This is a genomic window from Trichocoleus sp. FACHB-262, from assembly GCF_014696035.1.
Lineage (GTDB): Bacteria > Cyanobacteriota > Cyanobacteriia > FACHB-46 > FACHB-46 > Trichocoleus.
Genome location: NZ_JACJPK010000034.1, coordinates 115344 through 230686 on the forward strand (window position 1 = coordinate 115344; position 115343 = coordinate 230686).

Annotated in this window: 101 protein-coding genes and 1 tRNA gene; 37 read left to right on the forward strand and 65 right to left on the reverse strand. The window is 48.9% G+C overall.

Annotation, left to right across the window (positions count from 1 at the left end; genetic code table 11):
* Window positions 1-115 precede the first annotated feature (115 nt).
* Both H6F68_RS06940 and H6F68_RS06945 read right to left on the reverse strand, forming a co-directional pair.
* A complete protein-coding gene (locus H6F68_RS06940) occupies window positions 116-1480 on the reverse strand; it encodes a proton extrusion protein PcxA (RefSeq protein WP_190557614.1) in 1365 nt (454 codons plus the stop codon).
* Window positions 1481-1881: 401 nt separating this feature from the next.
* Window positions 1882-3384 carry a serine/threonine-protein kinase gene (locus H6F68_RS06945; RefSeq protein WP_199299952.1) on the reverse strand — a complete coding sequence of 501 codons (1503 nt, stop codon included), beginning with the start codon at window positions 3382-3384 and terminating at the stop codon, window positions 1882-1884.
* A gap of 354 nt (window positions 3385-3738) precedes the next feature.
* On the opposite strand from H6F68_RS06945, the gene H6F68_RS06950 reads away from it, so the two are divergent.
* Both H6F68_RS06950 and H6F68_RS06955 read left to right on the forward strand, forming a co-directional pair.
* On the forward strand, window positions 3739-4350 hold the full coding sequence (locus H6F68_RS06950; RefSeq protein WP_190557616.1) for a hypothetical protein: 612 nt from the start codon (window positions 3739-3741) through the stop codon (window positions 4348-4350).
* Between the two features lie 134 nt (window positions 4351-4484).
* On the forward strand, window positions 4485-5711 hold the full coding sequence (locus H6F68_RS06955) for an HhoA/HhoB/HtrA family serine endopeptidase (RefSeq protein WP_190557617.1): 1227 nt from the start codon (window positions 4485-4487) through the stop codon (window positions 5709-5711).
* Window positions 5712-5849: 138 nt separating this feature from the next.
* Here H6F68_RS06955 and H6F68_RS06960 read toward each other — a convergent pair whose 3' ends face one another.
* The 3 genes from H6F68_RS06960 to H6F68_RS06970 all read right to left on the reverse strand — a co-directional run bounded on the left by H6F68_RS06960 (window position 5850) and on the right by H6F68_RS06970 (window position 10480).
* Window positions 5850-5993 (reverse strand): hypothetical protein, encoded by a 144-nt coding sequence (locus H6F68_RS06960; protein ID WP_190437752.1) that lies wholly within the window; start codon window positions 5991-5993, stop codon window positions 5850-5852.
* A 148-nt stretch (window positions 5994-6141) separates the two neighbouring features.
* A complete protein-coding gene (locus H6F68_RS06965) occupies window positions 6142-7371 on the reverse strand; it encodes a hypothetical protein (RefSeq protein ID WP_190557619.1) in 1230 nt (409 codons plus the stop codon).
* Window positions 7372-7777: 406 nt separating this feature from the next.
* Entirely contained in the window at window positions 7778-10480 is a 2703-nt protein-coding gene (locus H6F68_RS06970) for an EAL domain-containing protein (RefSeq protein ID WP_190557621.1), read from the reverse strand.
* Between the two features lie 612 nt (window positions 10481-11092).
* On the opposite strand from H6F68_RS06970, the gene H6F68_RS06975 reads away from it, so the two are divergent.
* The gene (locus tag H6F68_RS06975; RefSeq protein ID WP_190557623.1) at window positions 11093-15199 is read left to right on the forward strand and encodes a CHAT domain-containing protein; all 4107 of its coding nucleotides are present in this window, start codon (window positions 11093-11095) and stop codon (window positions 15197-15199) included.
* Window positions 15200-15419: 220 nt separating this feature from the next.
* On the opposite strand, the gene H6F68_RS06980 is transcribed toward H6F68_RS06975, so the two are convergent.
* Complete coding sequence (locus tag H6F68_RS06980; RefSeq protein ID WP_190557625.1) at window positions 15420-15794, reverse strand: BON domain-containing protein; 375 nt, start codon at window positions 15792-15794, stop codon at window positions 15420-15422.
* Between the two features lie 97 nt (window positions 15795-15891).
* Window positions 15892-16902: a hypothetical protein gene (locus H6F68_RS06985; protein WP_190557627.1), complete on the reverse strand. Its 1011-nt coding sequence runs from the start codon at window positions 16900-16902 to the stop codon at window positions 15892-15894.
* A gap of 75 nt (window positions 16903-16977) precedes the next feature.
* Between H6F68_RS06985 and H6F68_RS06990 the strand changes: the two genes are divergently transcribed.
* On the forward strand, window positions 16978-17646 hold the full coding sequence (locus H6F68_RS06990; protein ID WP_190557629.1) for a methyltransferase: 669 nt from the start codon (window positions 16978-16980) through the stop codon (window positions 17644-17646).
* A 197-nt stretch (window positions 17647-17843) separates the two neighbouring features.
* Entirely contained in the window at window positions 17844-18464 is a 621-nt protein-coding gene (locus tag H6F68_RS06995; RefSeq protein WP_190557631.1) for an SH3 domain-containing protein, read from the forward strand.
* An 87-nt stretch (window positions 18465-18551) separates the two neighbouring features.
* On the opposite strand, the gene H6F68_RS07000 is transcribed toward H6F68_RS06995, so the two are convergent.
* The 3 genes from H6F68_RS07000 to H6F68_RS07010 all read right to left on the reverse strand — a co-directional run bounded on the left by H6F68_RS07000 (window position 18552) and on the right by H6F68_RS07010 (window position 21081).
* Complete coding sequence (locus H6F68_RS07000) at window positions 18552-19907, reverse strand: serine hydrolase (RefSeq protein WP_190557633.1); 1356 nt, start codon at window positions 19905-19907, stop codon at window positions 18552-18554.
* Between the two features lie 105 nt (window positions 19908-20012).
* Window positions 20013-20519, reverse strand: coding sequence for a hypothetical protein (locus H6F68_RS07005; protein WP_190557635.1), 507 nt, complete (start codon window positions 20517-20519; stop codon window positions 20013-20015).
* 193 nt (window positions 20520-20712) lie between these two features.
* Complete coding sequence (locus H6F68_RS07010; protein ID WP_190557637.1) at window positions 20713-21081, reverse strand: hypothetical protein; 369 nt, start codon at window positions 21079-21081, stop codon at window positions 20713-20715.
* 101 nt (window positions 21082-21182) lie between these two features.
* Here H6F68_RS07010 and trpD point away from each other — a divergent pair, with 101 nt between their 5' ends.
* From trpD to H6F68_RS07030, 4 genes are all read left to right on the forward strand, one after another.
* Window positions 21183-22385, forward strand: coding sequence for an anthranilate phosphoribosyltransferase (gene trpD, locus H6F68_RS07015; RefSeq protein ID WP_399313133.1), 1203 nt, complete (start codon window positions 21183-21185; stop codon window positions 22383-22385).
* A gap of 114 nt (window positions 22386-22499) precedes the next feature.
* Window positions 22500-23018 (forward strand): pentapeptide repeat-containing protein, encoded by a 519-nt coding sequence (locus H6F68_RS07020; protein ID WP_190557639.1) that lies wholly within the window; start codon window positions 22500-22502, stop codon window positions 23016-23018.
* Between the two features lie 130 nt (window positions 23019-23148).
* Complete coding sequence (locus H6F68_RS07025) at window positions 23149-23505, forward strand: antibiotic biosynthesis monooxygenase (protein ID WP_190557641.1); 357 nt, start codon at window positions 23149-23151, stop codon at window positions 23503-23505.
* Window positions 23502-24287, forward strand: coding sequence for a class I SAM-dependent methyltransferase (locus H6F68_RS07030; RefSeq protein WP_190557643.1), 786 nt, complete (start codon window positions 23502-23504; stop codon window positions 24285-24287). Before H6F68_RS07025 ends, H6F68_RS07030 begins: the two co-directional genes overlap by 4 nt.
* A 28-nt stretch (window positions 24288-24315) precedes the next feature.
* Here the strand turns inward: H6F68_RS07030 and H6F68_RS07035 are convergent, their stop codons facing one another.
* Window positions 24316-24597, reverse strand: a complete 282-nt coding sequence (locus tag H6F68_RS07035) for a hypothetical protein (protein ID WP_190549224.1) — start codon at window positions 24595-24597, stop codon at window positions 24316-24318.
* A gap of 176 nt (window positions 24598-24773) precedes the next feature.
* On the opposite strand from H6F68_RS07035, the gene H6F68_RS29595 reads away from it, so the two are divergent.
* From H6F68_RS29595 to H6F68_RS07050, 3 genes are all read left to right on the forward strand, one after another.
* On the forward strand, window positions 24774-26099 hold the full coding sequence (locus H6F68_RS29595) for an adenylate/guanylate cyclase domain-containing protein (protein WP_190557644.1): 1326 nt from the start codon (window positions 24774-24776) through the stop codon (window positions 26097-26099).
* A gap of 185 nt (window positions 26100-26284) precedes the next feature.
* Window positions 26285-27793, forward strand: a complete 1509-nt coding sequence (locus H6F68_RS07045; RefSeq protein ID WP_190557646.1) for a heme peroxidase family protein — start codon at window positions 26285-26287, stop codon at window positions 27791-27793.
* A 167-nt stretch (window positions 27794-27960) separates the two neighbouring features.
* A complete protein-coding gene (locus tag H6F68_RS07050) occupies window positions 27961-30570 on the forward strand; it encodes a U32 family peptidase (RefSeq protein WP_190557649.1) in 2610 nt (869 codons plus the stop codon).
* A gap of 5 nt (window positions 30571-30575) precedes the next feature.
* Here the strand turns inward: H6F68_RS07050 and H6F68_RS07055 are convergent, their stop codons facing one another.
* From H6F68_RS07055 to H6F68_RS07065, 3 genes are all read right to left on the reverse strand, one after another.
* Window positions 30576-31286: a transaldolase family protein gene (locus tag H6F68_RS07055; protein WP_190557651.1), complete on the reverse strand. Its 711-nt coding sequence runs from the start codon at window positions 31284-31286 to the stop codon at window positions 30576-30578.
* A gap of 347 nt (window positions 31287-31633) precedes the next feature.
* Window positions 31634-32701 carry a glutathione S-transferase family protein gene (locus H6F68_RS07060; RefSeq protein ID WP_190557652.1) on the reverse strand — a complete coding sequence of 356 codons (1068 nt, stop codon included), beginning with the start codon at window positions 32699-32701 and terminating at the stop codon, window positions 31634-31636.
* 124 nt (window positions 32702-32825) lie between these two features.
* Window positions 32826-33821: a glycosyltransferase gene (locus H6F68_RS07065; RefSeq protein WP_190557654.1), complete on the reverse strand. Its 996-nt coding sequence runs from the start codon at window positions 33819-33821 to the stop codon at window positions 32826-32828.
* Between the two features lie 149 nt (window positions 33822-33970).
* Here H6F68_RS07065 and H6F68_RS07070 point away from each other — a divergent pair, with 149 nt between their 5' ends.
* Both H6F68_RS07070 and H6F68_RS07075 read left to right on the forward strand, forming a co-directional pair.
* Window positions 33971-34141: a hypothetical protein gene (locus H6F68_RS07070; protein WP_190557960.1), complete on the forward strand. Its 171-nt coding sequence runs from the start codon at window positions 33971-33973 to the stop codon at window positions 34139-34141.
* 115 nt (window positions 34142-34256) lie between these two features.
* Window positions 34257-34682: a hypothetical protein gene (locus H6F68_RS07075; RefSeq protein WP_190437695.1), complete on the forward strand. Its 426-nt coding sequence runs from the start codon at window positions 34257-34259 to the stop codon at window positions 34680-34682.
* 121 nt (window positions 34683-34803) lie between these two features.
* Here H6F68_RS07075 and H6F68_RS07080 read toward each other — a convergent pair whose 3' ends face one another.
* The 5 genes from H6F68_RS07080 to H6F68_RS07100 all read right to left on the reverse strand — a co-directional run bounded on the left by H6F68_RS07080 (window position 34804) and on the right by H6F68_RS07100 (window position 39499).
* Complete coding sequence (locus H6F68_RS07080) at window positions 34804-35544, reverse strand: carbonic anhydrase (protein ID WP_242016973.1); 741 nt, start codon at window positions 35542-35544, stop codon at window positions 34804-34806.
* Between the two features lie 79 nt (window positions 35545-35623).
* Window positions 35624-35938 carry a P-II family nitrogen regulator gene (locus H6F68_RS07085; protein ID WP_190437693.1) on the reverse strand — a complete coding sequence of 105 codons (315 nt, stop codon included), beginning with the start codon at window positions 35936-35938 and terminating at the stop codon, window positions 35624-35626.
* Window positions 35939-35942: 4 nt separating this feature from the next.
* Window positions 35943-36914, reverse strand: a complete 972-nt coding sequence (locus H6F68_RS07090; protein WP_190437690.1) for a sodium-dependent bicarbonate transport family permease — start codon at window positions 36912-36914, stop codon at window positions 35943-35945.
* A gap of 404 nt (window positions 36915-37318) precedes the next feature.
* On the reverse strand, window positions 37319-38554 hold the full coding sequence (locus H6F68_RS07095; protein ID WP_190557656.1) for an LL-diaminopimelate aminotransferase: 1236 nt from the start codon (window positions 38552-38554) through the stop codon (window positions 37319-37321).
* Between the two features lie 123 nt (window positions 38555-38677).
* Window positions 38678-39499, reverse strand: coding sequence for a hypothetical protein (locus H6F68_RS07100; protein ID WP_190557658.1), 822 nt, complete (start codon window positions 39497-39499; stop codon window positions 38678-38680).
* Window positions 39500-39975: 476 nt separating this feature from the next.
* On the opposite strand from H6F68_RS07100, the gene H6F68_RS07105 reads away from it, so the two are divergent.
* Window positions 39976-42366: a PhoX family phosphatase gene (locus H6F68_RS07105; protein WP_190557660.1), complete on the forward strand. Its 2391-nt coding sequence runs from the start codon at window positions 39976-39978 to the stop codon at window positions 42364-42366.
* 150 nt (window positions 42367-42516) lie between these two features.
* On the opposite strand, the gene H6F68_RS07110 is transcribed toward H6F68_RS07105, so the two are convergent.
* From H6F68_RS07110 to H6F68_RS07140, 7 genes are all read right to left on the reverse strand, one after another.
* On the reverse strand, window positions 42517-43848 hold the full coding sequence (locus H6F68_RS07110; RefSeq protein WP_190557662.1) for a glycosyltransferase: 1332 nt from the start codon (window positions 43846-43848) through the stop codon (window positions 42517-42519).
* A 72-nt stretch (window positions 43849-43920) separates the two neighbouring features.
* Entirely contained in the window at window positions 43921-44661 is a 741-nt protein-coding gene (locus tag H6F68_RS07115) for a DUF2993 domain-containing protein (RefSeq protein ID WP_190557664.1), read from the reverse strand.
* Window positions 44662-44710: 49 nt separating this feature from the next.
* Window positions 44711-45265 carry a general stress protein gene (locus H6F68_RS07120; RefSeq protein ID WP_190557666.1) on the reverse strand — a complete coding sequence of 185 codons (555 nt, stop codon included), beginning with the start codon at window positions 45263-45265 and terminating at the stop codon, window positions 44711-44713.
* Between the two features lie 369 nt (window positions 45266-45634).
* Complete coding sequence (locus H6F68_RS07125) at window positions 45635-46129, reverse strand: DUF4383 domain-containing protein (RefSeq protein ID WP_190557668.1); 495 nt, start codon at window positions 46127-46129, stop codon at window positions 45635-45637.
* A 157-nt stretch (window positions 46130-46286) separates the two neighbouring features.
* Entirely contained in the window at window positions 46287-47057 is a 771-nt protein-coding gene (locus H6F68_RS07130) for an SDR family NAD(P)-dependent oxidoreductase (protein ID WP_190557670.1), read from the reverse strand.
* A gap of 103 nt (window positions 47058-47160) precedes the next feature.
* Window positions 47161-47721 (reverse strand): hypothetical protein, encoded by a 561-nt coding sequence (locus tag H6F68_RS07135; protein WP_190557672.1) that lies wholly within the window; start codon window positions 47719-47721, stop codon window positions 47161-47163.
* A 9-nt stretch (window positions 47722-47730) separates the two neighbouring features.
* Entirely contained in the window at window positions 47731-48300 is a 570-nt protein-coding gene (locus H6F68_RS07140; protein ID WP_190557674.1) for a hypothetical protein, read from the reverse strand.
* 115 nt (window positions 48301-48415) lie between these two features.
* On the opposite strand from H6F68_RS07140, the gene H6F68_RS07145 reads away from it, so the two are divergent.
* A complete protein-coding gene (locus H6F68_RS07145; RefSeq protein ID WP_190557676.1) occupies window positions 48416-49735 on the forward strand; it encodes an NAD(P)/FAD-dependent oxidoreductase in 1320 nt (439 codons plus the stop codon).
* A 112-nt stretch (window positions 49736-49847) separates the two neighbouring features.
* On the opposite strand, the gene H6F68_RS07150 is transcribed toward H6F68_RS07145, so the two are convergent.
* Complete coding sequence (locus tag H6F68_RS07150) at window positions 49848-50222, reverse strand: hypothetical protein (protein WP_190557678.1); 375 nt, start codon at window positions 50220-50222, stop codon at window positions 49848-49850.
* Window positions 50223-50431: 209 nt separating this feature from the next.
* Between H6F68_RS07150 and H6F68_RS07155 the strand changes: the two genes are divergently transcribed.
* Complete coding sequence (locus H6F68_RS07155) at window positions 50432-51658, forward strand: alpha/beta hydrolase (protein WP_190557680.1); 1227 nt, start codon at window positions 50432-50434, stop codon at window positions 51656-51658.
* A 15-nt stretch (window positions 51659-51673) separates the two neighbouring features.
* On the opposite strand, the gene H6F68_RS07160 is transcribed toward H6F68_RS07155, so the two are convergent.
* The 4 genes from H6F68_RS07160 to H6F68_RS07175 all read right to left on the reverse strand — a co-directional run bounded on the left by H6F68_RS07160 (window position 51674) and on the right by H6F68_RS07175 (window position 55600).
* Entirely contained in the window at window positions 51674-52654 is a 981-nt protein-coding gene (locus tag H6F68_RS07160) for an aldo/keto reductase (protein ID WP_190557682.1), read from the reverse strand.
* A 241-nt stretch (window positions 52655-52895) separates the two neighbouring features.
* The gene (gene mtnA, locus H6F68_RS07165; protein WP_190557684.1) at window positions 52896-53960 is read right to left on the reverse strand and encodes an S-methyl-5-thioribose-1-phosphate isomerase; all 1065 of its coding nucleotides are present in this window, start codon (window positions 53958-53960) and stop codon (window positions 52896-52898) included.
* 161 nt (window positions 53961-54121) lie between these two features.
* On the reverse strand, window positions 54122-54928 hold the full coding sequence (locus tag H6F68_RS07170; protein ID WP_190557686.1) for an ADYC domain-containing protein: 807 nt from the start codon (window positions 54926-54928) through the stop codon (window positions 54122-54124).
* Window positions 54929-55033: 105 nt separating this feature from the next.
* Window positions 55034-55600, reverse strand: coding sequence for a pentapeptide repeat-containing protein (locus H6F68_RS07175; RefSeq protein ID WP_199299953.1), 567 nt, complete (start codon window positions 55598-55600; stop codon window positions 55034-55036).
* A gap of 335 nt (window positions 55601-55935) precedes the next feature.
* Here H6F68_RS07175 and H6F68_RS07180 point away from each other — a divergent pair, with 335 nt between their 5' ends.
* The gene (locus H6F68_RS07180) at window positions 55936-56058 is read left to right on the forward strand and encodes a hypothetical protein (RefSeq protein WP_277876026.1); all 123 of its coding nucleotides are present in this window, start codon (window positions 55936-55938) and stop codon (window positions 56056-56058) included.
* Here the strand turns inward: H6F68_RS07180 and H6F68_RS07185 are convergent.
* From H6F68_RS07185 to H6F68_RS07195, 3 genes are all read right to left on the reverse strand, one after another.
* Entirely contained in the window at window positions 56055-56294 is a 240-nt protein-coding gene (locus tag H6F68_RS07185; protein WP_190557688.1) for a Calvin cycle protein CP12, read from the reverse strand. The genes H6F68_RS07180 and H6F68_RS07185 overlap by 4 nt on opposite strands.
* Before the next feature lie 182 nt (window positions 56295-56476).
* Window positions 56477-56698: a DUF4327 family protein gene (locus H6F68_RS07190; RefSeq protein ID WP_190554018.1), complete on the reverse strand. Its 222-nt coding sequence runs from the start codon at window positions 56696-56698 to the stop codon at window positions 56477-56479.
* A 100-nt stretch (window positions 56699-56798) separates the two neighbouring features.
* Complete coding sequence (locus H6F68_RS07195; RefSeq protein WP_190437644.1) at window positions 56799-57662, reverse strand: cyanophycinase; 864 nt, start codon at window positions 57660-57662, stop codon at window positions 56799-56801.
* Between the two features lie 371 nt (window positions 57663-58033).
* Between H6F68_RS07195 and H6F68_RS07200 the strand changes: the two genes are divergently transcribed.
* The 6 genes from H6F68_RS07200 (at window position 58034) to H6F68_RS07225 (ending at window position 63643) form a co-directional block, all read left to right on the forward strand.
* Window positions 58034-58186: a hypothetical protein gene (locus H6F68_RS07200; protein ID WP_190557691.1), complete on the forward strand. Its 153-nt coding sequence runs from the start codon at window positions 58034-58036 to the stop codon at window positions 58184-58186.
* 532 nt (window positions 58187-58718) lie between these two features.
* Window positions 58719-59393, forward strand: a complete 675-nt coding sequence (locus H6F68_RS07205) for a 2OG-Fe dioxygenase family protein (protein ID WP_190557693.1) — start codon at window positions 58719-58721, stop codon at window positions 59391-59393.
* Window positions 59350-60723 (forward strand): cysteine desulfurase-like protein, encoded by a 1374-nt coding sequence (locus H6F68_RS07210; RefSeq protein WP_242065391.1) that lies wholly within the window; start codon window positions 59350-59352, stop codon window positions 60721-60723. The genes H6F68_RS07205 and H6F68_RS07210 overlap by 44 nt, the downstream gene beginning before the upstream one ends.
* A gap of 51 nt (window positions 60724-60774) precedes the next feature.
* Window positions 60775-61746, forward strand: a complete 972-nt coding sequence (locus H6F68_RS07215) for an NAD-dependent epimerase/dehydratase family protein (RefSeq protein WP_190557697.1) — start codon at window positions 60775-60777, stop codon at window positions 61744-61746.
* A 44-nt stretch (window positions 61747-61790) separates the two neighbouring features.
* Window positions 61791-62975, forward strand: a complete 1185-nt coding sequence (gene kbl, locus H6F68_RS07220) for a glycine C-acetyltransferase (RefSeq protein WP_190557699.1) — start codon at window positions 61791-61793, stop codon at window positions 62973-62975.
* A gap of 11 nt (window positions 62976-62986) precedes the next feature.
* Window positions 62987-63643: a hypothetical protein gene (locus H6F68_RS07225; RefSeq protein WP_190557701.1), complete on the forward strand. Its 657-nt coding sequence runs from the start codon at window positions 62987-62989 to the stop codon at window positions 63641-63643.
* Window positions 63644-63665: 22 nt separating this feature from the next.
* Here the strand turns inward: H6F68_RS07225 and H6F68_RS07230 are convergent, their stop codons facing one another.
* Entirely contained in the window at window positions 63666-64835 is a 1170-nt protein-coding gene (locus tag H6F68_RS07230) for a pyridoxal phosphate-dependent aminotransferase (protein WP_190557703.1), read from the reverse strand.
* 45 nt (window positions 64836-64880) lie between these two features.
* The gene (locus H6F68_RS07235; protein WP_242065392.1) at window positions 64881-66959 is read right to left on the reverse strand and encodes an AMP-binding protein; all 2079 of its coding nucleotides are present in this window, start codon (window positions 66957-66959) and stop codon (window positions 64881-64883) included.
* Window positions 66960-67199: 240 nt separating this feature from the next.
* Here H6F68_RS07235 and H6F68_RS07240 point away from each other — a divergent pair, with 240 nt between their 5' ends.
* Entirely contained in the window at window positions 67200-69257 is a 2058-nt protein-coding gene (locus H6F68_RS07240) for a cupin-like domain-containing protein (RefSeq protein ID WP_190557705.1), read from the forward strand.
* Window positions 69258-69265: 8 nt separating this feature from the next.
* Here the strand turns inward: H6F68_RS07240 and H6F68_RS07245 are convergent, their stop codons facing one another.
* Genes H6F68_RS07245 through hppD form a run of 3 tightly spaced genes read right to left on the reverse strand, consistent with a single transcriptional unit; the run spans window position 69266 to window position 72471 of the window.
* Entirely contained in the window at window positions 69266-70177 is a 912-nt protein-coding gene (locus H6F68_RS07245; RefSeq protein ID WP_190557707.1) for a hypothetical protein, read from the reverse strand.
* A gap of 41 nt (window positions 70178-70218) precedes the next feature.
* Entirely contained in the window at window positions 70219-71376 is a 1158-nt protein-coding gene (locus H6F68_RS07250; protein ID WP_190557709.1) for a homogentisate 1,2-dioxygenase, read from the reverse strand.
* Between the two features lie 6 nt (window positions 71377-71382).
* A complete protein-coding gene (gene hppD, locus H6F68_RS07255; protein ID WP_190557712.1) occupies window positions 71383-72471 on the reverse strand; it encodes a 4-hydroxyphenylpyruvate dioxygenase in 1089 nt (362 codons plus the stop codon).
* Window positions 72472-72819: 348 nt separating this feature from the next.
* Here hppD and H6F68_RS07260 point away from each other — a divergent pair, with 348 nt between their 5' ends.
* Window positions 72820-73764: a hypothetical protein gene (locus tag H6F68_RS07260; RefSeq protein ID WP_199299954.1), complete on the forward strand. Its 945-nt coding sequence runs from the start codon at window positions 72820-72822 to the stop codon at window positions 73762-73764.
* Window positions 73765-73776: 12 nt separating this feature from the next.
* Here H6F68_RS07260 and H6F68_RS07265 read toward each other — a convergent pair whose 3' ends face one another.
* The 6 genes from H6F68_RS07265 to H6F68_RS07290 form a co-directional block, all read right to left on the reverse strand.
* Complete coding sequence (locus H6F68_RS07265; RefSeq protein WP_190557714.1) at window positions 73777-75345, reverse strand: response regulator; 1569 nt, start codon at window positions 75343-75345, stop codon at window positions 73777-73779.
* Window positions 75346-75507: 162 nt separating this feature from the next.
* The gene (locus H6F68_RS07270; protein ID WP_190557716.1) at window positions 75508-75738 is read right to left on the reverse strand and encodes an ATP-binding protein; all 231 of its coding nucleotides are present in this window, start codon (window positions 75736-75738) and stop codon (window positions 75508-75510) included.
* 192 nt (window positions 75739-75930) lie between these two features.
* Window positions 75931-78705 carry a PAS domain S-box protein gene (locus H6F68_RS07275; RefSeq protein ID WP_190557718.1) on the reverse strand — a complete coding sequence of 925 codons (2775 nt, stop codon included), beginning with the start codon at window positions 78703-78705 and terminating at the stop codon, window positions 75931-75933.
* A 158-nt stretch (window positions 78706-78863) separates the two neighbouring features.
* Entirely contained in the window at window positions 78864-79349 is a 486-nt protein-coding gene (locus H6F68_RS07280) for a response regulator (RefSeq protein ID WP_190557720.1), read from the reverse strand.
* A 139-nt stretch (window positions 79350-79488) separates the two neighbouring features.
* On the reverse strand, window positions 79489-80235 hold the full coding sequence (locus tag H6F68_RS07285) for a tryptophan-rich sensory protein (RefSeq protein ID WP_242065393.1): 747 nt from the start codon (window positions 80233-80235) through the stop codon (window positions 79489-79491).
* A gap of 47 nt (window positions 80236-80282) precedes the next feature.
* Window positions 80283-80555: a hypothetical protein gene (locus H6F68_RS07290; RefSeq protein ID WP_206755506.1), complete on the reverse strand. Its 273-nt coding sequence runs from the start codon at window positions 80553-80555 to the stop codon at window positions 80283-80285.
* 235 nt (window positions 80556-80790) lie between these two features.
* Between H6F68_RS07290 and H6F68_RS07295 the strand changes: the two genes are divergently transcribed.
* The gene (locus H6F68_RS07295; protein WP_190557726.1) at window positions 80791-81624 is read left to right on the forward strand and encodes an aldo/keto reductase; all 834 of its coding nucleotides are present in this window, start codon (window positions 80791-80793) and stop codon (window positions 81622-81624) included.
* 160 nt (window positions 81625-81784) lie between these two features.
* On the opposite strand, the gene H6F68_RS07300 is transcribed toward H6F68_RS07295, so the two are convergent.
* The 3 genes from H6F68_RS07300 to H6F68_RS07310 form a co-directional block, all read right to left on the reverse strand.
* Window positions 81785-82099: an RNA-binding protein gene (locus H6F68_RS07300; protein ID WP_190554036.1), complete on the reverse strand. Its 315-nt coding sequence runs from the start codon at window positions 82097-82099 to the stop codon at window positions 81785-81787.
* A gap of 430 nt (window positions 82100-82529) precedes the next feature.
* A complete protein-coding gene (locus tag H6F68_RS07305; RefSeq protein WP_190557728.1) occupies window positions 82530-82781 on the reverse strand; it encodes a hypothetical protein in 252 nt (83 codons plus the stop codon).
* A 558-nt stretch (window positions 82782-83339) separates the two neighbouring features.
* Complete coding sequence (locus H6F68_RS07310) at window positions 83340-84965, reverse strand: bifunctional diguanylate cyclase/phosphodiesterase (protein ID WP_199299955.1); 1626 nt, start codon at window positions 84963-84965, stop codon at window positions 83340-83342.
* 335 nt (window positions 84966-85300) lie between these two features.
* Here H6F68_RS07310 and H6F68_RS07315 point away from each other — a divergent pair, with 335 nt between their 5' ends.
* Window positions 85301-85546, forward strand: coding sequence for a hypothetical protein (locus H6F68_RS07315; RefSeq protein ID WP_190437585.1), 246 nt, complete (start codon window positions 85301-85303; stop codon window positions 85544-85546).
* Window positions 85547-85608: 62 nt separating this feature from the next.
* Here the strand turns inward: H6F68_RS07315 and H6F68_RS07320 are convergent.
* Together H6F68_RS07320 and H6F68_RS07325 are read right to left on the reverse strand one after the other, a co-directional pair.
* Window positions 85609-85682: transfer RNA gene (locus tag H6F68_RS07320), tRNA-Arg, on the reverse strand.
* A gap of 58 nt (window positions 85683-85740) precedes the next feature.
* Window positions 85741-86901: a tocopherol cyclase family protein gene (locus tag H6F68_RS07325; protein ID WP_199299956.1), complete on the reverse strand. Its 1161-nt coding sequence runs from the start codon at window positions 86899-86901 to the stop codon at window positions 85741-85743.
* Between the two features lie 418 nt (window positions 86902-87319).
* Between H6F68_RS07325 and H6F68_RS07330 the strand changes: the two genes are divergently transcribed.
* Together H6F68_RS07330 and H6F68_RS07335 are read left to right on the forward strand one after the other, a co-directional pair.
* A complete protein-coding gene (locus H6F68_RS07330) occupies window positions 87320-88804 on the forward strand; it encodes an efflux RND transporter periplasmic adaptor subunit (RefSeq protein ID WP_190557732.1) in 1485 nt (494 codons plus the stop codon).
* A gap of 127 nt (window positions 88805-88931) precedes the next feature.
* Complete coding sequence (locus H6F68_RS07335) at window positions 88932-92258, forward strand: efflux RND transporter permease subunit (protein WP_190554040.1); 3327 nt, start codon at window positions 88932-88934, stop codon at window positions 92256-92258.
* A gap of 61 nt (window positions 92259-92319) precedes the next feature.
* On the opposite strand, the gene H6F68_RS07340 is transcribed toward H6F68_RS07335, so the two are convergent.
* The gene (locus tag H6F68_RS07340) at window positions 92320-93018 is read right to left on the reverse strand and encodes a hypothetical protein (RefSeq protein WP_190557735.1); all 699 of its coding nucleotides are present in this window, start codon (window positions 93016-93018) and stop codon (window positions 92320-92322) included.
* 150 nt (window positions 93019-93168) lie between these two features.
* Between H6F68_RS07340 and H6F68_RS07345 the strand changes: the two genes are divergently transcribed.
* Together H6F68_RS07345 and H6F68_RS07350 are read left to right on the forward strand one after the other, a co-directional pair.
* Window positions 93169-93576, forward strand: coding sequence for a hypothetical protein (locus H6F68_RS07345; RefSeq protein WP_190437573.1), 408 nt, complete (start codon window positions 93169-93171; stop codon window positions 93574-93576).
* Window positions 93577-93650: 74 nt separating this feature from the next.
* The gene (locus H6F68_RS07350; protein WP_190557737.1) at window positions 93651-94991 is read left to right on the forward strand and encodes a cytochrome P450; all 1341 of its coding nucleotides are present in this window, start codon (window positions 93651-93653) and stop codon (window positions 94989-94991) included.
* A 13-nt stretch (window positions 94992-95004) separates the two neighbouring features.
* Here the strand turns inward: H6F68_RS07350 and ilvA are convergent, their stop codons facing one another.
* Complete coding sequence (ilvA, locus tag H6F68_RS07355) at window positions 95005-96516, reverse strand: threonine ammonia-lyase, biosynthetic (protein WP_190557739.1); 1512 nt, start codon at window positions 96514-96516, stop codon at window positions 95005-95007.
* Window positions 96517-96778: 262 nt separating this feature from the next.
* Here ilvA and H6F68_RS07360 point away from each other — a divergent pair, with 262 nt between their 5' ends.
* From H6F68_RS07360 to H6F68_RS07370, 3 genes are all read left to right on the forward strand, one after another.
* Window positions 96779-97708 carry an exopolyphosphatase gene (locus H6F68_RS07360; RefSeq protein ID WP_190557741.1) on the forward strand — a complete coding sequence of 310 codons (930 nt, stop codon included), beginning with the start codon at window positions 96779-96781 and terminating at the stop codon, window positions 97706-97708.
* 821 nt (window positions 97709-98529) lie between these two features.
* Window positions 98530-99600 (forward strand): 3-deoxy-7-phosphoheptulonate synthase, encoded by a 1071-nt coding sequence (locus tag H6F68_RS07365; RefSeq protein ID WP_190437565.1) that lies wholly within the window; start codon window positions 98530-98532, stop codon window positions 99598-99600.
* A 76-nt stretch (window positions 99601-99676) separates the two neighbouring features.
* The gene (locus tag H6F68_RS07370) at window positions 99677-100822 is read left to right on the forward strand and encodes a hypothetical protein (RefSeq protein WP_190557743.1); all 1146 of its coding nucleotides are present in this window, start codon (window positions 99677-99679) and stop codon (window positions 100820-100822) included.
* 3 nt (window positions 100823-100825) lie between these two features.
* On the opposite strand, the gene H6F68_RS07375 is transcribed toward H6F68_RS07370, so the two are convergent.
* From H6F68_RS07375 to H6F68_RS29295, 6 genes are all read right to left on the reverse strand, one after another.
* On the reverse strand, window positions 100826-101563 hold the full coding sequence (locus H6F68_RS07375; RefSeq protein WP_190557745.1) for a DUF554 domain-containing protein: 738 nt from the start codon (window positions 101561-101563) through the stop codon (window positions 100826-100828).
* 63 nt (window positions 101564-101626) lie between these two features.
* Window positions 101627-102607, reverse strand: a complete 981-nt coding sequence (locus H6F68_RS07380) for an ROK family protein (protein WP_190557747.1) — start codon at window positions 102605-102607, stop codon at window positions 101627-101629.
* A 189-nt stretch (window positions 102608-102796) separates the two neighbouring features.
* Window positions 102797-103024 carry a hypothetical protein gene (locus H6F68_RS07385; protein ID WP_190557749.1) on the reverse strand — a complete coding sequence of 76 codons (228 nt, stop codon included), beginning with the start codon at window positions 103022-103024 and terminating at the stop codon, window positions 102797-102799.
* A gap of 182 nt (window positions 103025-103206) precedes the next feature.
* Window positions 103207-104187, reverse strand: coding sequence for an aldo/keto reductase (locus tag H6F68_RS07390; protein ID WP_190557751.1), 981 nt, complete (start codon window positions 104185-104187; stop codon window positions 103207-103209).
* Between the two features lie 117 nt (window positions 104188-104304).
* Window positions 104305-106710: a tetratricopeptide repeat protein gene (locus tag H6F68_RS07395; RefSeq protein ID WP_190557753.1), complete on the reverse strand. Its 2406-nt coding sequence runs from the start codon at window positions 106708-106710 to the stop codon at window positions 104305-104307.
* A 73-nt stretch (window positions 106711-106783) separates the two neighbouring features.
* A complete protein-coding gene (locus H6F68_RS29295) occupies window positions 106784-106912 on the reverse strand; it encodes a hypothetical protein (RefSeq protein WP_255527346.1) in 129 nt (42 codons plus the stop codon).
* Between H6F68_RS29295 and H6F68_RS07400 the strand changes: the two genes are divergently transcribed.
* Window positions 106911-107912 (forward strand): ferritin-like domain-containing protein, encoded by a 1002-nt coding sequence (locus H6F68_RS07400; RefSeq protein ID WP_199299957.1) that lies wholly within the window; start codon window positions 106911-106913, stop codon window positions 107910-107912. The genes H6F68_RS29295 and H6F68_RS07400 overlap by 2 nt on opposite strands.
* A gap of 53 nt (window positions 107913-107965) precedes the next feature.
* Window positions 107966-108748 carry an isoprenyl transferase gene (locus H6F68_RS07405; protein WP_190557755.1) on the forward strand — a complete coding sequence of 261 codons (783 nt, stop codon included), beginning with the start codon at window positions 107966-107968 and terminating at the stop codon, window positions 108746-108748.
* A 7-nt stretch (window positions 108749-108755) separates the two neighbouring features.
* On the opposite strand, the gene H6F68_RS07410 is transcribed toward H6F68_RS07405, so the two are convergent.
* From H6F68_RS07410 to H6F68_RS07440, 7 genes are read right to left on the reverse strand one after another with little or no spacing between them, the layout of a single operon-like run.
* Window positions 108756-109361 carry a cysteine hydrolase family protein gene (locus H6F68_RS07410; RefSeq protein ID WP_190557757.1) on the reverse strand — a complete coding sequence of 202 codons (606 nt, stop codon included), beginning with the start codon at window positions 109359-109361 and terminating at the stop codon, window positions 108756-108758.
* Window positions 109362-109408: 47 nt separating this feature from the next.
* A complete protein-coding gene (locus H6F68_RS07415; RefSeq protein WP_190557759.1) occupies window positions 109409-110260 on the reverse strand; it encodes an ABC transporter permease subunit in 852 nt (283 codons plus the stop codon).
* Window positions 110261-110320: 60 nt separating this feature from the next.
* The gene (gene glnT, locus H6F68_RS07420; protein ID WP_190557761.1) at window positions 110321-111682 is read right to left on the reverse strand and encodes a type III glutamate--ammonia ligase; all 1362 of its coding nucleotides are present in this window, start codon (window positions 111680-111682) and stop codon (window positions 110321-110323) included.
* A 24-nt stretch (window positions 111683-111706) separates the two neighbouring features.
* Window positions 111707-112492 (reverse strand): creatininase family protein, encoded by a 786-nt coding sequence (locus H6F68_RS07425; RefSeq protein WP_190557763.1) that lies wholly within the window; start codon window positions 112490-112492, stop codon window positions 111707-111709.
* On the reverse strand, window positions 112489-113271 hold the full coding sequence (locus H6F68_RS07430; protein WP_190557765.1) for an MBL fold metallo-hydrolase: 783 nt from the start codon (window positions 113269-113271) through the stop codon (window positions 112489-112491). The genes H6F68_RS07425 and H6F68_RS07430 overlap by 4 nt, the downstream gene beginning before the upstream one ends.
* 30 nt (window positions 113272-113301) lie before the next feature.
* Entirely contained in the window at window positions 113302-114297 is a 996-nt protein-coding gene (locus tag H6F68_RS07435; RefSeq protein ID WP_190557767.1) for an ABC transporter substrate-binding protein, read from the reverse strand.
* 23 nt (window positions 114298-114320) lie between these two features.
* A complete protein-coding gene (locus tag H6F68_RS07440) occupies window positions 114321-115181 on the reverse strand; it encodes an ABC transporter ATP-binding protein (protein WP_190557769.1) in 861 nt (286 codons plus the stop codon).
* Between the last annotated feature and the right edge of the window lie 162 nt (window positions 115182-115343).

Genomic DNA, 115343 nt, shown 5'->3' on the forward strand with positions numbered 1-115343 from the left:
GCCTTGTCCCACTTTCACATCACCCCGTAAGACCATAGCCATCCCAAATGGGTTGTGAGGGGCGTGCCCCTCACAACCCGCTAATCTCACACATAATTTAGAACAGCTATAGAAACTATTCATTCATATTGCGGTAAGTCGCAACTGCCGAGGGAGAAATTCGGTTGAGGTAACGGAAGATCCAGTACTTAAATACCGTATCCAAAATTACTGGAAAAGTGGCAATAAATAGGAAGATAAAATCGTGGTTTTCTGGTAATCCTAAATGCCTGGAAACCCCCCCTAAAATTACCTCCCAACCGTGGGGAGAGTGAAACCCGACGAAGATATCTGTAAACAAGATAATGATAAAAGCTTTAGCGCTGTCACTCAGCCCATAAACGACTTCATCCATAAAGGCTTTGACGACTGCAATTTCTCGCTTACTGGCGGTGATCACACAAGCGAAAGCAATCAAGGATAAAAGATCAGCAAAGACATTCTTAATCGCATTGGCACTGCGATCGCTATATTCTCTTGCCAGTTCTACCGCTCTCTCTCTGACTTGGGTTTCAATGTCTTCTCCAGTCAGTCTTGGAGCAGTACCAATTAAACTCTTGAATTTCAGCCTTTCCTCAAATTTTTGCAGATCAATAAAGGCCTCTTCCTCCATATCTGGATTCAAGAAGATCTCGGCAGATTTATGATCTCTAAAGCGATCGACGACTGGCCCAATGAAGAAGTTTTTAGTAACCTGCTGGGTGAGTAGAGGAATCAGAATAACTAATAAAATAAACCGAATCGAGATAATAGTTCGCGCTTTAGTATTGCGAAAATTCTCTACTACTTCTGCTTCTGATTTAGGGTCTAAATCTCGCCTCAAGCGGATAAAAGTTCTCAGAATCGATCGAGGAACAATATTCGGTCCTTCTGAGGCTTTATCAACTTTAGTAGCGGGCGCAGGTACCGTAGATGAACGGACCCACTCATTTGTATTATTTGGGTTCTCCACTCTTGTTGGCAGAGTTGGCGCTACAGGCACCAAGGAAGTAGTAGGTGGAGCCTGAGGGATCGGAGCAGGACGTTGTGGGCTGTAGCGAGCTAAAACTTCATCAATAAACCTTAGCTTTTCGAGGATAATAGCTGCCTTATCTCTCGCTTCATACGCTAACTGTTCAGGAGAGTTATTAGTAGATTTAAAACCGTTGGTCGTTTGATTAGAGAGATCAACGAATAGGCGACTTGCTTTAAATTCGGTCAGCCTAAATCTAGCAATATTGAGGTATTTTCTCAGCTCGGCTTGAAAGTAGGAGGAAACATTACTGCTAAAACCATCTGAGCGGACAGAGATTCTGTTTCCCTGAAAGTGCTCATCTTCAATGGCTTTGATCATGAGAGCAGCATCGTAGGCTTGATCTAGGGATCTTTCAGGTGTATTGAACAGCCAACTGCTGGCAGTAAGTACATAGTTTCTCAGTTTTGCCAACGTAGACGTTTTCATAGTGAAAAGTTTTTCACAATCTCCTATGCTTTTGAATCATTCAATGCAGTTTTTTGGCAAAAACTTATTCCTAAATTCATGTCAAGTCGCTGCAATCAATCAAGCCAGTAATATGGACAATGAAGCGGTATATAGATTCGCTATTCTAACTCTATAGGCTGTAAGAATCTACACTGATCTACTGACACTTTAAAGTGGCGATCGTCACTTTTTAAGCTGATATAGCAGTCCTAAATAATTTATCAGGTCGGTAGGATGCACCTTTCACAACCCCTTGGGATTGCTCTAGTCTTGAGCTTAGCGTTTAACTTAGCATTCGTAGCATCTTCACGAGTCTATGTCTATTCCCGAGACCTAACTACTTCAGCTTCATGCCCCAGCCTGACAAAAAAGTTATAAGCCTACAGCTCATTTGACTCAGTTACTTGACTAGGTACCGAAACGTAAGTTTGAAGCCAGGCTTGCATTTCCTGAACTAGCCACTCTTGTTCTGCGGCTGCTAAGCCGAGGCCAAAGAGATGGGTTTTACCGAGTGCTTGCAAAGCAATCCTACCTAGAGCCGCTTTTCTGACCTGCTGAATATTTCGCGTGGGTTCATGCTGCCAGCGATAGCTCATCCCCCACAAACGAGACTCAATCGCCAAACAATGCTGAGTTAAAGATAGCGACTGCTGACCTTGGATGAGTTGCCCTAGCTGCATCGCCTCCTGCCCTAAGGAAGTAAAGATACCCAACCCAGCTAGGAAAAATGCGTGTAAGAACAGAAGAAATGGCGTGCTAACGACCAACGGCAGCATCGTTTCTGGAAAGACAGCCAGAGGAGCTAGGGGCACAACAGCCAGCACCGCCAGCCAGAGCGGTAAAGACAGCATCCCCATCGTTAGTAATAGCCTGCCACTGAATCGCGCTGAGGCAGACCAATCTGCTGTAGGAGCGATTTCAACTTGAAAGGTGGTAGAAGACTGATGGATGCGAATTTGACTGGTAGCGGGTGGGGCTACGATCGCCCTCTGATCTGTAACAGTAGGAGCTACCAAGCCTACCGGATCAGCGATCGCCTCTACACGGGGTTGAGCCGCTAGAGCTTGTTGAGCCGTTAAAAAGCGTTGTTCTACGGCAGGGGCGATTAGGGTATCAATCCACTGAGTCCAGGCAGGACTGAGATCGCTAGGAGCCTGAGCCTGCCATTGCAGCCGCAAATTTTGCTGAGGTAAATCAGCCGGGTCAACGCCTGTGAGCAAATGCACTAAAGTTGCACCCAATGCGTACAAATCGGAAGCAGGGACAGCGCGACCCCCAAACTGCTCCATCGGGGTGTAGCCGTAGGTGCCTACGACTGTGAAGCTACTACCTGGGGCGATCGCTTGGTTTTGTCCAGAACCAAAGTCCACCAGATAAATTTGCTGTTCTGGCGTCAGGATCAGATTGCTGGGCTTGAGATCCCGGTGTAATAAAGGTGGGCACTGACTGTGCAAATCTGCCAAGATTTCGAGAACTTGGCTAGCAAATCGGTGGACTTCAGTTGCCGTAAAGCGATACCCCTGATCTAGCAACTGTTGCAAAGAAGTGCCAGGGATATAGTCTTGGACAAAACCAAACCAAGCCACACCTGCTACTGGTTCCAGCGAAAACTGCATATGGCAGCGAGGCACTCGTGGATGGTCAAGTTGTTGCAAAATCTGGGCTTCGCGCTCAAATAGCTTCCAGTTGTCCCATTGCAGTTGCGGGTTGAAGCCTAGGAGCTTGATTACTACTGGTTTTGGGGTTTCTGTGGCTTGGTTAGATGCCAAATCGATCGCTAGCCACGTTTGGCGGGCGGCATTTTGCTGGCTGGTCTGCCCTGATGGTTGCCCCAGCGGTTGTTGGAGTTGATAGCGCCCCTGGAGAATTTGTCCAGCCTGCATGATTGCGTCGTGCCTGTATAAAGCCACTAATTTGCTTTTGCCAGTGCCGCTGATATTAGTGCATGGCAGCTTTATTCTAGACGTTGCGCCCTTACAGGGGGGGCTAATCGCTGGAATCGTGCCTTGATGAGCTGGTTAAAGTTTGGCTTACCCAAAAAAGCTAGAACAAAACTCAGTCCTGGCCCCGACGCTTGGTGTCCATTGAGATCCCCAAGAAATTTTGCGATCATTGGATCAGGCTATGTGATGGAGCAAATGCTGTACAACAGCTTGTAGCTCGCACTAATGTAGTGCTGTAGGGCTTGTGACTGCTTCCAATTCAACGATTTGCTTTTTAGAAGACAAATTAGGTTGATGTCAACGGTTTATACCACAGAAGATTTGCTCAGGATTTTGGCAGAGGAGTACCGCGCTTGTCTCAATGGTCAGCGGCTCAACTTGGCTGCCACTGGTGCGGAAGCGAATCCAGTTGTAGCTCCATTCCTCAATACAGAAGCGATTCAAAAATTTAGTGCCTACCGAGACTTCCGGGCTGCGGTGCATCGCTACCAAATTGAGCATCAAGTCTCTGGAATTGTCTGGCGACAATTAAGCGTGCAAGACCAAACCTTGGAGTTTCCGGAAGTGGCAGAGCAGCTTGTCGCGCTCCCTAGTGATGTGGCAGTACTCAAGCAAGCCAAGCCCAAAATTTTAGATTTTTGGTCTCAAGTCACAGTTGGGATGGATTTTTATTTAGTGACTAATCACGGCAAAGAGAGCGATCGCATTACTGCTAGCGAGGTTCTGCCGATTGCCCAGCGAGCCGATTGGGTGGGCCTCAGCAAACACGAGCGCGTAGACTTCCTGCAAGTCATTTTGCAGCTCGGAGCCAATCAACAGCCAGCAACTTCTTATCCGCAAGGCTGGCTAGAGCTAGGAAGTGACTTTATCTGCGCCGTCAATCCAGGTCAAAATCCAATTTTTTGAACCGGGCCATTTTTTGAGCTAGGAGGGTAGCACTTCCCTTTCAGGCAAGAAGTTTAGTCACGACTGCTACAAAAAGGCTAAGTTTTAGTTGATGCTCACAAAGCATCATTGTCGCGATCGCCAGCCAAATTTTGATGAAGATGAAACCTGCGCTGCTGAAAGTTTTGCTCAACTCCAACCCAGTCTCTAAAAGTACGCTTTCCCGTTTCCTACCGCTGGTAGGGATGAGCATGCTACTACTGGGCAGTTGCACACCAGCAAGTAGGCTTTTACCCTCGCAGCCGCGCACAGAGCAAGGAGTAGGCAACGTCAAGAATGAAACTCCTGACCGTCCGCTGACTCCCACTGCTGAAGACACCAACTTTGTTGTAGAAGTTGTGGAGCGGGTAGAACCTGCGGTCGTGCAGATCGACACAGCGCAAAGGGTAAGAAACCGAGCCCCAAGTGGCTTGAATGACCCTTTTCTGCGAGAGTTTTTTGGTGGGCGACCAGAAGCACCGAGAGAACGAGTGATTCGCGGGTCAGGTTCTGGTTTTGTCATGAGTGCTGACGGCCAAATTTTGACCAATGCTCATGTGGTTAACCAAGCGGATGTCGTGACAGTCTCCTTCCCAGGCGGGCAGAGCTATGAGGGCAAGGTGTTAGGAGCGGACCCAGTGACAGACATTGCTGTCGTCAAGATTCCGGCCACCAATCTGCCCACGGTAGAAATGGGGAGTTCTAAAAATGTCCGGCCAGGGCAGTGGGCGATCGCGATCGGCAACCCCTTAGGCTTGCAGGAAACCGTAACCTTAGGAGTCGTCAGCGCCACCGATCGCTCTGGCAGTGATATTGGAGTCTCAGACAAACGCATTGGCTTTATCCAAACCGATGCGGCAATTAATCCAGGCAATTCCGGCGGGCCATTGCTGAATGCTCGCGGTCAAGTGATTGGTATCAACACGGCCATCATTGGCGGCGCTCAAGGCATTGGCTTTGCCATTCCGATTGATACAGCGCAACAGATCGCCCAAACCCTGATCACTCAAGGAAAAGTTCTACATCCTTACCTGGGTGTACAACTGGTAGCCCTGACCCCGGAAGTGCGAGAAAAACTAGAGAGCCGCAACATTCAGATTCCAGCTGAGGAAGGGATTCTAATTCTGCAAGTAGGACCCAATTCGCCCGCCGATAAAGTGGGGATTCAGCCAGGAGACGTGCTCCAGCAAATTAACAACCAGCCTGTCAGCTCACCTGATGAAGTCCAGCGCTTAGTCGAGCAGAGTGGCGTGGGGCGTCCATTACCGATTCAACTTCAACGAGGCGATCGCTCCTTACAAGTCTCCGTCGTGCCCGAACCTTTACCTGCCCCCACCGAGTAAGTGCTGCGCCCAGTTGCTACAACGCGATCTCTACTTAAAACTTTGCGATCGCTCCTTCCTGGCTCTGCACCAAGAAACAGCGATCGCAAACATAAATGACAGTCAACAACTAGTAAATGACTCGGTTAAATCTAGAAATTAGCCCTTGGTTCTGCGAACGTGGTCGAGAATTTGTTGCTTGCGTTGGTCCGAGTTTTGCGAACTAGGCTGGGTAAATTTTCCAGTACTGCGAGCTAGATGCTCCATAATCCGTTTCTTGCGATCGTTTGAACTAGTAGCCATAACAATGGGTGAACGCTGCGGTTTCCAGAAGGTTTGCTTCTCCATTGTTAAGGATTTTTAATGATTCGTGTCAGCAGTTGAAGCTTTTCCAAGGTTTAAAGGAGCCAAACAGTCTGAGCTATTCTGGTTCCTGGCCTCTGGCTCTGAATTAATAGCTCAAGTTAGCGCCATTAAAGTGAGTGCTAAAAGCTACATTCAAATTCTCCAAAGCCTTGACCAGCCACTCAACTCCATCCGTGGTGTGTCTCTGGTAATGCTGGAACAAGATAGCGAACAGTTTTTCTAGATAAGACTTAGCGCCACCACAGAACAAGACAATCTTCAGCAACAGCCCAATCGTGGAGGTCACTCCCATGTTACTCATGAGATCGACTAAAACAAAATGCTGAACTTGGTCAGAGTTATTCACCACCAAGAAGTTAAGGAGTTTACGGCAAGTGCTAACAATCAGTGAATGATTGAGCGCCTCAGTATGGTGGTCTGGCAAGATGTTTTGCAACTGGGCATACAACTGGTCGTTAAAGTAGCGCTTGCCATAGCGAGGATCGATCGCGGCAGTTAGATACTCATAAAAGTCATCTTTGAATTCGTGATAAGAATGCGCGGTACGGCTGTAAGTCGTAAACTGCTGAGCCGCATTTCGATAAGTGCCACCCGCAAACTGCTTTAAGGCCACATCCAGCTCTACATCACTTAGTAAAGTTGGGTTTTTGGCTGGTACTACAATCAGGCGATCGCCCAGGCCATCTCCGACGCGGTTTAGTTTCCCCATGCCTTGAGACTGACGAATTTGACCAATGATGTACTTGGACAAATCTAAGTCAAACTGGCGCTGCCGCTGGGTTCTCAGTTGCCGAATCACTTGCTGTTGCTCTCCCCCACTTCCGGTTGTCAGCAAGCAGTGATCATATAAATAGGGATAACGGTGAATCAGGTCTTTCAGCGGTTGGTTGCCTACAGAAGTACAAGGCTCTGGCGGTCTCTGCATTACCTGTGACAGAAGCTGTAAGGCCGCATAGAGATCGGTTTGCACAAAGCGCTGGGCTAACTCTTGCAGTCGCTTCGCAATCCGACAGTAGACTTGCTTGGGCGCAATATCAAAAAGAGCGACTAGCTCTGGAATCGCGGCCTGAGTCCGGGGTTGCCACTGCCAACGGTTAATGCAGATATAGCAACAGCGATTTAGAATAAACGGAAAACTGTGCTCGGCTAGGTCGGAAGCTGCTAGCTGCTCCACCAACTTTTGCATATCTGCATCTGGATAGCCCCTGCCATGAATGAATAAGCAACGAAACCGCTCGATCAATTGGCGAGGCGTTTCTGCTTCAGCACATTCCAGCAAGTGATTGTAGAGCTTTTGCTCCTGTGGGCTAATCATGTGGTTCACTTTGGCTAGCACCTCCAAGTCCAGATAGAGGATAGAAAAGACTGGGCCGAAACATGCTTCCTGAAGTAGCTCAGCCAAGCTAACGAGATGAGGCAGATCTTAAAATAATTGTTAAAAGAAACTGTCTTATACAGGACAGTTTCTCAATCGTCTACGGCAGGAGGAAGTAATTACCAGCTTAAACATAGAATTTCTTCCTCAAAACCCCCCGGAGATAGGCCCCGTTTTGCTATCGCTCAGAGCCAGTATTGAGCGCATTTAGGCACTCTCCCCTAGACGCATCTGATCAACGGATAGTTTCATCCTCCTTAGCACTAGCGAGCATCGTGGCCGCTGGATGAAACGCAAAGGAAGGCAGGCGATCGCACTGTTGACTAGAATTCCTCCAGTAAGGCAGCTAGTTAGTGAGATAACGAGTGCCCCAAGGTTGAAACTGGGCGGCTAAGAGGGCGGTAGCTCCTTCAGGATCTAGGGGTTTGGAGAACAAATAGCCCTGACCATACTCGCAGTTCAAGGCTTGCAGCTTAGTCCGCTGAGCAGCGGTTTCCACACCTTCGGCAATCACATCCATCCCCAAGGTATGCCCCAGCATGGTAATAGTTTGAACAATGGTGGCATCTTCGCTGGTATCGCTCATCCGACTCACAAAAGAGCGGTCTACTTTGAGCGTGTCCACGGGGAATCGGTGCAAATAGCTGAGTGAAGAATAGCCCGTACCAAAATCGTCAATGCTTAGGCGTAGATTCAACGACCTGAGTTGCAGCAGTAGCCCAATCGTTGATTCCACATCCTTCATGGCTACTGTTTCAGTAATCTCCAGCTTGACGCTGTGCCCATCCAAGCCATTCGTATGCAAGATTTTTTCAATCCGAGCCGCTAAATCAGGTTGAGCAAACTGGCACCCAGAGAGATTAATGCTGATCATCAAGGGAGGATCGCTGGGAAATTGATCTTGCCAGTGACGTAACTGTTGGCAGGCTTCTTGCAAAATCCACTGTCCTAAGGCCACAATTAACCCGGTTTCTTCGGCAACGGGAATGAACGCGGCTGGAAACACCAACCCTTCCTGAGGATGTCGCCACCGAACCAGCGCTTCAAACCCAACAATTCTGCCTGTTGCGAGCGATACGATCGGTTGATAGTGCAACTGAAATTCTTGCCGCTCCAGACCACGACGCAGATCTGCTTCTAGCTGAAACCGTTGCACCACTTGTAGGTGCATCCCACTGGCAAACACTTCGTAGCCGCCTTTATCGGAAGTTTTGGCTCGGTAGAGAGCAGTGTGAGCATCCCGTAGCAAGTCCTCTGATTGATAGTTGTATTCCGCTTCGCTCAAGGCAATCCCAATGCTGACGCTGGTGAAGACGGGCTGACCGTTCAATCGGAAAGGAGGTATCATCACCTGCTGAATCTGCTCAGCGATCGCGGTCGCTTCATGCACATCTCGCAGAGATCTGAGCAAGATGGCAAACTCATCTCCGCCTACGCGGGCCAATAGATCGTGCGATCGCAGGCAAGTTCGCACTCGTTGAGTCGCATTCACCAGTAAGCGATCGCCCATCTGGTGTCCCATAGTGTCGTTCACCACCTTGAAGCGATCCAAATCTAAAAACAGAACCGCTAAGCAGGCTTCTGCTGGGGTAGACCCAAGTTCAGAGTTGGCTTGACTGCGTTGCAAATCTCGCTGCAACTGTTTGAGAAACAGTGTGCGGTTGGGCAACCCTGTGAGGGTATCGTGTCGGCTGGCGTAGAGCGCCCGATAAGTCACGATCGCGCCTCCAGTCATGACTAAAGCCAAGGCAGGTGGCACAAAAGGCACCCAACCGACTTGCGCCACAATGAAACAGCAAACGCCAAAACCGCTGCCAATGGCGATCGCACTCGCCAACCCCAAAGCTAACGGGTGCCGCAAACGCCACGCTAAAAGCCCTCCTGTCAGCGCCCAACCCCAAATCCACAGAGCCTCCCCCCATTGAGGCCAAAACCAAAACAGTGAGCGATCGCCATTGGCAGCATCGAGAATTTGGCTGACGGCTTGCGCGTGAACCATCACCCCTGGCATCTGCCGCTGTTCACTCGCCACTTTGCTATAAGGGGTATAAATCAAATCTTTGACGCTGTTAGCAGTCGTCCCGATCAAAACAATTTTGTTTTTGACCCAACTGGGATCTAGCTGCTGCTGCAACACTTGTTGTAAAGTGACTTGCCGAGCGGGTTGGCTAGCCGAACGATAACGCAGCAAGAATTGGTAGCCACGGGCATCAATCGTTTGGTAGCCACCTGAATCTGCTTGCAACTTGGGAAAAATCGCTTTACCTAGCTGATATTCTTCTGTCTTGGTCAATTGTTCGAGTGGGTTAGAGCAAGGGCTGGGAGCTGACGCCACAGATTGTTGTTGGCTGTTCTGGCTGTTCTGGCTGCTTTGGCTCGTTGCAGTTTGAGGTGGAGCACAACTGCGCTTGAGATAATCGACAGCGAGTTGGAGCGAGAATGAGGTGAAACTAGTCTCGCTGTCATCTGCAGTAAACATCAAGCTCCGGCGCACCACTCCATCTGGATCGGTCAGGAGATCGTTAAAACCAATGCGCTCTTCTGGAACTTGAGGCGGCGCTGATACTCGCTCGCTTTTGTTGTTCCCCAGGTAGGTAATGGCAAACACATTAGATTGTTGCAACTGCTTTGCCAAAGCCTGCTGCCCCGGAGCCGTAGAGATATCGCGAAAAATGTCTAACCCGATGGTGCTGGGCTGGTGTTGCTGGAGGTTGGCTAATGCCTGCGCTATTACCTGATCGGGAAGTGGCCACTTACGGCGATCGCTAATATCTGCTTCGGTAATCGCAACGATCAACAAACGGGGATCAACGCCACGATCTGGTTGCAGCCGAATCATTTGATCAAACGTTACGAGTTCCAGGGATTGCAACCAACCCAATTGCTTGATACCCCATAGCCCTCCAGTCACTAGCAAGCTAGCGATCGCGATCGTGGGCAGTCCGGGAACAAACTGCGATCGCGCCCTCGCACTGGCTTGGTTCGCCTGTTGCCACCATCGTGGTTGCCACCAGTGACTAATCACCCTTTGCTTAAAAGCTTTCCACATAGCACAGGTCTTCAAGCGAATTAAGGAACTGATTTCAATTAAGGCTGAATCGGTGCTAAGCCAAGGACTAAAGCTATTTGTGTGTTTTGCTCACAACCTGCTCGAATCTAACTCAACCGACACAGCTAGGCTATGCGTGATCTCGACAGTTTCGCGGAAATGGGATGCAGCGATGGTTCTGCTCCGTTGGTAATTCCGGTTGGTAATCAGGTCTGGGTAGGCAATTAGGATATTGTCAGCACTTAGACTCAACGCTCTCTGAGGTCAATCCTGCAAGTGCAGACTGTAGGAGACGGTAACTTATTATTTCTGAGCCAAACGCGGCATTCAGGAAGTTCTATCGCAAGGAAAAAATCAATTACAGTGCCACGGTGAAATAACAAGTATTTGTACTTTAGACGGCCTAACCTAGCGAAAACCGATTGAAATCTCCAGTCTTTTAACTTTAACCACCTCTAAACTAAGAATGCTGTAATTCTCTACACTCCACGAACCATTCAGTCCTGATGGAGTAGGTTGATTCCGTATCTATATCCAGATCTAATAACCAGATCTAGTAAACTGAATCCCGACCGAAAAACGGTTCTGGCGTGTCCTAGACACTGGAGAAGTATGTTCTACCCAATTCTGCCGCCCGAACTACCTCTGGCCGCTGCTGCCACTGCTGCCCAAAGCGCCCCAACTGCAAAAGCGATCGCGCTCAGTTCGCCAACGCTGCCCCAAAGTACAGCGATCGTTCCGCCTGCTAGGGCTCTGGCTGGCCCCAGTGCTCCTGAAACCTTTGGGCCTGAAACAATCACTAGCAGCAATACCCTGACTAGCCCTGAGGAGACTCAACTTCTAGCGCAGGCCATTGTTCCGGCGGGAGATGGGGTAGGAACTGTCGTCACACCGAGCGGCGATCGCTACGACATTACTGGAGGACAGCGTTCTGGCGACGGCAGCAATCTCTTTCAGAGTTTTAGTCAGTTTGGGTTAAGCCCAAGCCAAATTGCCAATTTTCTCGCAACTCCTGACATTCAGAATATTCTGGCGCGCGTGGTGGGAGGTGAAGCTTCTTGGATTCAAGGCTTAATTCAGGTCAGTGGCAGCAATGCCAATTTGTATCTGATCAATCCTGCTGGCATCATTTTTGGTTCCAACGCCAGTCTTAACTTGCCTGCTGCTTTTACGGCGACCACCGCAAATGCTGTGGGTTTTGGCGACCAATGGTTCAACGCGGCGGGCAGCAACAACTATGCAACTTTAGATGGCAACCCCACCAGCTTGGCCTTTACGATGTCGCAACCAGGGGCGATCGCGAATAGTGGCAATTTAACGGTCGGTTCAGGTCAGCCGCTCAGCTTGATCGGGGGCACCGTGGTTAACACCGGAAACCTGACAGCGCCAGCGGGTGAAATTACCGTCGCGGCTGTCCCAGGTCAGCGTTTGGTGCAACTAAGTCAATCTGGAAGTCTACTGAGCTTGCAAGTTCAGCCTCCGGCTAGCGCCAACTCAACCGCTTGGACATTCCCGATTCCGACGTTGCCAGAACTACTCACAGGCGGCGACGGCAGCAATGCTACCCAGATCGGTGTAAATGCCAATGGTCAAGTTAGGCTCAGCGGTTCTGGCGTTGGGCTGGATGTGGCTCCGGGAACTGCATTGGTCGCAGGGAAACTGGATACGGCTGGGGCGGTAGGCGGCACAGTGAGAGTGTTAGGCGATCGCGTCGGTGTAATTGGCGCAACCCTAGAAGCATCGGGCACGACAAAAGGCGGCAATATCCTGGTAGGTGGCAACTACCAAGGCAAAGGCCCCCTGCCCAATGCTGCTCGCACTGACATCAGCTCTGGCACGGTTTTGAATGCCAACGCTAACCAAAACGGAGACGGCGGCCAAGTTGTAGTTTGGGCAGATGGCACGACCGGATTCTCTGGCAAAATTAATGCGCGGGGTGCAGGTACGGGTCAGGGCGGATCGGCAGAGGTTTCGGGTAAGCAAACTCTGCTGTTTCGTGGGGAAGCAGACCTCAGTGCCCCTCAGGGCCAGACAGGCACCCTGCTGCTCGACCCTATCAACATTACAGTCGTGGCGGGGGCAGGTGGCCCAGATGATGCTCAACTAGCCGATGGGCAAATATTGGCAGGAGATGGCGGTGCCGCTCTTTTCACCATTTCCGAGGCAGCATTGGAAAGCTTGGCAGGTAATACCAATGTGGTTTTGCAGGCGACCAATAATATTTTGATCAACCCGCTCTCTGATACAAATCTCAGCTTTGCGATCGGTGTGGGTGCCATTACTTTCACTGCTGATGTCGATGGCGTGGGAGGAGGTTCCTTCTCCATGCCAGCTAACAACACGATTCGGACGGGTGGGCGATCGCTGACCATTTCTGGAACTGATCTCAACCTGGGTAATATTGACACCAGCAGCACCACCACGGGGGGAGCAGTTCAGTTATCCGCAACCAACACCCTCAGCGTGGGGGCAATCAATACCTCTGCTAGTGGTTTAACGACACCGACTGGGGGACCAGTTAACCTGAGTGCCATTAGTGATATTCGCTTCGATACCATCGACAGCCGCGGCATCAACCTGGGGCTGGGCGGAGGAGCCGGGGGAGATGTCGCGATCGCCACGACGAGGGGGACAGTGAGCGGGTTGGTGGCACTACCGAATGGAGCCACAATCGATGCCACTGGCTCGGCTGACAATGGTGGGGTAGCGATTCAAACGGCGGGCGGTGCCGCTAATCTTCCGTTCACTGTCAATGCCGGAACTCCACTCAATGGTCTTTTAGGAACGGTCAATGCGGGGACTGCTCCTTTAACGACAGGAAGTTTTCCAATTTTAGCGACGGGTGGTTTAGCCAGTGGTACACCCAATGGCATCAGCATCACTTCGGTGAATACGCCCCCCGCTCTGGGATCTACCCCCACTCTGCCGAACACCGCGTTTGAAACGCCGATCACTTTCACCTACGCCGACTTAGCTCCTACCTTGGCTGATGTTGACTTAGACAATATGGCGCTGGTGATTAACTCCGTTCCGGCTGGAACCTTGACCGTGAATGGAGTGCCTGTCATACCTGGGACAACCGCGCTGGCTCCCGGTGATGCGTTGGTTTATACCCCTGCTCCGGGGGCCACAGGGCCAGCCACCGCCTTTACCCTCGCGGCAAGTGATGCTGTGTCGCTATCAACTCCTACAGCGATCGCTATCAACATTGGCAGTCCACCGCCACCACCAGAGCCGCCACCAGAGCCACCGGTGTCACCGCTACCACCAGTGCCACCACTGGTACCAGAACCGCCCGTGCTAGAGCCGCCGGTGTCACCACTACCACCGCCCGTGCCAGAGCCGCCAGTATCACCGCCACCACCTACTTCCCGCTCAGAGCTAGCGGCCCCTCTAGAAGGTCCACCCCGACGCTTGTCTTTGGAGTTAGCCAGTTTACCTTGCAACTCGTTGGATTTGGACATTTACGCTTTGGAGGAGCGGCTGAGCCAGGAATTTGAGACTTATCTCAGCAAACCTAGGCGCGGCCCCAACAACAATTTGACTGATATTTGCGAGCACCTGGATTTGGTTGAGCGAGCCACCGGAGTGAAACCCGCAATCTTGTATGCCACGTTCGTGCCAGCGGCTCTGCTACCAGGTCAAGCCTTAGCGGCTAACCCTAGTCAGCCTCAACCGCGCGACGACGATCAACTGGAACTGATTCTGATTACGGCCAAGGGCAACCCAATCCGCCAGCGCATTCCGGGGGCATCACGAGCGAAAGTGTTACAGATGGCGCAGCAGTTTCGCGACGACCTGACGGACCCTGCTAACCGCGATACGACAAATTATTTGCCAGCGGCAAAACAGCTTTATCAATGGCTTGTGGCCCCTCTGGAGGCCGAGTTGAAAGCCAGAAAAGTGGAAAATATTGCCTTCATTATGGATGAGGGGCTGCGATCGCTGCCAATTGCGGCGTTGCATAGTGGGCAGCAGTTCTTGGTGGAGCAATATAGCTTGGGCATTATGCCGAGCTTGAGCTTGACTGAAACACTTTACCAAGGTTTGAAGCAGTCGGAAGTGCTAGCGATGGGAGCTTCTGAGTTTCAGGACCAAAAACCGTTGCCTGCGGTGCCTGTGGAGTTGTCAGCGATTCAAGCGGGCTGGGCGGGACAATCGTTCTTGAATGAAGCGTTTACGCTGAGAAATTTGGAGGCACAGCGGCAAAAACAACCGTTTGAAATTATCCACTTGGCGACTCATGCGGAGTTTCAGCCAGGTAGCCCTAGCAACTCTTATATTCAGCTTTGGGATCGGAAACTAAGTCTGACTGATTTACCTGAGTTGGGTTGGAATGATCCGCCTGTGCAGTTGTTGGTGCTGAGTTCTTGTCGGACGGCATTGGGCGATCGCCAAGCAGAGTTAGGGTTTGCGGGGGTAGCGTACCAAGCGGGGGTGAAGTCGGTGCTGGCGAGTTTATGGGCGGTGGATGATGAGGGGACGCTGGCCCTGATGACGGAGTTTTATCAAAAACTCAAGACTGCACCGATCAAGACGGAGGCGTTACGCCAAGCTCAGTTGGCGATGATTCGCGGTCAGGTTCGAGTAGACCGAGGTAAGTTGGAAAGTGCTAGTGAGAGTGTGACGCTGCCGCCGGAGTTAGCGGAGTTGGGCACGAAGGATCTCTCTAATCCTTACTATTGGTCGGCTTTTACGATGATTGGGAGTCCTTGGTAAGTGCCTACTATGTTCGTGTTGGACGGGTAAAGCCTGTTCAACACAACCCCATCTATCTACAGTTGTGTCCCTTGACGAAAGTCAAATGCTTGGGGGCGCTTGCCCCCAAACCCCCGCTGAGGGACGGTTGCGTCCCCCAGACCCCCTCCAAACGAGTTTTGTTGTGGGTGTTTCGATGTTTATTCGTTAGACATGTTTGTTAGTCGCGAACTATCTTTTTTTAGTCGCCGATGGTGACTTGGCTGGTGTCTACGTCTGTGGCTCCGTTGATGGTACGGGCGATCGCGACCATTGTTTGCAGTTCTTGCTCGTTGGGGGCTGTACCTTTGAGGACGATGGTGCTGCCTGTTTGAGCGACCCAGAGGGTTTCGATGTCGCCAACGTTGGGGTCGCGATCGAAGGCTTGAGCGACTCGCTTGGCTAAGCCGCTTTGGTCATATTCGCCGTTCAATCCAATTCGTTCGGGCGGAATGGTTTCTGGGACAGGAGCGGCAGTCTGTGTAGGTGCTGAGGTAGGAGCGGATGGAGTTGCTGCGGGTGCTGCGGGTGCGGCAGCGGCTTTGTCTTGGCCAAAGATGCGATCTAACCAACCCATTTTTATTTCCTCAAAATAAACCAAGTGACTCTACAGGAGTTTGAGGAGAAAATCAGGCAAATCAGGGCAAATTAGCGATCGCCTTACCACCAATACTCTAGTTGCCGTCGCTGATGCCCCATTCAAATCTCATGGCTTCAATTGCTTGGATCAAGTTTGAGATTTTAACTGGATTACCTGCTGGGACTAACTGCGGCATGATTTCAACTGCTTTAGTAAAGTCTTCTGTACCGCTGGCATTAGCGGTGTGAAAAACCAAGCGATCGATTTGGGCTAGCCGAGCGGCTAACGTCTGTAGCAAGGCCATGAGGATGCGATTACCACCATAGACTCCACAACCCCAGAATCCGGTGTGGATTACTACTTCACGGGCGGGATCTACATTAAGCTGCGATTCCACGTGGGCGGCGGTAAATCCTGTAAAGGCTGTGCTGAGGATGTATTCAATCTCTTTGAGTTTGTATGTGCCATAGCCGCCCGCAGGTGCTTCCATTGCCAGAATATTGGTGATGGTGGGTGGATTCAGCACTTGGGTTGCTTGTTCAATGGCTGCTGCACTCGCTAAAGCAAAGTTGTTGCCATAAAGACCGTAGGGACGATCGCGCTCAGGGTTAGGATTAGTGGCGATCGCGCAACGTCGCTCAACTCCCATGATCAGGGCTGGTGTGGGTTCGCCATTCTCGACAGCGAGGGGTTTTATGTCAGAGGCTAGCAAGGCTTCTCGTAGTGAACCTAAGGCTGGATGTTCGGACACTTGCATCTCATCTTGAGCAAACAAAGGCCCGTCATAGGCACAAAACAAGTCGTAATGGGCAAAGTTGAGGTACCATTCCACCGCAGAATTGCTAGACGGTAACGGCTCATAACTAAAGTAGTCTGGCCTTGGTTCATAGACCGTTTGAGATTGGGCGGGGTCTAATGTCTCAGGCCAGCTAATCTTGCGCCAGCGAGAAAAGACAATTTGACCCTGATGCACGGTCCCCGTCGGACAGGCTATTTCGTAGACAAGCTGTTTGTTGGGGTCGTAAAAACGAGGTGGAAATGCGGTGACGAGTGTTTGTGCATCGAAGATGCGGCGAGTGATTAGATTGTCGGCAGCTTGTACCATAACTAGAGGCTCAGAATCAAAATGCTTTGCAGGCTAGCTTAACCGCTCTGCTCCCTGTTGCAGTCACATTTAGTTATGAATCAAGCACTTCAGAAACAGCTAGCAAGTGAGTACCAATTAGCTGAAACCACCTATGCGATCGCTGGCAAACAGTTGATCATCTTTAATGTCGCCAACAACTACGAACTTCTAGACAAAATTGACCCCGACGACTTCCAGAAAGACGAGCGGATGCCGTACTGGGCCGAAATCTGGCCTGCTTCGATCGCCTTGGCTGAATTTGTCCTGACTCACCCTCAGTTTCAGCAAGCTTGTTGCTTGGAGTTAGGGTCTGGTGTAGGGGTGGTGAGTGTGGCAGGCGCGATCGCTGGAGCCCAGATGCTCACCACAGACTACTTTACCGAAGCGTTAGACTTTGCCCAACTCAACGCCTCCGCCAATCAAGTCGCGATCGCTACCCAATGGCTCGACTGGCGAGACATCACCCTAACCCAACAGTTCGACTACATCTTGGCGGCTGATGTGCTTTATGAGGAGCGGAATCATGCGCCCATTTTGCAGGCGATCGCTCAACTGCTAACTCCCAGCGGCACTGCCTATATCAGCGACCCCCAACGCCCGATTGCCAAGAAGTTTCTTGAGCTGGCAGCCGAGCATAATTTCCAGTTGCAAACCATCACCAACCCAGTCGCTTGGCGGGAGCTAACGTTGTCAGTAGATATTCATGCTCTGTCGCAGATTTAGTTTCCCTGGCTTCCTCTTCCTACCTGCATCCTGCGTATCCCTGTAGCAGGCTATTTTGAGGTTTATGGCACGATTGGCCTGAATGTACAGCAGCTAGATTTAGTGACAATATCTTAAATTAAGAACCCCAGCCATTCCCGAAAAAGAACTGTACGTTGCTGATTCCATAGGTGGAATACAGTTCAAACGGATAAGTTATGAAATTGAGATCGATTTCATCAATGGCGGGTGGTCTGGTGTTGTCCCTGTGTTTGGCTTTACCAGCATTGGCACAAATAGAAATGGGGACACTGCGAGGCAACCCAGGAAGCCAAATCAACGTGCGATCGCAACCCTCTACTAGTGCACCTGCCCCTAGTTATGGCATACCAGGCGATCGCGTCCAAATTCTGAGATCAGCTCGTGGTACAGATGGTTACGCTTGGCACTATGTAGAGTTTTCCAAATCCAAAGTTAGAGGATGGGTGCGGAATGACTTGCTGATGCTCGACAGGGGCAACGGCAATCCTGTCCAGCGAGTCTCTTTTGCGCCAGGAACTTCTGCTGCCACTGTTAACGGCAGTGTTCGAGGATATGAAACGCGAGACTATCTCTTGAATGCGCGAGCAGGCCAGCGGATGACTGTTGATCTACGCAGCAATAGCACCTATATGCAGATTGCTGTGCTCAGCCCCCAAGGAGAAACCCTATATGTGGGGACGAACTGGACAGGGAACGTACCCAGCAATGGAGATTACTTGGTACGTGTGGGGTTGGTGCGGGCAGAGGCAAGGCGCGACGGTGCAGGCGGCTTTCAAGTAAGCATCGGTATTCGATAAAGATCTGTGGCTTTGGTTGCTAATCTTCGTGTTAGCCGTTGAGCCTTGACTCCTAGACGATCTAAAGTTTGGAGAATAACAGCCTTATTAAGGCATTCTAGGCGCTGGCAAATCTTGACCAGATTGATGCAAAGTTATCTTCTGAGCTTGACCTTGCTCATCTACCTCAAAAGTCAACTGAGCATCCACAATCCTTAAGAAAAAGTGCGTTGGAGAAGTGGGGTAAATTTTGAGTTTTCCCTGGCCAGTAAGCTGAACAAGAAGTTGGTTTGATTCTGCCGTAATCGCCAAAATCTTTTCTGGGGCTAACTGATATTCGCCCACATAACCTGCATAAATCGCCGGATCGATCGCCACTTCTTGATATACCTTAGGCAACTTATAAGGCTCTCCGAATGCGATCGCTGCTAAACCAGCACCAATCTCCGCCACTGCCGCATTACTCACGTTGGACAGCACAATCACCGTTACTTGGTCATCGGGATACCGGGAAATAATCGTGCAGAATCCATCAATGCTACCGCCATGAGTGATATGTTTACGGCCCAATTGCTCAGCCACAATCCAGCCGTATCCGTAATAAACCTTCTCCCCTGCCTCACTCACTGGCACTGTTGGGGCAAACATCTGAGCTTTGGCCCGATCGCTCAACACGGCTTCTGTATCCAATGCTTGGTCCCACTTATAGAGATCTTCCACCGTTGAATACAGTCCCCCCGCCCCGGTTGGCACTGACATATCAATAAACTCAGCATTACCGTACCCTGTATCTGTCAAGTCATAACCAGAGGCGCGATGCGGCAATATATCCCAATCAGTGTCATACCCTGAACTCGTCATTCCCAAAGGTTTAAAAAGGTGCGATCGCACATACTCTGCATAGGGCTGCTCAGAAACCGTTTCTAAAATGTGGGTCAACAAGGTGTACCCAGAGTTGCTGTAACGATGTTGATCTCCAGGTTCAAACTCCAGCGGTTTGTCCTTGAACCAAGCCACTACCTCTGCCACAGACATAGACAGACGTTTTCGGGTTGCATAGTCTGGAAAGGCAGTGTAGTTAGGGATACTAGCCGTGTGATTCAGCAATTGATGAATGGTAATGCGATCGCCGTTCGGATAGTCAGGAAGATAAGAGGCGATCGCTGCTTGCACATCCAGCAAACCCTGTTCTTGTAATTGCAGGATTGCGGCAGCGGTAAACTGCTTTGTAAGCGAGGCTAAGCGAAACTTGGTATGGGTTGTGTTGGGCACGCTATGTTCCAAGTTAGCCATCCCATATCCCTGGCTAAACAGGACCTCTCCTCTTTGTCCTACCAACACCGCCCCCATAAATCGCTCGGTGGCAAAATGAGTGTCTAAGTAGGTCGCGATCGCCGACTGCGAGGCGCTTATATCTGTTTGCCTCGTATCTTGCCCCGTATCTTGGCCTAGATGAGGTGCCATGTCTCCCTCTCGCGAGATCTAGCAGCAGTTCATTCCAGCGTAACAACTCACTCGCTAGGATTTCAAATTACAAACTGCAAATTGTTGCTAGCCCTATCTTCAAGTTCAATCATCTCGAAAGCCAGGGGTATCTTCCAATCGGCTTCTGGCGGTTTGGGAGACGAAGCTAGCCGTTGCGGTGGCAGGTTGAGTAGTTTGCGGCTCTAAGAAGCCTAGGAGCGTAATGGAAGGACGGCTGAAATATTTGGTCCAGGGTTGCAATCTTGGCTGTTGCTGCCAACTCACACGCGAGACGTTGGTCAAGAGGAGCGGCACTTCCTGACCATTGCGCTCCCCTAGCACACTCACGGCAACGGCTGTCGTCTCAGGGTTGTTGGCAAAAGTTTGCTCAATTGTGTTTCGAGCCAACGATTCCGCCTGCTGCATCAAATCATCAAAGCTTTGGTTGCCGACGGTGTTGAGCGTAAAACTGAGTTGTTGGGTTTCCGCTAAAGTTGCAGGAGCGATCGCGCTAAAACTGCCTAAGAGGCAGCAAAAGCCTAAGGCGAGATGCTGCAAGCCAGCTATAGCTCGACAGCGACGAGAATTTGTTTGGGGCTGCAATCGTTTCATTCATCTCCAGGGAGGAAGTTGATTGCTGATCAATCACAACCAACTTCATCACTCACTTCTGCAAAGGTCGGTGTAGCACAGAGGCCTTAATCAGATTAGCAACTGGAGATTAATGAGCCCGTAAGGCTGGGTTAACACGACGTAAATAGATGCACCTGAGCCAACAAAAGCCACCTAGCAGCCGTCATTGGGATTAGCGAACGTAGACCACTCGTGAATCTAAGCCTCGCGATCGCAGGAACCAAGACAAACTTTCTGCCCCAGCCCGAGTCGGAAAAGAACCCGCATGAACATAAGGGCCTAGTTTAGAGCGAGTGATGAAAGCATCAGGAACACATTGCCGCACTGCATCCAAGGTGGCTCGGCTTTGCGAAGGAATTGCGACCACATAGGAATAGCCACTCCGTTGCCCAAGCACGATCACATCGCCTTGCTGAGTGGTATTAAAGCCAGTCACGATGGGTTGACAGGGCAGGTAGGAAATAGGCTGGGCTTGTGCCCCAGAGAGGAGGAAGTTCCAAGTGATCCAACTGCCAACACTTAGGGCCAAAAATCGATTCATCACGCACTCACGCGACTGGGGCTAATTACTCTGAAGTTATCATCCTGTCTGAGTTTTAGAACTAAACTTTTGCCCAAACTTTAGTAACAGCAAGTAAAGAATTGATTAACCGAATTTTTGTCACCCGCGATCGCTCAGAGCTACCCTCGCAACCTGCCCCAGCAGCTTGTACTATACGTAAGGAACTCATCGCCCTAATTGTCTCTCCTATGTCTGTCACCTCGGCTGCTGACTCTAGCTTGTTAACCGCTGACTCGCCATTGTGGCCTCAATTGCTCCAACAACTGCTAGACCGTCAATCTCTAGCAACAGAGGAGGCTGCAACGCTGATGCGTGGCTGGCTGAGCGAGACAATTCCACCCGTGTTGTCGGGCGCAATTTTGGCGGCAATTCAGGCCAAAGGAGTTTCTGCAACTGAGTTGGCAGGAATGGCCCAGGTATTGCAGTCCCAGTCTGCGGCGAGTGGCATGACTTTGCCAAAATTTCCAACGCCCCTGATCGATACCTGCGGTACCGGGGGAGATGGCGCTTCAACGTTCAATATCTCTACAGCAGTGGCATTTGTGGCGGCAGCGGCTGGGGTGTCTGTTGCCAAGCATGGCAATCGTTCTGCCTCTAGCAAAGTAGGGTCGGCAGATGTCTTGGAAGCCTTAGGCGTCAATCTCGCTGCTAGTCCAGAACAGGTGCAAGCGGCTCTACAAAACGTGGGCATTACCTTCTTGTTTGCCGTGGGTTGGCACCCAGCCCTGAAGGGAGTGGCTCCCCTGCGTAGAACCCTAAAAGTTCGCACAATTTTTAACTTGTTGGGGCCTTTAGTCAACCCGCTTAGACCCACCGGACAAGTCATTGGCGTGTGCGATCCTCATCTGGTGGATGCGATCGCTGATGCTTTGAATCAACTCGGTATCCAGCGAGCGACCGTGCTGCATGGGCGGGAAAGACTCGATGAAGCGGGTTTAGCAGATGTGACAGATTTGGCGGTGTTGGCTAACCAAACGGTGCAACGAGTAACGCTAAACCCTCAAGATTTAGGGTTGGAGTTTGCGCCTACCAGTGCATTGCAAGGCGGGGACTTAGCCGAAAACGCTGCGATTCTCAAAGCCGTACTGCAAGGAAAGGGCACGACTGCTCAACGGGACGCGGTAGCTCTGAATGCGGCCTTGGCTTTGCAAGTGGGCGAGCAACTGCCTGAAACGGCTGATCCACTGGAAGCTTATGCCAAAGGAGTCGCGATCGCTAAAGAAATTCTGCAAAGTGGAGCCGCTTGGTCCAAATTGGAGCAGTTAGTAGAGTTTTTGCAATAATCGTCTTTACCCAGTGAACTTCGCAGTACGCTAGAAATCAACAGCTAATGCTGGAAGGTCGTAGTGGATTGCCACTACAAAAGCGAGATCTTTAACTGGGTGAAAGCGATCGCTATGAATACTGAAGAACTGAAGCAGCGCTATCAATCTGGGGAACGCAATTTTAGCCAAACTTACTTAAATCAAACCAACCTGCAACGGCTGAAATTAGGGGCAGTAGACCTCAGCCGCGCCAGTTTGGTTAAGAGCAACTTGCAGAAAGTGAACCTGGAAGATGCCAACCTTGATGGTGTCAACCTGTATCGAGCTAATTTAAGCAAGTCTCGGTTGCAGCGGGTCAACCTCAACAAGGCAATTTTGGGAGAGGCCAATCTGAGCGAAGCCAATCTCCACCGAGCTAGTTTAATTCAAGCGGATCTTTGTGCCGCTAACCTGAGTAAAGCGGTGCTAAATCACGCTCAACTCAGCGGCGCGGACCTAAGAAAAGCCAATTTGAGTCACGCTCGTTTATCTTGGGCCAACCTACGCAAGGTAAATTTGCACCAAGCTCAGCTAGAGGGAGCAGACTTGAGTGACGCTAAATTCTGTAACACCATCATGCCAGATGGCAGTCTCAGGAATGATGATTGCTAGTATTACACCACATTAGACTGGTGGGGTTGCGCTGAGCCAGAAGACTGAGCCAGAGGGTTGAGCTAGAAGGCTTGGCCAGCTATTCTTACCCTGTCCAAATCTAAATTTTGATTTCACTGCGAAAGTTACCATGACAGATTTCAACGACTGTTTAAACCATCGCATCGCCCAAGTTGCGATTGGCGAGTTCCATGCGGGCACCTTTGCCGAAGCGAAACGCCTCTATGACGAAGCAGTTTCAACCTACGGGGAAGGGTTTAAAGAAGCTTATTTACTCCAAGAACAAGGCACTGACAAAGGCATTTCGGTGATTCTTTGGGATAGCGAAGACAGTATGAAAGCCAACGTAAACGATGCTTATAAATCGATCCTGAAAAAACTGCTGCCCCTATTCGTCAGCCCGCCGAGTCTGAGAACCTATGAGGTAGTCAGTGAGGTACGGGCTTCTGAGGCTGAAGAATCCCAGGCTGAAGCATCCAAAGTATGAGTGTGAGTGGCGTTAGCGATCGCCCTCTGCTATCAAAAGCTCTTGTTAAACGGGCGATCGCGTGTCTGGTCATCATCGGCTTGGGGTTATGGCTCACCATTGTCAGTCCCCTGCCTGCTGCCGCTAGTGTAGATGTTGCCAGTGTTTACCAGCAGCGCGATCGCCACCGTTCTGACGGCATCGGCAAAATCTACATGGGCCGAGAGATTGCTCAGGTGATGGGCCACCAGGGAGCCGCTTGGCTAGAGCGTTCGAGTCGCAGTTGGGAAGAGCAACCGCAACGAGTTGTAGAAGCGCTGGATCTCCAACCGTCGGATGTAGTGGCAGATATTGGAGCGGGCACTGGCTACTTTAGTTTTCGGCTCAGTCCGTTGGTGCCAACCGGGAAAGTTTTGGCGGTCGATGTACAGCCAGAGATGATTGACATCCTCAACTTTCTTAAGCAGGAAAACCAAGCAACCAACGTTGAACCTGTTCTGGGCACGGTGCAAGATCCGCATCTTCCTCCTGCTAGCGTAGATCTGGCGTTAATGGTGGATGCTTATCACGAATTTGAGTATCCCCAAGAAATGATGACGGCGCTGGTGCGATCGCTCAAACCCGGAGGTAGGGTGGTACTCGTAGAATACCGAGGTGAAAATCCTCTGATTGCGATCAAAGCGCTCCACAAAATGACTCAGCGGCAGGTCAAAAAAGAGATGCAGGCGGTAGGTTTAGTTTGGCAAGAAACCAAGAGCTTACTACCGCAACAACATCTAATGATTTTTCGTAAGCTTGCTTAGTGCGCGATCGCCCCACTCTAAACCCTGCTTAAGCTAAGGCAGGAGGAATTACCGTTGCCTGGCTAGTAGAGCTGTTCCACACAATCCAACCACAAGTACCCTCAGCTTCGGGTTCGCTCTGGCTGACCTTAAAGTAGAGCTTGTCCCCGGTGCGAGGTTCGATCGCAAAGTCAGCATTTTGAGCATACACCACCTTAAAACCTCGATCTCTGAGGCAATAAGTCGCCCAAGCCTTTAGAGAGTGTTTGGCTGGCTCAAAGGGAATGGGAGGATTGTGAAAGACAGTCTCAATCGCAGCGATCAATGACACAGGACTCGATCCTTTAGAAAACGGCTAGATACTTGCTTGGTTCAGCCAGTTTGTACTAGTTACTTCTTTAGTATCTCCGAGGATGGCTCCGGAAATGAATCTATAAGGTTTTGAGTTGGGAATACTGCCAGTATTTAGGGTGGTAGCGGACCCATCCAATTGGAGAGCCAAAGAGTGTGAAGAAGCCCGTGGGAAAATTCATTCACCAGTTCAGGCAATGGTTACCCACCCTACTGGAAGCTCCTAGCGAGGTGGAGTTTAATAACTACTGGGCGTGGCGACGGCGCTTTCTGTACAAGCGTTTAAGTTTAGGTTTGGGATTGGGGCTACTCTACTTTTCAGGGTTGACAGGGCTGTACCTAATCCAGATGATGTTGGGCGATCGCTCCTTGAATGCGGTTGTATTCAAGAATTTATTGACAGCGTTGAGTATGGCGAGCTGGCTGGTCTGGCTGCAATTGCCTGTCGGAAAGCGCCAGCAAGCGATCGCCTTTCTGGGACTCTCCTGGTCCATAACCATGCTCACCAATGTCCCTTCGGCGCTCGATCCGGTGCTCATTCCGGATCTCAAGGGTTGGACAATTACCTTCTTTGCTCAAGCCACAATTATTCCGTTTCGCTGGCGGCTCCATCTCCTTTCACAACTGGGAGCCTATGCCTTCTTCTTTTCGACCAGTTGGCTTGTGAGCCAGCAGTTTTTGCCTGCCAGCATCTCAGCCACAGGTTTTCTGTTCGACATGGGATGGATTTGTCTCATGTCAACTTTGGTGGTGTATCTCTACGAGCGCCTATCTAAAGCTGAGTTCCAAACTCGGTACAGGCTCAGACAAGAACAGCAGCGATCGGAACAGTTACTCCTCAACATCCTCCCTCCCTCCATTGCCGAGCGCTTGCTCAAACAACAACAAACGATCGCTGATAGTTTCGCGGAGGTGACGGTGCTATTTGCGGATATTGTCGGCTTTACTCAACTCTCAACCCAAATGTCACCGTCTGAGGTGGTCAACCTACTCAACCAAGTCTTCTCCCGCTTTGATGAGTTAGCCGAATATCATGGGCTGGAAAAGATTAAAACCATTGGCGATTCTTACATGGTGGTGGCTGGGCTACCCCAACACCGCATCGATCATGCCTCCGCGATCGCCCAGATGGCCTTGGCAATGCACCAAGCGCTGAAGCAGCTCAACACTCAGACAGGCCATACGCTGGAGATTCGCACTGGCATTCATACCGGGCCCGTAGTGGCAGGAATTATCGGCCTGAAAAAATTTGCCTATGATCTCTGGGGAGATACCGTCAACACCGCTAGCCGCATGGAATCCCAAGGCTTACCAGGAGAGATTCAGGTCAGCGAGACTACCTATGAGTGCTTGAAACAGCAGTATGTTTTTGAGGAGCGGGGCAGTATCGCCATTAAGGGAAAAGGAGAGATGAACACCTATCTGCTGAGAGGAAAATGTGCGCCTGAAGCGATCGCCGTTGAGCAGACAAATTTAATATAACTTTGCGGCTGGCGAGTGACTGGTCCAGGGACTTTGCGTAGCTTTAAAAACTGTGCAGACTTGTCATGATTTTGTTTTTCCTGGGTCCAAATAGTTAGATTCGATACACTTTTCGCTGATTCGGGTGAGGGCAACCCACCATCAGCAAATTTTGAATAGAGATCTAAATATTAGGAGAATAAATTATGACTCGTCATGGACAAATGCCTCTCGGTGGTGAGAATCCTCCTCGCTCCACTTACTACGACCAAGGCAAGTTCGGACGGCTTTTTCCTTCACTTCCCCCTTTTGCAATGGATAGCCCCCAGCTCCGAGAAGCGCTGAAGGACATTGGCAAGAAGGGTGGCATTATGGACCCCAAAGACGACCTAGACGATCCAGTCGGTCTCATCACTAACCCAGCGAAGAACGTAGAGAATCCTAATAATCCTAATTTGACGGCTGGAATCACGTTTTTGGGTCAGTTCCTCGATCATGATATGACCTTTGATACAACTTCCAGTCTGGAGCGGCAACAAGACCCGGAATCGATCGCGAACTTTCGGGCACCCTTCCTAGAACTCGATAATCTATACGGTTCTGGACCGAATGCTTCGCCCCACCTGTACGACCAATCCAGCAACGGTGGGGGTATCAAGTTCTTAGTGGAACCGATTCCTGGCTCCGATGCGATCGCTCGTGACGGCAAGCTAAAATTCGATTTGCCACGAAATAGCCAGAATACTGCCTTGATTGGCGATCCTCGCAACGATGAAAACCTGATTGTCTCGCAACTCCACCTAGCCTTTCTCAAGTTTCATAATGCAGTGGTGGATCATGTGAAAGCAAAAACGGGTTGGACAAACCCAATGGAGGTATTTGCCGAAGCCCAGCGCTTGGTGCGGTGGCATTACCAGTGGATTATTATCCATGAGTTTCTCCCTGCCACAGTCGGCCACAAGATAGTGGAGAAGGTACTGGATAAAGGACGGAAATTCTACGATTGGCGCAATTTACCATTTATCCCGGTTGAGTTTTCTGTCGCAGCTTATCGGTTTGGACATTCTCAAGTGCGCCCTAGCTACCGTGCTAACTTTGGCCCCAAGCCAGACGATAGCGGCCAGTTTATCGCTTTAATCTTCGACGATGGCCGTCAGGGTTCACCCAGTTCAGATGCTTCCGACCCCAATGACTTACGGGGTGGCAAACGCGCGGCTCGTCGATTTATCGACTGGCAAACCTTCTTTGACTTTGGGGATAAGCGAGTTCGCCCCAACAAAAAAATTGATACTCAGCTTTCTTCGGTGCTCTTTGACCTGCCCGGAATTCCGGGTGCAGAGCCGCAATCATTGGCCCAGCGCAACTTGCTACGGCAACTTACCTTCAGTATGCCGTCAGGACAGCGGGTAGCCAAGGCCATGAAAGAAGATATCCTCTCCCCAGGAGATTTAGATGACCTCAAACCCTATCAATTGGAGACTCGGACTCCTTTGTGGTTCTACATTTTGCGGGAAGCGGATGTGCTTGGTGATGATGGTAAGCGCTTGGGGCCAGTAGGGGGTCGCATTGTGGCTGAGGTGTTTATTGGTCTGCTAGAAGGAGATCGGCATTCCTACGTGCGACAAGACCCGGCATGGCAGCCAACTTTGGGCAATGGTGGCAAGTTCACAATGGTTGATTTGCTAAAATTTGCAGGCGTGGTCACCAACCTGTAGTTCCACCATGCAATCAGGGTGCAGCTTGACCAAACTAGTCAGAGGGCGATCGCGCAATCTCAAATCAACAATCCTCAGCGATCGCCCCTGACTCAAAACTAACAACGATATGATGGCTAAAGACTCCCTCGCGGTTGGCGATCGCCATCTGATTCGTGCCAGTTCCCATGAATATTGCTCACCCAGCCCCTGACTCCAGCTTATCTACCTTTCATCGTCCCGAACTGCTGGCTCCGGCGGGAAATTGGGACTGTGCCAAAGCTGCTGTAGAGAATGGAGCTGATGCGATTTACTTTGGCTTAGATCGCTTCAACGCCCGCATGCGAGCGCAAAACTTTACCGAAGCTGACTTGCCAAAGCTGATGGAGTTTCTGCACCGACGCGGCGTGAAAGGGTACGTCACGCTCAACACCCTGATCTTTCCCAACGAACTCACCGAAGCTGAGCAATATCTCCGCACGATCATTGCCGCTGGAGTAGATGCAGCGATCGTGCAAGATGTGGGGATCTGTCGCCTGATTCGACATCTCTCCCCCGATTTCCCCATTCACGCCTCCACTCAAATGACCGTCACCAGCGCCGCAGGAGTGGAATTCGCCAAAGATCTCGGCTGCCATTTGGTGGTGTTGGCGCGGGAATGCTCTCTGAAAGAAATCAACAAAATTCAAGCCCAGATTGCTGAGCAAGAAGTGGCGTTGCCGCTGGAAGTGTTTGTGCATGGGGCACTCTGTGTGGCTTATTCAGGTCAGTGCTTAACTAGTGAGTCATTGGGCGGGCGATCGGCCAACCGAGGTGAGTGCGCTCAAGCTTGCCGCATGACCTACGAGCTGATTGCCGATGGGCAAACGGTAGATTTGGGCGATCGCAAATACTTACTCAGCCCTCAAGACTTGGCAGGGTTGGATGTGTTGCCAGAACTTGTAAAAACGGGAGTTACTAGCCTAAAAATTGAAGGTCGCTTGAAAGCGCCGGAGTATGTGGCGAATGTCACCCGCGTCTACCGTGAAGCTCTCGATCGCGTCATGGCTGGTCTGGGAGAACCTAACCCCCTAGCCCCCTTCCCCCGCAGGGAAGGGGGAAGTAGAGAGCCTCGGCAGACTGAGCGGCAAGTTGAACAGGGAGATCAAGACCATTACAACTTAGAGATGGCTTTCTCTCGGGGGCTTTCGACGGGCTGGTTTCGAGGCATTGATAATCAAGAACTCGTGCATGCTCGCTTTGGCAAGAAGCGGGGAGTGTATTTGGGCGAAATCACTCGTATCCGTCAAGACCAGATTACGGTGCGGCTGGAAGCTCCGGTGAAACCTGGAGATGGCATTGTGTTTGACAGTGGTCATCCCGAAGCCAAGGAAGAAGGGGGGCGGATCTATACTGTTGATTTGCGCGGACCAGAAGCTACATTAACCTTCGGTCGCGAGGCTCTGAACCTCCGCCGTATTCACGTGGGCGATCGCGTTTGGAAAACCAATGACCCCGAACTTGATCGAGAGATCCGCCAAACTTATTCCGGCGAGCATCCCCAATTTCAGCGGCCCATTCAGCTGGAGGTTCATGGTGAAGTGGGGCAACCCCTAGTTGCGATCGCTCGTGACGGATTAGGGCATGTGGTTCAGGTCGAGTCAACCATGTCACTGGTAGAAGCGCACAACAAACCCCTGACCATAGAGCGCTTGCAAGAACAATTAGGGCGACTGGGCAACACTCCCTTCGAGTTAGGGACACTAACTAACCACATAACTGGAAATGTCATGTTGCCCGTGAGCGAATTGAATCGACTACGGCGGGAGATGGTCGTTCAATTAGAGGAACTGAGAGCGCAACCCAAACGTTGGCAATTGCGATCGCCCGCTTCTTGGCAAGAGCTATTATCTCAACCTCTCTCTACGCTCAAAGCTCAGGCTAATTCACAGGTGCAAACACCCGAACTTGTGGTTCTAGTCCGAAACCTGAAACAGTTACAAGCAGCTTTAGCAGCAGGAATTCAAACTCTTTACTGCGAATTTGAAGATCCAAGAGCTTACCGAGACGCAGTTCAAATGGTGCGGAAGAAGAATGAAAAAGCTTTTTCATCTCTTCCCTCTATCTATGTCGCCCCGCCGCGCATTACCAAAGCTGGGGAGAACTGGATTCTGCAACAGGTGAAAGCTTGCGATGCGGATGGCTATCTGGTGCGAAATTATGACCAGTTGCAATTTTTTGGAGGCGATCGCTGTATTGGTGACTTCTCTCTCAACGTTGCCAATCCCTTGACCGCAGGTTATTTCAAGCAGCGCTATGGGTTGGAGCGTCTCACGGCTTCTTATGATTTGAACATGGCTCAGTTGGAAGCGCTGTTGACTAGCTGCCCTGCTGATTGGTTTGAAGTGACTGTGCATCAACATATGCCGATGTTCCACATGGAGCATTGTGTGTTCTGCGCGTTTCTCTCTGAGGGCACGGACTATACCAACTGTGGCCGACCTTGTGAGGAACATGAAGTAACACTACGCGATCGCGTTGGCGCAGAACATATCTTGCAAGCCGATGCGGGCTGTCGTAACACTGTGTTCAATGGCACAGCCCAAACTGGAGCCGAATATGTGCAACATCTCCTGAAGCTAGGAGTGCGGCACTTCCGAATTGAGTTTGTCAACGAAGCGCCAGAGCAGGTCGCACAAACCATTCAGCGCTATCAACAACTGCTGCAAGGAGAGATCACGGGTGCCCAACTTTGGCGAGAATTACGGCTCCAAAATCAGCTAGGAGTAACGCGAGGACCATTGGAAACGCGATCGTAATCCGGCTAGTTGGCTCCCATACGTAATGCTGCTTGCTGGAAATCTGTGGCGGCTTGCTCAGTAGCAGCAACTTCAAAAAAGGCAGCGGCGATCGCGGGAGAGAAGGTGAACGTATCTAACCCGTGAGTGGCAAGAAAGGTGATGTCGTCTACACTGCGGATGCTGGCAACTAGGAGACGAGTGGCACTGTTAACCCCAGCGAGCGATCGCTGCATTGCCACTAAATCTTCTCGTCCATTACGACCTAAATCGTTGATCCGACCCAAATAAGGAGCCGCATAGACACCTCTTAGCGCCGCAGCAATCAGAACTTGGTGGACCGCATAAACAGCAGTCAAAGTGATGGGAATGCCTGCTGCTATTAACTGCGCTGCCGCTGTCGCTCCAACTTGGGTAATCGGAACCTTCACCACGACTCGCTGATCAATTGCTGCCAAGCGCTGACCTGTACTCACCAATGCCTCTACAGTATTGCCCCATGTCTGCAATTGAATTTCTTGGGCTCCTAGGGCGAAAGCTTGCTCAGCTAACAGTTTTAATTGTTCTACTGTGCAAGGCACTTGCGATCGCTCTAGCAACAGCGGATTGGTAGTGATGCCATAAAACAAACCTGTGGGCAACCAAATCTGCCACTGCTTTAAATCAGCAGTATCGAGACACAAACGGATCTGGGGAGGAGTGGAATTGGCTGGGATAGGGCGATCGCGATCTATCATGCGGTTTCAAAAATCAGGATTGTATCATTTCATCCCATTGGTAGAGCAGCACCCGCGCTATACTGCCCGAAAAATCACCCTTGAGTGTACTGCGAGAGCAGGGGAATACTTGTCATCTTGAAGGAAGTTACTTTTAGATAAATTTTTTACCACTTATCTCTCTCACTTTAGGCGCTAACTTGCTAGGAAATGCGATGGAACTGTCCTTAGGGCTGCTAAAGTCACTGTTAGTTGTATTGGATTTTGTAGACTTCTTACTTGCGCCATCTGGACTCATCATTCTACTTAGTTTAGGTACCTATTATTGGCTACTCCAAGTATTAGGACTTGGTCTTTAAGTGAAAGGTTTACTTGGAGAAGCGATCGCGGCCATGCGGCTCCCGGAGATTGGTAATATCAGGCCCCAGAGGAATGATGCCACCAGGGTTGAGTGGAAACAAATTGCCGTAGTAGTCCTGCTTTACAGCCTCTAAATTGCAGGTATCTGCTACACCTGGAAGTTGGTAAAGGTCGCGCAAATAAGGCCCTAAATTTTTATAGTCTTGAATTCGGCGCCGATTACATTTAAATAGCCCGTAATACACCACATCAAAGCGGAATAAGGTAGTGAACAAACGCACGTCTGCCAAAGTTACGCGATCGCCACAGAGATAACGGCTCGTTTCTAAAGCCGCATCAATCTCATCTAAAGCTCCGAACAACTCCTCACAAGCTTCTTGATACGCAGCCTGGGTTTGGGCAAAACCGCAACGATACACGCCATTGTTCACAGCGTCATAGGTTTTCTCATTCCAAGCATCAATCTTTTTCTGGAGATCTGAGGGATAGAGATCCAAAGCTGGTTGTTGAGCGAACTGATTCAACTCCGAGTTCAACATCACGATGATCTCGGCACTTTCGTTATTCACAATAGTGTTGGTTTCCGTATCCCAAAGCACCGGAACCGTACAGCGTCCGCTATAACCTAGTTGCGCGAGTTCGTACAGATCTACCAAGCTGCGGCATCCTGATTCTGGCTGGTTGAGTACCCAACCTCCCTCTGTGGGAGAAGGAGAGACAACGGTGATCGCGATCGCATCTTCGAGTTGCTTGAGGGCTCGTACCACGAGAGTCCGGTGCGCCCAAGGGCACCCTAGCCCTACATAGAGTTTGTAGCGTCCAGTTGCAGGTTGGTAAGGATTGTCTACCGCTGTACTAATAAAGTTGCGGAATTGGCTGCTAGGCCGCACATAGGCTCCCGATTGATTCCGAGGAGCCAGTTGGGACATCATCAGGTGCCACATGGTACTCCAGGTAAACTTACCAAACTGAATGATCAGTTTAGGTGGGAGAGCTCTGCGCTTTTTTTTTGCCGTCCCAACAGATGCAGGCTTGACTTCGCTGGATGCGGTTGGGGTAGGAGTGGGTTGGGACATAGCACCAAAGATGGAAAGATTGAGTTGAGCAGGGCTGGCAATATCTCTAACTTAACGCGAAGGATTTGCACACGAAGGATTAGGACTGAGGCGACTGCAACCATCCACATCAGTTTGCTGACGACTACCGAAAATATTTCTGTTTTAGCTTGTTCCAAATGCGTTGTAGTTGCAGTGTTTTAACTCGCGTTTTAGTCAAGCTAGGAATATTGGAGGAGTGATTTTGCTTGTGATCAAAAAACTCATTAACTTCTTGCAAAATTACTGTTAGACGCTGAATAATATTCGCAGTACGATACTCAGAGAAAAACTGCTCTGACAAATTAATTGGTGTTGCTATCTTAACCAATTCAAGAATGCGTTGCACGTCGTACTCTAAGGAGTAGCCAGCAATTTTATGACAATTAAATCCAGGATCTAAGTAATCGGATAAGCCACCGTTGACGCTGGAGAAAACTTGACAGCCACAGGCCATTGCTTCCATTGGTTGCAAGCCGAATCCTTCGCTTACCCCTTGCTGCGCCCAATATTCTGCGGAGTCATAGAGATAGACTTTGGCACGGTTAAACAGTTTGTCTAGATCTGCGACGTAGGAATCAACCACACAAACATGACACTGTTGTTGCAAGGCCGGAATGAGTTCTTGTAGCAGATATTCTGAAGATTTTCGCACCTGAACCAACACATCAATATTGCGTTCGAGATTGAGATTTTGAAACTGATCAGAAATCTGGTTGGGTAGGTAATAAATTAACGAGTTCGGCGATCGCTGGCCCCAATAACCCATCGTATTACGACTCACGGTAATGATCGGAATCCCCGGCGGCAGGTTAAACGGATAACCAGAGCTGTGAGCATGATAAATCACATGATAGGGTTTGAGCCTGGTAGCCAATTTCCCGACATCAAAGCCCCAACTAATGACAAAAATAATGTTTTCTAAGTTCTTCTGCTGTAGCACATCGTCTAAAAACAGCGTGGTGTTTTCCCGCTGCCGATACGTGACGACTTCAGCAGAGCAAATTTGTTGAGCGAGATTGAGAGTCTTTAATTCTGCCCACAGCCCACCACAGGCAAATTTGCCGCCTGTCCCCGGAACTAAGAAGTAAAGCTTCCTCATCACCTCAACCCTCCTCTGCGCATTAGCGTGGGCTAGCTGCCGCACAATCGCCACAAAATCGCCCGTAGATTAGCCTACCTGATTTGCGGTTAAGCAAGTTGAGCAATCGCCTGAGGTCACTCGATTCTTTTCAACCTAACGGCGCTGAATTGGCCAGCCCGAATCAGGTAGGCTGTGACAATATGGCGATCGCGAAGGAAAGCAACAAAATGCCAAATCCTGAGAAAAATATCATCAAGCTCGAACCTGGAACTCTGTTGCTGATCGTATCTGCCCTGATTCTCTTACCCTTGCTGTTCGTGGGTTTTCTCTCACAATAACCTTTCAACCAGCGTTGATTCAGGCAAGTTTAGGTAGTAGGACTGTAGGGAAAACCTCCCTCTAGGCCCGTCGGAATGTGCCAAGATCAAAGCAGTGTTTATCGAGCCACTACCAATGTCTGTGTACAATTTACCCCTAGAAAACAGCATTGAAAGATTGCGGGAAGTTCGTGCTGCTCTACTACGCTTACACAAAGCTCTACTAGAGTTTGAACGGGTTAATTATGAGCAGTTCTTTGGCCGCATTCAGTCCAAGGGTGAGTACTTTCAGCTGGTTGTAAATCACGACTGGTTTAGCTGGCTCCGTCCCATTTCTCAATTTATTGTTCAGATTGATGAAGCCCTCAGTGCGAAGGAGCCAATTACAGTCGGTGCCGCTAATGAGCTGCTTAGTCAAGCTCGCCAAATGCTGCGACCTGCTCAGGATGGGAGGACCACGTTAGAAAAGCGGTACTATCGCGCTATCCAACAGGAGCCAGAGATTGCTTTGCTGCACGCAGACGTATCCCAACTGCTCGCAAGTGCATCTCGGCCCCAGTAGCGTTTTGAGCTTGCTAGCCTTCCAGTTCTGACAAATTTACCTCTACAGAAGAGCGTAGGCGATCCACCTCTAACTCAAAGGGCGATCGCCTACGCTGAACAATGAAATCTGTTGAGAAATCTTAGGTAACGAGAGTCACGGCTCCTGTATCTAGGTCGTATCGTCCCCCCACAATCTTTAGCTTGCGCTCTAACTCTAGCTGGGCTAACACACTAGAATTTTGCTTTAGCTGCTCAACTTGATACTGCACATTTGCAGTCACCGCTTGATCAATTTGCTGATTGACATCAGCCGATTTAGTTTTAATGCTGGCCAGCGCGGGCTTAATGGCTTTGACAAACGTACTGACGTGGCCCGGAAGCGCCCCTCCTTGAATTGCCGCTGTCACAGCACCGCAGCGTTCGTGCCCAACTACCATAATCAAGCGAGTTCCTAAGAGAGCCGCCGCATACTCTAGGCTGCCCAAGACCTCCGGGGTCACGACATTGCCAGCGACACGCACATCAAACAAATCACCGATACCTTGGTCAAAAATAATTTCTCCAGGTACCCGTGAGTCAGCACAAGTCAGTAAAGTGGCAAAGGGGTGCTGTACCGTTGCCACTGCCTGTAAATCTCTCGCTGCTTGGTGCGGGTACTGCCGTTTTTGCTGCATAAACCGCTGATTGCCATCCAGCAATCTTTGTAATGCCGCCTCTGAACTCACTGCCTCAGAATTTTCAGTCTCAGCGGTGGACTGATCGGCATAGGCAGGCTCAGCATATCTCAAGCTAGTAGCTGTCGCAGCGACCAAGCCAACTCCACCGACTCCAAATAGCTTTAATAGCTCTCGGCGACTCGTCCGTTGACTCATTTGTTTCATCGCGTCTCTCACCTTTCTTCACGAATGACTGATTCTTTTTAGCAATCAACTAGTAGGCGATCGCCCTGTTATTGCCCTGTTATAGAGAAGACACACACTTCATAGTGCGGATCTCCATCACATCGGAAATAAAGCAAGATCCCCCAAACTTATTCAGAATAGGTCGCACAATTTCCACAACAGATTTAAGGATGTCAGGCGAGCAAAAGGCAATGACATAAGCGTTGTCTAACATCGTCACGGCAGAGTCATCAAATACGCCGCCACGCACTCCCTTGCCTGCCACATTACGAATCACGGTGTAACTAGAAACCCCACCTCGTTCCAAGGCGCTGATGATTTTGCCTAACTCTACGGAGTCTGAAAAAATTTCAATTTTTTTTACCACATGCATGATCTTATCTCCATAGCAAATCGATCCCGTACAAATACAAAGGAATGCCGAAAATGATGTTAAAGGGGAATGTCACAGCTAAAGCCGTAGAGATATATAGACTCGGATTAGCTTCTGGAACCGTTAACCTCATGGCGGCTGGCACAGCGATATAAGAGGCACTAGCGCACAACACAGAAAATAGGAGGGCATTTCCTGGAGGCATCCCAATCAGCTTGGCAATCAGCAGCCCAATTCCAGCATTAAGTATTGGGATCAGTATGGCAAATGAGATCAGAAATGGACCAGTTTTCTCTAAATCTTTAATTCTTTTGGCGGCGACTAAACCCATATCTAGCAAGAAGAAGGTCAGGACGCCATAAAACATATCCTGTGTAAAGGGAGATAAGACTTTCCAGCCATGCTCCCCCGTCAAAAAGCCAATAATCAGGCTACCAACTAGCAAGAAAACTGAACCATTCAGAAATGCTTCTCGCAAAACTTCAGGCCAAGAAAAATCCCGCTCTGTCTGATCCTGAGTAAAGAGATTGACCAAGATCAATCCCACAATGATCGCTGGAGACTCCATCAGAGCCAGGGCAGCCACCATGTAGCCATCAAAGTCAATACTTAGTTGTTGTAGGAATGAGCTAGCGGTAATAAAGGTGACGGCACTAATCGAGCCGTAAGTTGCCGCGATCGCGGCAGCATTATAAGCGTCAAGCTTAATCTTCAGAATAAAGAACGTGTAGATCGGGACTAAGCACGCCATCACAATTGCTACCAGCATCGTCAGGAACACCTCCTGATTCAGGCCGCTTTTAGCAAGTTCTACCCCTCCCTTAAAGCCGATTGCAAACAGCAAGTACAGTGAAAACAGTTTGGGGATCGGTGGCGGAATCTCCAAGTCTGACTTCACAAAAACCGCTGTCATTCCCAAGAAGAAAAACAGCACTGGTGGATTCAAGATGTTAGACATAATCAGGCTTACGTCCATATCCACCCCTCCACATTGCTTAAACAGCAATCTAATACAGCTTGCTTCATGCTAGGTCGTGAAATATTCAGTACTCAGTCATCATAGTCTTGTAGAAATACTGGATGGCAAGGCAGAAAAGTTACATTTCTATGTAATTTACTGTCATTTCTGCATGTACTTCTGGATGAAACCTTGAAACTTGCTAGCCAAAGGTTTAAGCCTGTCTACGGTTTTTTCTCTTATCCTTACAACCTGTTCTTATAACCTATTGCGGATTGCTATATCTGGCTGAGTTGCGAGAACTATAAGGTGGGCTAAATAATGCCCACCTCAGTTTTTAGACTGCATGTGCCAAGTTTAATCTAGGCATCTCGCGTTAATGTATGTACGCGATCGCCTTACCTATATCTTGGCTGGATTGATTATGCCTTGAACTTCTCGGTAATGCGCTTCATAGCTTCTTCTACGTTTTCACGGCTGTTAAAGGCGGAAATGCGGAAGTAGCCCTCACCCGCAGCTCCAAAGCCCGAACCAGGAGTGCCGACGACATTGCAGGTCTGTAGCAATTTATCAAAGAAGTCCCAGCTAGAGAGATTGTTGGGCGTCTGCACCCAGACATAAGGTGCGTTCACACCACCGTATACCGCTAATCCTGCGGCAGTGAGTTGCTCGCGAACGATTTTGGCGTTTTCTAAGTAGAAGCTCACGAGCGCTTTAGTTTGCGCTTGGCCTGCTTCTGAGTAAACCGCTTCAGCCCCTCGCTGCACAATGTAGGATACACCATTAAACTTAGTGGATTGGCGGCGGTTCCACAGCTTCCACAGTTCTACATCCGAGCCATCGGCGGCTTTAGCCTTGAGGTTTTTGGGCACCACAGTCAAGGCACAACGAGTTCCGGTAAAGCCAGCATTCTTCGAGAAGGAGCGGAATTCGATCGCGCAATCCTTGGCTCCAGGGATCTCGTAGATGGAGTGAGGAATGGTTGGATCGGTGATAAAGGCTTCGTAAGCAGCATCAAAGAAGATGATCGAGCCGTGGGCTTTGGCGTAGTCTACCCAAGCTTGGAGGTGTTCTCTGCTAGCGGTTGCGCCTGTGGGGTTGTTGGGGAAGCACAGGTAAATTAAGTCTACCTTCTGAGTAGGAATCTCCGCGGTGAAGTTATTCTCTGCGGTGACAGGGAGGTACACCAAGCCCTCAAACTCACCTCTGTCATTGGCTGCGCCCGTGTGGCCTGCCATGACATTGGTATCGACATAAACCGGATAGACTGGATCCGTTACCGCAATCGTGTTGTTGTCGCCAAAAATATCTAGGATGTTACCTGTGTCGCACTTCGAGCCATCCGAGATAAAAATTTCATCGGCGCTGATGTCACAACCGCGAGCTTGGAAGTCGAACTGAGCAATTTTCTCCCGCAACCAAGCGTAGCCTTGCTCTGGACCGTAGCCTCGGAACGAACCGCGATCGCCCATGTCTTCCACCGCTTGAATCATCGCGGCGCGACAAGCTTCAGGTAAGGGTTCGGTGACATCCCCAATTCCCAGTCGAATAATTTTTGCTGCTGGGTTGGCCTCAGCAAAGGCATTGACTCGGCGAGCGATCTCAGGGAACAGGTATCCTGCTTTGAGCTTGAGGTAGTTATCGTTAATCGTTGCCATGATGGATTGATACAAGTGCCGTAAACCAGCTTACTGCCAACTGTTGCGTTAGGAGCTGTTGTCGTCCGTTCTCAGCTCCTAACGCCTGCGGCAATCGATCAGGTACCAGATCAATCTTGGACTCTAGCTGTTCTTCCAACGACGCTTCATGATGGATAGGCTACCTAAAGCACCTAAGGCCACTAAACCTACGGCTGGGCTTGTTTCAGGTACATCTACCTGGTCCACAAGTAACCCAGAAACGAAGTCGCCATCTCCCACATCAACGACTCCAATTCCGAGGGTATAAGTGTCTGATTGGTCAAAGGTGTAGGAGAACTCCTGAAAGCCAGTTTCCCCAAAGAACAAGCTATGGTCAGCAAATTGAAAAGAGCTATTCAGGGTATCGGCTAAGGGGAGCAACACAGTATTTAAGTCAGATCGGCGCTGTAGAGATACGAAGGCAAAATCATTGAAATCTTCAAAAGAGCTGTTATCAACTGCCTGAGTAAACTCCTCAGTCAGGAAATTCCAGGCAAAGGTGAGCGATTGGCCTGCGTTAGCCTTAAAAGTTTGCTTAATTGCTGAGCCTTCAATAATTTCTCCGGTTGCCAGACTAGACAAAGTATTGTCGGACAAAAAAGATGAGGGTAAATTCAAAAACTCTTCTAAGTTTTCAAAGCCTGTGACAAAAGATGCGATCGCGGCATCACCCCCGATAATCTCGTTTCCTTGGGTATCAAAACCAAGTAACTCTTGATAAGCAGTAGACAAGAAAGCTTGAGATTTCCCTTCTACCGGACCACTGCCAAATTGCTCCGTCTCAATCGTTGTTTCACCAATGGTTTCCCAACCCTTAAAACCCTCTTCAAAACTACCGTTAACCACATCTGCTTTCCCGGCTGTAGGAAAAGCCAGGCTGGTTAGAAGAACGAGCGCCGTAAAACCGAAAGTATTTTTGATCATGGGTTTTTGAATAAAATGATGCCAGCAATTTTACTTACCTCTCCTCAATAAAGGATGAATGGGTTAAAAGCTGATTAATCTTGAATTAATGCCAAGTCAAGTTTTGCCTTTATTATCAAACACCACACTTTTGGAATAGTTACAGCAAAAGTTAGTCTATCTAAAGAAATGGATATGGGTTCTTGCCGGAAGTGTATGCTGAAGGGCGATCGCATATTAAGAAGTTATTAATAGAAATTCAAGTCCTCATTAACCCGAAGATTAACTGACCTTAATTTCTTCAAGATATGGTTTTTGAGGGGCAAATAAATGTATCAATTACAAGCACCCAATTCGTAAAAAATACGGATTGAGTTAATCAATGAGGGCCAGTCAATAAACCACTCAACCTTGGTTTTTGTCTGTTACAGCTCAGCTTGGATGCGAAGAATGCTTTGAGCCCAAAAGTTCCTAGTGATCCTTAAAGAGAGAGTTTCATGTCCAAGTTCACCCGCAGACAACTGCTAATTTTCTTCGGGAGCAGTGCTGGTGCTGCCGTGCTGGCTCCTACCCTCGGCAATAAACTATTTGGCACTGACACTAGTGCTGCTGAAGCAGCTCAACCTCTGAAACTAACCCCGCTACGCTTACCGCATCCTTTGCCTATCTACCAAGAGCAGCCCAGCTACCTACCGACAGGAATCAATCAAGGTCAGGTTTTAAATCCAACGACTGACACCAGGCTTACTAGCTACACCGTGTTAGACGATGTGGTAGTGCCGCCAGAGTATGAGCGCTACATCATTGTGAGTTGGGGCGATCGCGTCTTCCCCAATCCAGAAGACTATTTTGGCTACAACAACGACTACACCGCCTTCATCCCTACCAACCGAAGTTTGAGTGATGGCTATCTCTGGGTTAACCACGAGTATATTTCCTTCCCCTTCTCTGGGTTGGCTCCAGAAGCCCCCACAGATGTTCAGGGAACGCCTAGCTCTTATCCGTTAGTTGTGGGCCAAGATTTGCCTAACACCAAAAACCTGCAACTATTCGGTGAGTTTCTGTATAACATCGGCGGCTCTGTGGTCCGGATTTCTCGTCAAAGCCGTAGCGATCGCTTTAGTGTCGTCAAAGGAGATGCCAACAACCGCCGCCTGCATGGTTTGTCTGGGTTAGGAATCAACAGCCAGCGATCGGACGCATACAAAGGGATCACAGCCTGGGGCACTCAGAGCTACCAGCAAGGCGATCAGAACTACCTACTCGGTACGGGACCTGCTGCCACTCAGGTCTTCAACCTCAGTACAGATGGGTTAGGAACTAAGATTATTGGTACAGGCTTCAACTGCTCCGGTGGCACTACACCTTGGGGCACGGTGCTTTCGGCTGAGGAAAACTTCCAAGGAGCGGCAGCTTTCTTTGTCGGGGTCACAGAAGCGGTACAACCCAATGGTACTCAAGCCAGCTACACTCCAGGCACCACGGGCGAGGCCTTTGGCTTAGTGGGTGAGAAATATGGCTGGATGGTAGAAGTAGATCCAGCAAATCCTGATTTCCGTCCCCGCAAGCACACGGCGCTGGGTCGCTTCCGCCACGAAAACATTGCGATGCGAGTGGAAGCGGGCAAGCAATTAGTGGGTTACATGGGCGACGATCGCCGAGGTGGACATACTTATAAGTTTGTCAGCAGTGGCCGAGTCACATCTCCTAACGACAAAAATAACAGTCGCCTGTTTGAAGATGGCATTTTGTATGTGGCCCGCTACAACGCGAATGGCACTGGAGAATGGATTCCGCTGCTGCTGAATGCCCCAACCAACCCCATTTCTCCCACTGTGCTCGCCTCGGTTGAGATTGCGGCTTTGGGCACTGCTACCAGAAATGGTCGTTTACCGCTGCCTAAGCGCGTTGGTATTGCAGGCCAAACCAGCAGTGGAGGTTCGCTCAACATTGAAACAACCAATGAAGCGACATTCTTGCCTGACTACCGGAACAAGAAGTTATCAGACTTCTACACCAGTCAAGGAGCGGTTTTGGTGGATGCCTTCTTAGCCGCCAACTTGATCGGAGCGACTCCCACAGCCCGCCCCGAAGACATCGAAGTTCACCCCCGCACCAAAGAAGTCTTCATCGCTTATACCGACGGGGCTCCAGGTGGGGATGGCTATCCGGATTCCCGTATCTTTGTCGTCTCCAAATACAGCCCTGACGTTAGAGACGACCAACCTTCCGGCGAACTGTTCAAGATTATAGAGAATAGCGCTGATGGTACGGGCACCTCTTTCCGCTGGGAGCGCTTAGCCAAGGGAGGGGAAGCAGGCACCGAGAACGGCGATGGCTTTGCCAATGTGGATAACCTGGCCTTTGACAGTCAAGGAAATGTCTGGGGTGTCACCGACATGTCTACAGCCGCTCACAATGGTTTTGATGTAGGGGCAGCCGCGAATCCACTTCTGATTGAGCATAGCGTGGTGGGGGCAACCGCACCGAGCCAAACCGACTCCAACAAAAATGTCCAGACTTCTAATTTGATTGGTGTGTTTGGCAACAACTGGCTCTTCTTCATCCCCATGAGCGGCCCAGATGCTGGAACAGTGGTGCCCTTCGCCTACGGTCCTTTCCGCTGTGAAATGACAGGACCAACTTTTGTGGGAGATACCTTAATTCTTTCGGTACAGCATCCCGGTGAAGATTGTCCGTTCAGCCCTCAAGTACCTCTGAGCCGGGATATTGAGATGCTGAATTTGGATGGTACTCTGTTCACTCAACGGCGATCGCTGTTGCGGGGTAGCAACTGGCCCAGCAATATCCAGGGAAATCCCGAAGGCCCACCCAAGCCCGCAGTGATCGGCATCAGACGGAAGCAGTCAAATGGCCGCTTTGTTTAAACAACATCATGGCTAGTCTCTGTTTTCTGTGTTTTCTGTAGAGTACCAAGAAACCTTGAAGCTGTAGGTAGAATGCTGGCAAGCGATTGAACGTTTACCAGCATTTTCTTTTAGACTCCTCCAGAAACCTCTATCCATAACCACAGCAATCTACTTTTCTGACAACGTTGCTTGGGCGCTGGGTAGAACATTCACAGGTACACGAGATGCCACTTCAGATAAATCTCGCACCTGAGACTTCACAGCGTGCTCGATAATCTCAACCGCTCTGTGCACGCCTCCTGAGTCACGGATAGACTGTTGAACTCTAGCAGCATTCTGGGCATAGGACTCTTTGGTGAGAACCCGTTGGATGGCTTTTCTTAGACGTTTTACCCTCAAACGCTTCAACGGCAATACTTCTCCAACTCCTGTTTCGCGGATTCTCGCTCCTGTTCCGGGTTGCTCGAAAGTGATGGGAATCGCCACTAAAGGCACACCATGAGTGAGAGAATCAAGAACTGTGTTCAAACCACCATGAGTAATCGTTAAGCTAGCTCTGGCTAACACTTCCACCTGTGGCACATATTCCATCGCCAAAGGAGAACCAGGGAAACTCTGGATATCTGCTGCGCTGATGCCGCCGCCATGGGCAATTAAGAGTTGCACATCTAAGTCTTCGCAAGCCGCCGCGATCGCCCGAAACAGGGCAGCTTTAGTGTTCTGAATGCTTCCTAATGAGGCATAAATTAGTGGCTGTCCCGTCAACTGCTCAAACGGAAAATCAACGCCACAGGGAGACGGATTGCGAAAAGGGCCAGTGTAGTGGAAGTCTATGGGTAAATTGGGGCAAGGAAAATCAAAGGCCGCAGGCTGTTGGCTAACATGAGCCACGCGAGTTGAGGTGGAATATAAGCCCTGATAAGGTGGCAAATTCCACTGCTGTCGGTAGTGGTTGATGGTATCGAGAATTGGTTGGCAGTTGCGGTCTAGCATATAGTAGGCGACCTGATTACGGAGCTTTGCCCACAAAGCTTTTCGGTAGCGCCAAGGTGTAAAAAAAGGAGGTACATCTGCTCGTCGATGAATTGCTTGACCACAGGAAACAGTCACAAAGGGAAGATGCAAGCCTTCTGCTACTGTTTCTCCGGCTGGCTCTAACTGGTCAATTAGTAAAGCCTCAATACCTAATTCAGCGATCGCCCCTGGCGCATCTCGACAAATAATCTCCGTCACCTGTTGGCAAAAATCCACAGAGTAGTTAAGCGCCTCCATTTCACTCAACTGACCCAACTGCTGAAACGTTTTGGCTAACGATCCAGGTTGATAAGTAGATTCTCCAAGCGGATAAAACTCTAGCCCTTCGGAGCGAACTTTGAGAGCAACATCCGGGATTTGCAGCAATGTCACTCGATGCCCCCGGCTTTGTAGCTCTCGACCTAGGGCTGCTTGGGGATTCAGGTGCCCCGGATAGGGCGGGCAAATAATACCAAAGTGAGTCATAGCAGGGATGCAGGCGGATTAGAAGGAGGTTACAAGATAAAGCTTTAATCTAGGGATAGATGGAGGCAGATCTTATGCAGACTGAAATTGATTGATGGAAGCGATCGCTTCCCAGCTTAACTTGCCAGTGACCACCTCCAGTTGCTGAATTTGCACAGACATACCTTGATGCTTAAACTCAGGCAAACTGAGGAGGTCACTAATTTGAGCCACTAAAGCCGTCGTGAGTTCAGCCAAAGAGCCTGGATGATCCACAGGTGAGAGATTTTGCAGCACAATCCCTTGCCCATCGTTGCCAATCTCGGGTGTCGCTGTAAAAGACATAGACGGCAGTGATGGATCTGGTGTATTCAAGCCCACGTTAAAGGCTAGATGGCCATCACTCAGCAAATAACATTTCACTTGCTGAATTGAGTGATCTCCCGCCTGAGTTTTAGTCAGCTGGGGCAGCGATGGTAACTTCTTTCGCACCGAGGCAGAATTCAGAGCTTGGGTGAGACTAGCTTCGTTAACGACTACGCGAATCGTGCCATCAGCCGGATGCATCAGCTTAATTTTGCCGAACATTGCACTGAAAGGCTTAACTGCTACTCGATTGATCTGGAGGTAAAATTCCTCCAGACGTAAGCTAGACTGCATCAATAAACCCTGGATCTTAATGGCGATCGAATCAACTTGCCCTTGAGCCAGTTTGCTCACATCTGTTTTGATCTGGACATCCACTTCTTCGGCATCCTTAATCATGCTAGCGATCGCCATAGTCGCCATCTTATTGAGGGTTTGTTCGCCAAACTTAGCTGAATCTGATGTCACGATTACTGAGCCTCGTGTGCGATTAGCTTAGGAACACCCAAAGCATAACTCAAGCATTTGCTGCTGCGTAGATGCCCCAATCTTGAATACTCTTCTGACTTAGAACATCTGCTGCCTGCTGAATCTCGGCATCACTCCCTTCGATTAGCACCACATAATCACCTCGCAACAAGCGATCGCTGTAGATCTCAGCTTGCTCTTTAGCAATTCCTGACGCAGCCATCGCTTGCACGACGCTATTTGCTGAAGCGGCATTAATCCCAGCACCTGCGACGCTAGCCACTAGAGAAGCCGCTAAGGTACCTGCAGCCAATACAGCACCGACTCCAGGTATGCTGAGGCTGGTCAGACCCAATAACACTGTAGCGGCAGCACCCCCATAGGCCAAGTTAGAAGCAGTGGCGTTTCCCGCTCCGACTTCTTGATCGCCAACCTGACTTTGCATATGAGCGCCACTCACGTCTTGGCTTTCGTCTGCGTTCTTAGCAATCACAGACACTTGATTCATCGGAAAACCAGTAGCTTGCAACTCATGGAGCGCAGTTTCGACCGCTGAACGAGTAGAAAAAGCTCCTAGGGCACGTTTTTGTTGATTATCAGTCATACTTTCTTCCATCACTTTCTTTATCTGCAAAGTTGGCTACAGCGCAACGCTTGCAGAATTGTTAATAGCCCCTACATTGTTATGATTCCGCTGAGGCAACTCATCAATCCAGAGATGTAGCCTACGCTGCAAAGACAAATTTTCCAGAGAATTTATTGCCTCAAATCGTCCTAATTCCTTCTTTCGATGAAGCATAGAAAATCTCTCCCACAAACTTATTGTCGGGGGAGAGCGGAAGGAGAGAAAAGTTAAAAAGAAGAGTTGATTAAGTCAACTGAAATAAAATCAAAAGCTTTATGCTGAAAACTCTACAAGATAGCGATCGCACCTATTATCTATCTCGTATTTATTTCACGCTTATCCCAATACCTATGCTTTAGGTGCAGAAGTGATCTGCTCTTGAACTTTGAGGGGCTTAATGAAACCAAAATAAGCAGCGGCCAATCCAGTCAGGGCATTGAACCAAACGTTGTTACCAAAGATAGGCATGAGGCCAAAAGTGGTATTAGTCGCTGGCAGTAAGCCCATGATGGCAATCAGGATATAAGCGATCGCAAACCCTTGGTTAAACACCAATGATCCAGAGAAACTGGTGGCAGCAGCTAAACCTAAAACACCGACCGCAATATGAACCGCGTTATGCAAGAAGTTAGTAGGAAACAGACCGAAGACGTTGCCATACCCATCTGGGAAAGACAAGTCGGGAACATAGAGCGGTGCATCTCCCGCCACCGCAGGCATAGCAATCAAGCCAGGGATAAATCCAGCAATGCCAACGGCTAAAAAGACTACACCAAGAATCATGGCAAAAAGTCGTTCGGCACCGTCAAGGCGCTGAAGCAAGTTAGAGGCGTTCGTTTGCATAGTGAAACCTTTGTTAGCAGCTACTGCTATGCAGCGTACTGGCGATCGCTAGCCCTAACTTCCACTACAGGCAGAGACAAGATTCTATCTGGAGAATTGTTCACTCGTAAAACCTGGTTGTAATGCTGAATACGCCAAGCCTGGTTTTACCAAGCTTTTACCAAGGCAAGCGGCTACCATCCCAGGAGAAAAACTCGCCGCTGTCTTTAGGCTCTAGATTTTCAATCACAGCCAACAACTGAGCAACAGTTCGCTCTGCTGAAAACAGTTTTTCGGGCGACACATTCCGCTGAAATGGTTTGGAAAGACGAGTATCAGTGGTGCCAGGATGTAGCGTTACTACAATCGTGTTGGGGCTTTTGCGCTTATATTCGATCGCGACAGTCCGCATCAACATATTCAACGCCGCTTTAGAAGCCCGATAGCCATACCAGCCGCCCAACTGGTTATCCCCAATGCTGCCAATTTTGGCGGAGATCGTGGCAAAGACATTTCTCTCGCTATGAGCGAACAAAGGCGATAGATGCTTAGCCAGGAGCACCGCTCCAATACTATTGACCTGGAAGTAGCGCATTAAATGATCGGGATTAATTTGGCGCAAGCTCTTTTCTGGCTGCAAATCTCCCTCATGCAAAATGCCAACACAGTTGATCACCAAATGTAGTTTGTCTACTTGGCCTCTAATGCGATCGCTGCATTCGGCAATTTGAACTTCATCTGTAATGTCTAGCGGGAGACAAACTAACCGCTCAGGCTGCTCGCGTTCTAGCGCCAATAGTTCACTTGCAGATTCGGGTTGACGACAAGTGGCATAGATTTTGGTAACGCGATCGTCCTGCAACAACTTCTGCACAAACCCTAAACCAATGCCTCCATTTGCACCCACAATCAAGGCGTTGGCATTTTGTATCTCAGCAAAAACAGACATAAGACCAGCAACTCAACCGTTAGCAGCCTACCATTAGCAGAGCGATCGCCACACCACTTGTTCATACTCAATCTGGAGGATAAATCTTAGTAGTTTTCACCTGTTAAGGTTTAACAAACTGCTTAACTGTGGCTGTTAGTTTTTTCAATTGGACAACCGTTTCATCAAGCCTTGTTTCTAAAACAGCAATCTCTCGCCTTTGCAGAGATACAACTTCTTCTAGCTGAGCAACCCGCTGTTCTAGGAGCTTATCTCTATTGTCTACACCCTTGTTGAAGGCTGCTACAACATGCTGCCAACCACGCTGTTTGACTGAAATCCCACGAACGTCTTTAAGATGTTTATTTGCTGCTTGATAACTGCCGAAGTGAGATTTAAGTAATTCTATTGTCCAGTGAGTTGAATTTTCGAGTTGATGTGCATCTAGGGGAGTAAAAGTGGATGGCAAAGCCTGTTGAGGTTCTGATAATACTTGGTTTGTCTGTACACTAGTTGTCTCTAATTCCGCTTTAGCATAAGCGTAACCAGTCCGAAGTCCTGCTTCCGCCACAGTCAAGGTATTGTCTGCTAATTCTTGACCTAGCTCTTGCATTTTATGAATGCCACGCTTGATCTCACTCAGTTGCTTAGTCGTGGCCTTAAGGGAATTCGTTAATTTACCCATTTTGGATTTCTAATCCTCCCTTAATGCACGATTAATATTAGCAGGCGTTTCTTTGGTCCAATCTTCCATAGGTTCTGGACTTGCCTTTTTAACCGTTAAAGTTTTGATATCCGTATTGAGAAGTCGTTGGGCCGCAGTTAGCAAGCGATTCAAGCGTTGCCAAAAGGAAAAAACTCCATTATCTTCTTTTACTTCTTCATATATGGATTCAAAGTCTTCTAGTAATTTAGTCGTTGCGCTCATTTGTAGCGTGAGATCATCGACTTGTTCAGTTAGCTCATCACCCCAGCTTTCTAGTTGCTTACGAACATCCAAGCTATGAGTTAAAGCTTGCTGAAGTTGTTGTTTTTCCTTCTGAACTTTTTCTAAAGTAACACTCAGTTGTTTGAGTGATTGGTTGATTGTTGTAAGGCTATTTTTTGCCTCGGTTTGACGGCGTACTAGCTGCCCCCGGCTTGCAACTAAACTTTTATAAGAGTTGCGGATGTCTTGGTAGGCTGTTTCTATCTGTTCACGGTTAAGTTGAGCTGTATGAAGCGGAAACTCACTAACACTTCTGTACTCCTTGTAATTTGCCATTTTTTCCCTAAGCTCACGCGACCTCAGCTCTAAGGTGGCACATTGCTATAAGCTCCGCAACCGGGTGGTCTTCGTACAATCTAAACAAATAAATTGATAGGACTGAGATAAATAAATGATAAAGAAGGTTGTAATTGTTGGAGCTGGGCCGAGCGGGATTCTGTTGGCTCATTATCTGTTGCGACGGCAGGAAGCTTATCAGATTGAAATTTACGATCGCCGTCCTGACCCCCGCAGCGTCTCCTTTGAAAAAGCTCGCACCTACCCCCTGACCCTCAATGCCAGAGGCCTCCATGCTTTAAGGCAGGTTCCAGGGTTGGAAGATAGCGTCAAAGCTCAAGGGACCGCAATTTGGGGAACAGTGGTGCATGGTAGAAAAGGGAAAATGCGAACGTTATCTCGCCAGAAGCCACTCTTTGCCCTCGATCGCACCCAATTAGTCATCACTTTATTAGAAAAGCTCACCGAAACAGACCAGAGCGATCGCCTCACTCTCCACTTCAACTGTAAATGTATTGCCGCAGATTTTGAGCGGCAGAGCATTACCTTTGAAAGCATTACTGAAAACAGCGTGGCAGAGGAGTTGAGGGCTGATTATGACCTACTGATTGGGGCTGATGGAGCGCACTCTGTAATCAGAAATCACTTTTTGCCCACAGAGGAATTTACGCTTGAGGCCCAGTATGTGCCTACCGACTACAAAACTCTTTTTTCATTACGACGAAATGAGCCAGCAGGACTAGATCTCAAACCAGAACATATCCATAGTTGGCGATTGGAGGATGGCACCACAGTTCTAGCGGTTCCTACCAGTGAGGCGATCGCCAGTGGCGTCATTACTTTTTCTCGCAACAACAATTCGTTTGTGAAGCTGAACACTACTACTCAAGTTTTAGAGTTTTTCCATCAGAATTTCCCTGATTTAAGCCCACTCATTACTGATGCCGAAGCGGAAGCATTGCTCAATCGTCCTGTTTCCCAAGTGCTCACCATCCGTTGCAGTCATTATCACTATGGCAACAGCGTGTTACTGATTGGCGATGCCGCTCACGCCGTTTCCCCCTCCTTGGGTCAGGGAGGCAATGCTGCTTTCGAGGATGTAGAAGTATTGGATCGTCTATTAGATGAATATTCTGACGACTTAAACTTAGTGTTACCAGAGTTTAGTACGCGACGCCAACCCGATGCTCATGCTTTGGTAGAACTGTCTGATAGTCCATTTCCGCTATCTAAATCCTTATTTCTGGAACTCATAGTGAGACAGAAATTGGGCAAGGTGCTGCATCAACTATCGCCGCAGCATTTTCCAGCTTCCCTGTTTGAGCTGTTGTCTGACACTACGGTTCCCTATGCGGAGATCTTGTCGTCCTACCGTCGCTGGATAGCTAAAGTGAAACGATCCAATCAGAAGTTTTTAGCGCAGCAAAGTCAATAGATTTCTGATGCTGAAAACAACTAGAAGAAGCGATCGCACGATCTCTATCAATCAGGCGATCGCTTGTAGCTTCAGCAAAAAACACTGCTAGGAAGAATAGGAAAAATTGCAACTACTGCTCCGTCAACTGATACTGCACCTTAAACCGTTGCTCACGATCGCTACCAACGTCATCCAAGAACATCGTTGAGTTTTTTTCTGAGGGACGCGATCGCTCTACAATCACCACTGTTCGATCTTGCACTTTGAAACCTGGCGCAGAGGGACGTACAGAATTGGAATTGCCACGCAACTCCAGATTCACTTGAGACTTAGGCGCTTTAAAGTCATTTAGGCTGCGAGTTTGTACGCCTTGAAGAGATTGACTGGACAATGTCACACTACCGGGCAGTACCGCTGGTGAGTTAGCGGTTTGAGCCTGACCTGCAACCGCCCCAACCAGCACTCCAAGCCCTGCGCCAAAAAAAGCAAGCATGGTAGAACGCATGTAGTTTCCCTCAAGATTTAGTGTTTAAGTAGTGTTTAAGTATTGTTATCAGTCATATGGTTTTTACGTACTTTCCTTATAAACGAAAGCGAATTCATTGCAACCTATTCCTCTAGATAGAGGTTGGCGTGAAATAGAGAAAGTTTTAAGCAAAGTCGAAATATTCTGCCCTAAGTATGATGAGCCCCTGACAAAACAGGTAATTTTGGATGCCGTCCGTTTTACGAACTTTTTACGCTTGTTTGGCCTTATTCCTCAGTAGCGTCACCTTGTTTCTGAGCGCTTGGATTGTCGTACCTGCGCCAACCCTAGCTCTGCTACCTTTAGGAGTAGCGACGCCAGAGCTGAGCCCTTGGTTGATCGGGTTTAATGCGATCGCTTGCCTGCTGGCATCTCTAGGGATGCGCCGGAGTTGGCTCCAACGCTTAGCTGTGTTGCTGGGCTTGATGGGGTTGGGGCTGAGTATGCTACCCCTATTGCAGCTACCCCTTGCATCGCAACGGAACAATGATGAGCTGCAAGTAAATTTTGGGGCGAGCTATGAGCAGGTGAGCCAGCAATTAGATCAACAGGCCGCCCAAAGTACCAAGGAAGATCTAGAGAGACCGCGATCGCAACCTTTTGTTTTGCAGCAGGTTTTTACTGGAATTCCAGCTAGTCCGGTGCGCTATGCCCCCAACATCCCTTTCGCCAAACCGGACGGCGTACAGCTCAGCATGGATGTTTACCGACCGCCCCAGGTAGGTCGCTATCCAGCCTTAGTGGTAATTTACGGTGGGGCTTGGCGAGGAGGAAGCCCATTAGCAAATGCTGTTTTCAGCCGTTACATGGCTGCCAGAGGTTACACCGTATTCGCGATCGACTACCGCCATGCACCTCAGCATCAGTTCCCAGCGCAACTAGAGGATGTCCGCACCGCTTTAGCTTTTGTGCGCGAACATGCCACTGAATATGAAGCAGATGGTGATCGCATAGCCTTGCTGGGTCGCTCTGCGGGTGGGCACTTGGCGATGCTAGCAGCCTATCAACCCGACGCTCTGCCGATTCGAGCGGTGGTCAGCTACTACGGCCCTTTCAACTTGACGGCAGGTTACACCGATCCGCCTGAACCTGACCCGATCGATGTCCGGGCAGTTTTAAGAGCTTTCTTGGGCGGCACCCCAACTGAGAAACCAGCCCTGTATCGACAGGCTTCCCCCGCAACTTATGTCACTCGACCTTTGCCTCCCACATTACTCGTCCATGGTCGGCGCGATCATCTGGTGGAAGTCAAATTTGCCCAGCGCATGTATCAACGATTGCGGTCTGTAGGGAGCCCCGTTGCCCTGCTAGAGCTTCCTTGGGCCGAGCACAGCTTTGATGAAGTCTTTCAAGGGCTGGGGAGCCAGGTAACTCTCTATTATGTCGAGCGGTTTTTGGCTTGGGCCTTGCGCTAGCTTCAGCGATTCGAGCTAGCGATTGACTGTACTCATATCCGGATAGCGATCGCCCACTGCGAATCCTTTTGGGGCCACCTCATCAATCCGGGCCAACTCCTCTGGTGTTAACGTGACATCTACCGCAGCCACATTTTCCTCCAAATACTGCCGCCGCTTGGTTCCAGGGATCGGCACAATATCCTGACCTTGAGCCAGTAACCAAGCCAAAGCCAACTGACAGGGAGTTACTTGTTTCTCCGCCGCAATCTGCTGCACTCGCTCCACCAGTTGCAGGTTTTTATTAAAGTTTTCTCCTTGGAGGCGGGGCGAATACCGTCGATAGTCATCTGGGGCTAAGTCATCTAGACTCTTGATCTGTCCTGACAGAAAGCCGCGACCGAGCGGGCTGTAGGCCACAAAACCAATTCCTAACTCTCGCACTGTTGGTAGAATCTCGTCTTCTGGGTCACGGCTCCAGAGCGAATACTCCGTCTGCAAAGCACTGATGGGATGCACCGCTTGCGCCCGCCGAATTGTGACAGGAGCCGCCTCTGACATGCCTAAATAGCGCACCTTTCCCTGCTGCACCAACTCCGCCATCGCCCCAATCGTTTCTTCAATGGGCACAGTCGGGTCTACCCGATGCTGGTAGTAGAGATCGATATAATCAACGCCGAGCCTTTGCAGAGAGGCATCACAACACTGCCGCACATACTCTGGCTTGCCATTCACACCGAGAAATTTTCCATCCTGACTGCGTTCATTACCAAACTTGGTTGCCAAAATTACCTGATCTCGATGGTCCGCGATCGCTCGTCCCACCAACTCCTCGTTGGTAAACGGCCCGTACATATCCGCTGTATCTAAAAACGTCACCCCCAATTCCAAAGCCCGGTGAATCGTCGCGATCGACTCTGCCTCATCCCCCGCGCCATAGAACTCAGACATGCCCATACAGCCCAAGCCGATCGCAGAAACCGTCAAACCTTGACTACCCAGTTGTCGAGTTTGCATTCGTGATCTCCCATATCAACAACTGCCAACCATTGCAACACCTGAGCAGAGAACAGCACCCTTCTTTAGACTGAAATGTTCTAAATTTCTCAAAATCACCCCTCCCAAACCCTCCCCGATGCGGAAAGGGCTTTAAAGACGGTGGCTAAAGGCAAACTTTTGGAGGGGATCTGGGGGACGCAACCGTCCCTCAACGGGGGTTTGGGGGCGAGTGCCCCCAAGGGCTTGGTTCCTCAAGTAGTTAAACTGCTTGTTTCTCGTGCAACTGAGGCTTCAACTCACTCGGAGCAAACGCCCCAAACTCAGTCACGATCGCCGTAATCAACTCCGCAGGTGTCACATCAAATGCGGGATTGTAGAACTCCACACCTGGCGAACAAATGCGAGTGTCACCCACCTGATAAATCTCTACCGGATCGCGTTCCTCAATAGGAATCCCACTACCATCCGATAAAGAAAAATCAATGGTGGACAGGGGAGCAGCTACAAAGAACGGAATATTGTGGGCTTTCGCTGCGATCGCCACACTATAAGTCCCAATCTTATTTGCCGCATCTCCATTGGCTGCAATGCGATCGGCCCCAACTACAACGGCGTGAATGAGACCCTGCTTCATGCAGTGCGCCGCCATCCCATCCGAAATCAGCGTCACCGGAATGCCCTCTTGCACACATTCCCAAGCGGTTAGCTTGGCACCTTGCAACCGAGGCCGAGTTTCATCCGCGTAGACTCGCTCTAGTCGTCCATCTCGCCAAGCCGAGCGCACTACACCCAACGCGGTGCCATATCCTGCCGTTGCCAAAGCCCCCGCATTGCAGTGGGTCAAAATCCGCAGCTTTTCTGGGCTGGTGGGTAGTGCCTTTACTCCATGATCGCCGATCGCCTGACAGGTTTGGATATCATCTGCATTGATTTGCTTCGCTGTTTCTAGCAGCGTTTCCTTCAAATATTCCACAGGCCCAATCGTCTGCCGTGCTGTCTTCAGCATCCGCGCGATCGCCCAGAACAAGTTCACCGCAGTCGGGCGAGTTTCTCGCAACTCCTGAGCCACTGTTTCTAGTTGAGCCAAAAATTGATCGCGATCGCTCGTCTGAATCGCTCGTGCCCCCAAGTACACACCGTAGGCCGCTGCCACCCCGATCGCCGGAGCCCCCCGCACAATCATGGTCTTAATCGCCCGAGCCATGTCTTCATAGCGGCTAATTTCCACAACGATATATTCGTTGGGCAAACGGGTTTGGTCAATTAGCAAGACTCGGTCTTCTTGCCAAACAACGGGATATACCTGAGCAACGGTAGACAACATAAATATTTCAGCAGATTAAAAAACGTCAACAATGCGATCGCGCCACTATAAAACGTTACCAGACTCTCCTTTGTCAGCAACATATTTGATATTAGTCTTCTCAAAATAAACTAAGGCATCCACAAAAGGTGCCCCTACAAATCAATGCTTACAATCGCTATTTATAATCGCTGAGATTTTTGTATTGCTGAGTCGTTGAATAACAGAGCATCAGGAAAGTGGCGTTGGGCCCGTTCTGCTGAGGTGCAGCGATTGCCTCTTGTCGCCAATCGGGTAGGGCAAACTCGCTTCACATAAGCTAGCGCCTCTGGCCACCTGACTTGGTTGATACAGTGTGCCCCATTCACCCCCCAAGCTGCTTCAAACCGCATCTCTGGCATTACATCTGGTTTTTGGATGCCTAGGCGATCGTAGAGATTGATTGGAGTGCCGTCTTTGGTATGGGCCACACCATCCCCACAATAATCCGCTCGCACCATCCGCACACAAGCAGAATGATAATCTCGTAGCGATCGCCCTTTAACGTTTTGCCAAGGCTTGTAGCCGAATCGCATGCACTTGGCTAAAGCTCCATTGGTACAGCTAAATGTCACTAATTTCTTATTGGGGCGATAGTTGCCTCGGCTATCCCAAGAACCCTGCAATACCACTGCTTTAGCCACTCCTTTTGCATCTGGTTCACAGAGGTTCTGCCAGTTCCGCTGATTATCCTGATAAAAAACAGTGTAGAGATATGTTTTTTTCTCTAGATCAAGTGGATCAACTTCACTATTTCGCACTTGAAACTTCTGTTGACGACCTTGATCATCAAACCCTACAATTTCAGTAGTTTGAAGCTCTATTTTGGTCAAAGGCACCTTATCTTTTTCACTAGGATGAAAGGTAGGTCTCGCGATCGCAATGCTGCTCCAAGCAAACAAAAACACCAAACCCAGCAACAGCGATCGCAACATTGGCCGAATACGCATGCAGTACCTTCTTCTCAAGCAATCCTAACAATCTCACTTCTTCACCGAGATGGAACCGTGAAACATTGTTCCATCTCGATTAGGTGATTTAGATAGCAACCTTGTTTACTTAACGCCTACCAAACGGCCCTCTTCAACTTGAATCTCCGTGAACTCAGGACTCGACAAGACCATGCCTGTTTCTGGAGAGGCCGCCACTGCTGCGTTCTGATTTTCTTCACCATTCACGTTACGCCCATTCAAGTTGGCACCATTCAGGTTGCTGCCATTCAAGTTGCTACCGTTCAGATTACTCCCATTGAGATTACTACCATTTACTGATGTCCCATTCATTCTCACTCCATTAACGCTAATCCCATTGAGCGTTACTCCATTCAGGTTGCTGCCATTTAACTGAGTTCCGTTAAAAGCAAGGCCATTCACGGCAAGACCAGCATTTGCATTTGAGGAGAAGGCTGTAACACTCAGAGCAGTAAGCGCGACAATAAACAGGAAGCGTGAATTCACCGTTAATAACCTCTTGATGATGTAGCAAAGATGCCTACAAAAGGAAAAACCCAAATTCCAGTCAAAAAATGATGACATTTGCAATTTTTCAAGAATCAGCTCAACGCTCCATCCTTCAAGGTATTTGTTATTGACCTCTACCTTACAACCGCCCAAATGCCACAATTTATCTACTCAAAAGCACAAGGGAATATGTTTTAGAGCCTATGTTTTCCGGATGAGAGTACCAGTGGCAGTCCCACCCTTATGGGGGAAGGAGATCGGGCGATCGCTTGGATAAGATAAACACAAATAAAGCGATATCCCAAAGCGCATTAAACTTTATAGCAAACTGCCTCCCAGCCTTTATTATGGGAGGCTTATAATTTTTAAACCCTAGTAAAATTCAGAGTTAAATCTTAGAAATATGGTTCAAAGTAGCTGTGTGACTTAAGGCATGCGCTTTGGTACTAGCTGATGAGTCAACTGAGGCATTAGACCATCAAACCTCAGAAGAAGTAATGACCTTGCCCACAAAGCTCAATGAGCAAGGCATCACGATTGTTATTGTCACTCACGAACCGGATGTGGCTGCCCAAACCCGTCGCATCATCCAGGTTAGATATGGTTTAGCGGTAGATTAAATGTCATAGATCCGACACTCAGCCGCATCTGGGTTCTGGTCACAGTAGACTTCTAAAGAAGTTTTGCTGGATTTCACTTGACGGTGAGCACGCTCAGCTTGAAGTTCTTCCACAATGTCCCAAGCAACTGCACAATTGACGGAAGTATTACCAGTTGACTCGCAAGCAGTCCGGGCTTGAGCGATCGCGTCTTGAATGGCTTGCTCTAGAGAAGAGACTTCTAATGTATTAATCATGGTCAACGACAGCCCTTCAAGAGCCCTTGTGTAGAGTGAGTAGGTAGTTGCGAAGCGTTATGACTGCAACTAACTCTTTTACTCTAGACATCCACAATTAGATCGGCAGGTGAAAAAACCGTAATTCCTGTAGGGATGTTTTCCCCCTGCTTAGGAACTAAGCAAAAGTTATAAGCAAATACTTAATCATTACTCCATTGAGCATGACCAATCAAATCACCTACTGGGTCTCGCAGAAGAAAGTCATTGGCTTCTAGCTCCTGCTCAACTTCTACCCATTCTCGAACTGGAAAATAACGAAACAAGACATAAATAGGTTGATGACGGCTAATCACTCTTCGCTCGACTAAGCAGCGAGCTTCATCTTGAATGACTTCAATAGAGGCGTGAATGGAGCGATTCATCGTAGCCTTATAAAAACCAGCAATTGATATTTTTGGATGTTTTTTAGGGCAGAACCGCACTCAGCCTGCCCCTTAGATTTAGTGAAGTACAGCTAACGATTTACGCCGCTTTGGGAGAATTTGTTTCGACGAGGGGCGATCGCGATTTTATGTCAAAGCTATATCCATCCGGGAGGATATGCAGCTTTACACCACAAAGCGCTAGACCCTCATCTTTAAGCAGATTATGTAAGTTCGAGTACACCATGTCTTGTAAATCGACAATAGTAACAGCGCCCGCACCAATCACTGAGAGTTGCCCCCCACTAACGATGATTGCGGTATTCTCATCAATTCCAATACCTAACAGGTGGGGTTGCTCAGCCACGGCTGACAGCAAGCGTCCAAGGCGGCCTCGCTGGGCAAAATGTTGGTCGATTACAGCCTCTGGCATAAAACTGAGGCCATCATCTGTTTCTACAATCTCAATTCGGGGGTGAGTTTCAGCTTCTCCTTCTACAATCATGGCGTCAGACATCATGCTTGCCCCTGCACTGGTGCCCCCAAGAATCAACCCTTGAGCGTAGCGTTGATGTAGCAACCGATCTAGTTTTGTGCCCTTGATATATTTAGTGATCCGATCCTGTTGCCCGCCCGTAAAAAAGACTCCAGTGGCTTCGCGAATTGCAGCCAAGGCTTCAGGAGCTTCAGCCTCCTCGCGGCTGTCTGTATCTACTACACGAACCTGTTCAACACCTAGACGCTCAAATACTTGAATGTAGTTGTCTCCGACTTCTTTGGGTAATTCTGTTGCAACGGTCATTACAACAATCTTGGCTTGACGGCTGCCAGCGCGGCGAACAAATTCGCGCAGAATACTGCAATCTCCCTGCTTATCCTCAGCTCCCCCGATAATTACAAGTTGTCCTTGTTTAACAGCTTGAGCATGAGTTCCCATCTGTACTTGATTGATGTCAATGACCATTTGAGTTAATTCCGTCTAATACTAAAGATTGAATTGAATGAGGTCTACGGCTGGTAAAACTCAGTTGCAAGAGAATATCAATAGTTCCCCCGCCTGTTTTTGCCGTTTAGAACAAAGACAGATCGAAGAGAGACATTGTTGATTGATATGACAGTGACGAAGGCTAAAGCACGATCATTAGGTTTTGTCAGCCCACCTGAATAAAAACTTGGCAATCTTTGCCTAGCTTCTAAGGCTGTAATAAGTAGAGTACAGACTAACTAACAGGCTCACGTCTGCCCTATGTCATGATTTCAAATTAAACTGATCTGTATTAGGGTATACAGAAAAATGCTGATCAACCATTCTCTATCTTTCTAGAGAATAGGTCGGTGTCTACTGTGTTTGCTAAGGTGGCGCTACTGTCTATAAAAGCCAGTTATCCAGCTCAACAAGTAGGTTTAGTGCAGAAGATAGGGTTATTGCACTTGATAGCTAAGCGATCGCCAAAATTGATGATCTACGCGATCGCTTGCCAAGAATAATTCTTAACTGAAGTTCTTACCTCAGGCAGAGGTTGATTAGAGAAGAAGTCTCGGAGCTGCTTAGAATAGAAACATTTGATTATGAACTTTGATTAAATAAAACTAGGTTGCTAAAAATAGGTAGAGCCAAGAAGTTATGAAGATTGAGTAAAAAACCATCTAAGTAGGGCTAGGGATCGACAACATTCAAAAAGTATTACTACAATGAAATCAGCATCCATTCAATATGAGGCGTTATTCTTAAGAATTGGAAAAAGCTTTACTGATAGCTTTTCTAAGTCTAGAGCGCATCACTCAACCAAGTCTTAGTCAAGCTATTTGAGAGGGGCTAAGCTTAGCAAACTTACCTGACGCTACAGCGCAAAAATATCCAACCTCTGGCCTCTCTTTTTGCTCCCTACTCTCTCTTTGATTCCCAGCAAATTGTAGGACTCAACACCACATTACTCATATTTTTAGTGACCCCTGTGGCTTGATTCAAGCTAGCAGAACTGGACGCTGCCGAAAAATTTAAGCGAGGAAGTTAAGTGACATGCTGAACTTATCCAAGCCGAAGGAGTTTGATTGCCTAGCCAGCTACATTCTAGAAATGGTGACAGCTGTAAAGGTAGACCAACTCAAGCCCTTCTTTGACACCCTGCCCCCCGATCCTTATTTAACGGGCAACTACCGCTTTAGGCGTCTCTCTCATTTTCAAATTGAAGGCGATCGCTTGGTTAAATTACCCCATCGACGTTTATTCCAATCGAAAGCTTACAATCCCTTATTGGGTGATGTAGCGAGAGAATATGCCGAGCTGGATGATGCATTAATTGAGCTGGAAGACTTTCAAAAAATCATCTGGGAATTTTTCCAGTTTTGCCAACTTTGCACTCCCCACAAAGAAGTTGCGGTCCACCAAATTAGAACCACAGCCACCTCTCAACAGGTGGGGAATCCGGCTCCAGAAGGAATTCACCGGGATGGGGTTGATTTAGTGGGTATCTTTTCTGTCAATCGCATGCAAATTGAGGGGGGTGAAACACATCTCTACAAAGATAAGCAGGGCAGTCCAGCTTTTACTAAAGTGCTCAATCCAGGCGAGCTTCTAGTATTTAGAGATGATCAATATTTTCATTTCACTTCCTCTGTAAGCGCGATCGCCCCTGAAGATGGGGAGAGAGATGTCTTTGTCTTCACTTGCCCTGGACTCTTTCCACCAGAATAAACCTTCCACCCAAATCAACATTAATGGGGAGACGTTTATGATTGCCCTTGACCTCAACTGGATTCGCTCCCAGTTTCCAGCCTTGACGCAAGAAATCAACGGTCAACCTGCTATCTTTTGCGATGGTCCCGGTGGCACTCAAGTCCCAAAGGCAGTGGTGGATGCCATGAGTGACTACTTGCTCACCTCCAACGCCAATGCTCATGGTGCTTTTGCTACGAGCCAGCGGACAGATGCGCTGATTGCCGCCGCTCGTGATGCTGTTGCTGACTTTCTCAACTGTGGCAGTGATGAAGTTGTGTTCGGTGCCAACATGACCACTCTCACCTACACCATCAGTCGCGCCATTGGTCGGGCCCTGCAACCCGGAGATGAAATCATTGTCACCGCCCTCGACCACTACGCCAATGTCTGTTCCTGGCAGGCTCTAGCGGAGCGGGGAATTGTGGTTCGAACGGTGGATATTCATCCTGAAGATTGCACTCTGAATTGGGAGGAACTGACGCGATCGCTAAATGAGCGCACCAAGTTAGTGGCGATCGGCTATGCCTCCAATGCTGTCGGCACCATTAATGATGTTGCTAAAATTGCTCAGCTCGCTCACCAAGTGGGCGCTTGGGTGTACGTAGATGCTGTTCACTATGCCCCCCACGGCGCAATCGATGTGCAAACCTTAGACTGTGATTTTCTCGTCTGCTCAGCTTATAAATTCTTCGGACCTCACCTAGGGATTCTATATGGCAAGCGAGAACATTTAGCACGCCTCCAGCCTTACAAAGTCCTGCCTGCTCCCGATGAGGTGCCGTCTCGTTGGGAAACAGGCACACAAAACTATGAAGGTATGGCAGGTCTGCTTGCTACCCTGAGCTACTTAACTGAATTGGGACATCGAGTTGACCCGTCTGTGCAAAACCGTCGAGCTGCTCTAACTGCCGTTACATCTGCGATCCACACCTATGAAGCCGAGCTGAGCCAAGCATTACTGCGGGGATTTCTGGAGATCCCTGGTTTAACCATCTATGGCATCACCGAGCTAAGCCGCTTATCTGAGCGCACTCCCACATTCGGCCTCCGCATCAAGGGCTACACCCCTGCGGAACTCGCGACTCAACTGGGCGATCGCGGTATCTTCACCTGGCATGGTCACTTCTATGCTTTGGGCGTAATAGAGCGGCTAGAGCTGGCAGCAAGCGGTGGTTTACTGAGGATTGGTTTGGTGCACTACAACACGATGGATGAGGTCAATCGATTACTACAGGCATTACATGAAATGACCGAACCTGTAGGGGCGGGTTTTGTAAATAGATTATCTTCTCAACATATATCTTAGCTAGACCCGCCTTTACAACGGTGGAACATTGACGATGAGGGGTAATGAGAAATGAACAGAATCTTAGTAACTGGGTCGCAAGGGCAACTGGGAAGTGACTTGGTGACAACTCTGCGTCAGATCTATGGAGTAGAACAGGTTGTAGAAAGTGGGCGATCGCCACCTCATTCTGAAAACAATTTCTACTTGTATAAAACCCTAGATGTTACTAACCATCAGCAGCTACAGACGATCATTGAACAAGAGCAGATTCAAACGATCTATCATCTTGCCGGAGTACTCTCAGCCAAAGGCGAACAATACCCAGATCGCTGCTGGGATGTCAATGTCAACGGCCTCAGAAACATTTTAGAAGCTGCAAAAACATATCAGTTAAAAGTCTTTTTTCCTAGCTCGATCGCGGTCTTTGGGCCTCACACCCCTAAACTCGATACCCCTCAAATTACGGTGGAAGATCCCGCTACGATCTACGGGATCACTAAGGTTACAGGGGAATTGCTCTGCCATTACTACGCGCACCGCTTTGGCGTTGATGTCCGGAGTCTACGTTTGCCAGGCATCATCAGCTACAGCACTCCTCCGGGCGGCGGCACCACAGATTTTGCGGTAGCAATCTTTGCAGCAGCGCTCCAGCACGGTACTTACACCTGCTTTGTGCGTCCAGAAACTCGGCTACCCATGATGTATGTGCCAGATGCTATCCGTGCCATTTTAGATTTAATGGCTGCTGATCCAAATTCGATTAAAATCCGCTCCAGCTACAACATTACTGCCGTGAGTTTCTCTGCTGCCGAATTAGTCACCGAAATTCAAAAACATCTTCCTCATTTTAACTGCCACTACGCACCGGACTTTCGTCAAGCGATCGCAGACTCTTGGCCTGCTGTGATTGATGATTCACGCGCAAGAGCCGATTGGGGTTGGAAGCATCAATATGACTTATCGGCGATCGTGGTGGATATGTTAGAAAAGCTCTCGCAAAGGATAGAAGTCACAAGCCAAAAGCCAGCCGTGAGAAGCTGACTTTTGACTTTCATTAACACTTTTTAATTCGTTTTAATTTGGTCATGTTTACCTCCAAAGCTATTTTTCAAACCCTCCTAGATGAGATCCAGCAATCGGGCTTAAGTAAAGAAGAGCGGGTGCTGACAACGCCACAGGGAGCTGAAATTGTGGTTCAGGGTGGTAGGCAGGTGCTGAACTTTTGCGCCAACAACTACTTGGGATTGGCTAATCACCCCGATGTTGTAGCAGCGGTACAAGTAGGAATTGCCAAATACGGGTTTGGCCTCTCCTCTGGACGCTTTATCTGTGGTACTCAGGTGATTCATGAAGAGCTAGAGAATAGGATTGCAGAGTTCTTGGGCACAGAGGATGCGATTCTCTACACCTCCTGTTTTGATGCGAATGGAGGATTATTTGAGACCATCCTTGATGCTGAGTCTGCGGTAATCAGCGATGCCCTAAACCATGCCAGCATTATTGATGGCATTCGGCTGTGCAAAGCTAAGCGGTATCGCTATGCGCATAGTGATATGCAGGAATTAGAACAAGTTCTGCAAGAGACTCAGACCGCTAAAATTCGGCTGATTGCCACAGATGGCGTTTTTAGCATGGATGGAGAGATTGCCCAGCTAGAGCAAATTTGCGACTTAGCGGAGAAATATGATGCCTTGGTCATGGTAGATGATAGCCACGGCACCGGAGTTTTGGGACCCAAGGGACGGGGTTCAATCGAGCATTGTGGCGTAATGGGGCGAGTAGATATTATCACCAGTACCCTAGGGAAAGCGTTAGGAGGTGCTTCTGGTGGTTTTACCGCTGCTCATAAACAGATAGTGGATCTATTGCGGCAACGATCGCGGCCTTATCTGTTCTCTAATACCTTGGCTCCTGCCATTACCTACACCAGCATTCGAGTCTTAGATTTGCTCAACGAAACCAGTGAGTTGCGCGATCGCCTGATGGAGAATACACGCTACTTTCGGCAGCAGATGAGCGCTCGCGGCTTCGATATTAAATTGGGCACCCATCCCATTGTGCCCATCATGCTCTACGAAGCCAAGTTAGCCAAGGATATGGCGCACGATCTGCTAGAAGAAGGCATTTATGTGGTTGGGTTTAGCTATCCTGTAGTGCCTCAAGGCCAAGCCCGCATTCGAATCCAGCTCTCTGCCGCTCACACCCAAACCCATCTTGACCACTGTATTGATGCGTTTGCAAGAGTCGGCAAAAAACATGGCGTGATTTAGGTGAATTGGTTATGTCATACTCTACTCGCGATCGCACTGCAAACCAGCCTCAAAGCATTCACGAACCACCCTATGTAGAAGTTGATGGATTGCTTTTCTACAAGGAGGCAGGCAAACAACCTGAGTTTCTAGATGCTGCATTTGCAACCATCTTATTTGGTGAAAGGGTGGTTATAGATCACTTGGTGATGTTGTTCTCCAGCTCCATGGATCTCACCCAATACGCCAACCGCTTAGTTCAGTATGGAGCGAAAACCATTGAAGGGCCAGGAATATGGCCACAAGACTTCTGCCCAGGTTTCACCGCTTTCCCAGCGGATTTAACGATGTATTTGCTCTCAGTGCTAATGCCATCCGACGGCATTCTGGTCCTAGCCGCTCCCCATGCATCTAGTGATCAGCTCGATCGCCTTTTGCAAGAGCGGGGCTTAAATGCCGTTCATCATGTTGCCCTGCGTACCAATGATATAAATGCAGCAGCCGAAGTATGGCAGAGCAAAGGCTTTGTACCCTTATCAGTAGCACCTCAGGATGATGGTTGCCTGTGTCAGTGGTCTTTCAAGAACTCAGCCGGACAGATCATAGAATTGATTCACCGCCGATGTGTAGAGGGAGCCACTTTCTCTTGTCAAAACATCGCTGCCTTACGTCTTACAGAAGAAACTTAACCCCCAACCCCTTCCGTTGCACCTACTTAAGCTTACCTACCGCTATTTGAATTCGTTCTAACGCCTCATGGATATTCTCTAGAGAATTAGCATAGGAAAGTCTTAAATAGCCATCACCATACTCACCGAAAGCAGTCCCGGAAAGGACGGCGACACCTGCTTCTTGTAAAAGATAATCAGCCAGCGCATCAGAAGAGAGGGGCAGTTGCTTGACATTGGGAAACACATAGAACGCACCTGTGGGTTTGCGACATTGGATTCCGGCGATCGCATTCAATCCTTCAACAATCACATCTCGCCGTTGTTGGAATTCAGCCATCATTTGCTCTACTGCATCCTGTGATCCAGTCAGTGCTTCCATCCCCGCAATTTGCGTAAATGAACAGGTGCAGGAATTAGAATTAATCATCAGTTGCACCATCTTTTCCGTGATGGGCTGAGGGGCCACACCATACCCCAAGCGCCAACCTGTCATCGCATAGGTTTTGGAGTGACCATCCAGCAAAATAGTCCGCGCTTTCATTCCTGGCAAACTTAAGATGCTTTGATGCTTATCGGCATAGACCATGCGGGAATAAACCTCATCAGAGAGCACATAGAAATCATGTTTATTGGCTAGCTCTGCGATCGCAGCTAAATCTTCTGCGACCAACAGTCCGCCTGTAGGATTTTGAGGAGAATTAATAATCAAGAGTTTGGTGCGCTCAGAAATAGCACTAACTAAGTCCTCAATCCGAAAGCGAAAATCTACTTCTTCTCGTAACGGTAAAGGCACAGCTTTAGCGCCAACAAAACTGATCACCGATTCATAAACCGGAAAACCTGGATTGGGATAAATGACCTCATCTCCCGGATTCACCAGGGTCAAAATGGTGAAAAAGATAATCGGTTTGGCTCCGGGTGTGACGACGACTTCATCGGGATGAACTTCCACACCTCTGGTCGCTGCAATATACTCAGCAATTACTTTGCGAAACTCCAATAACCCAGCCGCAGGACCATAGCCCGTATATCCTTCGCGCATGGCTCGGCAAGCGGCTTCACAGATATTGGCAGGAGTCGGGAAATCGGGCTGACCAATCTCCAGATGAATCACACTTTTGCCCTGAGCTTCCAACTTTTTAGCTCTAGCAAGTACCTCAAAAGCGGACTCAGTGCCTAGGTGACTCATACGTTCTGCAAATATTGCCATAATTACCTCACTGTATGAAAAATCAGCTAGCTCCCTAAATCTCCCTCATAAAGGCGTTAGACGGTATTGGTCACGCAGCACCCGTCGCATCACCTTGTTAGAAGCTGTACGTGGCAAAGCATCCAACATGACCACATCACAAACTTTAAAGAGAGGATTGAGATTCTGAGCGATCGCAGTTTGTAGAGAGGTTTTTAGTTCCTCTCTAGTTTTCGAGCTATTAGGAACAACTACTACATAAATAATCAACTGACTAGGACCACCACCCGGAGGAGCGATCGCGATCGCCGCTGTCTCACAAATATTCTCAACTCTATTCAGCACTTGCTCGATCTCTGTGGAACTCACCTTAATTCCACCCAAATTCATTGCATCATCTACTCGTCCCTGGGCTCGATAGTAGCCGTTGGGTAAACGTTCTAAGCGATCGCCGTGGCGACGAAGAGGGATGGGGGGTGAGGCATGAGAAGAACCTCTTTGACTCTTGGCTTCTATAGCCTCGCGCACGACAGGTAAAAAAGATGTATTAGCAAAGTACACTTGATGATGATCCCGATTCAGCAGTTCAGTCGAGAGCCCAATAGACGGAGGAATGATGAATGCTTCACCTCTCTCTGCTGGCTGTCCCTCTGGGTTCATAATGACAACATCAAGACCGAGAGCAGGAGTGGTAAAAGTGGCAGGAGCGCAGGGTTGTACTACAGTTCCAGTAATGTATGCTCCCCCAATCTCGGTCCCACCGCAGTATTCTATGATGGGTTTGTAGCCTGCTAAAGATATGAGGAACAACATATCTTGTGGATTGGAGCATTCGCCAGTAGAGCTAAAAGCTTTAATCGTGCTCCAATCCAGCCCCCTCATACAATCAGTGTTTTTCCATGCTGTCACTAAACTAGGCACTACACCCAGCATAGTTACCTGAGCATCTTGAATGAATTTTCCGAACTCTCTGGTCGTCGGGGTGCCGTAGTACAAGGCGATCGCGGCCTGATTAATCAAACTGGCATAGATCAGCCACGGCCCCATCATCCAACCCAGGTTTGTCGGCCAAGCTACCACATCTCCAGCATGAATATCATGATGCAAATGTCCATCTACGGCACATTTAATTGGCGTGGTCTGTGTCCAAGGAATGGCCTTGGGTTCACCAGTGGTCCCAGAAGAAAACAGGATATTGGTGTAAGCAGATGGAACCGCAGAAACAGGCTGAAATTGCTGTCGATCACTCAGGAAATTTTGCCAGGACAGATCACCCGATCGCAATTGAGTGTTAGAAGAAGTAGCAAGAACGATCGCTTTTGGAGAGTGTGCCTCTATGATTTTGGTATAGAGAGGTAATTGCTTTCCAGCCCGCAGAATCAAGTCTTGCGTGAATACTGCTTTTGCTTGCGCAATCTGTAAGCGAATAGCGATTTCAGGTGCAGCAAAGCTATCCGCAATCGACACCACCACACAACCCGCCTGAACAATCCCCAAATAAATCGCAACTGCTTCTACTGTCATCGGTAAAACAACAGCGATCGCATCTCCTGGCCGTAGACCCAGTTCTACCAGACCATTTGAAACCTGATTCACCAAATTACGGAGTTCGCCATAGGTGAGGGTAGCCAGAAAACCTCCCTCCGGCTGAAAGACAATGGCTGTAGCGCTATCGGGGGCTTGGAAACAACTTTCCACGATATTGAGCCGAGCGTTGATCAACCACTGAGGCGATTCAACTCCTTGAGATAGATCCAAAATCTGTGTATAGTTCTGCTGAAAGCGAATTCCCAACCGTTGGATCATCAATTGCCAAAACTCATCGCGATGCTGACATGACCAAGCATGTAGTTCCGGATAGGTGGCGATCGCCTGCTCTCGCATCAAAGCCGCAATATTTGTAGACTGAATTTGCTCAAGAGAAGGAGACCAAGCAGGAGGCGGCCCCTGATTTTCATCCCAGTCAGCAAAAGTTTTGGTGTAGAGGAGTTGATGTAACGCCCAAGGGTGCTCAGGTTTCAAAAGATGTTGAGTGAAATATTGCCAACACTCAATCGTTGGTAAAGCAGCAAGCAACTGATTGATCTGAGGCAAAAGTTGAGTAGCAATGTGGTTTTCAAGGCCACAGATCAGGAGTTGCGCCAAGGACAATTGTTTGGCGATCGCAATTCACCCCTTGCAAAAATAGATTTGAATCTAGCTGCCTGATGGGGAGTGATGAAAAGCTTCAAGTCATTTGAGAGGAAATGGAATAAAAATTTAGAGCGTGTATGATGAAGCTTGAAACACTCCTCTGCATCTATGTTAATACACTTATCTGCCTGACCTCTAAAGCTTTACTAAGCTTGATTTCCAAGAGTTAGAGATTGATTACAAACATTTAATATGTTTACAGAAAAGCAGTTGGCACTCAATCTTGATCCCACAGCGATTGCTCAATCACCAAAATTTGGCAATTTAGTTGAGCGAGCAATAGAAACATTGGAGGCAATGTTGTCCAGTGAGCAGCTCTCTGTACAAGAGCGGATGAATCTTGCTGCCAAAATTTTGGAACTAGAACAACAAAAGGTAATCCCACAGACATCTGTAGCAAGTCAGGCAGATTCATCGGCCTTAAATCTCTCTGAGCCTTGGAAACAATGGATCATTGAGAACAAGCTTCGCCAAGTTCCAGACTCTGTTTTAGTTGAGACAATGGTCCGCGAAGGAATTGATGCAGCCCTAGCAACTCAGGCAGTCAGCTATATTGCAACCGAAAAAACCTTTCAAACAGAAAGTGAAACACTGCAACGTCTACGTAAACTAGAGTCTATTCTGACGATTCAACGCCAACTCACACAGCTATCTCCTAACTTTAGTACGATTGAACGGCGCGATCGCATCTCTAGAGAAGAATTTTTAGAAAAATATTACGCAACCAACACACCTGTTATTTTGACAGGCATGATGGCGGACTGGCCTGCCTTTTCCTCGTGGACTCCTGACTTTTTAAAGACGAATTACGGTCAAGCAGAAGTACAAATCCAATTTGGTCGCAGCTCAGACCCCAGCTACGAAATCAATACTAATCAATATAAGCGGGCAATCAAGCTTAGCGAATATGTAGATATGGTGGTTCAGGGTGGAGAAAGTAATGACTACTACATGGTTGCCAACAATGGCAACCTTGAGCGCGAAGACCTCAAAGGCCTGTTCAAGGACTTTATCATGTTTCCGGAACTACTGAACCCTGAAAGCACAAAAGGCACAGTCTTCTTTTGGTTTGGGCCAGCAGGCACCGTTACTCCGTTGCACCACGACCCAATGAACTTGATGATGGCTCAAGTGTATGGACGCAAGCGCTGGCGGCTAATTTCACCCGCTGCCACTCCCTTGGTTTACAACGATATTGGTGTCTTCAGTCGTGTAGATTTGGAGAATATAGATTACGAAAAGTATCCACTCTTTAAAGATGTTCAGATTATTGAAACAGTATTAGAACCTGGAGAAGTAATTTTCGTACCAGTGGGATGGTGGCATCAAGTCAAAGGGCTGGACGTTAGCATCTCGCTGTCATTTACCAATTTCATCTTCCCCAACACATACTCACATCAAAACCCTCATATCACTTCATCGACAGACATATCATCGACAGGCAAAGCGGCTCAAAGTAGTCAGGTATCGTCAGGGCAAGCAACTTTGCTGGCTCAGCAGTCTAATTTGGTCCTGAATCATGGCCCTCTCACGAATGAGATAGTTGAGAGCACCAATGCTTCATACCTGGTAGATGAGATCTTTGCTGGGGAACCGTTAATTATTTCGTTTGGTTTTGTCTCTTGGGATGGTCTTCCTCAGTTTGATTTTTACGGCAGAACCAAAAAATTGGCTCAGTTAGCTGCTAAACCTATCAACCGAATTTTGGTGCGAGACTTATCCAATAGTTGGTATCAGCGCGGCATCCCAGGACTAGGACACACAGTTAACGAAGTTGTAGATAGCCTGAAACAACTAATTGTTCAAATTGCCCCTAGCAAAGTCATTATGATTGGGCAGTCTATGGGTGGGTATGCCGCCATTATGTTTGGACAACTGTTAGGAGCCGATCAGATCATTACTTTTGGTCCTCTGTCCTGCCTAGACTCCGCTCAAGCGATCGCAATGGGCGATACTCGCTGGCTCTCCAGCATGGAAGCCCTAGAGACAAATCCTCCTAGTGTTCGTTATTTTGACTTGCCTACACTCTGCCAGACTTCTCCTCATACTCCAGATATACGTATCTTCTATGGTAAAAAGCCAGATCCAGAAACACCTGGAACTGTGAATTTAGACAATCTGCATGCTAGCCGCTTTAATGCCTTACCAAACTACACAATTCAAGCATTTGAGGAATCAGGGCATGCAATTGTCAAATATTTGGTAGATCACAAGTTGATGGATAACTTGCTACTCAAGACAATTTTTTAAGCAGGTGGTTATTGCATGTAAAGATCGCTTTCCAAGCCATCCCAAAAGACCGCGATCGCTTCCAGAATCTCTCGACCTCCTTGAAAAAACTTGACTGGATCAAAATCAGAGCTGAAGTAAACAGCTTCAATCTCTTCTAACGTATGTCCTGCATGTTGCGCTTCTACGCGGTTGTGCCAGGTGAAGAAAGCTAACGGTAGCTGAGGATGTCGAGTTTGTTTAATCTTCAGCAAACCATCTTCTAGCTCTTGCCAGAAGCCTGCTGCGGCCCAATGCTCCACCGCAAAGCTCGCACCTTCAGCGATTTGGGGGTCGTCGCTGCCGTAAAGTCGAATCAACTCATCACAGAAATGCAGCGTTGCTGGTGTGCCATGCTTGCGTTTACCAATATCCGCGAAATTCAGCCCTAAACTAGCTGCAACTGCCACCAACCATTCAAAGTGAGCGGCGCGGAAACGACAAATCCCTCCATCTACTGTGCCTTCTGTTCCGACCAATTCTGGATCGCCTTCTCGATCTTTTTCTGCCTCGGTTAAAGATGGCTGATTGGCGATCGCTTGCCCAGGTTTGCGGTAGATTACACCTAATTCATTTAAGAGAATTTCTCGGCTCGCACGAGACTGTTGGAGTGTCGGAGCATTAATCTCCTTTTGTAGTGCTGCAATTAGAAACTGATTAGAGAAAACCGAGAATTGCTGGATAAAGTGCCGTAACTCAGCATCTGTCGCTTCACCCTGCTGAAACCAACGGGTGTAGGTATTGTTTGTAATAATTCGGTGTTGGAGAAAGTGGCAATCGATTTCAGCCAGAAAAGCTTGAAACTCGGTCACTTGGTCTTGAGTTAGCTGGCCTTGCTGCAAACGTTCTTGTATTCGAGCAGAGATTGCAGGAGTAGGCGAGTTGAGAACTGTAGTCATCATCGAAGTTCTCCTGAGAAGAGAGAGAAAACTAAAAATCCAGATTAAGCGCTCCAACTGTAGAGATAATTGAGATCCTCTAAGTGCGTAGCCTGGGCCGTTAACTTGAGGGGGCGGAAGGTGTCAATCATGACAGCTAATTCATCAGTGCGCTCTTTATCAATCGACTCTTCATACATACCGGGATGCGGACCGTGGGGGATGCCGCTAGGATGCACAGTGATAGAAGCTTCTTCAATGCCTCGCCGTGACATAAAGTTGCCCGCAGCGTAGTAAAGCACCTCATCCGAATCGACATTGGAGTGATTGTAGGGCGCAGGAATGGCAAGTGGGTGGTAGTCGAACAGACGCGGCACAAAAGAACAAATCACAAAACCAGTCGCCGCAAAGGTTTGATGCACAGGAGGTGGCTGATGCACCCGTCCGGTAATCGGTTCAAAATCCTCAATATTTAAAGCATAAGGATACAGATGACCATCCCAACCCACCACATCTAGCGGATGATAGTGATAAAGATAGTGGGTGATACAACCCTGGGTTTTAATTTGGACTTCAAACTCCCCTGCTGCATCGTGAGCCACTAAGTTTTGGGGTGGGCGAATGTCTCGCTCACAATAAGGCGCATGTTCTAGAAACTGGCCGTATCGATTCAGATACCGCTGGGGTGGCTCAATATGTCCCTGAGCCTCGATCGCCAACATCCGCTGCTCAATTTCTGCATCTGGCAGAATCCGCCACAGTACCCCAGTCGGAATCACCAAATAATCTCCCGGTCGATAAGGCAGCACCCCATACTGACTCTCCAATATCCCTGTACCCTGATGGATAAAGATCACCTCATCTCCGTGAGCAAAGCGGTACCAGTAAGACATCGGCTCTGTTGGTCGAGCGACAGAAATACAGATATCGGCATTTACTAGTAAAGGAATTCGAGCCGCGATCGCATCTCCACCTGCTGTGACATCTGCGGTGCGTAAATGACGATGCTGCAAAGCACTTGATTGTTCATAAGCAATTTTGGTGTCTTGATGAGATAACACCTTATAAACCTGAGTTGGTGGCCGCAAGTGGTACAGCAAAGATTGCACCCCCGAAAACCCTTGGACGCTAATCAATTCTTCGTGATAAAGCGAGCCATCCGGTTGACGGAACTGCGTATGCCGTTTATGGGGAATTGCTCCTAGTTTGTAGTAGTAGCTCATAACTTCTCAAAGATTTCCCCTTAGCGCTTGTTCTCGTTCGATCGCTTCAAACAGTGCCTTAAAGTTGCCTTCACCAAATCCTTGGGCTCCGTGGCGCTGAATGATTTCAAAGAACAGGGTGGGGCGGTCTTGGACAGGTTGGGTGAAGATCTGGAGGAGATAGCCTTCCGAATCGCGATCGATCAGAATGCCTAACTGAGCAAGTTGATCAATCGGTTCTTCTAGGGCACCGGCACGGGAAGCTAAGTTTTGGTAATAGGTGGGGGGAGTCTGAAGGAACTCAACGCCAGAGCGTTTTAGTTGGGTGACTGTTTCAATAATGTTGTGGGTTCCTAAAGCAATATGCTGAATCCCAGGTCCGTGGTGATATTCCAAGAACTCATCAATCTGTGATTTGCGTTTGCCGTGGGCGGGTTCGTTGATGGGTAGCTTAATTTTGCCTGTGCGATCGCGCATCACTTTCGACATCAAAGCAGAATATTCTGTAGAAATTGCTTGATCATCAAAGTGCATCAATAGCTCAAAGCCCAGCGTATCGGTAAAGAACTGCACCCAGCGATCCATTGCGCCATATTCTACGTTGGCAACCACATGATCAATCGCAGTTAGCCCTGCACCAACCCGTTGATGAGCCTCCTGACACATAGCAAAACCAGGAGCAAATCCTTGGTACTGATTGCGCTCGACAAACTTAATCAGGGTATCCCCATAGACATGAATAGCGGCGTAGCGAAACACCCCTTGCTCGTCTTGTTCCTCAGTCACTGCGATCGCTTCTCTAGCTCCCCGAGATGTTGTTTCCCAGAAGGCTTTCTCCACATCTGGCACTTCTAGAGCAATCAATGCCACACTATCGCCATGTTTCAGCACACTCTGCGCGATCGCGTGATCTGGGTGCAGACCGCTACTTAGGACCAAACGAATTTCTCCTTGCTCCATAACATAGGAGGTAACGTCGCGGCTTCCGGTACTTAATCCCCGATAAGCAGTATTGGTAAAACCAAAGCAATCAGCATAAAAGAGCGCTGCTTGCTTGGCATTACCCACGTAGAATTCTAGGTGATCAAAGCGTTTAATCGGGCAAATATCATGCATGGGGATTCCTCCTGACCAGCCGCCTCTACCGCAGGGCACCGCTCCCACTCCTCACACCAAAATTCATGAATATCCCAGCTAATAAAAGGCGCTCGACCTTACCTACCTTTATTCCCTGGAGCGATCTCACTACTTAAGTCGGAGATGTTTTCTGTCAATGCAGCGTCAGAATACAGACTCGTCCTGAGAGGGGTTCTGTGGTTTGCAGCTTACTTGCTACTAACCCTATAGTAAGATTATAGATTTTATTTTTGGTCCGTCTCAAGGGTTAATTTTTGACAAGGCAATTAGGTTGAGTACGGACATCTAAACCACCTCGAAGATAATCCGTATTTGAGGTAACTCTAGATGCTGTCATCAGTTAGTACCTTTCTTTCAGCGATCGTAGATTATGCAGGTCTCTTTCCACCCGCTCAGTTGAGCCTAAAAGCAGCAATGGCGAATTATGCTCAGTATCACGCTTCTCCTGACGCTTGGATGCTGGGGCGATTCGTCCTACCCGCCTCATACCTAGAAGAATTCATTGCTCTCTTACCTACCTTCCCGTTCGCCCAGTGGCCGCTTAGCATCATTATTTCTCAGGATTTTGAGCCTGTTCTCAGTCGAGTTCAATCTTTAGCGGCTCATAATCCTGCGATCGCCCTCCAAGCTCTAGAGTTTCCTCCCTTAGCAGCAACTGAAATCACCGCTCTCGATCTACTGCCACAAGTAGAAACCTTTTTTGAAATTCCTCTTGATCAGGATTTAACTCCTTACTTAGACGTGTTACGCCACCAAGGAGCCTCCGCCAAAATTCGGACTGGTGGAATCACTGCGGCTGCATTTCCCAGTGCGGCACAGCTCTACGAATTTATCTTTGCCTGTGCTCAAGCTCAAGTCTCCTTCAAGGCCACTGCGGGTCTCCATCACCCCCTACCTGGCGAGTACCCGTTGACCTACGAACCAGAGAGTGAAGTCACAGCGATGCCTGGCTTCCTAAATGTGGCACTGGCTTCAGCCTTAGTCTATTGGCAAAAGATTACTTTAGAAGCGGCTTTAAGCTTGCTGCAAGAACAGTCGGCTGATCAGTTTCTACTAGCAGACAGCGCTATTAGCTGGAACCAACATCAGCTCAGCCTGCGAGAACTAGCGATCGCCCGTAAACAGATCTTCCGTTCTTTCGGCTCCTGCTCCTTTGTAGAACCGCTCGCTGGACTGCAAGCCATGCAGCTCTTACCAAAGCCTAAGCTATCAAATAAGCTATCAAAACCTGAGCCACAGACAGGACAAGAACTTGGCAGCAAAAAGATATAAGTGAGCCTATCTTTATCTCTTGGATAAGTTCGCGATCGCGGTGATTAACTCAAGGGGGTCGATGGGTTTCGCTAGATGGATCTCAAATCCAGCGGCGATCGCTTGTTGTTGGTTGACTTCACCCGCATAAGCGGTCAGCGCAATCGCAGGCAGACTTCTCCCCAGTTGTGAGGTCAAAACCTGAACTTCTCGCAATAGAGCATACCCATCCATTTCAGGCAGCCCAATATCGCTGACCAGAACATCGGGTTGAAATTCTAGTAATAGATCCAATACAGCTCGCGCTGAAGACACTGCAATGACTGTTGCGCCTACATCTTCGAGGACAAAATGAACCAGTTCTAAGTTATCCGGTTCATCGTCTACTACGAGCACTTTGACTCCTTGCAAATTGGAAGATTGATCAACCAGAACCGCCGTGCCAACCCCTGCCGCATCTGTGGTCAGTAAAGGTAATAGCACTGTAAAAGTGGCACCTTGACCTTCTCCTGAACTCGCAGCTTGCACCCTGCCACCGTGAATCTCTGTTAAATGTTGAACGATCGCTAATCCCAGACCTAAGCCGCCAAAGTTGCGAGTGGTAGAGCTGTCAGCTTGGCGAAAGTAGTCAAACACATGCGGCAGAAACTCCGGGTTAATTCCTTTGCCTGTATCGTTGACTGTAATTTTGGCCTCTAGATCAACATACTCTAAGCAAACTTCAACTTTGCCTCCAGTCGGCGTAAATTTAATCGCATTAGAAAGCAAATTCCAGAGAATCTGTTGCAGGCGAGCTACATCTCCAGCGATAAATTTACCTCGTGGTTCTAAGCGAGTCGTAAGTTGAATATGCTTAGCTTCAGCCGCTAAACGGATATTCTCTAAAGCGGCCTCAATGGTGGGCACTAGGTCAACCGCCGTACTGTTTAAGTGGAGTTTGCCGCGCAAAATGCGGGAAATATCTAATAAGTCTTCGATTAATTGAGTTTGGAGTCTGGCATTGCGCTCAATCGTTTCTAGAGCGTAGTTCACTTTGTCTGCATCCAACTTACCGCTGCGGAGGATTTGGACCCAGCCTAGAATCGGGTTCAGGGGCGATCGCAACTCGTGAGACAGCACTGCGAGAAACTCATCCTTGAGTTGATTGGCTTCTTGTAGTTCTTTAGCTTGCTGGCGGAACCGTTCTTCTGAAAGCCTCAGTTGCTCTAGCGTTTCTTCGTACTCTCGGCGGAGCCGTTCTTTGTCTAAGCTTTCTTGTACGGCAATAGCCAAGCGATATAATGGCTTGCCCTTTAGCACATAGTCGCTCAAGCCCTGCTTCATACCCCTGACAGCCACTTCCTCAGAGCCACTGTTGGTAAACATCACTACAGGGCAGTGGGGATAGTGAAATTTTATACTTTGCAGGATTTCTAAGCCGTTGCTCCAACACAGTTGGTAGTCAGTCACGACCAAATCAAACTCTCCTGCCTCCAGAGCTTGGGTAAACTCACTCGCCTCACCAACTTCTTGAACTAGCAAATCGAAAAACGTTTTCTTCAATTCACGAATGGCGAGTAGGCGATCGCCCTGATTATCGTCAATCAGCAAGACACGGAGCATTACAATTTCAGCGGGTGGCGCAGGGTGGACGAGGGAATAGGCGAAAAGCTAAAGATCAGGTTACAGCGTTAGCAGGCAAGCTGGGAATCAACCTTAAGACTGTACTGCTTGTTAAAGAAATCACTCAATATATTTTCTTGTATTAATTGACACTGAATCATATTAGAACTCAGCGGGGGCTGGCAATTCGAGCCAAAAGCGACTGCCTGTAACCAAATCAGACTCCACATTAGTCTGCCCACGCATTCGCTCCAACGCACGCCGCAGAATGGCTAATCCAATGCCAGTACCAAGATAAGTTTCTTCGGCATGTAGGCGCTCGAACCCACCAAAAATACGATTGTGGTTTTCGGAAGCGATCCCGATGCCGTTATCTTCCACCCACAGGCGCACCTAGTGATCCCGATGTCTGGTCCATATCCTTACCTGTGGCTGTATGCCAGGAGATACAAATTTAATAGGGTGTAGCTCGCGTTCTGCCAGCAAGCGATCGCCCTAGTTGTCATCGATAACCAGAATATCCATTGACTGTCCTCATGGGCTCCATCCTTCATAAGATAATTATTTCTCCGTAGAAATAATAAATCAAGGCTCAGCGGTGCTGCTCTCCTGAGCTGCTTGTAGCTCTAACCAAAAGCGGCTCCCTTGCCCCAAGGCTGACTCAACTCCCACTCGCCCTCGCATACGCTCGGCTCCTTTGCGGACGATCGCCAGCCCTACGCCTGTCCCCGAATAAGCCTGCCTGGTGTGCAATCGCTCAAAGGCTTGAAAAATCCGCTCATGATATTGAGGGGCAATGCCAATGCCGTTATCTTCGATCCACAGCCGCACCCATCCAGACCGTAATTCTGCCCAGATGTGAATCTGAGGCTGTCTGTCTGGGGGGACAAACTTCACCGCATTGTTTAGAAGATTCAGCAAAGCTTGAATCAAGGTGAGCCGATGGCCCATCACCTCTGGCAGTGGGTGATCCACTGTCACCATTGTGGGTTGAGCTTGCCACTCAGCTGCTATTTTCTCAACTACTGTCGTTACCAATTCAGTTAGGTTGAGCGGTTGAACAATAATCTCAGCTCGCGACAAGCGCCCATAATCTAGCAAATCGTTGACTAGCTGGTCCGCTTGTTGGGCAGAAGCCGAAATTTCCTGAGCGTACCGTTGTCCTATGGCATCCAGGCGATCGCCGTAGTCTTCCAACAGGGCTTGAGATAAACCCTGCATAGACCGTAGGGGAGCGCGTAAATCGTGGGACACCGAATAACTAAAAGTCTCTAAGCCATCAATTGCTTCTTCGAGAGCCGTGGTGCGTTCTGCCACTCTTTGTTCTAGTTGATTGGTATAACCTTGAAGTTGGTCTCGCAATCGAGTTTGCTGAATCGCGATCGCCAGTTGACTCGCCACTTCTTGAGCAATTTGTTGATCTTCAGCACTGAAGGCATCCCTTGCCTGAGCCAATAAAATCAAATCTCCTAAAACAGAGTTCTCAACGGTGAGGGCGATCGCCAGAAAGCTATGGTATCCAGCGATCAGGATTTGCTCTAAGCCCACGGAGCGTTGCGGCAAATCTGCTAGGTCTTGGACATACCAAGTTGGTTCTCGATCCCATAGCATGGCAATTGGAAAGCGATCGCTAATCGGGAGGACAGTTCCCGTTACATCATTGGCAATTGCTCCAGCTAGGATCTGAAGTTCAGCGGCTTCGATGTCAAACAGAACCACAGCCGACTGGTTGCAAGGCAGCACGTTGCTCAGGTGAGATAGAGCGGAATGGGCGATCGCAGATGGAGCCTCCAGGCTCAGAATTGCTTGGTCAATCTGATGTACGGCTTCTAGTCGTTGAATTGAACGTTGCAGTTTGGCTTCTGCTTGCTTGCGAGTCGTGATATCAAACCGAACCGCGAGATATTGCAGCGGCTTACCTGATTCATCCAAAAACGGCACGATTGTGGTGTCAACCCAATAGCTGGTGCCATCCTTGGCTCGGTTCTTAATCTCTCCCTGCCAAACTTCTCCCTGGGTAATCGTGGACCAGAGCTGCCGAAAGAATTCTTGAGAGTGGTAGCCAGAGTTGATTAGGCGATGAGTTTGGCCAATCAATTCAGCTCGGCTAAATTGCGAGATTTGACAAAACTGGTCATTTACCTCTGTGATCACGCCATGACTATCTGTGGTGGCTAAAATTGCGGCTTGATCCAGAGCAAATTTCACATCTGACAGGTCTTTGAGTAGTTGCCGCTGAGCCATCTCCGCCTGGATGCGTTCCGTTAGATCCCGCGCTACCCCAATCACACCCACAATGTTTCCTTCAGCATCACGGCAAGGATCTTTGCTTGTGAGAAATATGCGGACCTCGCCTCCTACCAAAAGGGGTTCTTCCGAGGCTTGAGAGATGCCTGTTTCTATCACAGAGCGATCGATCTTTTGCAGCGCGATCGCTTGCTTCAAAGGAATTAACTCTAGATCGGATTTTCCTAAAATTTCTGTCTTTGGCCTACCAAAAACACGTGCTGTTGCCGAGTTAACTAATTGATATTTTCCCTGAAGATCCTTGACAAACACCGCATCTGCCGTTTCTTCAATCACCCGCTCCAGCAAGTTATAGCTCTCTTGCAAGGCTTGCTCACTACGCCTACGTTCTGTAATGTCGCGAGTGACTTTAGAAAAACCATATAGCTTCTGGTTCTCATTGTAGAGGGCAGTAATCACCACACTCGCCCAAAACAACGAACCATCCTTGCGTCTCCGCCAACCTTCGTCTGTATAGTGTCCTTCTGCAATTGCAACTTGCAACCCATAAGCAGGCTTGTTTTGAGCGATCGCTGCTTCTGGATAAAAGATCGAAAAATGATGACCCAAGACTTCTGCGGCCTTATACCCCTTCAGTACTTCTGCACCACTGTTCCAACTGGTAATGTATCCATTAGCATCCAGTCCAAAGATGGCGTAGTCCCGGACTCCCTCTATCAGAAGACGGTATTGCTCCTCACTCTCTTTCAGGATCGCAAAAGCCTTTTCAGCTCTTTGCCTAGCACCTCGTAAAGATTGACTGAGCCAACTAATGAATAGCCCCTCAAAGACAAAGATTGAAATTCGGGTTAGGTTAACTGCATCCGTAACCTGTAAGCTGAAATACGGGGCGATAAAGAAATAAGTTCCGAATAACGCGCATAATCCGGTTGCAAGTAGCCCTGCTCGGAACCCGCCGTACCAAGCACTAAACATGACGGGCAAGACGAAAACCAAAAGTGGAGCGTTTTCGCGTAGCAGTGGCGTTAGCAAGAATCGCAATAGTAGAGCTAACAGGGTTGCCAACACTGCAACACTATACTCTGATTGCAGCAACTGCTTTGCTCTGGCCATTACCCAAGTTTCCTTAGAGAGTTCGGAGGCGCTTTGCTGCTTTTATGCCTTTCTAAAGAAATTAGCAGAATTGCGATCGCTCTAAACTCATCCTAATCTGACTTCTGTAGCTTCAACAGCCTTTCAGGTAGCGATAAGTAGCAATGACACTACTTTAACTAACCGCAGCGCCGTAAGGAGTCGCCCATCTCCATCACAGAAGAGCGTTCTGAGCGCTGTTGGCTATCAGTTTTCCCTTGAGATTTCCCTCTAGCCAGCGATCGTTTAGGAGCTAGCAAGCGGTCTATCTGTCGCAGCAGTCCTGCTGACTCAACACTTTTGCTGAGGTAAGCATCAGCTTCCAGCCCCAGATCAGAAGTTTGGCTGAGGATATCATCCGTGAAAAAAGATGAGATCAAAATTACCAAAGGTGGATTAGCCACACGCTGCCTCAATCGGCAAATCACATCCGGGCCATCTGTATTGATTTGGTAGCGTCGTGGGGGCATGGAAAAGTCAATCAGGGCGAGATCAAATCGCTCTGCTTCTCGCAGAAAGGCATCTGGATCGGTAAAGGTGGACACAGCATAGCCATACTGGCCGAGCCTAGCTTCTAAGATGAAGCACCAAGCCTCATTATCATCAACGATCGCAATTTGATACATTTGAAACTCGTACTTGCGCCCAGCAAATGTAACACTCCTATGTTTGTTCTACTGCATGTCGGTCCATACGCTCCCTACCTTCCGATAGACTCACTCGCCTGAAGGCCCAAAACTTCAAGTACAGGGTGAGAAATTACCTCTAAAGGTGGGGTTGGTTATGTTTACGGTTACCGAATATTAAGAGCACAGCCATGACGATCGCTCCACCAATCGCAGTCGCCGTTATGGCTGAGTTCGCTAATTGACGCACTGCGATCGCCACAAAGGCCCAAATGAACACCGAGGTAAAAGCAATATCAGCGCGTCGTATGGCCACAAGCGCTCCAATGATTGTCGCAACGACCAACATCGTGACTGTCCAACTAGTGGGACTTAAACCCCAGCGATCCCAGCCAGAACTATACAGCGCTGAGGCTACATTGACGATGGTAGCGACAGAAATCCAGCCTAAGTAAATGCTAAACGGGATATGGGCCAACCATTTGCGATCGCGCGACACTTGTCCGCCATCATGTAGCTGTAAATAAGCTCCAATCAACGGCAGCAGAATCACTAACATTGCTGCCACCGAAGGCCAAAACAGTTGTAGCGTGAAGAGATAAACCCAAGCAATCTGAGCTAAGCAAGCCACAATCAGCAGAGCGCTAGCCCGCCGCAGCGTAGCCTCTTGGCGCTGAGCAGGGCCGAGCTGATAAACCCCATAGGCAATGAGTCCAAGATAAATCAGACCCCAAATTGCAAAGGCGTAGTTAGCCGGGGTAATCTGCACACCCCCCAGAATAGTGTTGGCAACCGCGCCAATGTTCAACCCCGCAATCGGGAAAAAATTCGAGAGGGCATTGACTAGCAGCGTTGCGACGATGGCCACAAGCGTTGCGATCGCCAAGCTTATGCCTGCACGCGATCCCGATCTAGATTCTGGCGGCGACACTTTCATAAAACGGCTAAAACATCCTGAATCAGGTCTTCTAAATGCTGCTCACAAAACTGCTCGGCTGCTGCTAAAGACATGCCTCGCTCTAAGGCGTAGGTTTCAAACGCATTGTAAATCATGGCTCTAGCAATGTCCTGTTCTTCTGGACCGATTGCCCAACGCAGCTCAATACATCCTTGAAGAATTAAATTGATGAGTTGCCCCTCTTGTCTCAAATCAGCAATCAATGCGTCTGCCACACTCTCAGAATTAGGTCCACGATTCTGACTCATAGAATTCATAAACGTCTCCTTCCAGTCTAAACAGCACTAATCAAGGGGAGGACTTGGCATAGCTGATAGCTATGTAGGACAGGTTTTCGGAGTATGAAGCGATCGCCCTCCGGTTAGATGTTCATTGCTGTTAAATGCGCTATCGTGCCCAGAATTGCTGCCGTATTCCTAAAGTGCAGCGCGATCGCAGTGTCTTAAAACGCAGTGCTTTAAAGAGTTGCTTCACAGAGTTGCTATGAGAACCATCCGCTTACCATCGGGTCAATCAATTCCAGCCTTAGGAATGGGCACTTGGAGGATGGGAGAAGCTGCCAATCAACGTTCTACCGAAGTTGCGGCCTTGCAGCATGGCCTTAATCTCGGTATCACTCTGATTGATACAGCCGAAATGTACGGCGAAGGCGGTGCTGAAACAGTTATTGCTGAAGCCATTGCTGATCGGCGTTCCTCCGCTTTTTTAGTCAGCAAGGTTTATCCGCACAACGCCTCTCGTCAAGACGCGATCGCTGCCTGTGAGCGCAGTTTACGACGGCTCAAAACCGATTATCTTGATCTTTATTTATTGCACTGGCGAGGTTCTGCCCCTCTCTCGGAAACCTTAGAAGCCTTTCAAACCCTGAAGCAGGCAGGCAAAATTCGAGATTACGGTGTCAGCAATTTCGATGTAGCCGATATGAAGCAAGCTGTTGCTTTACCCGGAGGAGAAGCGATCGCGACCAATCAAGTGCTTTACAACTTGATGCGTCGTGGCGTTGAGTGGGACTTGTTACCTTGGTGCCGCCAACAAAGTATCCCGATCATGGCCTACTCACCCGTAGAACAAGGCCGACTGCTCCAGCATCGTACCCTACAGACAATTGCCCAGCAAAAAAACGTAACTCCCGCTCAAATCGCGATTGCTTGGTTGCTGCACCGAGAAAATGTGATTGTCATTCCTAAATCCAGCAGTATCGCTCACGTAGAAGAAAATCGGGCCACGCTGGATCTGCAACTCACGCCGGAGGATCTGCAAGCCTTGGATGCGGCCTTCCCAGCCCCAACGAAGAGAGGTTCCCTAGAAATGTTGTAAAAATAGAGCAAAAACAAAGGCCCAGGTAGCAATAACCTGAGCCTATACAAATTAAATTTGATGAGCTAGAGAACCTAACCAGACATTAAGCTTGGCAGGTTTAGTTCTCTCAATCCTTGAAAATTAATGGCTTGAGAATCAAGCGGCAAAAATTCAGAGATTAGTAACCGCGAGAGAAACTGTCGTTTCTGCGGCCACCGCCACCACCGAAGGAACCACCACCACCACGGTCTTCACGAGGCTTGGCTTTGTTAACCTTCAAATCGCGACCCATCCACTCAGCCCCGTCCAATGCTTCAATGGCAGCTGCTTCTTCAGCGTCTGCACCCATTTCTACGAAGCCGAAGCCACGCATCCGACCAGTTTCGCGATCGGTGGGAAGCTGAACGCGCTTAACTGAACCGTATTCAGCAAATACAGCAGTCAAATCTGCTTCTGTAACTTCATAGGACAAATTGCCTACATAAATCGACATAGCTTGTCTCCAAAATCATAGGGGTGTAGAGATTGAGATTTCGGAGAGAAGCTTGCCAATACCAAAGGTGAAAAAACCGTCAATGCTAAAAACAAACGCTGCAACCGATTACTAATTCTCTTCTCAACCATAACACAATAGTTAGGTGGTGTGTTGAGTTATTTCCTGACCAAAAAATCTTAATTTTACTTTCTGGTGGACCACCACACCTAATCGTTTATTTGCCGCCCAGTCCGTCATGTCGCTTAGGGTCTTTCTTTTCTTTTTTGGTCCCATCAGACTGGGCTTTCGGTTTTTTAGATTCTTTGTTGCCTTTCTGCTCTTTAGACATAACGATTCCTTAAACTAGAGTTACTTTTCCGTCGAGATGACTAGCAAATCAGCGATTCACCATCAGCCGGCTCTATTACCATGCATCCTCAGGTAAGAGCTACGCTTGGCAAGCATCCTCCATCACAGGATTGGCACTTGCAACTTTAGCTTGCAAATCCACCCAAGCATCTTGATGAAACCGAACCACCCGTGAAATGGAGTTGCGAGAGTGCTCGGACGTAGAGACTGACAAAGTAACGTTACGCTGTCCAGGATCTACGATGTGCTTCACTGTGCAGGTTTGCATCTTGTTGTTGCAATAAGCAACAATGCGATCGCCCACTTGAATCTCTAACGCTTGAATTTTCAATGACCACCAAACCTATGAAGAAATTAGCTTAGCTGGACAGGTGCAATGCTACCTACGAGGTGATAGCGATTGAATGATGCTTTTTTGATTAGGGGTAATTTGCAGATTTACCGCTCTTAAGCAAGTTCTAGGCTCAGAAGGAAACTACGTATCGTGAGTCCTTAGCTTTACTAAGAGTTTCGGTGTTTTTCAATGGTACCACATAAAGACTTGAAATTCTATCAAAAGCTCTATTTTCTCGTCAATAGCAATTTTGCCCAAAATATTCCTAAGAAGATTTTAATTAAGTCAGCTTCTTGAAAAGAGGTGCGTACATCTTCTCCACAGAGTTGTGCCAGTCTTCCCCTGCAAACAAAAAGCACCCCAACTAGAGGTGCTCAAAAAGTGAAAGATTTCGGTCAACGCCATTACTCGCTTAGTAATGCGATAGGGCGATCGCTCCGCTGAAGTAAGCCCACGTCAGCTCTCAGAACAGAGAGAAAATAGCGGCTAAAATTGATTCAGCTTTTTGCTTTTCAGCTAACTCACGAAAATATTCAGAGAAGCAGGAGCTGATCCTCAGGCTACCTGGATCTGCCGAGAACAACTTTCCAGCATTTGCGTGAGCTTAGCTGCGGGAACAGGACGACTGAAGTAGAATCCTTGGCCTTCATGACATCCCCGTTGGCGCAGGTAATCCAACTGTTCCTCAGTTTCTATCCCCTCCGCTGTAATGCTTAACCGCAGGCTTTTTGCCAAGGCAATGATCGCATCACTCACCGCAGCACTGTCTGGATTCGACAGTATATCTTGCACAAAGGAGCGATCGATCTTGAGCAGACTCACCGGAAATTGCTTTAAGTAATTGAGGGAGGAATATCCTGTACCGAAGTCATCCAGGGCCAGCAAGATGCCCAGCCCCTGCAATTGTTTTAGAGTATCAATCGATCGCTCTAGCTCCACCATCAACGCGCTTTCAGTTACTTCCAATTCTAGGTAGGCTGCCTCTAGCCCCGTCTCTACTAAAACCTGCCTAATCATGTCCACTAAATTGGGTTGTTCTAGCTGTCGAGCGGACAGGTTGACGGACATTCGCATGGCTGGAAATCCAGCCAACTGCCAAGCTCGGCTCTGGGCACAGGCCGTACGCAACACCCATTCTCCCAGTGGCACAATCAGACCATTGGCTTCAGCAATGGGGATAAACTTAGCGGGGGAAACCAAACCCAGAGTTGGATGCTGCCAACGCACTAGTGCCTCGACCGCTGTCAATTCTCCACTCTGTAAATCAATTAAAGGCTGGTAGTAAACCCGCATTTCCTGGCGCTCTAAAGCACCATACAATTCGTTCTCTAACGCTAAGCGGTCTTGCAACTGAGCGGCTATTTCGGGGCAATAAAATTGGTATTGGCCGCGTCCCTGCTGCTGGGCTCGGTAAAGTGCCATGTGAGCCTGCTGTAAAAGTGGCTCGACGCCTTGCCGCTCTCCCAGCTCATTGATGGTAATTCCCACACTGGCTGTAATCCGAATCAGCCCGCCTTCTAAAGCGAAAGGTTTTGCTAGCGTGCTCAAGATTAACTGAGAAAGCTTAACCACAGTCTCCAAGCAGGGCAAGTCTGTGAGAGCGATCGCAAATTGATCCTCGCTGAGATGGGCCAAAGTCTCTGTGGAACTCAGGCAAGTAGTTAAACGTTGAGCCATGGCTCTAAGGAGCAGGTTGGCAGTCTCCGGTTGCCAAGCATGACTCACGCCCGTAAAGTCATCAATCCCCACCATCAGCACCGCCACCAATCTTGGTTGGTTTGGAACTGGGGACAGAGTTTGATACAGGCGATCGCAAAACAAATCCCGATTGGGCAAGCCAGTCAAGTTATCGTAATGGCGGATGTAGTGAATCAACTCATCTAATTGGTGTAGCGTTTGGGAGGTATTCGCCATTAACGTCCCAGCTTCATCTTCAAAGTCTGTCGGTAGTTCCGGCAAGGTTTTAGTATCGAGATAGTCTTGCAAAACCGTAGAAGTCAAAATGACTGGAATCAGAAGGTGATGTAAGGCATAGAGAGTGGCTGCGGTGCCTATCAACGTCGCGACCAAAGCAATGACCAAAACTGGAATTGCCGTTTCCCAGGAATAGGAATGGGAGACAACAAAAGTTAGCAATAACGTGAGAAGAGGAACATGGGTGCCTAAAAATGCCACTGCCATTATTTTGGCGATATAGCTAGTTTTGAGGAATCTAAAACTAGCTAAGAATGAATAAAGATGAAGCTTCTGAGAGAGCAACATAGATCACGAGTGAGACTTAAAAGACAACAGGTGAGTTGTCAAACACCTCGATTGAAAGGTGGTTTTACTTGACAATTCCAGGAAATTAGCCTCAACGAGGCTGTCTCTTACAGACTTCCCGATATTGCGATCGCCATCTTCCATCATCTAGCGGATAAGGTTGAGCAACTTTGCTGATAGGTACTACCAGCCATTCAACCGATACTGAAACTCATCAATAAAGCTGCAAAGTCCAACAGTTGCGGAGTCTAACTATGATGAATGGAGCGTTCAATCTCGCCTTGGGCCGAGGATATCTGCTCAAAACGGCCACGATTCAAGATGAAACTATTTACTGGGTCGAAAATCTGTACTTCACGAGCGAACCTTACAGTTGCTTAGAAGACCTCGTTTCGTTTTTGCACACCTTGCCACTGCTTCCCCACTCTGAAGACACGCTGACATGGATTAATCTCGTGAAAGCTTTATCACCTCAAGCGGTTAGCGCGATCGCCAGCTAACTTTCACCATACCTTTACCCATGCAGATGCAGGACACCAGGCAAACTACAGACTCAAACCTACGGGATTGGCGGGATTCGAACCCGCGGCCTATCGCTTAGGAGGCGATCGCTCTATCCATCTGAGCTACAACCCCAGTTTCAAACATCACGATCATAACAGTTGTGTGAGTGCATGCAAGAGCTTTGACAGTATCACGTAGACTCCCACGTTTCTTCCCAAGGTCCACCTCCCACCTCCAAGCCACAGAGATGGCTTTGCGCCACTAAAATCGGTTGAGAGCGATCGCGTTGCCAGAGGCGTAAGGTCACGTGCCCATGCATCGTGTCACGGCAGAAGAAAATTAAACCTTGTTCTGTAGGGGCGCGCAAAGGAGTCCCTGGTGTATCACAAGTCCCCGTTAGCTCCACTCGATATTGGCCTTGCTCAGCTTGCATCTGCCAGCAACCCCACGGCTTAATCTGCCAAGTTACTTTGCTGTTCCAGGGGACAAACTCGTAGAATTTACCTCGATAGTGAATTCCGATCATGGCGACCGATTCCACCCACCACAACACTCCCCGCCGACCTCCTCCAGCCGTCAGGGCTAGATCTGGTTCATCAGTAAAGCAATTGCAATTGAGCCAAAACCATTTCTGCGGAAATGAACCACCCCAGTTTTTCTCGCTATAGGCAGGCGCATTCGTAAAGTTGTAGCGTTGGCCGTTCCAGTCAATCCAACCTGTGGCTAAACCGTGAGCCATGAGGATTTGCCAGCCAGGTTCAAAAATTTGCAGAGAAGAGAGCCAGCCTGCGGTGGATTGTTGCGGACTGCCGACGTTCCCCCAACCATAAATAGGCTGAATTTTGTATTGCCAGCGAGCTGATGCCCCAGAACCAGGATCATTCAATACTCCCTGTTGCCAAGTTGCCGTTGCTTGATACCCTTCTTTGACCCAGCGATCGAACTCTGCCGGGGGTAGCAATCTCGGTTGCTTAGTTTCCAAGTCGCTTTGAGAAGTTTGACTATGAGCGGCTTCGCTGGTGTATCGCCAATGCCCCATGCCCAGAGCCTGCTGCCACGCCCAGAATTGCTGGACTTGAGGAAAGCTACGGCAGAGATATTCATCGTTTGGCCCTAAGATCTGTGCTCCACCACCGCTGGCAGGTGTCCCCCCCTGCGGGTCTTCAATAGAGTACATAAAGGCAAAAGTCTGGCCCAGATCGGGTAACGTCACTCGGTAGTACCAGCCTTCAAAAAACCGACGCGGATTACCGTCCCAGTGATAGCCGCTATGAGGCGTTTGAAGGGAGCCAGAGGCTGGTAGTAAAGAGGAGATTAAGGAAGCGATGCAGCTTGATGCTTGCTGAACCAACGGTAATTAGCCCCTAGTAGTGGTTGAGATAGGGTAGTAAAAAGCTACCAGAATTTTCGTCCCCACCCGGATAGAATTTAGCATCGTCCAGTGTTAAGGTAATCTAACGCAAAGTTACAATCGATAAACTTTCTACAGGTCTACCGCAATAGCCATCCACTTCACCCGATTGGGTGAGATAACGGCATGAAGTCGAATTGCGATCGCCTGTGATAACTTGGGCTCATTCATCTTTGCTGCTCTAGCTCGAAAATATTCTTAGTTATTTAGTTTGGTTCACAGAAAAAGCCGTATCTGAAGCTAATTGAATACAAGCATGAAGTCTAGCTCTGTTTTTCTGAGCGGGCTCAACCATCACTATTTCGAGCATCACTCTTTGTAGTGGCTTAAACCATTGTTCGGATTCAAGGCATTCCCTATGAGCGGCAACGATACTCAACAGCAACCTGCTCTCCCAGCTATCTCTGAGGGAGAACTGAACGCTCCTCAACACCCGCAAGAGCCGAGTCAGCCCCCTAACTCAAGCCGCTTTCGACGGTGGTTACTGCCTGTTACAATTGGCCTGCTGCTTCTCGGTGGCATAGGTTGGATCATTTTTAGCCGCTTCATCATGCCCATGCTGATGGCAGGCTCCATGCAGCCACCACCGACTCCAGTGCAATTAGGCACCCCTGAATCAGCCCCAGTAGAAGATAGCTCAGATTATGCAGCTACCTTAGATTCACGGCAGTCTGTGACCCTACAACCGCGTGTGTCAGGTCAAGTCTCGGCTATCTATGTAGAAGCGGGCGATCGCGTTGAAGCAGGTGAGCCACTTTTGCAAATTGGTGCGGCTGAGCAACGGGCGCAAGTCGCCAGTCGCAATGCTGCGGTTGATACAGCCGCCGCTGATATTGATTCTGCGCAAGCCGATGTCGCCAGCGCGATCGACACGCTGAAAGCGTTGCAAGAAAAACGAGCCGCTGACCAAGCCAATGTCCAGCTAAATCAGCGCGAATACGAGCGCTACCAGGAACTCCAGCGGCAAGGAGCGGAAAGCCGACAAATTCTGGATCAGAGACTCAATGCGCTGCAAACGGCTCAAGCAACCGTCCGGCAGACGGAGGCTGACATCCGGGCTCAACAAAGTGCCATCAACAGAGCCAGATCTCAAGTGGTCAGAAGTCAGCGAGCCTTGGAGCAAGCCCAGGCGAATGTAGCAGAAGGGCAGGCGCAACTACAAGACTACGCTATTACCGCTCCTTTTGCAGGCGTTATTGGCAATATCCCAGTCAAGCAGGGTGATGTTGTCAGTGCTGCAACTCCTCTACTGACCCTGACGCAAAACCAGGAACTGGAAGTACAAATTGCCATCCCGCTGGAAAGAGCGCCTAATTTGCGCTTAGGGTTGCCTGTCAAGCTGTTGAGTGATCAAGACCGGGTGTTGCAGACAGGCAAAGTCTCATTTATTTCGCCCAGCGTTGATCCGTCAACTCAGTCAGTACAGGTGAAGGCGCTTTTCGACAACGCTAACAATCAACTCCGGACGTCGCAGTTTGTCCGGGCCAGAGTAATTTGGCAGTCACGCTCTGGAGTTCTGGCTCCTACTACCGCCATTTCTCGGCTAGGCGGCAGAGACTTTATCTTCGTCGCAGCTCCTTTTCAAAGCTCAGGTTGTCAAGCGCAGGCGCAAGCTAATGCGGCTCCCGGTGGTGCTCCTGGCGGACCCCAGGTGGCGCCTGACCAATTGGTCGCCGTGCAGAAACCCATCAAGTTAGGCAGGATTGTCGGCAACAACCAGGAAGTCGTAGAAGGACTCAGTGCGAGCGATCGCATTGTGACTTCTGGCATTCTGCAATTGCAGAACTGCATGCCGATCGCAGCAGATACTCCACCTGCTAATGCTCCTGCTAGCGCTCCTTAAAACGATACTGTGCCATGTCTTGTAGAAGCGAAGCATTCGGCAGTTCAATTTTAGATTCATCAAAAAATTCCTGCCTGAATCCTTCGCCTCTAGCACTTCTACGGCCGCTTCTACGGGTAGCGAAGTTATGATTCTCTCCATTTCCGACTTCTTTATCAAACGTCCTGTATTCGCTACGGTCTGTTCGATCGTTGTGACCTTGTTAGGCCTTGCCTGTATCCCTACCCTGCCGATCGCCCAGTACCCAGACATTACGCCCCCCCAGGTCAGCGTTACGTCTAACTACATTGGCGCGAATGCGGAGATCGTAGAGTCAACCGTTACCAACATTCTGGAACGGGAGCTTAACGGTGTCTCTGGGGTGAAATACATCAAGTCCACTAGTGCCAATGACGGTACCAGCAGTATTAATTTGACCTTTGACTTGGGTCTGAATCAAGATATTGCTGCGGTTGATGTCCAGAACAAGGTTTCAACCGTAGTCTCGCGTCTGCCTGGACCTGTTACCCAGACGGGGGTGCAAGTTTCTAAAGCCAACAACAACTTCTTGCTGGCGATCGGGCTTTACTCTGACCGAGACGAGGGCAAAGACGAAGATCTGTACGACGATGTTTATCTCAGCAACTACGCCGACCTCTATGTGGTTGATGCCTTAAAACGGCTCGAAGGCGTGGGTGGGGTACAGATTTTTGGAGAGCGCAAATATGCTATGCGGCTGTGGCTTGACCCAGAACGCCTAGCTAGCCGCAACTTGACCCCACAAGATGTAGTGGTGGCATTGCAGCAACAAAACCTCCAAATTGGCGCGGGACAAATTGGTCAGCCTCCTGCTGCTACTGGGCAACAGTATCAATATGCAGTGACAGCCCAAGGACGGCTGAAAGATGCGGAAGAATTCAACGAGCTAGTGATCAAAAGTACGGATGCTGGCACGTTGGTGAAGCTGAGAGACGTAGGCAGAGCGGAATTAGGCGCAGAAAACTACGGTTCGGTATTGCGCTTTACCTCAGACGATCGCGTCACCCATCGGGGAGTAGGACTAGGGATCACCCAGCAGTTCGGCAGTAATGCTCTGGATACAGCACAAGCAGTCAAAGATGAGATGCAACGGCTGACCGCTAGTTTCCCTCCCGGTTTGCATTACGAAATCGCCTTTGACACCACGACTTTCATTCAAGCAGGGGCGGAAGAGGTGATCGTCTCGCTCTTCCAGGCGATCGCGTTAGTGATTTTAGTCATCTTCCTGTTCTTGCAGAACTGGCGGGCGGCGCTGGTAGTATCGATCGCGATTCCGGTAGCTTTCATTGGTACGTTTATCTTTGTCAAGCTGCTGAATTTCTCGATCAACACCCTGACCTTGTTCGGTTTAACACTTGCTACAGGTCTGGTAGTTGATGACGCGATCGTGATTGTGGAGGATATCTCGCGGCGGATTAACGAGGATGGACTGCGTCCCCTTGAGGCGGCTCTCGCCTCCATGAATGCGCTGTTTGGTGCGGTCATTGCCACATCGCTGGTGTTGATCACAGTGTTCGTGCCCATTGCCTTCTTCCCTGGCACCACAGGGCAACTATATAAGCAGTTTGCGCTCACAATCGCTTTCTCAGTTGTGGTTTCTACTTTCAACGCGATTACGTTTACGCCCACTTTGTCAGCTTTGCTGCTGAAGCAAGGACACACAACGCCAAACAATTGGTTTTTTAATGGCATTAATGGTGCGATCGAGCGGACCCGCCAAAGCTACACTGGAACACTGACAAAAGTCATTCGGCGCAAAAGCATAGTGCTGGCCTTGTTCTCAGCGGGTTTAGTCCTTACCTACTGGATCTACACGATTGTGCCAGCGGGGTTTGTACCCGATGAAGACCAAGGCTACTTTATTACACTGGTTCAAGGACCAGAAGGCGTATCCCTCAGCTACACCGAAGAAGTTTTGGCAAAAGCTGAGGAGATCATGAAGCAGCGCCCCGAAATCAAAAATATTTTTGCTGTGGGAGGATTTAGCTTCAGTGGTGCTACACCCAACAACGGCTTAATTTTCTCCACCCTAAAACCCTGGGCAGAACGTCCTAAAGCAGAACAGTCGGTTAAAGGCATTATTGGCGGATTCTTTCCGCAACCATCGGGGCTATTTCCGCAACTGATTGGAATTAAGGAAGCGATCGTGGTGCCGTTTCCCCCACCCGCTATTCAAGGGATTGGTAATTTTGGGGGATTTGAGTTTCACCTACAAGACCGCACAGGCAGCGACTTCAACACGATTGGGGAAGTGTTAGGTAAATTCATGGGGCGGGCAACTACCTATCCCGCTCCTGACAAACCTCAACTAGCTGGGTTGCGGCCTACCTTTAATGCCAACACTCCCCAGATCTCCGTAGAAGTGGATCGGGTGAGAGCCAACCAACTCCAGGTTTCACCGGAAGAAATCTTTAGCACGTTGCAAATTTTCCTCGGCTCCGCCTATGTGAATGATTTCAACCAGTTCCAACGGGCTTACCGAGTGTATGTGCAAGCAGATAGCCGCTTCCGTTCTAATCCGGAAGACATCAAGAAGCTGTATGTGCGATCGCGAGCTGGCAGGATGATTCCTCTCGGCAACTTGGTGCGTGTGAATCAGACAATCGGCCCTTCGATCATTACCCATTACAATCTCTCCCGTTCTGTAGAGATTAACGGCTCAGGATCACCTGGCGTTAGTTCTGGGCAAGCAATCAAGGCGATGGAAGCCGTAGCCAACGAAACCCTGCCCAAGGGGTTCCGGTACGAGTGGTCTGGTCTCTCCTTGGAGGAGATTCAGGCAGGCGGTTCAGCCGTCTTTATTTTCTCTCTAGGCATTATCTTTGTCTTCTTAACCCTGGCGGCTCAGTATGAAAGTTACACCGATCCTCTGATCATCATGCTGACTGTGCCATTAGCGGTTTTGGGAGCCTTATTCGCGGTGCTACTGCGGGGCACTGCGAACGATGTCTACACCCAGATCGGGCTAGTCATGCTGATCGGCATGGCGAGTAAAAACGCAGTCTTGATTGTGGAGTTTGCCAACCAACTTTCTGACGAAGGATTGACTTTAACCAAAGCGGTGACGGAAGCTTGCCGAGACCGCTTACGCCCAATCTTGATGACTGCCATTTCAACGGTGATCGGCGCTGTGCCTCTGATCGTTGCCACCGGACCAGGAGCCGCAGCCCGACAATCTTTGGGGACAGCGATCGTGGGCGGAATGTGCGTAGCCACAGTGCTCAGTTTGTTTGTAGTGCCTGTGCTGTACATCGTGATTAAAACCGCTGAATCTCAGCTCCGGCGATCGCGCCAGCCAGCCTTTGTAGGTGTAAACTCAGCGACTATGGGCAGCGATGGAGATGGCAACGGAGATGGTCATAAGGATGGGCATAGTGACGGTGCAGGTCATCACAGCCGAGAAACTACTGCTAGCCGCTCCACAGATCATCACTAGAGATTAGGGCATACATTAAGAGAGCGATCGCTTTACTCAAATAAGGCGATCGCTCTTGTTTTTACTGAAACTCGAAGCTAGACACTACTTTTTGGTAAGCCTGACGCATGGGATCTTCCGGGTTGATGTAAGCGCCATGAATATGAATCACATAACGACCATCGGGGCTAGGGAAGAGAACGTTATCTGCTTCATACAGACCTGTGGAAGCGTAAGCTAGCGCATCTTGACCCGCTACCGTAATATTTTTATCTTCGCCTCGGCTCAGATTAGCTTCCTTCCAAGCTGCGAGGGGGCGCTTCTGAGCATTATCAAAAACTGAAATTGTCACGCTCGCCGGATACTCACCTCCCTTCCAAGTGCCGGAGGCGATCGCCTGATAGTCTTCGCTGTCCCAAACTTCTAGCCTTCCCAACAAAGCCTCTTTAGCCTCTGGAGGTTTATTTTCACTGCGATTATCCGGTGTAAAACCTTCCGGATATTGGAAACGAAAGCCAAAGCGATCGCTCTGAAAAGTATTTTTTCCTTGAGTGCTAGAGGGAGAAGAAGTAGGCTGAGTGATAGTTGGAGTTGGGGACGGACTCCCAGTATCAGGGTATGGGGCAGGTAGAGGAGCGGGCTGTAAGGGCGTGCAGCCAGCAGCTAAAGATAGGAAGAGGCCAAAAATAGCAAAACGTTTCATAATACGCAAGTTGAGAGAGTTGTAGCGATCGCTGCTCTCTTGCTGGGGTAGGCAGGAGACAACTGATAGAAGATACATCCATCTCAAATCGTTTTCCTGAGTTTTAGAAACCCTTGCTGCATAATTTGAGGGGCAACGTCACACGCAGTTTTCTTGCCACTGAAGGATAAGAAGAGACCATGTTATAAACTCTTATTACTCGACTTCTTCAAATCACAGTAATAAACAATGGCACAGCTAGAACGCTTGATCCTTATGGCAGAGGATGAACTCACTCAATACAGCACTGATGCTCGCAAGATAGAAAAACTGCGTCAAAAAATCGGTATCTCTGTTCCTTTAGCAGAGCAGCGGCAGATTAAAGAAACATTGCTGGCAGAGATGCCGACAGATACCTTAAGCCAACTTGTGGAGAAACAGCGCCAGACCGTCGCTCTGCCATTTTGGGGCATCGCTGGCCTCGGTTTACTGCTAGGGATATCATTCTCCCAACCTTTCGATTTTGCGATCGTGGCTGCTGCTGGGTTTGCCGCCTTTAAGATTCAACAGTGGGGCTGGAAACTACAAGCTAAGCGCCTCGTGATTCAAACGCTAGAAGACATTGAGGAGAGAATTCAACAAGCTACTGCAAAATGAAACAGAGGGTATAATCTGCGGTGACAAAGCTCGCTCTTGCTTGAACCAATTTCCTACTTTAACCAGTAACTACGATGAATATCCCTGACGGTCCAAAAATACCATCTTGGTTACAAAAACTGCAATATACCTTAGATCCCCTAAGGTTCCTGGAGACAGCAGCAGAACGTTACGGAGATATTTTCAATGCACCTGTTATGGGAAATGCCGATATCATGCTGCTGGTTAGTCATCCTGCCGCAATCCAACAAATTTTTTCTAGCGATACCAAACAATTCGCCGCTCCGCCTAATCAATTGTTGCGGCCTTTAGTGGGCGAGTATTCCTTGCTGGTATTAGAAGGCGATCGCCATCTCCAGGGGCGCAAACTCCTTTTGCCTCCATTTCACGGCGATCGCATGCGAGCCTATGGGCAATCAATTATTGAGTTGGCAGATAAAGCCTTTGCTCAGTTAGCGCCTAGTCAGTCCTTTACTGCCCGCACCCTAGCACAGAACATCTCGATGGATGTGATCTTGAGGGTTGTGTTTGGGCTATCGGAAGGAGAGCGATTCTATGAGCTAAAGCAACGCATCACTACACTGATGGATTTGTTTAAATCTCCGTTGATAGCAGGCTTGCTCTTTTTCCCTAGCTTACAAAAGGATTTAGGCCCTCGCAGTCCTTGGGGATATGTGCGGCATGTCCAGCGGCAAATCGACGAACTACTCTACACAGAAATTCAAGCTCGTCGGCGACATCATGATCCTGCTAATTCAGATATTTTGAGCCTCCTTCTTTCCGCTAAGGATGAAGCTGGAGGAGGCATGACTGATGCAGAATTAAAAGATGAATTAATGACTTTACTGTTGGCAGGCCACGAAACTACAGCCTCTGCGATCGCCTGGACATTCTACTGGGTGCATAAATTTCCTCATGTCCGGGAGAGGATACTTCAGGAGCTAGCCACATTAGGAGATGCGCCTGATCCCACCAGCATTGCTCGGTTGCCCTATCTCACAGCAGTTTGCCAAGAAACTCTCCGGATTTGTCCCATTGCTGTGCTAACAGTGCCCCGAGCCGTGAAGGAACCTGTGGAGCTTATGGGCTATTCATTACAGCCAGGGATTAGGGTGTTTGGTTGCATTTACCTCACCCATCATCGTAAAGATCTGTACCCAGACTCCAAACAATTCAGACCCGAACGCTTCCTAGAGCGCCAGTTTTCCCCCTATGAATTTTTACCCTTTGGAGGAGGTGTCCGACGCTGCATTGGTGAAGCTTTAGCCTGGTTTGAAATGAAATTGGTGTTAGCGACGATCCTACAGCGCTATGAATTAGAGTTGAGCGACCAAAAGCCAGAACGTCCTGTACGCGGAGGCGTCACACTAAGGCCAGAACGGGGAGTTAAGATGGTATTGCGATCGCGCCGCTAGGGAGACAGCCTTACTACCCCAAAAACAGCTTGTAAGCAGGGTTCTGACTTTCATCCCAATAGCGATATCCCAACGTGTCGAGGAAGGCTTGCCACTCTTGCATCTCTTGGGGTGGCACTTGCATCCCCACCACAATCCGCCCATAGTCTGCACCGTTGTTGCGGTAGTGGAACATGCTGATGTTCCAGTTGGGGCTCATGGAGGTGACAAACTTCATCAAGGCACCGGGACGTTCGGGAAACTCGAAGCGGTAGAGCAGTTCATGATGAGCCAGCGCCGAGTGACCACCCACCATATGGCGGAGGTGGAGTTTAGTTAGCTCATCATCTGTGAGATCAATCGTCTTAAATCCACAGGTCTCAAAACCTTGCGCCATCTTTGCGGCATCAGCTCGATTTTGAATCTGTAAACCGACAAAGATATGTGCTTCCTTTTGATCAGAAATGCGGTAGTTGAACTCGGTGAGATTGCGACGACCGAGACACTCACAAAACTTGCGGAGGCTACCCGGTTCTTCGGGGATATTAACGGCAAAAATTGCTTCTCGACGTTCGCCAAACTCGGCTCGCTCTGCCACAAACCGCAGGCGATCGAAGTTCATGTTAGCGCCGCAAGCGATCGCAATTAACGTTTGTCCTTCAAGTTGTTCTCTCTCTGCGTAAGCTTTGGCTCCAGCGATCGCTAAAGCTCCGGCAGGCTCTAGGATCGATCGCGTATCCTCAAACACATCTTTGATCGCCGCGCAGGTCGCATCTGTATCCACCAGAATAATGTCATCCACATATTCTTGGCAGAGGCGAAACGTTTCTTCCCCGACTTCGCGCACCGCCACCCCATCAGCAAACAACCCCACCTGAGGCAAGCGCACCCGATGTCCTGCTTTAAGGGATTGGTGCATCGCATCGGCATCCACAGGTTCTACGCCAATGATTTTGATTTCTGGGCGTAACCGTTTAACATAAGCCGCAATTCCAGAAATTAAGCCACCACCACCGATCGCGACAAAGATGGCATGAATCGGTTGCTGACATTGCCGCAAAATCTCCATGCCAATCGTGCCTTGGCCTGCAATCACATCGGGGTCATCAAAGGGATGAATAAAGGTCAATCCTTTTTCCGCTTCAAGTTGACGGGCATAAGCATAAGCATCATCATAGGTGTCGCCATGCAGCACCACCTCACCGCCCCGTGCTTTAACCGCATCTACCTTGACCTGAGGAGTAGTCACAGGCATGACAATGATCGCACGGGTTCCTAACCGACTAGCACCCAGAGCAACCCCTTGAGCATGGTTTCCTGCTGAAGCTGCAATCACGCCTTGCGCTAGCTGCCCCGGGGACAAGTTTGCCATTTTGTTGTAGGCCCCCCGCAGCTTAAACGAAAACACTGACTGCATATCTTCCCGCTTCAGCAGCAATCTATTATTTAGTCGTCCCGATAAATTGGGCGCGTGCTCTAGCGGCGATTCTTGGGCGACATCATAAACACGAGCCGTCAGGATTTGTACCAGGTAGTCGCAAAGCATGGGGTCAAGGGGTGAGCAGTGGCAGATAAACGATAATTCTACTTCAGTCTCGTCTTTTGCTGTGCAGGTGGGCGATCGCGCTAGTTAGAAAAGCTTCCATAGTTTCCTGCGCTCAAAGTTAAGCTGTTTCATTTACTTTGTCGCCATCTAGCAAGTTCTGGGAAGCCTAGGGGTGGAATGCTTAGCTTGCGATCGCTGATGCCAAAAGCTGTGTCGTGTTGAGCAGCGGGTTTTACTAGAAGAGGAATTATTAGTGGTAGTTATGACCGACCAATACCGATTAGTCACTAGAAGCGATTTTGACGGCCTTGTCTGTGCTGTTTTATTAAAAGAATTAGATTTGATTAACGAAATTAAATTTGTCCATCCCAAAGATATGCAGGATGGCAAGATTGCAATTACCGATAAAGATATCACCACTAATCTACCTTATGTATCAGGGGTTCATTTAGCGTTCGATCACCACTACAGTGAGATTCTGCGGAATCAAAATCCTGAAGCAGGCTATATTAACAACCCAGAGGCCCCTTCCGCAGCCAGAGTGGTTTACGACTACTTTGGAGGCTTAGAGAAATTTCCCCACATCTCCACCGAAATGATGGAGGCTGTTGATAAAGGAGATTCAGCCCAATTTAATGTCGATGAAGTCTTACATCCTAAGAATTGGGTACTCCTCAACTTTCTGATGGATGCCAGAACAGGGCTGGGAAGATTCAAGGAATTTAACATCTCAAACTACAGTTTGATGATGGAATTAATCGACTACTGCAAAAATCACACCATCGCTGAAATTCTAGAACTACCTGATGTTAAGGAACGAGTTGACCTCTACTTTGAACAAGCATCTCAGTTCAAAGATCAACTTTTGCGTTGTGCCACCGTATATGACAACTTAGTGGTTTTAGACCTGCGGAATGAGGATGTAATCTACGCAGGCAACCGTTTCATGATTTATGCTTTGTTTCCTAACTGCAACATCTCCATTCATCAAATGTGGGGTGTAAAGCAACAAAATACAGTTTTCGCAGTGGGTAAGTCGATTTTCAACAAAAGCTCCAAAACCAATATTGGCGAATTAATGCTGCAATATGGCGGCGGTGGTCATGCCAATGCGGGAACTTGCCAAATCGACAATGCTCAAGCTGAAGTAACTCTAAAGGAATTGATTGCTCGAATTAACACAGATGGCTAAAGAATAGCCAAAGCAGCCATGTGAGGCAGTTCAGCGCGATCGCTCCCTTCTAATTTCTCTTCAGAACGACCTATGCAATATCCACTCACGCTCACCTTTAAATTTTAGTCGCTAGCACCTCAACCGACTCTGCAAGATGCAACAGGGGAGACAATCTTTTGCATTCGTCAGAAACTGCTCAAACTCAAGTTCTGCTAAGTCCGGTGATGATGCTTTTGTTGGAGCGGAATCGTGGCTAATCAGGTGCGTACCCGATTCATGATGGAGGCGATCGCTCTTTTACATTCGACAGGGCGATCGCTCTTTCTAAGGCAGCCACTACCTCCCAAAGATAGTCATTATTAAGGTAACTGCTAAGCTGATTCTGTACATCAAAAGGTTAAGTCAGCGATCGCCCATGACTCTCGCACCATCTTAAGTTTTGACTCTGCAGGAGTTTCTGGAACTCTCCTCTGAGTCGCCAGCATGGAAATATATCGGTAGAATAGCAATTCAGAAACCAATGGGGGGCGGCAAGCATGGTTAATTGATCCCAAGGAGCGTTTAGTCTTGGTTTATCAGACCGATCGCTTGCCAGATTTACTATCAGGCGCAGACATGTTACCAAGTTTAGCGAGAATGGCTTTGAGCTTATCAGTCGAGCAGGTATTTGCGTGGCTCCGCCGACGTTAGCCGCAAAACGTTGAGCTTTGGGCCAGTTAGAATTGCTTAAGTCTAAGTATTGTGGCTTAAATTCTCTATTCAAACGTCACGATGGAGAGCGAAACTGTTAAGCTGCAATTTGAGAGACCGGGTTTCTTTGTTGAGAGTTTATAAGTCCCATGCGTAGAACCTACGATTTGCACGTCGTTGAAACGCGTCCCCTATTAAGTCCAGCCTTTATTCATAGCGAATTGCCGATCACTGAAGAAGTGTCTACTTTGGTGGCAGAAACCCGCGATCGCATCCGCAATATTCTACAAGGAGAGGATCAACGCCTACTCGTAATTGTGGGTCCCTGCTCAATTCATGATGTGGATGCAGCCTACGAGTATGGCCAAAAGTTGCTCAAGCTGCGGACAGCGCTACAAGACCAGCTTGAGATCGTCATGCGCGTTTACTTTGAGAAACCCCGCACTACGATTGGTTGGAAGGGCTTGATCAATGATCCCCACTTGGATGGCAGCTACGACATCAATACGGGATTGCGGCAGGCGCGGAAGTTGCTCTTGGAGCTGGCTAAACTGGGCCTACCTGCTGCCACAGAATTGCTTGATCCCATCACTCCGCAGTATCTAGCAGACCTGATTTCCTGGACCGCGATTGGGGCACGCACCACCGAAAGCCAAACCCATCGAGAAATGGCTTCTGGGCTCTCTATGCCTGTCGGCTATAAGAATGGTACCGATGGCAACCTGGGTGCTGCCGTAAATGCAATGCTCGCAGCCAATTCTCCTCATCATTTTCTAGGGATCAGTTCCCAAGGGCTAGCGAGTATTGTCACTACAACAGGCAATCCAGATGGTCACTTAGTGCTACGCGGTGGTAAGCAAGGACCCAACTACGACGCTGCTTACATCGAGAAATCAGCCAAGGAACTGAGCAAATACAAGCTCAACCAGCGCATTATGATTGATTGTAGTCACGGCAACTCTGACAAAGACTACACCCGCCAACCCCTAGTCTCGCAGGACATTGCGGCTCAGGTGAAAGCTGGCTCTCCTCACATTATGGGGATTATGATTGAGAGTCATTTGGTGGCGGGCAGTCAACCCATTCCCGATGATTTGTCTCAACTCACCTACGGCCAGAGTATTACCGATCCCTGTGTGGATTTAGGCACGACTGCGGAAATGCTAGAAAACCTGGCAGAAGCGGTGAGTCGACAAACCGGGGGAGTTCCAGTCGCCTAGATTGGTCAATTCTGTAACCAATTTTGTAACCGGACTCAGGGGTGGGTTGCAGAAGGCTAGTTTAGGAGAGTAATGAATGACTCTCTTACTTCTGGTGCTTTCAATGATGCGTTTCACTTCAAATTCTTCAGCAGCCAAGCAACCTCAAAAGCTTTTGTCGTTAGCTCTGTTGGGTGCCGTCATGTTTGGTGCTGTTTCTGCACCAGCAGCAGTGGCGCTGCCCCACCCTTCCCAACCCCTGATTGCCCAACTTAAGCAAGCCCAAGCTGCTAAAGCTAAAACTCGTTTGCCCCAGATGGTGGTGCGGCGAGTTAAACAAGATTTAGTTCAACGCTTTGAGTTGCGATCGCGCGACTTAAAAGTAGTCAGCTTTAGCCGAGAAACTTGGGGAGATAGCTGCTTAGGGCTGGCCCAACCCAATGAGCGCTGCGCGATGGCAACGGTAGAAGGTTGGCGAGTTGAAATGACCAATGGTAAAGAGAATTGGGTCTACCGCACTGACCTGAAAGCTCAAGTGATCAGGATAGAAACTCAAGATCCCTCTGCTTTGCCGCCTCAAGTGGTCGACCGCCTGTTCGAGACCATTGCAAAACAAACTCGCGTTCCTGCTTCTAGCTTGCGCGTTTTAGAATCTAAAGCTGCCACCTTTGACGGCTGCATGGGGATTTACGAACCCGGACGAGCTTGCACGAGAATTGCGATTTCTGGTTGGAAAGTGATTGTAGCGGGCGATCGCCAACAGTGGGTTTACCATGTGAGCCAAGATGCTTCCCGCATCGCTCAAAATGCTACAGCCAGCGGCAGTCGAGGTGAAGTCTTCACTTCTTTCATCCCTGAAGGAAACGAACCGCCTACGCCGATCGGTGACAATGTAGTGTTTCGCCTCAGCGTTTCCGGTGGCTTGACCGGAAGTGTAACCGATACTTACCTCACCGCCGATGGGACGCTCTACAGCCAAACTCGTGGTCCTAATTCTCCGACCTCTGGGCCTCAGGTGATCAAGCGTTTGTCTCAAGAACAACTGAGTCAGTTCCAACAGGTGCTAGAGCAGCAAAGAGTCCCTAACATGAATGGCTTGAGATTCTTCACCAGCGCTGCTTTTGCTGATTACCCCACCTCAACTGTGCAAGCAATGGGTAGCACCTTTGAATATATCGATATTGACAAGGAAGGTTTGCCTCAAGCTCTGCAAGCCCTGATTCAAGCTTGGGAAAAACTGTAGTGGCTAGCGAGCCAAAATGAAATAGATCAAGGGTGCTAATGCCAAGGCTGGCAAGAATGAAGCGACGCGAACTTGGGCAATCTCTAACAAGTTTAAGGAGATGCCCAAGATCATTAGCCCTCCCACGCCTGTCACCAACAGCACACGGGGGTCGGTGGCGGGATTAGGGAGAGACTGAGCTAGTAGACCTGCCGCTAAGGACAAGCCACCTTGATAGACCAAAATGATCAAGGTAGAGAAGCCGACACCAATTCCAAAACTGCTGGTGAAGGCGATCGCGGCTAACCCATCCATTGTCGCTTTCAAAGTTAGCAGGGTGTTGTCTCCGGTGAGACCATTGTTGAGGCTACCGATTAATGTCATAGGTCCAACACAAAACAAGAGGCTGGCGGCAACGAAGCCATCGGTAAAGCCACCACCTCCCTTAAAGCGTTGCTTCAGCCAGTCTCCCACTGCCGTAAGTCGTTCTTCTAGCTGCCACCACTCGCCTAGCAGCCCACCCAAGGCGATCGCCACTAGCGCTAAGACTACCCCATCAATTCGGCCTGCTTGGGTTTTAGTTAAGCTACCCGCCATTTGAATCCCGACGAACAAGGTGATCAGCCCTAAGCCTTGAGTAATGATGCGCTGCATCCGGATTGGTAGGCGACCTTGCAGCCCCAAGCCTAATGCGGTACCAGCCAAGACAGTGCCGATATTAATCCAGGTGCCGCTGGTTTTAGCCCAAAAATCAAGTGTCATAGAGCGATCCTAAGGGAGCTGTGAGAGGGGCATCACAAACCATAGTGGTAATAGCTTAAAAGATTATGCTTGGAGGCGATCGCTAGCCAACGCCACAGCTCCCCACAAAGGAGCCTCATCACCTAAGGCCGCAGGCACAATTTCAAAATGAACTTCTGGTAGCGCGGTAGTCTGAGCCGTTTGCCGCACTGTCTCCCACCACTGTGCTCCTGATTTAGTTACCCCCCCACCTAAAATAAAGCGTTGCGGATTCATCAAGTTAGCTACATTGCCAATTCCCAGACCGAGCCCCCAGGCTGCTACTTCCAAAACTTCCCAAGCTAAGTCATCGCCTTGAATTGTGGCTTGGCTCACTACTTGAGCGGTGATTGCGTTTAGATTTTGGTTGACGAGCGATCGCAGAATTTGGCCTCGGTGCGGTTGGGCTGCTAGCTGTTCTTGTACGGCCTGAGCAATGTAAGGGCCAGAAGCTAACCGTTCCACGCAACCTCGCTTGCCACACAAACACAGCGGCCCATCCGGATCAACGACGATATGACCAATTTCTCCTGCCATCCCTTCGGCTCCTGACCACAGTTGGCCGTGGAGAATCCAGCCGCCGCCCACTCCCGTGCTGATGGTGATGTAGAACAAACTGTCACAGCTTTGGCCCGCTCCAAAGCGATGCTCGCCTAAGGCAGCAACGTTAGCATCGTTATCCACCCTAGCAGGAGCACCAAATTCTGTTTCTAGCCACTGCTGTAGGGGCACATTTTCCCAACCTGGCACATGGTGAGAGAGCCGCACTGTTCCGATTTTGGCATCGACTGGCCCACCAAAGCTGACTCCGATCGCACTCGGCTTAGCACCTTGCAGCAGTTCATGAGCCAGCGATCGCATAATCTCCCAATCGGTCTGAGCGTTAGGTTCGGTAGGAGAGAGCTGACGGCGGGAATCTCGCCATTGGGTCTCACCCTGCCCAATCAGTGCTGCTGCGTGTTTTGTGCCGCCAAAATCTAGGGCGAGTAATAAAGGCGTTTCTGTCACAGGCTTGTCTCGACTCAACCAACTTGCTAGGAAGCAATCGCTTTTAATTCTACAGGTTGAATGAGTTTTGCCCCTGCACAACAGAGAATAGAAGGTCTGATTAATGAACTTACTTTGTGGCGTTAAAAATAATGCTGATCTACGGCTGTAACTTTAGAATTTTAAGCTTGAAGAAATGAAAGCGCGATCGATAGAACGAGTAATGCACTAGTTATCTGAGAGGATGACAGACAGTTCATCGACTACCTCAACTCGGCCTCGGCGAATGGCATGGAGTAGGCGATCGATAGAGCCTAATTCTTCTTCATCGAGAGCTGTCTGAAGCAGAGCAATTCTGATTCCGTGGCGATCGGCAAGGGTGATTTTGCCAGAGTCTTGAGACTGAGCAAATAGATCAGAGAGGGCAGAAGGTAGTAGACATGCGCTGACTAACATGATATTTCTAAAGGGAGTTTTGTCTACCCTCAATATCACCTAATTAAACAGACTTTCTAGTGATGTCACCCGCGCTACAAAGGTGATTTTGCAAGGATTTCTCAGTGATGTAGTTCCTCTGTTTCAGTGATTAAAGCTTAGTTTTTTTGTGATAACTATCACAAAAAGAGTAGATGGCGAATTTACCTGGTTTGAAAAATATTTTGGACCATCGGTTTGTCTACGCTAGCGGCTGCTTGATCGAGTTCTGCAATCTCACCTGCATCCAGTTTCCATCCTAAAGCCCCGATGTTTTGCTGGGCTTGTTCCACGCTTTTTGCGCCAGGAATGGGGATAGTGCCTTTCGCAATACACCAATTGAGGGCAACTTGAGACATGGTTTTGTCGCGAGAGGTGGCGATCGCTTGTAAGCAATCTAGCAACGGTCGGCTACCTGACAGGAGTTGCTTAAAGAGGAGCCCACGAATACCTTTGGGAAAGGGGCCTTGCTCAGAATACTTGCCTGTTAGGATTCCCAGAGCCAGAGGACTATAGGCGATGAGTTTGATGCCCAGCTCGTCACAGACATCCTTCAATCCCAACTCTGTAACGGGATAGGTAGACAGCAGCGAGTATTGCACTTGTAAAGTAGTGATAGGAATGCCCCGCTCTGCCAGCCTTTGATGGACTTGCCGTAGGCGCTTCGGGCCGTAATTCGAGAGACCTACCGCTTTAACGAGTCCTTGTTCATATAGATCACCCAGACCATCTAAGAGAGACCATTCTTGCCAAGGTGCATAATTCGCCGTAGACCAATGCATCTGTACCAAATCTACATTTCTCCCTAGACGTTGAGCTGAAGCTTGTCCCGCCGACACCATTGCTTTGCGCGTCAATCGCCAGGGATAAGCGGCCAGCTTCGTCGCGATACAGATCTCCGCTTGATTGGGGCCGACATACGCTTGGGTAAATTGTCCGAGCAATTGCTCACTACGTCCATTGAGTTTGCCTGTGCCGTAGGAATCGCCTGTATCGAATAGCGTCACCCCTTGCTGAACGCACAGGTTAAAGACAGCTTGTAACTGCTCATCCATGCTCTCGTCGTAGCCCCACAGCAAACGATTGCCCCAGGCCCAGGTGCCGCATCCCATTAAAGGTAGGGAAAGTGGTTGGTTACTCTGCATGGTTCGTAGTCTCAGTTACTGGTTATCTTAGGTGGAAATAGCCTCCTTTGTTAGTCTAGTGGGCGATCGCCCGATTCTGTCTAGGTTTCTGAGCTAATTAGGGACGCGATCACCTTGTTATGACCTCTGGGCTTGCTTCACTTTGATCACTTGTTGAGGCGCTTGCATTTCTGTAAAGAGCTGGATGGCTCGCTCAAAGTTGGTTTGACTACTCACAATGTTGTTCATCTTTTGGTGAGTGAGTCCTAGCTGGAAATAAGCTTCAGCCAAGTCACATTTGGCACCAATTTGTTCTAAAAGAGCGATCGCTTCGGCGTGATGATTGAGGGCGATATCAAAAGCAGATTGTTGGCGTTCAATTTCGGCTAAACCATTGAGAGTTTTGGCTTTGATTTGGGTGTAGCAACCTGCCTCAGAAAAGGTCAACGCCATCTGATACATAGCCCTTGCCTTCTCGAAATTGCCTAAGTTGACATAAGTTTGACCCAGAATCTGAATGAAATAAGCAAATCTCCCGCTGTGCTCTGCCAACTGCTCGGTCAGGAGGGAATGATAGATTGTCTCCGCCAACGTGAGAGATGCACTGGGTAAATTCAAATAAGAATTGACCAAAGCTAGACAGACAGTGGCTTTTTCGGCCCAGCGGTGGTGTTCGGTGTTTTGAGCTAGAGCGATTACTTGCTGAAACAAACGGGCGGCATCCGCTAACTCCCATAGATCAATTTTGTAAAGCCCAATGCTGAGTAGAGAATCGACTTTCAGCATTTTGAAGTAGTAAAGCTGATGTTTCTCGGCTGGAGTTTGAGGGGCAATAGGGAGAGACTGCAAGGCTTGATGAGCCAGCGTCATCGTTGTTTCTTGGCAAGCGATCGCCTGATGAATTTTGCCTGTAATCCAGTGCAAATCTCCCCAGATGTTGTAGAGTTCGCTGAGATTGCGATCGGAGCGCACATTGCGAATTACTTGAGTAATGGCAGCGAGTAGCGGTTGCAATAGCCCCATCCGATATAAGGTGCTACCGAGAGGGAGAAACTGCTGCCACTGATTATTTCTACTTTTGAGAATCACGCTGCCCGCTGCCTCAAAATCATTAATTTCGATGTAGTGGTAGTAGGCTTCTAGGGCTTGTAGCGCATCTTTGGCCGTTTCAATTGCAGGGACACTAATAGTCCAAAACTCCGCTGCTTTGTGGTTTACAGTGACCCATTCATCACTAGCTCGTAGACGGGCGATCGCCTCTGCCCGGATTACGGGATGCAGCCAGTAGCTGCCGTTATGGTGTTCGATCAGAGAGCGGTTGCGTAGAGAGGCAATGGTCTGCCGCTGCTGCGTCGATGGAACATCCCACAGTAAACAAAGTAGTGCTGCTGTGGGAATGGTGGGGACATCTTGGTAGCGATAACAGCCCAAACGGTAAAACAATCGATACGCTTGAGGGTCTAGCGCTTGCAGCCGATTGACCTGGCTGGCGACTAAATCTTTTAAGTCAGTGGTCACTAGCAAATCACCATCGTTTTCTTGCCAGTAAGCCGCCATATTATGAGCAAAGTCTTCCTGAATCGCACCACAGAGAATTCCCATAGCCTTAGCATTTCCGCCATAGGCCCGGTGCATTTTTTGCAGTACTGATTTATTAATTGCAATGTTTTGATGCTGAAAAAATTGATTCCAAGCTTCCTGTTCTAAGCTGGGCAGCCGATAGTGCAGTAGGTTGAGGCTCGATTCACATAGGCGATCGCGACTGGTAATTAAGGTCAGCGATCGGACTCGGCCATCGGTCAAGATCCGCAATAGCTCGACATAGTTGCGATGGGCGGCTAATAATCGTCCTTGCAAATCTAGGACAGGCTCTAAGTTATCGATCAAGATGCCAATGCGCCGAGTTTGCAGTTGTCGCTTGAGTCGCCCTAAATTTACGCCAAAGTCTATGCTGGGTTCTTGGCTAAAGTCGTGCTGGAGCCATTCTTCTACGACCCGTTCAGCAGAGGTAATATTTTGTGTTTCCTTCGCCATCAACAGTTCTAAAACTACCTCAAATTCTTGGGCTTGCAGGTATTGTTGGGCCAGTGTAGTTTTCCCTAAACCGCCTTCTCCCTGAATGACGATCGCCTTGGCTCCTTGACTGGCTAAACGATGGAGGTGGGCGATCGCGGTTGTCCGTCCAACAAAGTTAGTAGGTTCTGTGATTGGAGCTATGCCTGGATGGAATGGGGGAGAAGCCGAGAGAGACTGAGTGCGAGAAATTTGTGACGTGATTGTGGTGGCTTGAAAATATCGAGCTAACGCGGTTCGGCAGTTGGTTTTATTAATCTTTTCACCAAGTTGTTGAGAGAGAAACTTCCATAAGTCGGAACCAACATCCTTGACGTGCCCTTCGGTACAACCGTAGTCAGCGGCGATTTCGAAATACTTATGCCCCTGCCAGACTTTTCGCAGAATTGTTTTCTGCAAATCGTTCAGACGCTGCCCAGTTTTGGTCAGAGCTAGGGTGTCAACCCATGCCAATACTGCTTCAGCGTCCATTGATAGCCACATCGCAAAGTTGTATTTAGTCTACCTCGTACAAGGTTACAGTCTGACTGACAACTCAGTTTGGCTACAACGGCTCATCCGGTTTTTCCGACTTTCCGACTTTTTGCTCGGATAAAACTCCCGACTCCAACCGACTGACAAAGCATGCTGCGCCTTTATAAGCTACAGAAAAAGAGCTGGTTGAGAGAAACATGGTTGAAATGCTGCAATTGAACTTAACTTCAATAGATTTGGCAGGCCAGTACCACCAAGACCTGAATTTCTGGCAGATTCAGCATCGAATTGATGCTCTGATCAATCGCTATCTCTCTGTAGAACATTTGCGCGATCGCCTAGAAGATCTCCCAGTTCAGTTTAGAACCCCACAGACTCGGCCTTGGCAACCGATTGATTGGCAAGCGATCGACCGTCAGCAAGTAGTTGGAATTGACCTAGATGTGTTTTTGGCGATTCTCAAAGGCGCGATCGACACAGAAGCTCCCATTCGCCAATATACACAAACCAGTCGGCTGTACTTAGAGCAGTTGCATCCACAGATGGCTCGGTTTGTGGGTGGTAGCGTAGACGAGCATGGTTCCCTGATAGAGCCAGGTTTGTGGGAAAAGGAGGAGCGACAACATACACCAGCTCTCATGAAGGTCTACACCCAACTGACAGGTGAAAAAATCACACCAACTCAGCGATCGGTTCGCTCTTATCAATCGTCTGATAATCCCCGCAACGATCTCTATCGGCATGGTCTCCATCGCATCGCGACCGAATATGGTGCCACCTGTCTCTATCTTTGGCTGATGGCACATACGACAGGCCCACTCCAGGTAGTCCTAGAAGAGTTGGTACGAGATGAGATCAATCACATGACTAAATTCTGGGGATTTGGAGTTTGGGCATTTCCGGAGTCTTCTCTGCCTCATATTGGTCTCACCTTACTACAAACGATGCAAGGACGACTGACTTACAGCCAGAATCGCAGTAGTTTGGTTGGCACTCTCCATCGGATGACGAACGTATTGGCTTGGCAGTCTTGGTCTTGGAGCAACCGAGCCACGTTTATTTTTACCTGTACTCGAGTTTTGCACCGTCTTTATGGCTGGAGCAGGAGTTTGAGGGCTGCGGAGTTGCAGAAGCTTTTTGGTAAGGATGAAGAAGAGCGGAGGAAGGATGAAAGAGGAAGAGAAATATTTGAAGGATGAAAAACATCTTTTTGATGATGAGTAATTGATATAAACCGAGAATTAAAACTGACATGGCTACTGAATTTCTTTCGTCTTTACCTACTGATTTAGATCCCCAACGCTTGCCTCGTCATGTGGCAGTGATTATGGATGGGAATGGGCGCTGGGCGACCCAACGGGGTTGGCCACGGGTTGCGGGGCATCGTCAAGGTGCTAAAACTCTCAAAGCGCTATTACGTTGCTGCAAAGATTGGGGGATTGAATCGCTGACTGCCTATGCTTTCTCGACTGAGAATTGGCGGCGATCGCCTGAGGAGGTCAATTTCCTGATGCTGCTGTTTAAGCGCCTGTTACGTCAGGAATTGGCTGAAATTCAACGCGAGGGAGTAAAAATCACTTTTATTGGAGATTTATCTATCCTACCGGGCGCTTTACAGCAAGAAATTCACCATGCAACCATAGCCACAGCTAACAATCGAGTGCTGCAATTTAATGTGGCTGTGAATTATGGCAGTCGCGCTGAGATTGCGAGGGCTTGTCGCCAGGTGGCTGAGCAAGTGCAGCAGGGAAATCTTAGTTCCGCTAATGTGACAGAGGATTTAATTGAGCAATATCTTTATACTGCTGATATCCCTAATCCGGATCTCCTGATTCGTACCAGTGGCGAGCTGCGTTTGAGCAACTTCCTATTGTGGCAGTTGGCTTATACAGAATTGTATTTTACAGATATCCTTTGGCCCGATTTTGACCGAGCTGCTTTTCATCAAGCTTTGTTGGCTTATCAGGGACGCGATCGCCGTTTCGGAACTGTCTCCACGCCACTATCTAATTCTGCGGCTCAGGCTGTCCTGTAGTTGTGCTTTAGGCGATCGCTGCTGGAGATATCAATCTTGTCGCTTGGATAAATTCATCGTGCTTAATCCGGGCCGATCGTTGTAGATATGCCATCGCCTTCAGTGCCGCCCAGTGAGCCTCCCAATCGGAACCAGCACAGCAATCCTCGATGACATGAAAGTGATAGTCGCGGTGGTGGGCTTCGGCGGCGGTGTAGTGGACGCAAACATTGGTCATCGTGCCCATCAAGATTAGGGTGTCAACTTTTAAGCCTCGTAGAAGTATTTCTAGGTCAGTACCAAAGAAGCAGCTATAGCGGCGTTTACCAATAGCAAATTCTCCTTCAATGGGGGCGAGTTCGCAGTAATAGTCGGTGCTGGGCCAAGTTTCCAAGCAATGAATTGGTTCCGCACCATCGAGTTCTCGGCCAAAGTCTACCATTTCCTTGCGATGGATTTCCTTAAAGTGGATTATGGGCATCTTGGCGGCTCGTGCGGCTGCTAGTACTTGCTTGGCTTTTGGCAAAACCTCCGTTGTCCCTACGTGGGGCAATCCACCCTCGCCAGTAAACACACCCGTTTGGAAATCAATACAGATCAGTGCGGTTGTTTGGGGATTAAATTGAAACGTCATCAGATACCTGCATAAGTGACCATTTAGCTCATGCTCTTGCGTGAAAATTAATGGCGAATCTGGTCAGCCCAAGGCGTGAGCTTTTGCGAAAGCGATTTTAAGCCGTAGTCAATCACAACTCCAATTACCCCAATTAAAGCGATGCAGAACAATACCTTTTCGGTTTGTAGAAAGCGTTGGGCTTGGATAATTTTGAAGCCTAAACCATTCTGCGCCGCTACCAGTTCTGCAATCACCAAGAAGTTCCAGGCTCCGGAGATGTTGACGCGAAGCGTATCTAGGACACTAGGGAAGGCAGCAGGGATAATCACTTTGAAGACAACATTCCGTCGAGTTGCACCCAGCGTATAAGCTACGTTGATCATCTCATGGGGGATAAACTTCACTGCATCTGCCACCATAATGGCGTTGTACAACACCACTCCCAACATGATGATCAAGATTTTGGAAGGCTCTCCTAAGCCTAGCCAAATCACGATTAACGGCACAAATGCAGTCACGGGCATATAACGCACCGTGCCGACTAAGGGAGCAAACAAACTGTCCAGGCTGTAGAACGTGCCCATTGCCAATCCCATTGGTACGCCAATGACTGCGGCAGCCAGAAAACCAGCCAAGACACGACCACTGCTCACTAAGACATCCAACGCTAGATTGTCTTCAGTAAACATTTTGAGGCCAGCTTGAAATACAAGGGCTGGGGAGGGCAAAAAGATTGGCGATACCCACCCCAAAGAGCTAACCACAGCCCAGAGTAATAATGGAACGATTAGGGAGACGGCAATGAGGAGAAAAGACAGTGATTTAGGAAAGCCTTGGCGAATACTCCAAAAAGTCGAGGGCTGCAAATAGTGATATTCACGGATAGGTTCTGAATTCGTCAGGCTAGATTGAGTCACCGAAATGGCCTCTGCTAGGGTTAAGAATTGGTGAAAAGTGCTATTTAGGAAAACGCAGGTCTAGAAGAACTTTAAGTACCGCTGGATTTCCCAGTCGGAGACATGGGTGTGATATTCCTCCCATTCCTGGGACTTAAACTCGATGTAGGATTTGTACATCAACGGTCCCATCACCTTTTCGCTCAGAGGGTCACTGGCAAAAGCCGCGATCGCCTCTCCTAAGTTGCGCGGCAGAAAGCGAATCCTCATCTCCTCCAATTGCGCCAACGAGTAGTTATACATGTTTTCGGTATTGGGGTCGCCTGGATCAATGCCCTCACGAATTCCTTCTAATCCAGCGGCTAACAGCATAGCGGCACCCAGATAGGGATTGCTGGCAATATCAGCAGCGCGGCATTCTACTCGTCCACCTGCTAAGGGAATCCGCAACATGTTGGTGCGGTTATTGTTGCCGTAGCAGACATAGATGGGTGCCCAAGTAAAACCTGACATACTACCTCTGGCCACCAATCGCTTGTAGCTATTGACTGTGGGGGCAATGACGGCGCAAATGGCAGGAGCATGTTTAAGGATGCCTGCAATGAACTGATAGCCCAATTTTGAGAGTTTACAACCCCGCGTATCATCAGGCTCATAAAACAGATTCTCTCCTGTCTGAATGTCTGCCAAAGACATATTGTAGTGGGCACCGCTCCCTGTCCGATTGGCAAAGGGTTTGGGCATGAAGGTGGCAAAAAAGCCATGCTTACGAGCGATCTCTTTCACCATAAGCCGAAAAAAGGTAAAGCGATCGGCCATTTTTAGGGCATCACAGTAAGCGAAATCGGTTTCAAACTGGCCATTGCCATCTTCGTGGTCAAAGGAGTAGACATCCCATCCCAGGCTATTCATGGCTTCGACAATTTCTGTGACCCAGGTGTAGTTATCTAGCAGTCCTTGTAGGTCGTAGCAAGGTTTGGATAAGGTGTCGCGATCGCTCACCGGAACGACTTTGCCATCTTCTCCTTCTTTGAGAAGAAAAAACTCGGTTTCTATCCCTAAGTTGAAGGTAAACCCCAGCGCAGCGGCTTCGGCTAGAACTCGCTTGAGGATGCCACGAGAGCAAGCTTCAAAGGGTTCTCCTTTGAGATAAAGATCGCTGGCCAGCCAAACCAGTTCTGAATTCCAGGGTAAGATAGCCGCTGAGTTGGGGTCGGGACGAGCTGACACTTCTTCGTCGCTGACATCTTGTGGCACACCATCGAGAGCAGCCCCAGTAAATAGCTCTGACCCTGTCATCATTTGGCCCCAGTGGTTCAGTGGTACGGATTTAGCCTTGCACATGCCGTGGATATCGACAAAACTGGCTAGGGCATACTTTACGCCTTGATCTTGTAGCGATTCCTTGAGTGCTTGTGATTCTGGAATTAGGGTTTCAGTCATCTTCTTATCCTTCAAGTTCGGGCGTTACTGAATGGTGGGAGGCATCTCTTCGAGCGGGGTTCCTTCCGACATGGCTCGTTGCAATTGGGCGCTTAGCTCTGCCACACAGCTTTCTAAGATTTGTTTGCCGAAATTAAAATCTGCTTGGCTAGGGGTTCCCACTGCTCCATGAACGCTCTCCTTGTTGACTGTGTAGGCGAAAAAGCAACCAGCCGAGCGATCGGGTTCATCTAGTGCCTTATCCATCTGCACCAAATCTGGCCGTAGCGCCAACATCATGGAAGTCTCGGCACAGTTGGCATGAAAATTAGCCGCATCTTGGTGATAGAACTGATGAATCTGGGGGGTGATTTCCCAAAGCGATCGCAAGGCAATCCGGAAGTCAGGGTAGGTATGCCGCACCTTCTCCAGGCCGCAACGCAGTGGTGCCCAATTGGTCACGTGACCATTCAACAGAAGCAGACGCTGGAATCCGGCGCTATAAACCCACTCAGCAATTTCCAAAATTAACTTAGCCAAGGTTTCTGGGCGTAGGGAGATCGTTCCAGGCCATTTTTTGGAATGACCTAGAGAGCAACCGTAAGCTAAAGCAGGTAACACGGGGATGCCTGTTTGAGCTGAGACTCCATGAGCCACGGCGATCGCGGAGAAAGTATCTACACCAACGGGCAAATGCAAACCATGTTGCTCAGTTGCTCCAATTGGGAGGATCACCATGTTGATCCCACTGTCTCGCACTTGGGTAATCTGCTCCCAAGTTAGTTCTTCCCAAAGTACAGGTTGGTTGGTTGGGTTGTCTGAGCGAGTCATGGTCTCACACTTCCTGGCAGAGACTCGATCGGACATCCCGGTTGGCGGCGGCGCTCTAGATAGTCCTGCATAATTTGGTGATACCGTTCTTGGCCGAAAATAGTGTAGTGACCGGGATAGACTGTTTCTACAGGTAGCTTTTGCAATCGCTCGTAGGTCGCTGTGTAGGTGGGAATATGGCTGCAATGCAGTTCATCTAGCAACTCACCGTCGTAAATCACATCGCCAGAGAACAGCTCTTGAGAGCCAGGATCATACAAAGCAATACAGCCAGCCGAATGTCCGGGTAGATGCAACACTTCCAAGGCGCGATCGCCCAAGTCCAGCACATCTCCTTCTTGTAGGACTCTAGTAGGCTCAGTTTCTCGGAGGGTGTATTGCTCGACTGTAAACCCAGCGTGAGGTAGCAGATCGAAATGATCTGGTTGCACCCAACCCTGCTCTGGTAAACACAGCGCCTCATAATCATCGCCTCGCCGCAGAGCCTCTGCTTCTGCCGCATGGATGGCTCGCTGATCGAACTCATACAGGCCACCTGCATGGTCGAAATGAATGTGAGAGGCGATCGCTAGCAAAGGTTTATCGATCAAAGCAGCAATATGTTGCCGCAGACTCGCTACTCCTAACCCGGTATCAACCAGTAGATCTTGGGTTTGGCCTTTGATTAGCCAAAGATTGGCGCGATTATAGGCGTAATAGTGAGGCTCTGTAATCAGATATAGGTCGTCTCGCAGCCGCTGGGTAGAAAACCAATGCTCACAGACAGGTTTGTTGCACATGATGATAGCGAACAGATAAGCAATGGATGATTATGCTGCTTTCACGATGGAAGCGTCATACAAAGAATCAACCTTGAGAGCCTGAGGCACAAACTTAAAGTCATAAGCGGCTTTGGCAGTCATGTCCAAATTGCCAATCAAACTGTTGGCATTACTGGCGTTGAAACCGACGGATTTATTGCCTTCTAAATCAAATAGTTTCACGCCTTCCAATTGCGTTTTGATTTCCTCAGCGCTCACCCCTAGCCTTCTACCTGCAAGCTTGAGAGATTCGGCATCGTTTGCATTCAAAAGCTTCACAGCTTGATCGACTGCTTTGAGATAAGTTTGTAGATCTGCCTGACGGGTTTGCAGCAACTTGTCATGCACCGCAATCACATCAGCGATTAAGTTGGTATCCTTGGTGGAGAAAATGATTTCTCCTCCTCCTTGCTGTGCGGCTTTACTCAAGTAAGGTTCATAAGAAACGGCAACATCCACTTGTTTGGCTGCGAAAGCGGTTGCCGCATCAGCCGCTGCTAGATCTTTAATGATCGCATCTGCTTCAGTCAGCCCTCCTTTTTCTAAATAGGCTCGGAGCAAAACTTTCTCAAATAAAATATTTTCGCGGGCGATCGTTTTGCCTTTGACATCTTGAGGAGATTTAATCCCACGGCCAATAATGCCATCGGAACCGTTAGAGTAGTCCACCAAGTAGATCATTTTGATCGAAGGATCTTTAGCCGCCATTTGAATGGCATCCCCAGAGGTAAACCAACCAATATCTACCTTTCCTGCTAGGAACGCGGTCATCTCTTCTGTAGCACTCTGGAAAAACAGATCTTGAACTTTTAGCCCTGCTTGGGAGAAAAGATTTTTGCCTACCGCTACGTGATGACCAGAATAGCCAACCCAGTTATTGGTAGCAGAAACCAACGATTGAGATTGAGGTGCATTGGCATTGGGTTGCTGAGAGCAGGCAATGCTAAGAACTAAAGACAGGAACGCTAAACCCAGCAACCGAATCAAAGAAGGGAACTTACGCATGGAGTCTGATTGAATTTAATTAACTAAAGAGAAACTGGGGCAACATCGTGACGGAGGGTATGAATAATTTGCCGTTTGATATCGACAAAGGTGGGAGAAAGTTTAATATCCAATTCTCGACGTTCTGGCAATTGAATCGTAATCTCGGCTTTGATTTGACCCGGATGGGCACTCATGACATAAACCCGTTGCGATAAGTAGATGGCTTCCTCAATGTCATGAGTAATCATCATCACGGTGACATGGGTTTGCGCCCATAGCTCTAGTAAGAACTGTTGCATTTGTTCTTTGGTCTGAGCATCCAAAGCGCCGAAGGGTTCGTCCATCAGTAACACAGCGGGCTCATTGGCTAAAGCCCGGGCGATCGCCACCCGTTGCTTCATCCCACCCGATAACTGTTTGGGGTAGCTGTTGGCAAACTTTGATAACCCCACCACATTCAGGAAGTAACCCACGCGATCGCGCTGTTCTGCTTTTGACATTTGGCGGAGTTGTAACCCAAACGCCACATTCTGAGCTACGGTCAGCCAAGGATAGAGGGTATATCCCTGAAATACCATGCCGCGATCGGAACCAGGGCGACCTGTCACCAACTGACTATCGACAAAGACCGCACCAGAGGAAGGGGCAGCCAGCCCAGCCACAATATTGAGTAACGTGGACTTGCCGCAACCAGAGGCACCAACCAAACAGACAAATTCTCTAGAGTGAATCTGTAAGTTAATATCGTCCAGTACTCTTAATTGCTTACCCTTGAGACCGTAGGATTTGCAGACATTGTGAACCTCTAGTTTTGCACCTGTGGGAGAAGGTATTGGATGTGTTGGTTGGGGTTGAGCAGCGCGGTCTAGCAACTTACGAGATTTTGAATCAGTACTTAGCATTGCAAAAAGCTCCTGAGGCGGGAAGGATTACGGTGCTGCTCCGAAGAACCGAGGCAGATTGAACCTCTACAAATTCTTTAGACTTTCCGATAACAATAGTTGCCATATGCAAACTCAACTGTAGGAAATAGAACAAAAAAGCCCAGGAGAGAAGCAACTGCT

Excerpts from the sequence above, each read along its gene's own strand:
- H6F68_RS07330 (WP_190557732.1), top strand. The coding sequence starts at position 87,320 with ATGAGCGGCAACGATACTCAACAGCAACCTGCTCTCCCAGCTATCTCT.
- H6F68_RS07240 (WP_190557705.1), top strand. The coding sequence starts at position 67,200 with ATGTTTACAGAAAAGCAGTTGGCACTCAATCTTGATCCCACAGCGATT.
- H6F68_RS06965 (WP_190557619.1), bottom strand. The coding sequence starts at position 7,371 with ATGATTAGCCCACAGGAGCAAAAGCTCTACAATCACTTGCTGGAATGT.
- H6F68_RS07125 (WP_190557668.1), bottom strand. The coding sequence starts at position 46,129 with ATGCAAACGAACGCCTCTAACTTGCTTCAGCGCCTTGACGGTGCCGAA.
- hppD (WP_190557712.1), bottom strand. The coding sequence starts at position 72,471 with ATGCATGATATTTGCCCGATTAAACGCTTTGATCACCTAGAATTCTAC.
- H6F68_RS07130 (WP_190557670.1), bottom strand. The coding sequence starts at position 47,057 with ATGTCTGTTTTTGCTGAGATACAAAATGCCAACGCCTTGATTGTGGGT.
- H6F68_RS07390 (WP_190557751.1), bottom strand. The coding sequence starts at position 104,187 with ATGCAGAGTAACCAACCACTTTCCCTACCTTTAATGGGATGCGGCACC.
- H6F68_RS07145 (WP_190557676.1), top strand. The coding sequence starts at position 48,416 with ATGATAAAGAAGGTTGTAATTGTTGGAGCTGGGCCGAGCGGGATTCTG.
- H6F68_RS06975 (WP_190557623.1), top strand. The coding sequence starts at position 11,093 with ATGTTCTACCCAATTCTGCCGCCCGAACTACCTCTGGCCGCTGCTGCC.
- H6F68_RS07245 (WP_190557707.1), bottom strand. The coding sequence starts at position 70,177 with ATGATGACTACAGTTCTCAACTCGCCTACTCCTGCAATCTCTGCTCGA.
- H6F68_RS07030 (WP_190557643.1), top strand. The coding sequence starts at position 23,502 with ATGAGTGTGAGTGGCGTTAGCGATCGCCCTCTGCTATCAAAAGCTCTT.
- H6F68_RS07050 (WP_190557649.1), top strand. The coding sequence starts at position 27,961 with ATGAATATTGCTCACCCAGCCCCTGACTCCAGCTTATCTACCTTTCAT.
- H6F68_RS06960 (WP_190437752.1), bottom strand. The coding sequence starts at position 5,993 with ATGGCTACTAGTTCAAACGATCGCAAGAAACGGATTATGGAGCATCTA.
- H6F68_RS07385 (WP_190557749.1), bottom strand. The coding sequence starts at position 103,024 with ATGTTAGTCAGCGCATGTCTACTACCTTCTGCCCTCTCTGATCTATTT.
- H6F68_RS06995 (WP_190557631.1), top strand. The coding sequence starts at position 17,844 with ATGAAATTGAGATCGATTTCATCAATGGCGGGTGGTCTGGTGTTGTCC.
- H6F68_RS07260 (WP_199299954.1), top strand. The coding sequence starts at position 72,820 with ATGCTGTCATCAGTTAGTACCTTTCTTTCAGCGATCGTAGATTATGCA.
- H6F68_RS07010 (WP_190557637.1), bottom strand. The coding sequence starts at position 21,081 with ATGAATCGATTTTTGGCCCTAAGTGTTGGCAGTTGGATCACTTGGAAC.
- H6F68_RS07295 (WP_190557726.1), top strand. The coding sequence starts at position 80,791 with ATGAGAACCATCCGCTTACCATCGGGTCAATCAATTCCAGCCTTAGGA.
- H6F68_RS07290 (WP_206755506.1), bottom strand. The coding sequence starts at position 80,555 with ATGAGTCAGAATCGTGGACCTAATTCTGAGAGTGTGGCAGACGCATTG.
- H6F68_RS07300 (WP_190554036.1), bottom strand. The coding sequence starts at position 82,099 with ATGTCGATTTATGTAGGCAATTTGTCCTATGAAGTTACAGAAGCAGAT.
- H6F68_RS06940 (WP_190557614.1), bottom strand. The coding sequence starts at position 1,480 with ATGAAAACGTCTACGTTGGCAAAACTGAGAAACTATGTACTTACTGCC.
- H6F68_RS07230 (WP_190557703.1), bottom strand. The coding sequence starts at position 64,835 with ATGGCAATATTTGCAGAACGTATGAGTCACCTAGGCACTGAGTCCGCT.
- H6F68_RS07150 (WP_190557678.1), bottom strand. The coding sequence starts at position 50,222 with ATGCGTTCTACCATGCTTGCTTTTTTTGGCGCAGGGCTTGGAGTGCTG.
- H6F68_RS07370 (WP_190557743.1), top strand. The coding sequence starts at position 99,677 with ATGACTCTCTTACTTCTGGTGCTTTCAATGATGCGTTTCACTTCAAAT.
- ilvA (WP_190557739.1), bottom strand. The coding sequence starts at position 96,516 with ATGCTTTGCGACTACCTGGTACAAATCCTGACGGCTCGTGTTTATGAT.
- H6F68_RS07195 (WP_190437644.1), bottom strand. The coding sequence starts at position 57,662 with ATGGTCATTGACATCAATCAAGTACAGATGGGAACTCATGCTCAAGCT.
- H6F68_RS07215 (WP_190557697.1), top strand. The coding sequence starts at position 60,775 with ATGAACAGAATCTTAGTAACTGGGTCGCAAGGGCAACTGGGAAGTGAC.
- H6F68_RS07005 (WP_190557635.1), bottom strand. The coding sequence starts at position 20,519 with ATGAAACGATTGCAGCCCCAAACAAATTCTCGTCGCTGTCGAGCTATA.
- H6F68_RS07095 (WP_190557656.1), bottom strand. The coding sequence starts at position 38,554 with ATGGCAACGATTAACGATAACTACCTCAAGCTCAAAGCAGGATACCTG.
- H6F68_RS06945 (WP_199299952.1), bottom strand. The coding sequence starts at position 3,384 with ATGCAGGCTGGACAAATTCTCCAGGGGCGCTATCAACTCCAACAACCG.
- H6F68_RS07360 (WP_190557741.1), top strand. The coding sequence starts at position 96,779 with ATGACCGACCAATACCGATTAGTCACTAGAAGCGATTTTGACGGCCTT.
- H6F68_RS07105 (WP_190557660.1), top strand. The coding sequence starts at position 39,976 with ATGTCCAAGTTCACCCGCAGACAACTGCTAATTTTCTTCGGGAGCAGT.
- H6F68_RS07080 (WP_242016973.1), bottom strand. The coding sequence starts at position 35,544 with ATGAAACAAATGAGTCAACGGACGAGTCGCCGAGAGCTATTAAAGCTA.
- H6F68_RS07425 (WP_190557763.1), bottom strand. The coding sequence starts at position 112,492 with ATGACTCGCTCAGACAACCCAACCAACCAACCTGTACTTTGGGAAGAA.
- H6F68_RS07225 (WP_190557701.1), top strand. The coding sequence starts at position 62,987 with ATGTCATACTCTACTCGCGATCGCACTGCAAACCAGCCTCAAAGCATT.
- H6F68_RS07090 (WP_190437690.1), bottom strand. The coding sequence starts at position 36,914 with ATGGACGTAAGCCTGATTATGTCTAACATCTTGAATCCACCAGTGCTG.
- H6F68_RS07335 (WP_190554040.1), top strand. The coding sequence starts at position 88,932 with ATGATTCTCTCCATTTCCGACTTCTTTATCAAACGTCCTGTATTCGCT.
- H6F68_RS07060 (WP_190557652.1), bottom strand. The coding sequence starts at position 32,701 with ATGTCCCAACCCACTCCTACCCCAACCGCATCCAGCGAAGTCAAGCCT.
- H6F68_RS07085 (WP_190437693.1), bottom strand. The coding sequence starts at position 35,938 with ATGCATGTGGTAAAAAAAATTGAAATTTTTTCAGACTCCGTAGAGTTA.
- H6F68_RS07280 (WP_190557720.1), bottom strand. The coding sequence starts at position 79,349 with ATGTATCAAATTGCGATCGTTGATGATAATGAGGCTTGGTGCTTCATC.
- H6F68_RS07180 (WP_277876026.1), top strand. The coding sequence starts at position 55,936 with ATGACCTTGCCCACAAAGCTCAATGAGCAAGGCATCACGATTGTTATT.
- H6F68_RS07405 (WP_190557755.1), top strand. The coding sequence starts at position 107,966 with ATGGCTACTGAATTTCTTTCGTCTTTACCTACTGATTTAGATCCCCAA.
- glnT (WP_190557761.1), bottom strand. The coding sequence starts at position 111,682 with ATGACTGAAACCCTAATTCCAGAATCACAAGCACTCAAGGAATCGCTA.
- H6F68_RS07020 (WP_190557639.1), top strand. The coding sequence starts at position 22,500 with ATGAATACTGAAGAACTGAAGCAGCGCTATCAATCTGGGGAACGCAAT.
- H6F68_RS07135 (WP_190557672.1), bottom strand. The coding sequence starts at position 47,721 with ATGGGTAAATTAACGAATTCCCTTAAGGCCACGACTAAGCAACTGAGT.
- H6F68_RS29295 (WP_255527346.1), bottom strand. The coding sequence starts at position 106,912 with ATGTTTCTCTCAACCAGCTCTTTTTCTGTAGCTTATAAAGGCGCAGCA.
- H6F68_RS07435 (WP_190557767.1), bottom strand. The coding sequence starts at position 114,297 with ATGCGTAAGTTCCCTTCTTTGATTCGGTTGCTGGGTTTAGCGTTCCTG.
- H6F68_RS07345 (WP_190437573.1), top strand. The coding sequence starts at position 93,169 with ATGGCACAGCTAGAACGCTTGATCCTTATGGCAGAGGATGAACTCACT.
- H6F68_RS07140 (WP_190557674.1), bottom strand. The coding sequence starts at position 48,300 with ATGGCAAATTACAAGGAGTACAGAAGTGTTAGTGAGTTTCCGCTTCAT.
- H6F68_RS07350 (WP_190557737.1), top strand. The coding sequence starts at position 93,651 with ATGAATATCCCTGACGGTCCAAAAATACCATCTTGGTTACAAAAACTG.
- H6F68_RS07160 (WP_190557682.1), bottom strand. The coding sequence starts at position 52,654 with ATGCAAACTCGACAACTGGGTAGTCAAGGTTTGACGGTTTCTGCGATC.
- H6F68_RS07100 (WP_190557658.1), bottom strand. The coding sequence starts at position 39,499 with ATGATCAAAAATACTTTCGGTTTTACGGCGCTCGTTCTTCTAACCAGC.
- H6F68_RS07340 (WP_190557735.1), bottom strand. The coding sequence starts at position 93,018 with ATGTATCTTCTATCAGTTGTCTCCTGCCTACCCCAGCAAGAGAGCAGC.
- H6F68_RS07190 (WP_190554018.1), bottom strand. The coding sequence starts at position 56,698 with ATGAATCGCTCCATTCACGCCTCTATTGAAGTCATTCAAGATGAAGCT.
- H6F68_RS07310 (WP_199299955.1), bottom strand. The coding sequence starts at position 84,965 with ATGGCAGTGGCATTTTTAGGCACCCATGTTCCTCTTCTCACGTTATTG.
- H6F68_RS07275 (WP_190557718.1), bottom strand. The coding sequence starts at position 78,705 with ATGGCCAGAGCAAAGCAGTTGCTGCAATCAGAGTATAGTGTTGCAGTG.
- H6F68_RS07400 (WP_199299957.1), top strand. The coding sequence starts at position 106,911 with ATGGTTGAAATGCTGCAATTGAACTTAACTTCAATAGATTTGGCAGGC.
- H6F68_RS07375 (WP_190557745.1), bottom strand. The coding sequence starts at position 101,563 with ATGACACTTGATTTTTGGGCTAAAACCAGCGGCACCTGGATTAATATC.
- H6F68_RS07065 (WP_190557654.1), bottom strand. The coding sequence starts at position 33,821 with ATGAGGAAGCTTTACTTCTTAGTTCCGGGGACAGGCGGCAAATTTGCC.
- H6F68_RS06955 (WP_190557617.1), top strand. The coding sequence starts at position 4,485 with ATGAAGATGAAACCTGCGCTGCTGAAAGTTTTGCTCAACTCCAACCCA.
- H6F68_RS07315 (WP_190437585.1), top strand. The coding sequence starts at position 85,301 with ATGATGAATGGAGCGTTCAATCTCGCCTTGGGCCGAGGATATCTGCTC.
- H6F68_RS07210 (WP_242065391.1), top strand. The coding sequence starts at position 59,350 with ATGTCTTTGTCTTCACTTGCCCTGGACTCTTTCCACCAGAATAAACCT.
- H6F68_RS07250 (WP_190557709.1), bottom strand. The coding sequence starts at position 71,376 with ATGAGCTACTACTACAAACTAGGAGCAATTCCCCATAAACGGCATACG.
- kbl (WP_190557699.1), top strand. The coding sequence starts at position 61,791 with ATGTTTACCTCCAAAGCTATTTTTCAAACCCTCCTAGATGAGATCCAG.
- H6F68_RS07410 (WP_190557757.1), bottom strand. The coding sequence starts at position 109,361 with ATGACGTTTCAATTTAATCCCCAAACAACCGCACTGATCTGTATTGAT.
- H6F68_RS07075 (WP_190437695.1), top strand. The coding sequence starts at position 34,257 with ATGTCTGTGTACAATTTACCCCTAGAAAACAGCATTGAAAGATTGCGG.
- H6F68_RS07000 (WP_190557633.1), bottom strand. The coding sequence starts at position 19,907 with ATGGCACCTCATCTAGGCCAAGATACGGGGCAAGATACGAGGCAAACA.
- H6F68_RS07395 (WP_190557753.1), bottom strand. The coding sequence starts at position 106,710 with ATGGACGCTGAAGCAGTATTGGCATGGGTTGACACCCTAGCTCTGACC.
- H6F68_RS07440 (WP_190557769.1), bottom strand. The coding sequence starts at position 115,181 with ATGCTAAGTACTGATTCAAAATCTCGTAAGTTGCTAGACCGCGCTGCT.
- H6F68_RS07120 (WP_190557666.1), bottom strand. The coding sequence starts at position 45,265 with ATGACTGATAATCAACAAAAACGTGCCCTAGGAGCTTTTTCTACTCGT.
- H6F68_RS07110 (WP_190557662.1), bottom strand. The coding sequence starts at position 43,848 with ATGACTCACTTTGGTATTATTTGCCCGCCCTATCCGGGGCACCTGAAT.
- H6F68_RS07170 (WP_190557686.1), bottom strand. The coding sequence starts at position 54,928 with ATGCGTATTCGGCCAATGTTGCGATCGCTGTTGCTGGGTTTGGTGTTT.
- H6F68_RS06985 (WP_190557627.1), bottom strand. The coding sequence starts at position 16,902 with ATGGTACAAGCTGCCGACAATCTAATCACTCGCCGCATCTTCGATGCA.
- H6F68_RS06950 (WP_190557616.1), top strand. The coding sequence starts at position 3,739 with ATGTCAACGGTTTATACCACAGAAGATTTGCTCAGGATTTTGGCAGAG.
- H6F68_RS06980 (WP_190557625.1), bottom strand. The coding sequence starts at position 15,794 with ATGGGTTGGTTAGATCGCATCTTTGGCCAAGACAAAGCCGCTGCCGCA.
- H6F68_RS07265 (WP_190557714.1), bottom strand. The coding sequence starts at position 75,345 with ATGCTCCGTGTCTTGCTGATTGACGATAATCAGGGCGATCGCCTACTC.
- H6F68_RS07055 (WP_190557651.1), bottom strand. The coding sequence starts at position 31,286 with ATGATAGATCGCGATCGCCCTATCCCAGCCAATTCCACTCCTCCCCAG.
- H6F68_RS07185 (WP_190557688.1), bottom strand. The coding sequence starts at position 56,294 with ATGATTAATACATTAGAAGTCTCTTCTCTAGAGCAAGCCATTCAAGAC.
- H6F68_RS07205 (WP_190557693.1), top strand. The coding sequence starts at position 58,719 with ATGCTGAACTTATCCAAGCCGAAGGAGTTTGATTGCCTAGCCAGCTAC.
- H6F68_RS07365 (WP_190437565.1), top strand. The coding sequence starts at position 98,530 with ATGCGTAGAACCTACGATTTGCACGTCGTTGAAACGCGTCCCCTATTA.
- H6F68_RS07025 (WP_190557641.1), top strand. The coding sequence starts at position 23,149 with ATGACAGATTTCAACGACTGTTTAAACCATCGCATCGCCCAAGTTGCG.
- H6F68_RS07045 (WP_190557646.1), top strand. The coding sequence starts at position 26,285 with ATGACTCGTCATGGACAAATGCCTCTCGGTGGTGAGAATCCTCCTCGC.
- H6F68_RS06970 (WP_190557621.1), bottom strand. The coding sequence starts at position 10,480 with ATGTGGAAAGCTTTTAAGCAAAGGGTGATTAGTCACTGGTGGCAACCA.
- mtnA (WP_190557684.1), bottom strand. The coding sequence starts at position 53,960 with ATGTTGTCTACCGTTGCTCAGGTATATCCCGTTGTTTGGCAAGAAGAC.
- H6F68_RS06990 (WP_190557629.1), top strand. The coding sequence starts at position 16,978 with ATGAATCAAGCACTTCAGAAACAGCTAGCAAGTGAGTACCAATTAGCT.
- H6F68_RS07155 (WP_190557680.1), top strand. The coding sequence starts at position 50,432 with ATGCCGTCCGTTTTACGAACTTTTTACGCTTGTTTGGCCTTATTCCTC.
- H6F68_RS07430 (WP_190557765.1), bottom strand. The coding sequence starts at position 113,271 with ATGTGCAACAAACCTGTCTGTGAGCATTGGTTTTCTACCCAGCGGCTG.